115 protein-coding genes, 1 tRNA gene and 2 pseudogenes (2 of these 118 only partly in view) are annotated in these 111,125 nt (G+C 70.2%); 67 read left to right on the top strand and 51 right to left on the bottom strand.

Features of this window, described 5'->3' with window-relative positions; genetic code table 11:
• The 3 genes in view from ACGFMK_RS09075 to pdhA are tightly spaced (at most 16 nt apart) and all read right to left on the bottom strand, a layout consistent with a single transcriptional unit that may run on beyond the window.
• Positions 1–332, bottom strand: the 5' portion of a protein-coding gene (locus ACGFMK_RS09075) for a dihydrolipoamide acetyltransferase family protein (RefSeq protein ID WP_392759859.1). The gene continues 1,012 nt to the left of window position 1, outside the view; the window shows 332 of its 1,344 coding nt (coding positions 1–332); it begins with the start codon at positions 330–332; the stop codon falls past the left edge of the window.
• Positions 333–348: 16 nt separating this feature from the next.
• The gene (locus tag ACGFMK_RS09070; RefSeq protein WP_392759857.1) at positions 349–1,341 is read right to left on the bottom strand and encodes an alpha-ketoacid dehydrogenase subunit beta; all 993 of its coding nucleotides are present in this window, start codon (positions 1,339–1,341) and stop codon (positions 349–351) included.
• Positions 1,341–2,546: a pyruvate dehydrogenase (acetyl-transferring) E1 component subunit alpha gene (gene pdhA / locus ACGFMK_RS09065; RefSeq protein WP_392759855.1), complete on the bottom strand. Its 1,206-nt coding sequence runs from the start codon at positions 2,544–2,546 to the stop codon at positions 1,341–1,343. Before pdhA ends, ACGFMK_RS09070 begins: the two co-directional genes overlap by 1 nt.
• A gap of 373 nt (positions 2,547–2,919) precedes the next feature.
• Between pdhA and ACGFMK_RS09060 the strand changes: the two genes are divergently transcribed.
• Complete coding sequence (locus ACGFMK_RS09060; protein ID WP_392759853.1) at positions 2,920–4,341, top strand: M20/M25/M40 family metallo-hydrolase; 1,422 nt, start codon at positions 2,920–2,922, stop codon at positions 4,339–4,341.
• A 36-nt stretch (positions 4,342–4,377) separates the two neighbouring features.
• Here the strand turns inward: ACGFMK_RS09060 and ACGFMK_RS09055 are convergent, their stop codons facing one another.
• From ACGFMK_RS09055 to ACGFMK_RS09045, 3 genes are read right to left on the bottom strand one after another with little or no spacing between them, the layout of a single operon-like run.
• Positions 4,378–5,220, bottom strand: coding sequence for a transglutaminase domain-containing protein (locus ACGFMK_RS09055; protein WP_392759851.1), 843 nt, complete (start codon positions 5,218–5,220; stop codon positions 4,378–4,380).
• The gene (locus tag ACGFMK_RS09050) at positions 5,217–6,164 is read right to left on the bottom strand and encodes an alpha-E domain-containing protein (protein ID WP_323324985.1); all 948 of its coding nucleotides are present in this window, start codon (positions 6,162–6,164) and stop codon (positions 5,217–5,219) included. The genes ACGFMK_RS09055 and ACGFMK_RS09050 overlap by 4 nt, the downstream gene beginning before the upstream one ends.
• Positions 6,165–6,177: 13 nt before the next feature.
• On the bottom strand, positions 6,178–7,836 hold the full coding sequence (locus ACGFMK_RS09045) for a circularly permuted type 2 ATP-grasp protein (protein ID WP_392759850.1): 1,659 nt from the start codon (positions 7,834–7,836) through the stop codon (positions 6,178–6,180).
• A gap of 148 nt (positions 7,837–7,984) precedes the next feature.
• Between ACGFMK_RS09045 and ACGFMK_RS09040 the strand changes: the two genes are divergently transcribed.
• From ACGFMK_RS09040 to ACGFMK_RS09020, 5 genes are all read left to right on the top strand, one after another.
• Positions 7,985–8,920, top strand: a complete 936-nt coding sequence (locus tag ACGFMK_RS09040) for an ABC transporter substrate-binding protein (protein WP_392759848.1) — start codon at positions 7,985–7,987, stop codon at positions 8,918–8,920.
• A 17-nt stretch (positions 8,921–8,937) separates the two neighbouring features.
• On the top strand, positions 8,938–9,897 hold the full coding sequence (locus ACGFMK_RS09035) for an amino acid ABC transporter permease (RefSeq protein ID WP_392759846.1): 960 nt from the start codon (positions 8,938–8,940) through the stop codon (positions 9,895–9,897).
• A complete protein-coding gene (locus tag ACGFMK_RS09030; RefSeq protein ID WP_392759845.1) occupies positions 9,894–10,667 on the top strand; it encodes an amino acid ABC transporter ATP-binding protein in 774 nt (257 codons plus the stop codon). Before ACGFMK_RS09035 ends, ACGFMK_RS09030 begins: the two co-directional genes overlap by 4 nt.
• 82 nt (positions 10,668–10,749) lie before the next feature.
• Positions 10,750–13,065 (top strand): oxidoreductase, encoded by a 2,316-nt coding sequence (locus tag ACGFMK_RS09025; RefSeq protein WP_392759843.1) that lies wholly within the window; start codon positions 10,750–10,752, stop codon positions 13,063–13,065.
• 338 nt (positions 13,066–13,403) lie between these two features.
• Positions 13,404–13,883 carry an SRPBCC family protein gene (locus ACGFMK_RS09020; protein WP_392760107.1) on the top strand — a complete coding sequence of 160 codons (480 nt, stop codon included), beginning with the start codon at positions 13,404–13,406 and terminating at the stop codon, positions 13,881–13,883.
• Here the strand turns inward: ACGFMK_RS09020 and ACGFMK_RS09015 are convergent.
• Positions 13,873–14,448 carry a hypothetical protein gene (locus ACGFMK_RS09015; protein ID WP_392759841.1) on the bottom strand — a complete coding sequence of 192 codons (576 nt, stop codon included), beginning with the start codon at positions 14,446–14,448 and terminating at the stop codon, positions 13,873–13,875. The two genes, ACGFMK_RS09020 and ACGFMK_RS09015, sit on opposite strands and share 11 nt — an antisense overlap.
• 177 nt (positions 14,449–14,625) lie before the next feature.
• Here ACGFMK_RS09015 and ACGFMK_RS09010 point away from each other — a divergent pair, with 177 nt between their 5' ends.
• From ACGFMK_RS09010 to ACGFMK_RS09000, 3 genes are read left to right on the top strand one after another with little or no spacing between them, the layout of a single operon-like run.
• Positions 14,626–16,443 (top strand): NHL domain-containing thioredoxin family protein, encoded by a 1,818-nt coding sequence (locus tag ACGFMK_RS09010; protein WP_392760106.1) that lies wholly within the window; start codon positions 14,626–14,628, stop codon positions 16,441–16,443.
• A gap of 1 nt (position 16,444) precedes the next feature.
• Positions 16,445–16,777: a GroES family chaperonin gene (locus ACGFMK_RS09005; RefSeq protein ID WP_392759839.1), complete on the top strand. Its 333-nt coding sequence runs from the start codon at positions 16,445–16,447 to the stop codon at positions 16,775–16,777.
• 35 nt (positions 16,778–16,812) lie between these two features.
• Positions 16,813–18,999: a VanW family protein gene (locus tag ACGFMK_RS09000; RefSeq protein ID WP_392760105.1), complete on the top strand. Its 2,187-nt coding sequence runs from the start codon at positions 16,813–16,815 to the stop codon at positions 18,997–18,999.
• A gap of 4 nt (positions 19,000–19,003) precedes the next feature.
• Here ACGFMK_RS09000 and ACGFMK_RS08995 read toward each other — a convergent pair whose 3' ends face one another.
• A complete protein-coding gene (locus tag ACGFMK_RS08995; protein WP_392759837.1) occupies positions 19,004–19,768 on the bottom strand; it encodes a leucine-rich repeat domain-containing protein in 765 nt (254 codons plus the stop codon).
• A complete protein-coding gene (locus ACGFMK_RS08990) occupies positions 19,765–20,607 on the bottom strand; it encodes a helix-turn-helix transcriptional regulator (protein ID WP_392759835.1) in 843 nt (280 codons plus the stop codon). The genes ACGFMK_RS08995 and ACGFMK_RS08990 overlap by 4 nt, the downstream gene beginning before the upstream one ends.
• A gap of 113 nt (positions 20,608–20,720) precedes the next feature.
• Between ACGFMK_RS08990 and ACGFMK_RS08985 the strand changes: the two genes are divergently transcribed.
• Positions 20,721–22,127, top strand: a complete 1,407-nt coding sequence (locus ACGFMK_RS08985) for an MFS transporter (RefSeq protein ID WP_392759833.1) — start codon at positions 20,721–20,723, stop codon at positions 22,125–22,127.
• On the opposite strand, the gene ACGFMK_RS08980 is transcribed toward ACGFMK_RS08985, so the two are convergent.
• The 5 genes from ACGFMK_RS08980 to mug form a co-directional block, all read right to left on the bottom strand.
• Positions 22,117–22,410: a GlsB/YeaQ/YmgE family stress response membrane protein gene (locus ACGFMK_RS08980; RefSeq protein ID WP_392759831.1), complete on the bottom strand. Its 294-nt coding sequence runs from the start codon at positions 22,408–22,410 to the stop codon at positions 22,117–22,119. The genes ACGFMK_RS08985 and ACGFMK_RS08980 overlap by 11 nt on opposite strands.
• A 147-nt stretch (positions 22,411–22,557) precedes the next feature.
• Positions 22,558–22,833, bottom strand: a complete 276-nt coding sequence (locus ACGFMK_RS08975) for a GlsB/YeaQ/YmgE family stress response membrane protein (RefSeq protein WP_392759829.1) — start codon at positions 22,831–22,833, stop codon at positions 22,558–22,560.
• A 193-nt stretch (positions 22,834–23,026) separates the two neighbouring features.
• Positions 23,027–24,862 (bottom strand): acyl-CoA dehydrogenase, encoded by a 1,836-nt coding sequence (locus tag ACGFMK_RS08970; protein ID WP_392759827.1) that lies wholly within the window; start codon positions 24,860–24,862, stop codon positions 23,027–23,029.
• Between the two features lie 158 nt (positions 24,863–25,020).
• On the bottom strand, positions 25,021–25,806 hold the full coding sequence (locus ACGFMK_RS08965) for a response regulator transcription factor (protein ID WP_392759825.1): 786 nt from the start codon (positions 25,804–25,806) through the stop codon (positions 25,021–25,023).
• A 369-nt stretch (positions 25,807–26,175) separates the two neighbouring features.
• Complete coding sequence (mug, locus tag ACGFMK_RS08960; RefSeq protein WP_392759823.1) at positions 26,176–26,727, bottom strand: G/U mismatch-specific DNA glycosylase; 552 nt, start codon at positions 26,725–26,727, stop codon at positions 26,176–26,178.
• A gap of 170 nt (positions 26,728–26,897) precedes the next feature.
• Here mug and ACGFMK_RS08955 point away from each other — a divergent pair, with 170 nt between their 5' ends.
• On the top strand, positions 26,898–27,074 hold the full coding sequence (locus tag ACGFMK_RS08955) for a hypothetical protein (protein WP_003058066.1): 177 nt from the start codon (positions 26,898–26,900) through the stop codon (positions 27,072–27,074).
• Here the strand turns inward: ACGFMK_RS08955 and ACGFMK_RS08950 are convergent.
• Both ACGFMK_RS08950 and ACGFMK_RS08945 read right to left on the bottom strand, forming a co-directional pair.
• Entirely contained in the window at positions 27,015–27,659 is a 645-nt protein-coding gene (locus ACGFMK_RS08950) for a VanZ family protein (protein ID WP_392759820.1), read from the bottom strand. The genes ACGFMK_RS08955 and ACGFMK_RS08950 overlap by 60 nt on opposite strands.
• A gap of 104 nt (positions 27,660–27,763) precedes the next feature.
• Positions 27,764–27,898, bottom strand: a complete 135-nt coding sequence (locus tag ACGFMK_RS08945) for a hypothetical protein (RefSeq protein ID WP_392759818.1) — start codon at positions 27,896–27,898, stop codon at positions 27,764–27,766.
• 53 nt (positions 27,899–27,951) lie between these two features.
• Between ACGFMK_RS08945 and ACGFMK_RS08940 the strand changes: the two are divergent.
• The 5 genes and pseudogenes from ACGFMK_RS08940 to ACGFMK_RS08920 all read left to right on the top strand — a co-directional run.
• A pseudogene (locus ACGFMK_RS08940) lies at positions 27,952–28,236 on the top strand (GNAT family N-acetyltransferase); the annotation flags it as partial.
• A 49-nt stretch (positions 28,237–28,285) separates the two neighbouring features.
• A complete protein-coding gene (locus ACGFMK_RS08935; RefSeq protein ID WP_392759816.1) occupies positions 28,286–29,365 on the top strand; it encodes a Gfo/Idh/MocA family protein in 1,080 nt (359 codons plus the stop codon).
• A gap of 51 nt (positions 29,366–29,416) precedes the next feature.
• A complete protein-coding gene (locus tag ACGFMK_RS08930) occupies positions 29,417–30,196 on the top strand; it encodes an alpha/beta fold hydrolase (protein WP_392759814.1) in 780 nt (259 codons plus the stop codon).
• 114 nt (positions 30,197–30,310) lie between these two features.
• Positions 30,311–32,005 carry a bifunctional metallophosphatase/5'-nucleotidase gene (locus ACGFMK_RS08925; protein ID WP_392759812.1) on the top strand — a complete coding sequence of 565 codons (1,695 nt, stop codon included), beginning with the start codon at positions 30,311–30,313 and terminating at the stop codon, positions 32,003–32,005.
• A 38-nt stretch (positions 32,006–32,043) separates the two neighbouring features.
• Positions 32,044–32,370 carry an MmcQ/YjbR family DNA-binding protein gene (locus ACGFMK_RS08920; RefSeq protein WP_392759810.1) on the top strand — a complete coding sequence of 109 codons (327 nt, stop codon included), beginning with the start codon at positions 32,044–32,046 and terminating at the stop codon, positions 32,368–32,370.
• Here the strand turns inward: ACGFMK_RS08920 and ACGFMK_RS08915 are convergent.
• A complete protein-coding gene (locus ACGFMK_RS08915) occupies positions 32,360–32,893 on the bottom strand; it encodes a GNAT family N-acetyltransferase (RefSeq protein WP_392759808.1) in 534 nt (177 codons plus the stop codon). The genes ACGFMK_RS08920 and ACGFMK_RS08915 overlap by 11 nt on opposite strands.
• Positions 32,894–32,901: 8 nt before the next feature.
• Entirely contained in the window at positions 32,902–33,279 is a 378-nt protein-coding gene (locus ACGFMK_RS08910) for a nitroreductase family deazaflavin-dependent oxidoreductase (protein WP_392759805.1), read from the bottom strand.
• 88 nt (positions 33,280–33,367) lie between these two features.
• On the opposite strand from ACGFMK_RS08910, the gene ACGFMK_RS08905 reads away from it, so the two are divergent.
• From ACGFMK_RS08905 to ACGFMK_RS08895, 3 genes are all read left to right on the top strand, one after another.
• Complete coding sequence (locus ACGFMK_RS08905; RefSeq protein ID WP_392759803.1) at positions 33,368–34,018, top strand: hypothetical protein; 651 nt, start codon at positions 33,368–33,370, stop codon at positions 34,016–34,018.
• 100 nt (positions 34,019–34,118) lie between these two features.
• Complete coding sequence (locus ACGFMK_RS08900; protein WP_392759801.1) at positions 34,119–34,469, top strand: YciI family protein; 351 nt, start codon at positions 34,119–34,121, stop codon at positions 34,467–34,469.
• Positions 34,466–35,653 carry an RNA polymerase sigma factor gene (locus ACGFMK_RS08895; protein WP_392759799.1) on the top strand — a complete coding sequence of 396 codons (1,188 nt, stop codon included), beginning with the start codon at positions 34,466–34,468 and terminating at the stop codon, positions 35,651–35,653. Before ACGFMK_RS08900 ends, ACGFMK_RS08895 begins: the two co-directional genes overlap by 4 nt.
• 64 nt (positions 35,654–35,717) lie before the next feature.
• Here the strand turns inward: ACGFMK_RS08895 and ACGFMK_RS08890 are convergent.
• Positions 35,718–35,788 (bottom strand) — tRNA-Gly (locus tag ACGFMK_RS08890).
• Between the two features lie 110 nt (positions 35,789–35,898).
• On the opposite strand from ACGFMK_RS08890, the gene ACGFMK_RS08885 reads away from it, so the two are divergent.
• Positions 35,899–37,092, top strand: a complete 1,194-nt coding sequence (locus tag ACGFMK_RS08885) for an oxygenase MpaB family protein (protein WP_392759797.1) — start codon at positions 35,899–35,901, stop codon at positions 37,090–37,092.
• Positions 37,093–37,115: 23 nt separating this feature from the next.
• Positions 37,116–37,697 (top strand): dCTP deaminase, encoded by a 582-nt coding sequence (dcd, locus tag ACGFMK_RS08880; protein ID WP_323324922.1) that lies wholly within the window; start codon positions 37,116–37,118, stop codon positions 37,695–37,697.
• Here the strand turns inward: dcd and ACGFMK_RS08875 are convergent.
• Positions 37,694–38,887, bottom strand: a complete 1,194-nt coding sequence (locus ACGFMK_RS08875; protein WP_392759794.1) for an FAD-dependent oxidoreductase — start codon at positions 38,885–38,887, stop codon at positions 37,694–37,696. The two genes, dcd and ACGFMK_RS08875, sit on opposite strands and share 4 nt — an antisense overlap.
• Before the next feature lie 73 nt (positions 38,888–38,960).
• Here ACGFMK_RS08875 and ACGFMK_RS08870 point away from each other — a divergent pair, with 73 nt between their 5' ends.
• The 4 genes and pseudogenes from ACGFMK_RS08870 (at position 38,961) to ACGFMK_RS08855 (ending at position 46,183) form a co-directional block, all read left to right on the top strand.
• Positions 38,961–39,431 carry a MarR family winged helix-turn-helix transcriptional regulator gene (locus ACGFMK_RS08870; protein ID WP_392759792.1) on the top strand — a complete coding sequence of 157 codons (471 nt, stop codon included), beginning with the start codon at positions 38,961–38,963 and terminating at the stop codon, positions 39,429–39,431.
• A gap of 78 nt (positions 39,432–39,509) precedes the next feature.
• A pseudogene (locus ACGFMK_RS08865) lies at positions 39,510–43,991 on the top strand (hypothetical protein); the annotation flags it as partial.
• A 198-nt stretch (positions 43,992–44,189) separates the two neighbouring features.
• Positions 44,190–45,362, top strand: coding sequence for a hypothetical protein (locus tag ACGFMK_RS08860; protein ID WP_392760103.1), 1,173 nt, complete (start codon positions 44,190–44,192; stop codon positions 45,360–45,362).
• 128 nt (positions 45,363–45,490) lie between these two features.
• Positions 45,491–46,183 carry a CAP domain-containing protein gene (locus ACGFMK_RS08855; RefSeq protein WP_392759790.1) on the top strand — a complete coding sequence of 231 codons (693 nt, stop codon included), beginning with the start codon at positions 45,491–45,493 and terminating at the stop codon, positions 46,181–46,183.
• Position 46,184: 1 nt separating this feature from the next.
• On the opposite strand, the gene ACGFMK_RS08850 is transcribed toward ACGFMK_RS08855, so the two are convergent.
• The 4 genes from ACGFMK_RS08850 to ACGFMK_RS08835 form a co-directional block, all read right to left on the bottom strand.
• Positions 46,185–47,189: a cation diffusion facilitator family transporter gene (locus tag ACGFMK_RS08850; protein WP_392759787.1), complete on the bottom strand. Its 1,005-nt coding sequence runs from the start codon at positions 47,187–47,189 to the stop codon at positions 46,185–46,187.
• A gap of 17 nt (positions 47,190–47,206) precedes the next feature.
• On the bottom strand, positions 47,207–47,827 hold the full coding sequence (locus ACGFMK_RS08845; RefSeq protein ID WP_392759785.1) for a DUF742 domain-containing protein: 621 nt from the start codon (positions 47,825–47,827) through the stop codon (positions 47,207–47,209).
• A gap of 217 nt (positions 47,828–48,044) precedes the next feature.
• Positions 48,045–48,980 carry a hypothetical protein gene (locus ACGFMK_RS08840; RefSeq protein WP_392759783.1) on the bottom strand — a complete coding sequence of 312 codons (936 nt, stop codon included), beginning with the start codon at positions 48,978–48,980 and terminating at the stop codon, positions 48,045–48,047.
• Positions 48,981–49,068: 88 nt separating this feature from the next.
• On the bottom strand, positions 49,069–51,285 hold the full coding sequence (locus ACGFMK_RS08835; protein ID WP_392759781.1) for a (Fe-S)-binding protein: 2,217 nt from the start codon (positions 51,283–51,285) through the stop codon (positions 49,069–49,071).
• Between the two features lie 153 nt (positions 51,286–51,438).
• Here ACGFMK_RS08835 and ACGFMK_RS08830 point away from each other — a divergent pair, with 153 nt between their 5' ends.
• The 4 genes from ACGFMK_RS08830 to ACGFMK_RS08815 are packed head-to-tail and all read left to right on the top strand — an operon-like array spanning position 51,439 to position 53,249.
• A complete protein-coding gene (locus ACGFMK_RS08830; protein WP_392759779.1) occupies positions 51,439–51,768 on the top strand; it encodes a DMT family transporter in 330 nt (109 codons plus the stop codon).
• Positions 51,765–52,325, top strand: coding sequence for a TetR family transcriptional regulator (locus ACGFMK_RS08825; protein WP_323324902.1), 561 nt, complete (start codon positions 51,765–51,767; stop codon positions 52,323–52,325). Before ACGFMK_RS08830 ends, ACGFMK_RS08825 begins: the two co-directional genes overlap by 4 nt.
• Before the next feature lie 14 nt (positions 52,326–52,339).
• Complete coding sequence (cynS, locus tag ACGFMK_RS08820) at positions 52,340–52,786, top strand: cyanase (RefSeq protein WP_392759777.1); 447 nt, start codon at positions 52,340–52,342, stop codon at positions 52,784–52,786.
• Between the two features lie 28 nt (positions 52,787–52,814).
• Positions 52,815–53,249: a GNAT family N-acetyltransferase gene (locus ACGFMK_RS08815; RefSeq protein ID WP_392759775.1), complete on the top strand. Its 435-nt coding sequence runs from the start codon at positions 52,815–52,817 to the stop codon at positions 53,247–53,249.
• Here the strand turns inward: ACGFMK_RS08815 and ACGFMK_RS08810 are convergent.
• Positions 53,207–53,518 (bottom strand): hypothetical protein, encoded by a 312-nt coding sequence (locus ACGFMK_RS08810; RefSeq protein WP_392759773.1) that lies wholly within the window; start codon positions 53,516–53,518, stop codon positions 53,207–53,209. The genes ACGFMK_RS08815 and ACGFMK_RS08810 overlap by 43 nt on opposite strands.
• 4 nt (positions 53,519–53,522) lie before the next feature.
• Positions 53,523–54,056 carry a YbhB/YbcL family Raf kinase inhibitor-like protein gene (locus ACGFMK_RS08805; protein ID WP_392759771.1) on the bottom strand — a complete coding sequence of 178 codons (534 nt, stop codon included), beginning with the start codon at positions 54,054–54,056 and terminating at the stop codon, positions 53,523–53,525.
• Positions 54,057–54,230: 174 nt separating this feature from the next.
• Here ACGFMK_RS08805 and ACGFMK_RS08800 point away from each other — a divergent pair, with 174 nt between their 5' ends.
• From ACGFMK_RS08800 to ACGFMK_RS08775, 6 genes are all read left to right on the top strand, one after another.
• A complete protein-coding gene (locus ACGFMK_RS08800) occupies positions 54,231–55,001 on the top strand; it encodes a DUF4097 family beta strand repeat-containing protein (protein ID WP_392759769.1) in 771 nt (256 codons plus the stop codon).
• A 29-nt stretch (positions 55,002–55,030) separates the two neighbouring features.
• On the top strand, positions 55,031–55,264 hold the full coding sequence (locus ACGFMK_RS08795; RefSeq protein WP_392759767.1) for a hypothetical protein: 234 nt from the start codon (positions 55,031–55,033) through the stop codon (positions 55,262–55,264).
• 554 nt (positions 55,265–55,818) lie between these two features.
• On the top strand, positions 55,819–57,690 hold the full coding sequence (gene dnaK / locus ACGFMK_RS08790; RefSeq protein ID WP_392759765.1) for a molecular chaperone DnaK: 1,872 nt from the start codon (positions 55,819–55,821) through the stop codon (positions 57,688–57,690).
• Positions 57,687–58,391 (top strand): nucleotide exchange factor GrpE, encoded by a 705-nt coding sequence (gene grpE, locus ACGFMK_RS08785; RefSeq protein WP_392759763.1) that lies wholly within the window; start codon positions 57,687–57,689, stop codon positions 58,389–58,391. Before dnaK ends, grpE begins: the two co-directional genes overlap by 4 nt.
• A gap of 36 nt (positions 58,392–58,427) precedes the next feature.
• A complete protein-coding gene (dnaJ, locus tag ACGFMK_RS08780) occupies positions 58,428–59,609 on the top strand; it encodes a molecular chaperone DnaJ (RefSeq protein WP_392759761.1) in 1,182 nt (393 codons plus the stop codon).
• 5 nt (positions 59,610–59,614) lie between these two features.
• Positions 59,615–60,040, top strand: a complete 426-nt coding sequence (locus ACGFMK_RS08775) for a heat shock protein transcriptional repressor HspR (RefSeq protein ID WP_328447068.1) — start codon at positions 59,615–59,617, stop codon at positions 60,038–60,040.
• A gap of 74 nt (positions 60,041–60,114) precedes the next feature.
• On the opposite strand, the gene ACGFMK_RS08770 is transcribed toward ACGFMK_RS08775, so the two are convergent.
• From ACGFMK_RS08770 to ACGFMK_RS08750, 5 genes are all read right to left on the bottom strand, one after another.
• Positions 60,115–60,654, bottom strand: coding sequence for a DUF305 domain-containing protein (locus ACGFMK_RS08770; protein ID WP_392759758.1), 540 nt, complete (start codon positions 60,652–60,654; stop codon positions 60,115–60,117).
• Positions 60,651–61,409 carry a lytic polysaccharide monooxygenase gene (locus ACGFMK_RS08765; protein ID WP_392759756.1) on the bottom strand — a complete coding sequence of 253 codons (759 nt, stop codon included), beginning with the start codon at positions 61,407–61,409 and terminating at the stop codon, positions 60,651–60,653. The genes ACGFMK_RS08770 and ACGFMK_RS08765 overlap by 4 nt, the downstream gene beginning before the upstream one ends.
• Positions 61,410–61,572: 163 nt before the next feature.
• Entirely contained in the window at positions 61,573–62,265 is a 693-nt protein-coding gene (locus ACGFMK_RS08760; protein ID WP_392759754.1) for a dienelactone hydrolase family protein, read from the bottom strand.
• A 66-nt stretch (positions 62,266–62,331) separates the two neighbouring features.
• Positions 62,332–63,435, bottom strand: a complete 1,104-nt coding sequence (locus ACGFMK_RS08755; RefSeq protein WP_392759752.1) for a globin domain-containing protein — start codon at positions 63,433–63,435, stop codon at positions 62,332–62,334.
• A gap of 364 nt (positions 63,436–63,799) precedes the next feature.
• A complete protein-coding gene (locus tag ACGFMK_RS08750) occupies positions 63,800–64,975 on the bottom strand; it encodes a globin domain-containing protein (RefSeq protein ID WP_392759750.1) in 1,176 nt (391 codons plus the stop codon).
• Positions 64,976–65,298: 323 nt separating this feature from the next.
• Between ACGFMK_RS08750 and ACGFMK_RS08745 the strand changes: the two genes are divergently transcribed.
• From ACGFMK_RS08745 to ACGFMK_RS08725, 5 genes are all read left to right on the top strand, one after another.
• Positions 65,299–65,784, top strand: a complete 486-nt coding sequence (locus ACGFMK_RS08745) for a MarR family winged helix-turn-helix transcriptional regulator (protein ID WP_392759748.1) — start codon at positions 65,299–65,301, stop codon at positions 65,782–65,784.
• 99 nt (positions 65,785–65,883) lie between these two features.
• Positions 65,884–67,071 carry an MFS transporter gene (locus ACGFMK_RS08740; RefSeq protein WP_392759746.1) on the top strand — a complete coding sequence of 396 codons (1,188 nt, stop codon included), beginning with the start codon at positions 65,884–65,886 and terminating at the stop codon, positions 67,069–67,071.
• 96 nt (positions 67,072–67,167) lie between these two features.
• Complete coding sequence (clpB, locus tag ACGFMK_RS08735; RefSeq protein ID WP_392759744.1) at positions 67,168–69,762, top strand: ATP-dependent chaperone ClpB; 2,595 nt, start codon at positions 67,168–67,170, stop codon at positions 69,760–69,762.
• Between the two features lie 319 nt (positions 69,763–70,081).
• A complete protein-coding gene (locus ACGFMK_RS08730; protein WP_392759742.1) occupies positions 70,082–70,258 on the top strand; it encodes a hypothetical protein in 177 nt (58 codons plus the stop codon).
• A 101-nt stretch (positions 70,259–70,359) separates the two neighbouring features.
• Positions 70,360–71,118, top strand: a complete 759-nt coding sequence (locus ACGFMK_RS08725; protein WP_392759740.1) for a hypothetical protein — start codon at positions 70,360–70,362, stop codon at positions 71,116–71,118.
• On the opposite strand, the gene ACGFMK_RS08720 is transcribed toward ACGFMK_RS08725, so the two are convergent.
• Positions 71,115–71,924 (bottom strand): hypothetical protein, encoded by an 810-nt coding sequence (locus ACGFMK_RS08720; protein WP_392759738.1) that lies wholly within the window; start codon positions 71,922–71,924, stop codon positions 71,115–71,117. The genes ACGFMK_RS08725 and ACGFMK_RS08720 overlap by 4 nt on opposite strands.
• Before the next feature lie 70 nt (positions 71,925–71,994).
• Between ACGFMK_RS08720 and ACGFMK_RS08715 the strand changes: the two genes are divergently transcribed.
• From ACGFMK_RS08715 to pyrE, 4 genes are all read left to right on the top strand, one after another.
• Positions 71,995–72,828, top strand: a complete 834-nt coding sequence (locus ACGFMK_RS08715) for an SDR family NAD(P)-dependent oxidoreductase (RefSeq protein ID WP_392759736.1) — start codon at positions 71,995–71,997, stop codon at positions 72,826–72,828.
• 75 nt (positions 72,829–72,903) lie between these two features.
• Positions 72,904–73,665, top strand: a complete 762-nt coding sequence (locus ACGFMK_RS08710) for an ABC transporter ATP-binding protein (RefSeq protein WP_323324860.1) — start codon at positions 72,904–72,906, stop codon at positions 73,663–73,665.
• Positions 73,665–76,112, top strand: coding sequence for an ABC transporter permease (locus ACGFMK_RS08705; RefSeq protein ID WP_392759733.1), 2,448 nt, complete (start codon positions 73,665–73,667; stop codon positions 76,110–76,112). Before ACGFMK_RS08710 ends, ACGFMK_RS08705 begins: the two co-directional genes overlap by 1 nt.
• 27 nt (positions 76,113–76,139) lie before the next feature.
• Positions 76,140–76,706 (top strand): orotate phosphoribosyltransferase, encoded by a 567-nt coding sequence (gene pyrE / locus ACGFMK_RS08700; RefSeq protein ID WP_392759731.1) that lies wholly within the window; start codon positions 76,140–76,142, stop codon positions 76,704–76,706.
• 37 nt (positions 76,707–76,743) lie between these two features.
• Here pyrE and ACGFMK_RS08695 read toward each other — a convergent pair whose 3' ends face one another.
• Positions 76,744–76,929 (bottom strand): CsbD family protein, encoded by a 186-nt coding sequence (locus ACGFMK_RS08695; RefSeq protein ID WP_392759729.1) that lies wholly within the window; start codon positions 76,927–76,929, stop codon positions 76,744–76,746.
• A gap of 161 nt (positions 76,930–77,090) precedes the next feature.
• On the opposite strand from ACGFMK_RS08695, the gene ACGFMK_RS08690 reads away from it, so the two are divergent.
• From ACGFMK_RS08690 to ACGFMK_RS08640, 11 genes are all read left to right on the top strand, one after another.
• Entirely contained in the window at positions 77,091–77,657 is a 567-nt protein-coding gene (locus tag ACGFMK_RS08690; RefSeq protein ID WP_323324852.1) for a sigma-70 family RNA polymerase sigma factor, read from the top strand.
• Positions 77,648–78,220, top strand: coding sequence for an Asp23/Gls24 family envelope stress response protein (locus ACGFMK_RS08685; protein WP_392759726.1), 573 nt, complete (start codon positions 77,648–77,650; stop codon positions 78,218–78,220). Before ACGFMK_RS08690 ends, ACGFMK_RS08685 begins: the two co-directional genes overlap by 10 nt.
• The gene (locus tag ACGFMK_RS08680) at positions 78,217–78,579 is read left to right on the top strand and encodes an Asp23/Gls24 family envelope stress response protein (protein ID WP_392759725.1); all 363 of its coding nucleotides are present in this window, start codon (positions 78,217–78,219) and stop codon (positions 78,577–78,579) included. Before ACGFMK_RS08685 ends, ACGFMK_RS08680 begins: the two co-directional genes overlap by 4 nt.
• Positions 78,576–78,872, top strand: a complete 297-nt coding sequence (locus ACGFMK_RS08675; RefSeq protein WP_392759723.1) for a hypothetical protein — start codon at positions 78,576–78,578, stop codon at positions 78,870–78,872. The genes ACGFMK_RS08680 and ACGFMK_RS08675 overlap by 4 nt, the downstream gene beginning before the upstream one ends.
• 115 nt (positions 78,873–78,987) lie before the next feature.
• Positions 78,988–79,440, top strand: coding sequence for an Asp23/Gls24 family envelope stress response protein (locus ACGFMK_RS08670; protein ID WP_392759721.1), 453 nt, complete (start codon positions 78,988–78,990; stop codon positions 79,438–79,440).
• Between the two features lie 2 nt (positions 79,441–79,442).
• Positions 79,443–79,625, top strand: coding sequence for a hypothetical protein (locus tag ACGFMK_RS08665; RefSeq protein WP_323324842.1), 183 nt, complete (start codon positions 79,443–79,445; stop codon positions 79,623–79,625).
• A 3-nt stretch (positions 79,626–79,628) separates the two neighbouring features.
• Complete coding sequence (locus ACGFMK_RS08660) at positions 79,629–79,985, top strand: Asp23/Gls24 family envelope stress response protein (RefSeq protein ID WP_392759719.1); 357 nt, start codon at positions 79,629–79,631, stop codon at positions 79,983–79,985.
• 26 nt (positions 79,986–80,011) lie between these two features.
• Complete coding sequence (locus ACGFMK_RS08655) at positions 80,012–80,503, top strand: DUF6286 domain-containing protein (RefSeq protein ID WP_392759717.1); 492 nt, start codon at positions 80,012–80,014, stop codon at positions 80,501–80,503.
• The gene (locus ACGFMK_RS08650; protein ID WP_392759715.1) at positions 80,500–81,057 is read left to right on the top strand and encodes an alkaline shock response membrane anchor protein AmaP; all 558 of its coding nucleotides are present in this window, start codon (positions 80,500–80,502) and stop codon (positions 81,055–81,057) included. The genes ACGFMK_RS08655 and ACGFMK_RS08650 overlap by 4 nt, the downstream gene beginning before the upstream one ends.
• 313 nt (positions 81,058–81,370) lie before the next feature.
• On the top strand, positions 81,371–81,763 hold the full coding sequence (locus tag ACGFMK_RS08645) for a DUF2784 domain-containing protein (protein WP_392759713.1): 393 nt from the start codon (positions 81,371–81,373) through the stop codon (positions 81,761–81,763).
• A 15-nt stretch (positions 81,764–81,778) separates the two neighbouring features.
• Positions 81,779–82,435, top strand: coding sequence for a TrmH family RNA methyltransferase (locus tag ACGFMK_RS08640; RefSeq protein WP_392759711.1), 657 nt, complete (start codon positions 81,779–81,781; stop codon positions 82,433–82,435).
• Between the two features lie 184 nt (positions 82,436–82,619).
• Here ACGFMK_RS08640 and ACGFMK_RS08635 read toward each other — a convergent pair whose 3' ends face one another.
• Positions 82,620–84,758, bottom strand: a complete 2,139-nt coding sequence (locus ACGFMK_RS08635) for a molybdopterin-dependent oxidoreductase (protein WP_392759708.1) — start codon at positions 84,756–84,758, stop codon at positions 82,620–82,622.
• 71 nt (positions 84,759–84,829) lie between these two features.
• Here ACGFMK_RS08635 and ACGFMK_RS08630 point away from each other — a divergent pair, with 71 nt between their 5' ends.
• On the top strand, positions 84,830–85,852 hold the full coding sequence (locus tag ACGFMK_RS08630; RefSeq protein WP_392759706.1) for a glycoside hydrolase family 76 protein: 1,023 nt from the start codon (positions 84,830–84,832) through the stop codon (positions 85,850–85,852).
• Here ACGFMK_RS08630 and ACGFMK_RS08625 read toward each other — a convergent pair.
• The 3 genes from ACGFMK_RS08625 to ACGFMK_RS08615 all read right to left on the bottom strand — a co-directional run bounded on the left by ACGFMK_RS08625 (position 85,817) and on the right by ACGFMK_RS08615 (position 88,306).
• Positions 85,817–86,338: a GNAT family N-acetyltransferase gene (locus ACGFMK_RS08625; protein ID WP_392759704.1), complete on the bottom strand. Its 522-nt coding sequence runs from the start codon at positions 86,336–86,338 to the stop codon at positions 85,817–85,819. The two genes, ACGFMK_RS08630 and ACGFMK_RS08625, sit on opposite strands and share 36 nt — an antisense overlap.
• A complete protein-coding gene (locus tag ACGFMK_RS08620; protein ID WP_392759702.1) occupies positions 86,332–87,198 on the bottom strand; it encodes a LacI family DNA-binding transcriptional regulator in 867 nt (288 codons plus the stop codon). Before ACGFMK_RS08620 ends, ACGFMK_RS08625 begins: the two co-directional genes overlap by 7 nt.
• 70 nt (positions 87,199–87,268) lie before the next feature.
• Positions 87,269–88,306 carry a LacI family DNA-binding transcriptional regulator gene (locus ACGFMK_RS08615; protein ID WP_392759700.1) on the bottom strand — a complete coding sequence of 346 codons (1,038 nt, stop codon included), beginning with the start codon at positions 88,304–88,306 and terminating at the stop codon, positions 87,269–87,271.
• Positions 88,307–88,424: 118 nt separating this feature from the next.
• Between ACGFMK_RS08615 and ACGFMK_RS08610 the strand changes: the two genes are divergently transcribed.
• The 7 genes from ACGFMK_RS08610 (at position 88,425) to ACGFMK_RS08580 (ending at position 94,064) form a co-directional block, all read left to right on the top strand.
• The gene (locus ACGFMK_RS08610) at positions 88,425–89,441 is read left to right on the top strand and encodes a substrate-binding domain-containing protein (RefSeq protein WP_392759698.1); all 1,017 of its coding nucleotides are present in this window, start codon (positions 88,425–88,427) and stop codon (positions 89,439–89,441) included.
• Positions 89,438–90,439 (top strand): ABC transporter permease, encoded by a 1,002-nt coding sequence (locus ACGFMK_RS08605; RefSeq protein WP_392759696.1) that lies wholly within the window; start codon positions 89,438–89,440, stop codon positions 90,437–90,439. The genes ACGFMK_RS08610 and ACGFMK_RS08605 overlap by 4 nt, the downstream gene beginning before the upstream one ends.
• Complete coding sequence (locus ACGFMK_RS08600) at positions 90,436–91,245, top strand: ATP-binding cassette domain-containing protein (protein ID WP_392759694.1); 810 nt, start codon at positions 90,436–90,438, stop codon at positions 91,243–91,245. Before ACGFMK_RS08605 ends, ACGFMK_RS08600 begins: the two co-directional genes overlap by 4 nt.
• Positions 91,246–91,247: 2 nt before the next feature.
• The gene (locus ACGFMK_RS08595; RefSeq protein ID WP_392760101.1) at positions 91,248–92,102 is read left to right on the top strand and encodes a PfkB family carbohydrate kinase; all 855 of its coding nucleotides are present in this window, start codon (positions 91,248–91,250) and stop codon (positions 92,100–92,102) included.
• Positions 92,099–92,734: a nucleoside/nucleotide kinase family protein gene (locus ACGFMK_RS08590; protein ID WP_392759692.1), complete on the top strand. Its 636-nt coding sequence runs from the start codon at positions 92,099–92,101 to the stop codon at positions 92,732–92,734. Before ACGFMK_RS08595 ends, ACGFMK_RS08590 begins: the two co-directional genes overlap by 4 nt.
• The gene (locus tag ACGFMK_RS08585) at positions 92,731–93,474 is read left to right on the top strand and encodes an SDR family oxidoreductase (RefSeq protein WP_392759690.1); all 744 of its coding nucleotides are present in this window, start codon (positions 92,731–92,733) and stop codon (positions 93,472–93,474) included. The genes ACGFMK_RS08590 and ACGFMK_RS08585 overlap by 4 nt, the downstream gene beginning before the upstream one ends.
• Before the next feature lie 176 nt (positions 93,475–93,650).
• Positions 93,651–94,064 (top strand): VOC family protein, encoded by a 414-nt coding sequence (locus tag ACGFMK_RS08580; RefSeq protein WP_392759688.1) that lies wholly within the window; start codon positions 93,651–93,653, stop codon positions 94,062–94,064.
• 1 nt (position 94,065) lies between these two features.
• Here ACGFMK_RS08580 and ACGFMK_RS08575 read toward each other — a convergent pair whose 3' ends face one another.
• The 4 genes from ACGFMK_RS08575 to ACGFMK_RS08560 form a co-directional block, all read right to left on the bottom strand.
• On the bottom strand, positions 94,066–94,734 hold the full coding sequence (locus ACGFMK_RS08575) for a DedA family protein (RefSeq protein WP_392759686.1): 669 nt from the start codon (positions 94,732–94,734) through the stop codon (positions 94,066–94,068).
• A gap of 129 nt (positions 94,735–94,863) precedes the next feature.
• The gene (locus ACGFMK_RS08570; protein ID WP_392759683.1) at positions 94,864–95,685 is read right to left on the bottom strand and encodes a YceI family protein; all 822 of its coding nucleotides are present in this window, start codon (positions 95,683–95,685) and stop codon (positions 94,864–94,866) included.
• Entirely contained in the window at positions 95,682–98,270 is a 2,589-nt protein-coding gene (locus ACGFMK_RS08565) for an MFS transporter (RefSeq protein ID WP_392759681.1), read from the bottom strand. Before ACGFMK_RS08565 ends, ACGFMK_RS08570 begins: the two co-directional genes overlap by 4 nt.
• Positions 98,267–98,800 (bottom strand): MarR family winged helix-turn-helix transcriptional regulator, encoded by a 534-nt coding sequence (locus ACGFMK_RS08560; protein WP_392759679.1) that lies wholly within the window; start codon positions 98,798–98,800, stop codon positions 98,267–98,269. Before ACGFMK_RS08560 ends, ACGFMK_RS08565 begins: the two co-directional genes overlap by 4 nt.
• Positions 98,801–99,066: 266 nt before the next feature.
• Here ACGFMK_RS08560 and ACGFMK_RS08555 point away from each other — a divergent pair, with 266 nt between their 5' ends.
• A complete protein-coding gene (locus tag ACGFMK_RS08555; RefSeq protein ID WP_392759677.1) occupies positions 99,067–99,492 on the top strand; it encodes a PPOX class F420-dependent oxidoreductase in 426 nt (141 codons plus the stop codon).
• A gap of 290 nt (positions 99,493–99,782) precedes the next feature.
• On the top strand, positions 99,783–101,174 hold the full coding sequence (locus tag ACGFMK_RS08550; RefSeq protein ID WP_392759674.1) for an FAD-binding oxidoreductase: 1,392 nt from the start codon (positions 99,783–99,785) through the stop codon (positions 101,172–101,174).
• A gap of 12 nt (positions 101,175–101,186) precedes the next feature.
• Here the strand turns inward: ACGFMK_RS08550 and ACGFMK_RS08545 are convergent, their stop codons facing one another.
• From ACGFMK_RS08545 to ACGFMK_RS08530, 4 genes are all read right to left on the bottom strand, one after another.
• Entirely contained in the window at positions 101,187–101,891 is a 705-nt protein-coding gene (locus ACGFMK_RS08545) for a DedA family protein (protein ID WP_392759672.1), read from the bottom strand.
• A 45-nt stretch (positions 101,892–101,936) separates the two neighbouring features.
• Positions 101,937–102,323 (bottom strand): hypothetical protein, encoded by a 387-nt coding sequence (locus tag ACGFMK_RS08540; RefSeq protein ID WP_392759670.1) that lies wholly within the window; start codon positions 102,321–102,323, stop codon positions 101,937–101,939.
• Between the two features lie 24 nt (positions 102,324–102,347).
• Positions 102,348–103,499 (bottom strand): N-acetylglucosamine-6-phosphate deacetylase, encoded by a 1,152-nt coding sequence (gene nagA / locus ACGFMK_RS08535; RefSeq protein ID WP_392760099.1) that lies wholly within the window; start codon positions 103,497–103,499, stop codon positions 102,348–102,350.
• Positions 103,500–103,590: 91 nt separating this feature from the next.
• Positions 103,591–104,163 carry a SigE family RNA polymerase sigma factor gene (locus ACGFMK_RS08530; protein WP_323325727.1) on the bottom strand — a complete coding sequence of 191 codons (573 nt, stop codon included), beginning with the start codon at positions 104,161–104,163 and terminating at the stop codon, positions 103,591–103,593.
• A 189-nt stretch (positions 104,164–104,352) separates the two neighbouring features.
• Between ACGFMK_RS08530 and ACGFMK_RS08525 the strand changes: the two genes are divergently transcribed.
• A complete protein-coding gene (locus tag ACGFMK_RS08525; RefSeq protein ID WP_392759668.1) occupies positions 104,353–104,637 on the top strand; it encodes a YciI family protein in 285 nt (94 codons plus the stop codon).
• On the opposite strand, the gene ACGFMK_RS08520 is transcribed toward ACGFMK_RS08525, so the two are convergent.
• The 6 genes from ACGFMK_RS08520 to ACGFMK_RS08495 all read right to left on the bottom strand — a co-directional run bounded on the left by ACGFMK_RS08520 (position 104,632) and on the right by ACGFMK_RS08495 (position 110,419).
• Positions 104,632–105,567: a PDR/VanB family oxidoreductase gene (locus ACGFMK_RS08520; RefSeq protein ID WP_392760098.1), complete on the bottom strand. Its 936-nt coding sequence runs from the start codon at positions 105,565–105,567 to the stop codon at positions 104,632–104,634. The two genes, ACGFMK_RS08525 and ACGFMK_RS08520, sit on opposite strands and share 6 nt — an antisense overlap.
• 50 nt (positions 105,568–105,617) lie before the next feature.
• Positions 105,618–106,478, bottom strand: a complete 861-nt coding sequence (locus tag ACGFMK_RS08515; RefSeq protein WP_392759666.1) for a metal-dependent hydrolase — start codon at positions 106,476–106,478, stop codon at positions 105,618–105,620.
• Positions 106,475–107,947, bottom strand: a complete 1,473-nt coding sequence (locus tag ACGFMK_RS08510) for a flavin-containing monooxygenase (protein WP_392759664.1) — start codon at positions 107,945–107,947, stop codon at positions 106,475–106,477. The genes ACGFMK_RS08515 and ACGFMK_RS08510 overlap by 4 nt, the downstream gene beginning before the upstream one ends.
• Positions 107,948–108,028: 81 nt before the next feature.
• Positions 108,029–108,502 (bottom strand): pyridoxamine 5'-phosphate oxidase family protein, encoded by a 474-nt coding sequence (locus tag ACGFMK_RS08505; RefSeq protein WP_392759662.1) that lies wholly within the window; start codon positions 108,500–108,502, stop codon positions 108,029–108,031.
• 9 nt (positions 108,503–108,511) lie between these two features.
• Entirely contained in the window at positions 108,512–109,429 is a 918-nt protein-coding gene (locus tag ACGFMK_RS08500; RefSeq protein ID WP_392759660.1) for an SDR family oxidoreductase, read from the bottom strand.
• 81 nt (positions 109,430–109,510) lie between these two features.
• Complete coding sequence (locus ACGFMK_RS08495) at positions 109,511–110,419, bottom strand: aldo/keto reductase (protein WP_392759658.1); 909 nt, start codon at positions 110,417–110,419, stop codon at positions 109,511–109,513.
• A gap of 72 nt (positions 110,420–110,491) precedes the next feature.
• Here ACGFMK_RS08495 and ACGFMK_RS08490 point away from each other — a divergent pair, with 72 nt between their 5' ends.
• Positions 110,492–111,125, top strand: the 5' portion of a protein-coding gene (locus tag ACGFMK_RS08490) for an LLM class F420-dependent oxidoreductase (RefSeq protein WP_392759656.1). Its footprint extends 188 nt past the window's final position; only the first 634 of its 822 coding nucleotides appear in the window; it begins with the start codon at positions 110,492–110,494; the stop codon falls past the right edge of the window.

Here is a 111,125-nt window from a genome sequence, read left to right as displayed (position 1 = left end):
TAGCCGACCAGCGGCTTCATCTCCTCTTCCTCGGCCGGAGCCGACGCCGCGGCAGGAGGAGCGGCAGCGGGAGCGGCGGCGCCGCCCGGGTCGACGTCGATGGTGAGGATCGGCGTGCCGACCTCCACCGTCTGACCCGGCTCGACGTGCAGCTCGGTGACGACGCCGGCCCACGGGATGGGCAGCTCGACGGCGGCCTTCGCGGTCTCGATCTCGACCACGATCTGGTTGACCGTCACCGTGTCGCCCGGCTTGACGTGCCAGCTGAGGATGTCGGCCTCGGTCAGCCCCTCGGCCGTGTCGGCGAGGGGGAACTGCTTGAACGTTGGCATGACGCGGAAATCCCCCTTACCAGGCGAGCGAGCGGTCGACGGCGTGCAGCACCCGGTCCAGGTCGGGGAGGTAGTGCTCCTCGAGCTTGGCGGGCGGGTACGGCGTGTCGAACCCGGTCACCCGGAGGACGGGCGCCTCCAGCGAGTAGAAGCACTCCTGCTGGACGCGCGCGGCGATCTCCGACGTCAGCGACGACTCGGACGGCGCCTCCGAGAGCGCGATCAGCCGTCCGGTCTTGCGCACCGACTCGAACACCGGGCCGAGGTCCAGCGGCGAGAGCGTGCGCAGGTCGATGACCTCGAGGGACTTGCCCTCGTCGTCGGCCGCGGCGGCCGCGTCGAGCGCGACCTTCACCGACGGGCCGTACGCGACGACCGTCGCCGTCGTGCCCTCGCGGACGACCTGCGAGGAGAACATCTGCTGCGGCGTGCCCGCGACGTCGATCTCCGCGCGCAGCGCACCCGAGTGGTACAGCCGCTTCGGCTCGAAGAACAGGATCGGGTCGTCGGACTTGATCGCCTGCTGGATGCCCCAGTAGGCGTCGACGGCGTTGGAGATCGAGACGACCTTCAGGCCCGGGATGTGCGCGAACAGCGACTCCGGCGACTCCGAGTGGTGCTCGACCGCGCCGATCCCGCCGCCGAACGGCACCCGGATCACCACGGGCATCTTGATCTTGCCCTGTGTCCGATAGTGCAGCTTCGCCAGCTGCGACGAAATTTGGTCGAAGCCCGGGAAGATGAAGCCCTCGAACTGGATTTCGCACACCGGCCGGAACCCGCGCACGGCCAGGCCGACCGCGGTGCCGATGATGCCGGACTCGGCCAGCGGCGTGTCCAGCACGCGCTGCTCGCCGAAGTCCTTCTGCAGGCCGTCGGTGATCCGGAAGACGCCGCCGAGCTTGCCGACGTCCTCGCCCATGATCAGGACCTTGGGGTCGGATTCCATCGCCCGGCGCAGGCCGAGGTTGAGCGCCTTGCCGATGGTGAGTTTCTGGAGGTCGGTCATCAGTGCTCACCCGCCGATACGAAGCCGTCGAGGTAGGACAGGAACTCTTCGCGCTGCGCCTCGAGCACGGGGTTGCCCTCGGCGTAGACGTTGCTGAAGATCCGGTCCGGCGGCGGCTCCGGCATGTTGAACGTGTACTCGCGCAGGTCGGCGGCGAAGGCGTCGGCCTCCTCCTGGACCTTGTCGAAGAACGCGTGGTCGGCGCCGCCCTTGCGGGCCAGGAACGCCCGGACGCGCTCGATCGGGTCCTTGAGCTTCCACTCCTCGAGCTCGTCGGAGAGCCGGTAGCGCGACGGGTCGTCGGTCGTCGTGTGGGCGTCCATCCGGTAGGTGAACGCCTCGATCAGGACCGGGCCGTTGCCGTGGCGGCACTCGTCGAGCGCCCAGCGGGACACCGCGAGGCAGGCCAGGACGTCGTTGCCGTCGACGCGGATGCCGGGGAAGCCGTAACCGCGGGCGCGCTGGTAGAGCGGCAGGCGCGACTGGCGCTCGGTCGGCTCGGAGATCGCCCACTGGTTGTTCTGGCAGAAGAACACGAGCGGCGCGTCGTAGACCGCGGCCCAGACGAATCCTTCGTGGACGTCGCCCTGCGAGGTCGCGCCGTCACCGAAGTAGCAGATCGTGGCTTCGCCGTCGTCGTCCCCGACCTTGCCCTCGAACTTCTGGCCCATCGCGTAGCCGGCGGCGTTGAGCACCTGGTTGCCGATCACGATGGTGTACGGGTGGAAGCCGGTGCCCTGGTAGTCCCAGCCGCTGTGGTCGGTGCAGCGGAAGATGCCGAGCAGGTCCTTCATGTCGACCCCGCGCGCGTACGCGACGCCGTGCTCGCGGTAGCTGGGGAACGCCATGTCGTTCTTCTTCAGCGCGCGGCCCGACCCGATCTGCGCGGCCTCCTGGCCGAGCAGCGGGACCCAGATGCCGAGCTGGCCCTGGCGCTGCATCGCGTTGGCTTCGCGGTCCGCGCGGCGGACGAGCACCATGTCGCGGTACAGGTTGCGCAGGGCTTCGTCGTCGACGTCGTCGACGTACTTGTCGAACTGCGGCGAGGGGACCCGTTCGCCTTCGGGGGTGAGCAGCTGAGTCAGCTCAGCGCCACCTTCGCTGGTCGCTCGCAATCCGGCGATCACCTGCTCGGGGGACGGCTGGGCCGCGACGGCGGCCGGTCCATCTCCAGGCTCCGGGTGCGTCCACTGTTCGGACGGCATGGGCGTTGCTCCTCGGTGTCGGTGCCTCTGGCGGCCGCTTGTGGCGACCACAGCGACTGCACCGGCGGCGACCAGCGTTTCGGGTCTCCGAAGCGCTCGGTCACCGTCGGCGTTGACGGTTCACGCCGTCATCCTGGCACGAAGGCCCACGTCTTGGTCAGCCACGGTTGCTGATTTGTTGCTGAGAAACGGGCTCTGAACAGGCAAAACGCTAGGAAGCCCGAGCATTGGACCTACGAGAGTAGGTCGTCGGTCCGCGCGTTCACCAGGTGCGCTCGGGTGGCTGTGTACCTGTGCGTGCGCGCGCCGGTGCGCCCCGGAGGCGACCTTGTGATGTGCCGCACGCCGGGACCCCCGTGGCACGATGGTCGTCGTGGAGCCGAAAACCGTGCGTGAATCCGTCGTGTCCGGCTGGACCGACGACGTCATCCCGAGCCTGTCCGGACTGGTGGCCATCCCCGCCCTGTCCCCGGCCTTCGACGCCGAATGGGCGAAGACCGGGCACCTGGCCGCCGCCGTCGAGCACGTCCGCGAGTGGATCGCCGCGCGCGACCTGCCCGGCGCGACGCTCGACGTCGTCGAACTGCCGGACCGGACGCCCTTGCTCCTCGTCGACGTCCCGGCGACCCCGGGCGCGGCGGACAAGGGCACCGTCCTGATGTACGGCCACCTCGACAAGCAGCCCCCGGTGGGCGGCTGGTCCGACGGCCTCGACCCGTGGACCCCGGTGATCCGCGACGGCCGGCTGTACGGCCGCGGCTCCGTCGACGACGGCTACTCCGGCTACGCGGCGACGACGTCCATCGAGGCCGTGCACGCCGCCGGCGGTGAGCACGCGCGCATCGTCGTGCTGCTGGAGACCGGTGAGGAGTCCGGCAGCCCGGACCTGCCCGCCTACGTCGAGCACCTGGCCGACCGGATCGGCGAGGTCTCGCTGGTCGTCTGCCTCGACGCCGGCGGCAGCGACTACGAGCGGTTGTGGCTGGTCACGAGCCTGCGCGGGATGCTGCACCTGGATGTCACCGTCCAGCTGCTGGGCTCGGCGCAGCACTCCGGCGTCGCTTCGGGCGTCGTCGCGAGCTCGTTCCGCGTGCTGCGGAGCCTGATCGAACGCCTCGAGGACAGCGCCACCGGTGAACTGCTGCTCGACGAGCTGAAGGTCGAGGTCCCGGCCGACCGGCTGGCCGAGCTGGAGGCCGTCTCGAAGGACTTCCCGGAGGCGCTGTCGAAGGCGTTCCCGCTGGTCGAGGGCGGTCGCGTGATCACTGAGGACGCGCTGGAGCTGATGCTCAACAACGCGTGGCGCCCGACGCTGTCGGTCATCGGAGCCGACGGCTTCCCGAAGCCGGCCGACGCGGGCAACGTCCTGCGCGAGAGCACGACGTTGACCCTGAGCTTCCGCCTCCCGCCGACCGTCGACGCCGCAAAGGCGCTCGAAGCCGTGAAGCGCACCCTGACCACGGACGTCCCGTACGGCGCGAAGGTGACCTTCGGCGAAAACACGCAGTCGGAGGACGGCTGGAACGCGCCGGCCGAAGCCCCGTGGCTGACGGCGGCCCTGCAGACGGTCAGCGACGGCGTCTTCGGCCAGCCCCACCGCGCGACCGGCATGGGCGGCTCGATCCCGTTCATGGGCCTGCTCTCGCGCAAGTACCCGGAGGCGCAGTTCCTGGTCACGGGCGCCTGCGGCTCGGATTCAAACATCCACGTGCCGGACGAGTGGCTGCACCTGGAGTACGCGCAGCAGGTCACCGAGGCCGTCGCGCACATCCTGGACGCCCACGCCCGCGGCTGACGCCGGTAGCGGCGCGCCTCCCGGGAGGCGCGCCGCTCAGGCCAGCCGGGTCAGGTGGACGGACACGTCCAAAGTGGACTGCCCGCCGCCCGTGAAGATGCCCTTCAGCGGCGCCACGTCCGCGTAGTCGCGGCCGTACGCCACCCACACGTGCCGGGGGCCCACCGGGATCGCGTTGGTCGGGTCGTACGCCCACCAGCCGCCCGTCCAGACGTCGACCCAGGCGTGGGACTCGCCCGCGACGACCTCGCCCAGCTTCGCGTCCTTCTTCGTGTGCAGGTAGCCCGACACGTACCGGGCTGGGACGCCGATCGCGCGCAGCATCACCAGCGTGACGTGCGCGAAGTCCTGGCAGACACCCTCGCGCGCCTGCCACGCGTCGGTCGCCGTCGAGTGGACGCCCGTTGTGCCCGGCTGGTACTTCAGCTGCTTGTTCACCCACTCGCACACCGCCAGCACCGCGTCCGCCGGGTCGAGGCCGGTCCGCAGGGAACGGGCCTCGCGCGCCAGCTCGACGTCGCGCGGGGTGTAGTCGGTCGGGGACAGGTACTCCGTGCGGTGGTCGATCACCGTCTCGCTGCGCAGGTCGCGCCAGGTCGCGACACGGATCGGCTCGGCCTCGTCCGCCGTCTCGACCACCGACGTCGCCAGCACCGTGAACTCCGTGTGCGGCGCGTGGAGGTCGAACGACGTGACCACCGTGCCCCAGTAGTCGGTGTAGCGGTACGCGCGGGTCGCGGGTGTCGTCTCGATGCGCGTCGCCACCGTCGTCTGACGGCGGTCCGAGCGCGGGGTCAGCCGCGCTTCGTTGTACGACTGCGTCGCCGGCGTCGCGTACCGGTACCCCGTCCGGTGGGCCACCCGAAGCTGCCAGGTCACAGCGAAACCTCCGCACCGCTCCACGCCACCCACGGCGACGTGCTGAAGTACTGCATCGACACGGATTCGCCGATCTCCTTGATCGACGTCTGCAGCGTCCCGAGCCGTCGTGGCAGGTCGGTCAGCAGGTCCGACGGGCGCAGGAACTCCAGCTCGCTGCGGGCCCGGCCGAGTTCGCGCAGCGCCTCGGACTTCTCGTTGTTGCGCGCCGCGCCGCCGGGGTCGAGCCGCTGCAGGCACTCCTCCGCCTGCCGCAGCGCGTGGAACACCGAGCGCGGGAACAGCGTGTCCCGCAACAGGAACTGCACGACCCGGCCGGCGTCGAGCGCGCCGCGGTAGGTGCGCAGGTAGGTGTCCTGCGCGCCGGCCGAGCGGAGCACCGTGATCCAGCCCGGGGACGACGCGCGGTCCGAAACCCGCGACAGCAGCAGCCGCACCACCATGTCGGCACGTTCGATCGAGCGGCCGAGCACCATGAACAGCCAGCCGTCGTCGCGGCTCATCGTCGAGTCGGCGAGCCCGGCGAACATCGCCGCGCGCTCTTCGACGAACGACAGAAACGCGTGCGGCCCGGCGCGCCGGGCGTAGCGCTGGCGGTCCGGCACCGCGTTCCACGTCGCGTTCAGGCACTCCCACAGCTCGGTCGAGACGACCTCCCGGGCGCCGCGCGTGTTCTCGCGGGCCGAGTTGATCGAGCCGACGATCGACGCCGGGTTGTCCTTCGCGTACGCCACCAGCTCGGTCAGCTTCCAGACGTCGAGGGACTCGGTGCCCTCCGACTCGATGCCCAGCACCGCCAGGAGCTGGCGGCTCGCGTGGTCCGGGTCGACGCTCGCGTCTTCCAGCAGCTGGTGGACCGAGACGTTGAGGATGCGGGAGGTGTCGTCGGCGCGTTCGACGTACCGGCCGATCCAGTACAGCGACTCCGCGTTGCGTGCCAGCATTGCGAAACCTCCCCTAGCTCTGCTGTTGCTGCTGCTGTTGCTGGGTGGCGGACAGCTCGGGTCCCTGCTCCGCGACCAATCCGTCCACAGTGGACACACTGCCGAGCGCAGGCTGCTCCAGCTCCCGCTCCGCCGTGGACGCCCGCGACGCCAGCACCCAGGTGTCCTTCGAGCCGCCGCCCTGCGACGAGTTGACGACCAGGCTGCCCTCCGGCAGCGCCACCCGGGTCAGCCCGCCGGGCAGCACGAAGATGTCCTTGCCGTCGTTGACCGCGAACGGGCGGAGGTCGACGTGCCGCGGCGCCAGCCGGTCCTCCACCTTGGACGGCACGGTCGACAGCTGCACCACCGGCTGCGCGATCCAGCCGCGCCGGTTCGCCCGCACCTTCCGGCGCAGCACGTCCAGCTCCTTCTTGGTGGCTTCGGGCCCGAAGACGATGCCGTACCCGCCGGAGCCTTCGACCGGCTTGACGACCAGCTCGTCGAGGTGCGCCATCACGTGGTCGAACTCGTCCGGCAGCCAGCAGCGGAACGTGTCCACATTGGGCAGCAGCGGCTTCTCGCCGAGGTAGTACTTCACCATCTCCGGCACGTAGGTGTAGACGAGCTTGTCGTCCCCGACGCCGTTGCCGATGGCGTTCGCGACGACGACGTTGCCCGCGCGCGCCGCGTTGAGCACGCCGGCGACACCGAGCACCGAGTCCGGCCGGTAGTGCACCGGGTCGAGGAACTCGTCGTCGATCCGCCGGTAGATGACGTCGACCTGGCGCTCGCCCTCGGTCGTGCGCAGGTAGACGACGTTGTCACGGCAGAACATGTCGCGGCCTTCGACGAGTTCGACACCCATCAGCCGGGCCAGCAGCGAGTGCTCGAAGTAAGCCGAGTTGTAGACGCCGGGGGTGAGCACCACGACCATCGGGTCGGCGACGTTCGCCGCGGCCGCCGCGCGCAGGGCCCGCAGCAGGTGTGACGCGTAGTCGCCGACCGGGCGCACCCGGTGCTGGGCGAACAGGTCGGGGAAGACCCGCGCCATCGTCCGCCGGTTTTCCATCACGTACGACACCCCGGACGGATTGCGGAGGTTGTCCTCCAATACCCGGAACGTGCCCTCCTCGTCACGCACCAGGTCCACACCGGACACGTGGATGCGCACGCCGTTCGGCGGGTTGATGCCGAACGCCTCCCGCTGGAAGTGCTCGCACGACGTGATCAGCCGGCGCGGGAACACGCCGTCACGCAGGATCTGGCGGTCGCCGTAGATGTCGGCGAGGAACGCCTCGAGCGCGCGGACCCGCTGCGCCACCCCGCGTTCGAGCTTCGACCACTCGGCCGCCTGGATCACCCGCGGCACCAGGTCCAGCGGGAACGGCCGCTCTTGCCCGGACAGGGAGAACGTGATGCCCTGGTCGACCATCGCCCGGTCCAGCGCGAGCGAGCGCGAGTTCAGGTCGTGCGCGTCGAGCGCCGCGATCGACTCGTACAGCGCCCGGTACGGGCCGCGGACCGTGCCGTCGGCCGCGAACATCTCGTCGTAGGCCCCGGCGTGCGGTCGTTCCGGGGACAGGTACCCGTCGAACCGGGCTCCCGGCCGGCTGATCCGGCGGGTCGTCGCCTTCCGCGCGCGTCGACCGGAGGGGGGCAGCCGGGGCGGGATAGCGTTCATGAACGACATCCTCACCTACGTGCCCACCAACGCGCGACACTCCCACGCAGGTGGGCGCGGTGCGAAACGTCGCTGTAACTCGACAGTGCTGTGCTTTGGTATGGATGAGTGGCAATATGCGTGCTCTCACGAACTGAGAACTACGAGGAGTGACGACGTGGCCCGAGGACCCCAACTCAAGGCGCTCGCCCTGTTGCCGGCATTCGCCCTGGTCGGACTGACCATGGCCTGTGGCGCGGGTGGTAGCGGTGCCGGCGACGTCGGCTCGAGCAGTGCCGCTCCGGCGGGCACTGGTTCGGGTGACGTGGGCACGGTCGCGAAGGACGACGCGCTCGCCGCGATGGTGCCCGCCGACGTCAAGGCCGACGGCAAGATCCTCGTCGGCCAGGACCAGAGCTACCCGCCGAACGAGTTCCAGGACAACGGCAAGGCGACGGGCTTCGACGTCGACCTCGGCACCGCCATCGGCCAGGTGCTCGGCGTGCAGGTGGAGTTCCAGAACTCTTCGTTCGACGGCATCATCCCCGGCCTCGGCGCCAAGAAGTACGAGATGGGGATCTCGTCGTTCAGCATCAACGCGGACCGGCTGCAGTCCGTCGACATGATCTCCTACTTCAGCGCCGGCACGTCCCTGGCCGTGTTGAAGGGCAACCCGGACGGCCTGAAGGTCGACGACCTCTGCGGCAAGAAGATCGCCGTGCAGAAGGGCACCACGCAGGTCGAGGACCTCGACAAGAAGAACGCCGCCTGCACCGGGGGCGGCAAGCCCGCCATCGAGGTCACGCAGCTGCAGGCCCAGACCGACGTCAACCTGGCGCTCACCGCCAAGCGCGTGCAGGGCGAGCTGGCCGACTCCCCGGTCATCGACTACGCGGTCAAGCAGACCAACGGCCAGCTCGAGTCGGTCGGCGCGCCGTACGACACGGCGCCCTACGGCATCGTGCTGCCGAAGAACAGCGGTGACTACGGAAAGGCCGTCCAGGGCGCGATCCAGAAGCTCATCGACAGCGGCGCCTACAAGAAGATCATGGACAAGTGGGGCCTGAACGCCGCCGGTGCGGTCACCAAGTCGGAGATCAACCCGGCCAGCTGAGATAGGACTTAGTTCGCGTGTCCAGTTCCTCCGAGGCGCCCCCGACCGGGGCGCCGATCGACGCCGAGCCGATCAGGGCCGTCCCGGTGCGCCACTACGGGCGCTGGGTGGCCGGCGTGATCATCCTGTTCGTGGCGTTCATCGTGATCCGCAGCGTGATCACGAACGACGCGCTGCAGTGGCCGGTCGTCGGGGATTACCTCTTCGACGACCGGATCCTGCGCGGCCTGCAGAACACGTTGATCCTGACGGTGATCTCGATGCTGATCGGGATCGTCGGCGGGATCCTGCTGGCCGTCATGCGCCTTTCGCCCAACCCGCTGACGTCGGGCGCCGCGGCGCTCTACATCTGGCTGTTCCGCGGAACTCCGCTGATCACGCAGCTGATCATCTGGAACTTCCTGGCGCTGGCCTATCCGCGGCTCGGCCTCGGGATCCCGTTCGGCCCCGAGTTCGTCAGCTGGGACACCAACCAGCTGATCACGCAGTTCACCGCGTCGCTGCTCGGTCTGGGGCTCAACGAAGCCGCGTACATGGCGGAGATCGTGCGAGGCGGCATCCAGTCGGTCGACGACGGCCAGCTGGAAGCGGCGGGAGCGCTCGGCATGAGCCGCACGAGGACGTTGCGGCGGATCATCCTCCCGCAGGCCATGCGGGTGATCATCCCGCCGACCGGCAACGAGACGATCTCCATGCTGAAGACGACGGCACTGGTCGTCGTCATCGGGTACTACGAACTGATGGTCGCGGTGCAGACCATCTACGCGCAGAACTACAAGACCGTGCCCCTGCTGCTCACCGCCGGCGCCTGGTACCTGTTCATGACGTCGGTGCTGACGCTGATCCAGATCCAGATCGAGAAGCGGTTCTCGCGCGGTACTTCGCGCGGTGAGGCGAACAAGACCAAGTGGGCGGGCCGGATGCTGGGCTTCCGGTTCGGCTCCGGCGCCAGGGGCGGAGGGGAGAAGGCACGATGACTCCGGTCGTTTCCGCGCAGAAGATCTGCAAGAGCTTCGGCACCGTCGACGTCCTCAAGGGCATCGACCTCGAGGTGCAGGAGCGCGAGGTGCTCTGCCTGATCGGGCCGTCCGGCTCGGGCAAGTCGACGCTGCTGCGCTGCATCAACCACCTCGAGAAGATCGACGCCGGCCGGCTCTACGTCGACGGCGTGCTCGTCGGCTACAAGCAGCGTGGCGACAAGCTGCACGAGCTGCGCGAGAAGGAGGTCGCGTTCCAGCGCAAGGACATCGGCATGGTGTTCCAGCGGTTCAACCTCTTCCCGCACATGACCGCGCTGGAAAACGTGATGGAGGCGCCGATCCAGGTGCGTCGCGAGCCGAAGTCCCAGGTGCGGCAACGCGCTCTGGAGCTGCTGGACCGCGTCGGCCTCGGCGACAAGGCGAAGACTTATCCGGGGCAGCTGTCCGGCGGGCAGCAGCAGCGCGTCGCGATCGCCCGGGCGCTCGCGATGAAGCCGAAGCTGATGCTGTTCGACGAACCGACGTCCGCGCTGGACCCGGAGCTCGTCGGCGACGTCCTCGGCGTGATGAAGCAGCTCGCCAAGGACGGCATGACCATGGTCGTCGTCACGCACGAGATGCAGTTCGCGCGTGAAGTGGCGGACAAGGTCCTGTTCATGGACGGCGGGGTCGTCGTCGAAGAGGGCCCGCCCGACCAGGTCATCGGGGACCCACGCGAGGAGCGGACCAAGTCGTTCCTCGCGCGCGTGCTCAATCCCAACGCCTGAGGCAGCGCGGCGGAAACGGTGTTCCGGCACCGTTTCCGCCGCGTTTTCGCTACCGTGATGGCGGGGTGAGGGGAGATCCGCCATGTCGACCGAAAGCGCGCTGCCGCCGTTGGACCCCTTCGCCGGGATCCCCGACAAGCGCTACGAGGTCAGGGCCTCCGAGCTGCTGAAACCGGGCAACGCCGGCCTGCTGCGGTGGCGGCGCCAGGCCACGAACGCGCCGATCGTCTACGTCGAGGACGCCTACATCACCGGCACGCTGGACCTGCGGGCCGCGGACCTGAAGTACCTGTTCCGGTTCGAGCGCTGCCGGTTCGAGCAGCCGCCGGACGTGCGTGAGGCGAACCTGCTCGGCCTGGTCTTCCGCAAGTGCTGGCTGCCCGGGCTCAAGGCCCGCAACATGCGCAGCCGCAACGACGTCCGGCTGATCCGCTGCGTCGTGCAGGTCGACCGCGACGACCGCGAGATCGAGGAGACGACCGTCCAGCGCGGCGACGACCGCGAGCGCGGCATGCCGAACGCCGCCGTCAACCTGACGGACGCGGTCATCGAAGGCTCGATGGTGCTGACCCGCACCGTGATCTCGCACCCGCACGGCAAGGCGATCCAGGCCGACCGGCTGGTGCTCACCGGCGCGCTGCTGGCGTACCGGATGGTCGCGAACGGCGAAGTCCGGCTCCCGGGCCTGCGCACCGGCGGTAACGTCAACTTCTCCGGTGCCACGCTCAACAACCCGGACGGCTTCGCGCTCAACGGCAACGGCATCCACATCGGCGGCAGCCTGCTGTGCGAGGTCGACAACTACGGCCCGGCCAGCCAGCGGAAACGCTTCTCCGCCACCGGGATCATGTACCTGCCGAGCGCCACGGTGGACAGCGACATCATCATGCGCGAGGCGAAGCTGACGGTGTCCCAGCAGGGTCCGATCGCCGTCGACGCGTGGAAGTCGAACGACCCGTACCTCGACCCGCGCCCGGCACTGGTGGCCGACCGGCTGAGCGTCGACGGCAACCTGGAGCTGTCCGACGGCCTGCAGGCGCTGGGCACGTTGCGGATGGTCAACGCGCGGATCGGCGGCTCGCTGCGGCTGGCCGGCGCCGAGGTCAGCGTCGTGCGCGGCACGACCCCGCCGTACTACGACCGGGCGCTGCACCTGGACGGCACCGAGATCGGCGGCGACATCGAGGCGACCAGCCTGCGCGTGCCGGCCGGGCAGCTGCGGCTGGCCGACGTCACCGTCGGCGGCAACTTCCTGGCCTGGAACTCGATGTTCCGCCACCCCGGCCGGGACGTGTTCTCCGCGCGGCGGTCGAAGATCGCCGGCAACTTCCAGCTCACCGACGCCACGATCCACGGCACGCTGCGGCTGCAGGGCGTCGAGGTCGGCGGCAGCATCAACCTCGCCGGCACCCGGCTGACGGACCCGGGACACCGCGCGACCAGCAGTTTCTCCCTCGACGTCCGCACCGGCCGGATCGGCCGCGACCTCCTGCTGCGTGACGACAACAGCCGCGCGTTCGTCGCCGAGGGCGGCATCAACCTGGACGGCGCCCAGGTTGCCCGGCGGGTGGAGATCCGCGGCGCGCAGCTCGGCTCGTTCCCGCCGTTCAACGTCGCCCTCGACGCCGGCGACGTCGCGGCCGACGAGTTCACGTTCACGCCGAGCACCCCGCCCGTCGGCCGGGTGGTGCTGCGCCGGGCGCACTGCGGAACGCTGACGGACAACGAAGCGTTCTGGGCCGCGACCGAGGGCATCGAGCTGGAGGACTTCCGGTACGACGCGTTGAAGGAGGGCATCCGCCTCGACGACGACAAGGCCCTGGACCACCGCATCGAGCTGCTGCGCAAGGCCATGCGCGGTTATCGCCCGGGCCCGTACGACCAGCTGGCGCACATGCTCCGCGCGGCGGGTAACGAGGAGCACGCGTCGACGGTGGCACTGCGCAAGCAGCAGTTCCGCTACGAGGCGCTGGCCCGCGGCTTCAAGTTCTTCGGTCCCGGCGTCCGGTTGTGGAGCTGGCTCCAGCGTTCGATGGTCGGTTACGGCTACCGCCCGGTGCGCGCGCTGGGCTGGCTGTTCACGCTGCTGGTGCTGGGCAGCCTGTGGTTCGGCCTGGGCTCGGACGACTGCGTGAACTGGGCTCCGACGGACCAGGCCCACCAGATCATCGCCAACGGGCCCAGGTGCGTGGTGAACCAGCAGGACACGGGCCTGCAGTGGAACCCGGTGATCTACACGGCGGACCTGCTGGTGCCGATCGTCGACTTCGGCAACAAGTCCCGCTGGTACATGCACGGAGCGGACAACTGGGTAGCGGCGGGCTTCACGGCGTCCGGCTGGATCCTGGCGACGACGGTGGCCGCGGGTGTGAGCCGGATGCTGCGCCGGGAGAGCTGATCTCTGCCGGCTTATCGAGCTTTCTAGCGCAAATCCGATACAGCCCTAGAAACCCCAAGCAAGTCCCGCTCAGGCCGCCAAAGCCCTTCGCCCAGGCCCGCCAAGGTCCCGATCAAGCCCGCCATATGGCCGCCGGGGCCCATCCCGGCCCCAACCAAGCCCCCGCCCTCTCCGGGGGGCGTCCCCAAGTCCAGTCTATCGGCGGCCACTGACAACCCTGGCCGATCGGCGGTTGAGGGGCCGAGTTGTCCACATCGCCCGAACGGCATCCACAGGCGCTTCACCTGACCGCGGTTTCTGGCATACCCTCGGTATGCCAACTCGACGTGGAGGTCACCGTGAGCGAACCCGACGCCAGCGGCCGGATCGAGGTCAGCGCGGCTCCAAAAGCCGTGTACGACCTGGTCAGCGATCTGGGCAAGCTGGCCGACCTCGCCGAGGAGTACGCCGGCCACCGATGGGTCGGGCAACCGCGCGGAGCCGTCGTGGGGGCCCGGTTCCGCGGGCGCAACCGGCGGGGCCTCAGGCGTTGGAGCACCTTGTCCACCATCACGGACGCTGACCCAGGGCGACGGTTCGGCTTCGAGGTCACCTCGATCGGACTGCCCGTCGCGCGGTGGCAGTACGACTTCGAACCCGTCGCTGACGGCTGCGTGGTCGTCGAAAGCATGTGGGAGCGGCGGCCGGCGTGGTTCCGGGTGCCGTCGTCGACGGTCACCGGGGTCTGGAACCGGCGGGAGGCCAACACCGCCAACATCGCCGCCACGCTCGCGCGGCTGAAAACCGCCGTCGAAGCTGGTCGAGAAGCTAGTCGATGAAGCGGGACCAGAAGGGTATGTAGCGCGGACCGTCCGGCGGGGCGGTGCTGATGCCGCCGGTCGCGAACTCGCGGTTCAGATAATCTCGCAGGTCGGAGCCGTAGACGATGATGTCCGTCTGGTACACCGACAGCACCGGGTAACCGGACGTGCCGGCGAGACCGGGCAGGTAGCGGTGGCCGCAGACCGGCACCAGTTGCGGGACGTCGGCCAGGCGTTGCCGGGCTTCGCGGACGGCGTCCTCCGGGCCGACCGGGCGCGTGCCCCAGTCGGGTAGCCAGAAGCCGTTGTGCTCGACGTCGTACAGCACGCCGTCCACCGGCCATGCCAAACGTTTGCGCAGCTGCTCGGGGTTGCCGCAGCGCCAGTCCGGCCAGCGGTCGCCGATCGGGACGCCCGCGGCGAGGAACGTGCGGTGGTCCGCGGCGAAGCGGAAGCCGAACCGGTGCTCGACGTCGTCGAGCTCGGCCTCGCTCAGCCCGGGACGCACCGGTTCCCGGAGGTTTTCCTGCAGGTGGCGTGCCTCCTCCGGCGAGAGGGCACCGGCCGGCTGGACGGGTGTCATACCTGGAGAGCGTAAGTGGCGCCCGACCCCGCCGCGCGTTCTTTTCCGCCGCCTTGACGCCTGGCCAGGGGTGACCCCGGCCGGGTGAGTTTGTTCTCTCATCGGCTGGACTCCGGAACAGAGCGTGAGCGCGTGTAGTTCACTCTTGCCGTGACCTCTCCCCGACCGCAGGCCCGCGTGCGCGCTCCCGAGCTGCGCGGCGACGTCTGGCTGAACACCGGCGGCCGCCCGATCACCCTCGCCGAACTGCGCGGCCGCGTCGTGCTGCTGGACTTCTGGACCAGCGGCTGCGTCAACTGCCTGCACGTCCTCGACGAGCTGCGTCCGCTCGAAGCCGAGTTCGCGGACGTGCTGGTCACGATCGGCGTCCACTCCCCGAAGTTCCTGCACGAGGGTGAGCGCGCCTCCATCGAGGCCGCGGTCCGCCGGTACGAGGTGCACCACCCGGTCGTCAACGACCCGAAGATGGAACTGTGGTCGCAGTACGCGGTCCGCGCGTGGCCGACGCTGGCGGTCATCGATCCCGAGGGCTACGTCGTGCACGTCGCCGCAGGTGAAGGGCATGAAGAGGCGCTACGCCGCGTCATCGCCGACCTCGTGAAGAAGCACGAGGGGAAGGGGACGCTCCGCCGTGGCGGCAGCCCGTACGTGCCGGTCGAGGAGCAGCAGAGCGAGCTGCGGTTCCCGAGCAAGGCCGTCGCCACCGCCGAGGGCCGCATCCTCGTCGCCGACACCGGGCACCACTCGGTCGTCGAGTTCGCGTCGGACGGCGAGACCGTCATCCGCCGCTTCGGCAGCGGGGAGCGCGGCGGGCAGGACGGGCCGTTCGACATCGCCACCTTCACCGAGCCGTCCGGCATCGCGCTGCTGCCCTACGACGTCGCCGAGCGCGCCGGCTACCACGCCGTCGTCGCGGACACCGCCGGTCACCGGCTGCGCGGCCTCGACCTCATCACCGGCGAGGTGACCACGGTCGCCGGCACCGGCGCGCAGTGGCGCAACGGGCCGGACGCCGGCAAGGGTGTCGAGGTCGACCTGACGAGCCCGTGGGACGTCACCTGGTGGGGCCCGGCCGGTGGGGTCGTCGTGGCGATGGCCGGCAACCACACGCTGAGCGTGTTCGACCCGGTGTCCGGCAGCATCCGCCGCTTCGCCGGGACGACCGTCGAGGGCTTGAAGGACGGCGACGTCAGCGAGGCGTTCTTCGCGCAGACGTCCGGCCTCGCCGCGGACGGCGACAAGCTGTGGCTCGCCGACGCCGAGACGTCCGCGCTGCGCTGGATCGAGCCCGCGGGCGACTCGTTCACCGTGCACACCGCGATCGGCATCGACCTCTTCTCGTTCGGCCACACCGACGGCCCGGCCGACAAGGCGCTGCTCCAGCACCCGCTCGGCCTCGCCGTGCTGCCCGGCGAGCGGATCGCGATCGCCGACACCTACAACGGCGCCGTCCGCCGCTTCGACTTCTTCACCCGCGAGGTGACGACGCTCGCCACCGGTCTCGCCGAGCCGCAGGGCCTGCTGCTCACCGACGGCCAGCTGCTGGTCGTCGAGTCCGCGGGCAACCGGATCGGCCCGGTGCCGAGCGGCGAACCTTCGGTGGTCACCGGTGACGCGCACGCCGTGCGCCGCCCGCCGACGGTCCTCGCGCCGGGTGAAGTCGACTTCTCGGTGGTCTTCACGGCACCGCCCGGCGAGAAGCTGGACGACCGGTTCGGCCCGTCGACGCGGCTCGAGATCAGCGCGTCGCCGCCGGAACTGCTGGCGGACGGCGTCGGTACCGGGACCGACCTGACCCGCAAGCTCCGGTTCGCGCCGGGGGTGACCGAGGGTGTGCTTCAGGTGGTCGCCCAGGCCGCGAGCTGCGACGACGGTGGTGAGCACCCCGCGTGCCGGATCACCCGGCAGGACTGGGGCGTCCCGGTGAGGTTCGAGGAGGGCGGGGCGAGCGAGCTGAGCCTGGTCATGGCCGGGGAGCCGAAGGACGCCGAGTAGCATGCAGACCGTGTCCGACGGGCCGAAACTCGAGATCCAGATGCTGCACGACCGCGTGCTGGTGCGGCTGTCCCCGGAAGAGGGCGAGCGGCGCAGCAGCGGCGGCATCGTGATCCCCGCCACCGCGCAGGTCGCGCGCCGGCTCTCGTGGGGTGATGTACTGGGCATCGGGAACAGCGTGCGGAACGTCAACGTCGGCGACCGCGTGCTCTTCAACCCGGAGGACCAGCTCGAGGTCGAGATCCGCGGCGAAGGGCACCTGGTGATGCGCGAACGCGACATCCACGCCGTGGCGACCGAGCGAACCGAACACGGCACCGGGCTCTACCTCTAGGGCCCGCGGAGGGCATGGGCGTGGCAGACGACGAGGTGCGCGAGCGCGCCGAAGCGCCCACAGCGTCGAACGTCGAGCAGCCTGCCGCCGAGCAGCCTGCCGCCGAGCAGCCCGCCGCCGAAGCTGCGACGAACGGATCGGCCGGTCCGGAGTCGACGGCCGCCGGGCCCGAGGCTTCGCCGGATGCGGCGAATGAGGCCGTTGCTGCGGAGCCGACGGTGGCTGAACCCGGGCCGCCGCCGGGTGAGGAAATTGCTGCGGCTGGGGCGTTGCCGGGTGAAGCTGGTGCGGAGCCGCCCGTTCAGGCCGAAGGTGACGTTGTCGCGGCGCCGTCCGGATCCGAAGACGAGGTCGGTGCTGCCCAAGGCGTGTCGTGGCCGGACGAGCGTGCTGCTGCTGAGGCGGAGACCGCCGCCGTTGAGGAATCTGCCGTCACCACTGATCTCTTTGCCGATGATCTGCTCGGCGAGCTTCTCGAAAACCCCGCGCCTCCACCGGTACCGGAAACGCCCGCGAAGAAGCTGCGCAAGGGTGTTGCCCGGACCATGATGATCATCGGGCTCGCGCTCGGGCTCTTTGTCGTCCTCTACGCCGTCGACCTGCTCGCCAGCGCCGGTGATGTGCCGCGGGGGGTGACCGTGGCCGGGATCGACGTCGGCGGCATGACCCACGCTGAAGCGGAAGCCAAGCTGCGCCGGGAACTCGAGCCGCGGCTCACCCGGCCCGTTGTGGTGCACGGCGGAGATGTGCAGGCGGAACTCGTCCCGTCGAAGTCCGGGCTCGGGCTCGACTGGCCGAACACCCTCGGGCTAGCCGGGCACCAGCCGCTCAGTCCGATCACGCGGATCATGTCCTTCTTCAGCAGCCGCGAGGTCGGCGTCGCGACCCGGACCGATCCGCCGCAGATCAGTCAGGCCGTGCGCGAACTCGCCGACGGCAAGCTCAACCACGCGGCCACCGAAGGCGCGGTCGGGTTCATGCCGCTGCAGGGCAGCGACGGCGGCGTCACGCCCTACCCGATCCTGCCGCGCCAGGGCCAGCAGCTGACCGACCTCGACGGCGCCGTCCGGGCCGTCACCGAGCACTGGCTCGACCGGGGTGGGGTCACGCTGCCGATGGCCGTCGCGCCGGTGCGGGCGACCGCGGCCGGCGTCGAGGCCGTGTTCCGGCAGATCGTCGTGCCCGCCGTCGCCAAGCCGGTGGTCGTGCACGGCCAGGGCAAGGACGTGCCGCTCAAGCCGGACGCCATCGCCGCCTCGTTCCAGTTCGCGCCCGTCGAGGGCGGTGCCGTCGAGGTGCGGATCGACCAGGGCAAGCTGCAGGCCGCGCTCAAGGACGGCCTGGCGAGCACCGAGACCGACGGCCAGGACGCGCAGATCGTCTTCGCCGGCGACCAGCCGGCCGTGGAGCCGTCCGAGGACGCCCGGAAGATCAACTGGGAGAAGACCTTCCTCCCGCTGATCGACGTCCTCAAGAAGGCCGACGGGCGCGATCTCCCCGTCGCCTACAACGCGTCGAAGCCCAGCGTGACGACGGAGGCCGCGGGCGCGCTCGGCATCAAGGAGGTCATCGGCGAGTTCACCACCGGCGGGCTCACCGGCCCGGCGACGACGAACAACCGCACGCTGGCCGACCGCGTGTCCGGCACGATCGTCAAGCCCGGCGAGACCTTCAGCCTCGGCGGCCGCTCCGGCCCGCGCACGGCGGACAACGGTTACGTGCCGGCCCCGGCCAACGAGGACGGCACCGGCACGACCGTGGTCGGCGGCGGCGTTTCGCAGCTGGCGTCCACTTTGTACAACGCGGGGTACCTCGCCGGCCTGGCCGACGGTGGTCACCTCGAGCACGACACCTACCTCGACCGCTACCCCGTCGGCCGCGACGCCAAGGCGATCAACGCCGACGGCAGTCCCGTCGAGCTCAAGCTGACCAACGACGCGCCGACCGGCATCGCCCTGCAGGCCGTGGTGTCCGGTGACTCCGTGACGGTCCGGATCTGGGGCACCCGCCACTACCGCGTCGAGGGCGCCACCGGCGGGCAGACACCCGGCGACCCACCGCCGGTCCAGTTCGGGGGCACCACCCCGTGCCAGCCGTCGATCGGCACACCCGGCTTCAGCGTCACCGACACGCGCGTGCTCTACGACGTCACCAGCGGCGCCGAGGTCCGCCGGACGTCGCACACCGCGACCTACGGTCCGCATCCGACGATCCTGTGTTGAGTTGTCAGCGAAGGACCATGCAACCAGCCTCCTCGAACTCACGCAGCCACGACGGCTCCCGGAAGTGCTTGTTCCACCGCAGATCCAGCTTGTCCAATTCGGACAGCCGAGCCACCGACGCGGGCAGCGTTTCCAGCGCGTTCTCCCGCAGGTCCAGCTGACGCAGCTCGCTCAACGATCCGATCGACGACGGCAGCTCGCGCAGCCGGTTGCCCCGCAGGTGCAGCTCCCGCAGCGAACCGAGCGCGCCGATCGACTCCGGCAGCGCGGCCAGTTCGTTGTGGTACAGCCGGAGTTCACGCAACGCCGTCAGCCCGGACAGGTCGGGCAGCGACTCGATCCGGTTGTCCGTGCACCCGAGGTACCGCAGCTTTCCCAGGCGGCACAAGGCCGACGGGAACTTCGTGAGCCGGTTGTCGCTGAGGTACAGGTACTCCGTGAGGCCCGCCAGGTCACCCAGCTCGCCCGGCAACGACGTGAACCGGTTGTGCCCCAGGTCGAGCGTGTGCAGCAACGACAAAGCGGAGATCCCGGGCGGCAGCTCGGTCAGCCGGTTCGTGGCCAGGTTGAGCACGCGCAAGCCGACGAGACGCCACAACGTCGGTGACACCGAAGCGATCTCGTTCGAATACAGGCTCAGGTGTTCCAACGCAGGACCCAGAACCGGCACCGACGTCAACCGGTTCCGATCCAGGTCCAGCCGCGTGACGTCGTCCGGTACGGAAGGCACCGAAGTCAGCCCCTGGCCACTCAGGTCGAGCCACGTCATGAGCCCTCCCGGCGCGTCGCGGGCAGCCGGGCCCAGGTCTGCGCGTCGTCCGGGGTCGACACCTGGATGCGCAGGCCCGGCGCCTCGGACACGGCCAGCTCGGTCAGCCGGAAGTCCAGCCGCCCCGCCCGCGGGTGGTCGAACCGCCGCAGCCGCGCCTGCGGCTCCGTGACCTCGTGCCGGGCCCACAGCTCGGTGAACTCCGGGCTCAGCGCCGAGAGCCGCCGGATGTCCTCCTCCCACGCCGGGTCGCCGAGGTGCCGGGCGTACTCGGCGCGCATGCGCGCGACCATGTGCCGCACCTCCTCGTCGTAGTTCAGCAGGAAGGCCCGCGCGTTCGGCTCGGTCACGCAGCACCAGAGCAGGTTCTTGTGCAGGCACGGCAGGCTGTGCCACTCCCAGAACAGCTCCTCCTGCGCCGCGTTCGACTCGATGACGTCGTACCGGCCGTTGACCACCGTGGCGGGCAACGGATCGAGGGCGCGCAACACCTCCAGCACCGCGTCCGGCAGGACCTCGACCGTCGACGGCAGCCGCGACGGGGTCAGCTCCGCGAGCCGGTAGAGGTGCTCCCGTTCGGTGGGGTCCAGCCGCAGCGTGCGGGCCACCGCGTCGAGCACCTGGGCGCTCGCGTTGATCGGGCGGCCCTGTTCCAGCCACGTGTACCAGGTGACGCCGACCCCGGCGAGCAGCGCGACCTCTTCCCGCCGCAACCCGCTCGTGCGACGGCGCAGGCCGGGCGCCAGCCCGACCTCCTCCGGGCCGATCCGCGCCCGGCACGCCTTGAGGAACCGCCCGAGTTCCTCTCGGCGGCTCGCGTGGACCTGCGTCTGGGTCATGCGGGACATGGTGCCGGAGGGGTACGACAGTTTTGAAAACGAAGCAGGTGCTGTGAGTACCAGCATCACGGGACTCTCGGTGCTGCGCCGGAAAGAGCCGCAGGGTCAGGGGCATGACACTCACCACCCCGGCCCCGGCGGCCGTCCCGGGCCGGACCACCCGGCCGTGGTTCATGCTCGGCGTCCTGCTGCTCGGCCAGTTCATGGCGCTGCTGGACGTCACCGTCGTCAACGTCGCCATGACCGACATCCGCGCCGACCTGCACACCTCCGGCGCCGCGCTGCAGCTCGTCGTCTCCGGTTACACCGTGGGTTACGCGATGCTGCTGATCACCGGCGCCCGCCTCGGCGAACTGTTCGGGCGGCGCCGGATGTTCGTCACCGGCGTCATCGCCTTCACGGTCTTCTCGTTGTTGTGCGGCCTCGCGCCCGGCGCGGGAACGCTGGTCGTCGCCCGGATCGCTCAAGGGGCAGGCGCGGCGTTGATGATGCCGCAGGTCATCAGCGTCATCCAGGCGCAGTTCACCGGCGCCGCCCGGGCGAAGGCGCTGAGCGCGTACACCGCGGTCATCTCGGTCGCGTTCGTCGCCGGTCAGGTGGCCGGCGGCGTGCTGGTCGGCGCGGACCTGTTCGGCGAGGGCTGGCGGCCGATCTTCCTGGTGAACGTGCCGATCGGCGTGCTCGTCGCGGTGCTCGCGGCCCGGCTGGTGCCCGGCGGTGCCGCGCGGAACGGCCGCCGGCTGGACCTCGCCGGGCTCGCGATCGCCGCGCCCGCCGTGGTGCTGGTCGTGCTGCCGCTGGTGCTCGGGCACGAAACCGGTTGGCCCGCTTGGACGTTCGCTTCGATCGCCGCCGGCCTGGTGCTGGCCGGGCTGTTCGTGGTCGTGGAACGCCGGGTGCCCGATCCGCTCGTGAACCTCGAGGTGCTGCGGATCCGTGGTGTCGCCCCGGGTCTGGCCGCGTTGGCCGCGGGTGTCGCGTCCTACGGCGGGTTCCTGTTCTGCGTCGGGCTGCACCTGCAGGCCGGGCTCGGGGACTCCCCGCTCGCGGCCGGGCTCGCGACGGCGCCCGGTGGCGTGGTCTTCGGCCTGTGCGGGTTCTTCTGGAACCGGCTGCCCGCGAGGATCCACGCGGCGCTGACGCCGATCGGCTACGTCGGCTCGGCGGCGGCGTACGCCCTGCTCGCGCTGAGCCTGCACGACGGCGGCCACGGTGGCGTGCTGTTCTTCGTTGCCCTGGTGCTGTTCGGGCTCTCGATGGGCCCGGCGTTCGGCTCGCTGATGACGCAAGCGCTCACGCACGTCCCGCTCACCCGGGCGGCGGACGTCAGCGGCCTGCTGACCACGACGTTGCAGCTGGGTCAGGTCATCGGCGTGGCGACGTTCGGGAGCGTTTTCCTGACGCTCGCGGCGGGTTCGTCCGCGCACGCCATCACCACGACGATGACCTGGGCGGCCGTGCTGCTGCTGGCCGGGACCGGGTTCGCCGTGGTGCTGGCGCGCGCGTCGGTCAGGCGCTAGTGCGGCTGCCGCCCTTGATCCGCGCGTAGATCGCCGAAGCCGCGATGACGCCGACGACGGCGGCGACGATCTGGAAGATGTGCCGGATCCAGTCGATGCCGTTGGTGTCCCGGACGCCGAACACGCCGGCGAGCCAGTTGCCGATGAACGCGGCCACGATGCCGACCACGATCGTCAGCCAGATCGGGATCTTCTGGTCGCCGGGCGCGAACAACCTGCCGAGCACGCCCAGGATCAGGCCCACGATGATCGTCGAGATGATGCCCCAAAGTCCGCCGAGCACGAGTGCCTCCTTCGATAGCCCAATAAGCGCAACCGTGACACCTATTCGGACGCCCCGCCTCTCTGGACCCCCGATGGGGTGAGACACAAAAAGGCCCGGTCCGGTTCGCCCCCGACGGCGAACCGGACCGGGCCGGGATCTGGGGTGTTACCTCGATACACCGCGACGGCCGTAGGCGCCGGCGGCGATCGACACACCGATGGCCGCGAGGACGACCTGGGTGAGGATCTCCAGCCAGTCGATTCCGTCCGTGTCGGCGTAGCCGATGCCACGCGCGATCGCCGTGCCGATGAAGGCGGCGACGATACCGATCAGAATCGTCAGCCAGATCGGGATGCTCTGCTTGCCAGGTGCGACCAAGCGCCCGAGCACGCCGATGATCAGGCCGATGATGATGGCGCCGAGAACACTGGCGATAGTCATCGCTTCTCCTCTCAAGGGATCCGCGGTCCCGGTGTTCCGGGGCTCCGCGGCTCGATCGTCGGAATGCCCCGGGTGGGTGACGGCGAAACACCGCGTACCGGGAATTACTCCTGTCGCCACCGCATCGTTACGACGCCCGTCGGGCACGCCGAAGGGGCCCTCCCCGGACGGGAAGGGCCCCTTAGGACGTGGCTCAGAACGCGGCTTCGTCGAGCTCCATGAGCGCGTTGTCCGCGGCCTCCACGATCGCGCGGCGAGCGGTCAGCTCCGGCAGCACCTGCTTCGAGAAGAACGACGCCACGGCGATCTTGCCCTCGTAGAACGGGACGTCCTTGGCGGACGCGCCCGCGTCGAGCTTGGCGATGGCGACCTCGGCGTGCTTGAGCAGCTGCCAGCCGATGAGCAGGTCGCCGACCGACATCAGCAGGCGGACCGTGTGCTGGCCGACCTTGTTGATGTTCTGCGGGTCCTCCTGCGACGTCGTCAGGTATCCGATCAGCGAGCCCAGCATGCCCTGGGTGTCCTCGAGGGCCTGCTTGAGCAGTCCGCGCTCGTTCTTGAGCCGGCCGTTGCCCGCCTCGGACTCGATGAACTTGGTGATCTCGCCGGCGACGAAGGCCAGCGACTGGCCCTTGTCGCGGACGATCTTGCGGAAGAAGAAGTCCAGCGACTGGATCGCCGTGGTGCCCTCGTAGAGCGAGTCGATCTTGGCGTCGCGGATGTACTGCTCGATCGGGTAGTCCTGCAGGAAGCCGGAACCGCCGAGGGTCTGCAGCGACTGCACGAGCTGCTCGGTGGCGCGCTCGGAGCCGACACCCTTGACGATCGGCAGCAGCAGGTCGTTGACGCCGTGGGCGACCTTCTGGTCACCTTCGCCGGTCCACAGCTGGTCCTGGAACGACGCCGTGTACAGGTACACCGCGCGCAGGCCCTCCGCGTACGCCTTCTGCAGCATCAGCGAACGGCGGACGTCCGGGTGGTGCGTGATGGTGACGCGCGGCGCGGCCTTGTTCAGCATGTTCGGCAGGTCGGCGCCCTGGACGCGCTCCTTGGCGTACTCGAGGGCGTTGAGGTAACCGGTGGACAGCGTGGCGATCGCCTTCGTGCCGACCATCATCCGGGCGTACTCGATGACCTGGAACATCTGCGCGATGCCGTCGTGCACCTCGCCGAGCAGCCAGCCCTTGGCCGGGGTGCCGTGCTGGCCGAAGGTCAGCTCGCACGTCGTCGAGGCCTTGATGCCCATCTTGTGCTCGACGTTCGTGACGAAGGCGCCGTTGCGCTCGCCCAGCTCACCGGTCTTCGAGTCGAAGTGGAACTTCGGCACGAGGAACAGCGAAAGGCCCTTGGTGCCCGGCTTGGTCTCGATGCCGGGGCCCTCGGGGCGCGCCAGCACGAGGTGCATGATGTTTTCGCTCATGTCGTGCTCGGCGGAGGTGATGAACCGCTTCACGCCGTCGATGTGCCAGGAGCCGTCCTCCTGCTTGACGGCCTTGGTGCGGCCCGCGCCGACGTCGGAGCCGGCGTCCGGCTCGGTCAGCACCATCGTGGCGCCCCAGGCCCGGTCGATCATCAGCTGGGCCCAGTGCTTCTGCTCTTCGGTGCCGTTCTTGTTCACGATCATCGCGAAGTTGGGGCCCGCGAGGTACATGAACAGCGGGGCGTTGGCGCCGAGGATCAGCTCGGACGCGGCCCACTGGACGGTCGGGGGCAGCCCGAAGCCGCCGAGGTCGTTGGTCAGGCCGAGACGCCACCACTCGCCGTCGAGGAGCTGCTTGTAGCTCTTCTTGAACGACTCGGGGATCTTGACGCTGAAGGTCTTCGGGTCGTACACGGGCGGGTTGCGGTCGGCGTCGGCGAAGGACTCGGCCAGCGGGCCGGTGGCGAGCTTGTTCAGCTCGGCCAGCACCCCGCGCGCGGTCTCCTCGTCCGACTCGGCGAGCACACCCTTGCCCAGGCGCTCCTGCACGCCGAGTACCTCGAAGAGGTTGAACTCCAGGTCTCGGACGTTGCTCTTGTAGTGGCCCATGTGTCACTCCAATGTGTTCGGCTCCCCGGCCGGGCACACAGTCGCCTTACTCGCCGGTAACTTCAGGATATTACCTGCGGGTAACTGGAGCAAGCAGATCCGCACTTCCGAGTACCGGAAATCCACCGAAAAGTGGGCCTCGAGCAGCGTGACCCGGGTCAGCGGTGGCCGGGGATGGCCGTTGTGTCCGCCGTCACCGGCACGGGGCCGTCGTCCGCCCGGACGATCAGTATCCCGCCGCGGAACGCGATCGTCACGGCGTGTGTCCGGTCCCGTGCCGAGAGCTTCCGCAGGATGCTCTTCACGTGGGTCCGCACGGTCTCGACGGACAGGAAGAGCAGTTTCGCGATCGCCGAGTTCTCCAGCCCTTCGGCGACCAGCTGCAGCACCTGGTATTCGCGCCTGGACAGCGGCATTCCGCCGCGCGGCGCCGGTGGGCTGTCGTGGGGGAGGTCCCCCTTCGGCAAGGTCGAGCGCTTCGGCCGGGCGGTGAGCGCGGCCAGTCCGGGGTCGATGTACCGGCGTTCGGTGTGGGCCCGCCGGATCGCTTCGGCGAGACGTCGTGAATCGATCGACCGCGGCACGATCGCGTGCGCCCCGGCGGCGATGGCGGTCGCCAGGTACTGCTGCGTGCGATTCGCGTCACGGATGAGCGTGACGATGATGAGCGCCGGGTCGCCGGCGTTGAGCAGTTTCGTCAGGTGGCAGTTCGGGTCCAGCGCCGAATCGAGCACGACGACGTCCGGTTTGACCTGCTCGCACAGCTGCAACGCGGCGTGGTGGCTGGCCGCCTGGCCGGCCCAGTGCAGTCCCTGGCTGCGGTGGACCAGCGCGGCGAGGCCGTCGCGGTAGATCGGGACCGGATCGACGACCGCCACGCCGAGACTGCGCCCGCCGGGTCCTGGCGGCCCAGTGGGCCTGCGGGTGGGCTCGATGCCGTGCATCGTGGGCCTCCGTCTCTGCGCCGTCGCTCCTGGGACGCCGGACGTGTCCCCTCGGTTCACGCGATCCGGCACCACCCGGTCCCCCCTGCGGGACCGGCCAGAAGTGACTCCTCCTGCTTGGTACGAGTCGCAAGTTCGCAGCTCATGACGCCAATTCCCCCTCATGGCCCAACCCGCCGGTTACAGCAAACTCTGGGTAGAAAACCCCCTCGGGAGTGCTGCTCGACCGGGAGCAGAACGACCTGATGGGGCGGCGGGTGCTACTGAGGGTGGCCCGTGGTGGTGCGCTACCTCCCGGCTCGTCCCCCTCTAACGCCCCAAGGCGTCGTTGGTTGCGGGTTGTTACTGGTCAGCACGCTGCAGGAGGGGCTAGCGAGTCACGACCGCGGCCCGCAGCGCGGCGAACTCCGCCGCCAGCCCGGCCGGTGTCCAGTGGGCGTTCAGGCCGCTGGGATTGGGCAGCACCCACACGTGTGTCCCCCCGATGCGCTGCTCCTGCCGCCCGACGCTCGCCTTCGGGAAGCCGAACGCGGTCCGGTACGCCGTGATCCCGACTACCGCCAGCCACCGCGGCCGGTACTCGAGGACCTTCGCGGCCAGCAGCTTCCCGCCCTCGCGCAGCTCGTCACCGGTGAGCTCGTCGGCCCGGGCGGTGGCCCTGGCGACGACGTTCGTGACGCCCAGCTTCAAGTCGAGCAGCTGCTCCTGCTCGGCCGGGTCGAACCGCCGCGGCGTGAAGCCGCCGCCGTGCAGCGCCGGCCAGAAGCGGTTCCCGGGCCGCGCGAAGTGCTGCTTGAGGGCACCGGAGTAGAGGCCGGGGTTGATCCCGCAGAAGAGGACGTCGAGGCCGGGGGCCAGGACGTCCGGGATGGTGGTGCCGTAGGCCGCGGCCAGCTGGTCCTTGGTGGGTCTGGTGCTCACCCGTCCAGTCTCCGGTACGGCTTTCGGCCGGGCACGGCACAACTGCCCGCGCGACGTTTCCGCTGATCACGCGCCGGTGCCGGACAGGCCTGTCGCTGGGGGTAGCGAATTCACCACTGACCTGCGTAACCTGTGTGATCTCCCGCACAGCGCCGTACCGAGGAGGATTCGTGCAGCTTCCGATCGTCCTCGGGCTGGTCGCGCTGGTCTTGGCCGTGGCCGCCCTCGTGGTCGTTCTCGAGGACCGCCGCGCCGCGAAGCGAGCCGCTCTGCAGCGCAAGGCCCGGCTAGCGCGTCTGGGCGAAGTGGATCCGCTCGCCCCGGGCCGGCTGCACGTCGACCGTTGAACGCCTGGCCCGCAGCAGGGCCAGCAGGAGCGCTCCGAACACCCAGCCGACGCCGGCGCCGAACGTGTTGTTCATGAGGTCGTCGACGTCGAAGACGCGGTAGCCGTACGGCGCGGTGCCGAAGTTCGCGGTGAGCTGCGTGATCTCGATGAGCAGCGACGCGCTGAAGCCGATCAGCGTGGTCCCGATCAGGCCGCGGCGCCACAGGATCCGGGCGAACACGCCGAGCGGGACGAACAGCAGGACGTTCATGCAGGCCTGCTGGAACGTCTGCGTCATGAACCACTGCGACAGCGGCTCCCCGTGCTTGAGCAGCTCGGTGTGGATGTCGGTGATCCACTGGAAGGGGTGCAGCTGCACGGTCTGGCTCAGCCGGCGGGTGCCGGGCCCGGGCAGCGGCAGGAAGACGACGGCCAGCGTCATACACCCGTAGAGCAGCACGGCCGCTGTGGTGACGATGCCGCGCAGCCGGAGGCCGCCGTGCCGCCCGAGCTGGGTGAGCAGCTGCGGCACCAGCACCACGGTCCACAGCGCGAGGAAGCCGATGAGTCCGTACTGCAGGGCGGTGACCTGTGCGTTCGTCATGCCACCGACGTTATGGATCTTGACCCGGGTACCGCTTCGGTCGATGAGCCGGACGCCGAAAGCCGCCATCGGCCACTTGGCCGATCCGGCGACGGGCCGATCGGTCAGGGCTGATCGGTCAACGGGTCGGCTTCGTCCTCGCGCTCCTCGGAGCGCTCGGCGCGCCAGGCGCTGAACACCGTGCCGCCGATCAGCAGCACGACGACGGCCAGAACCACGAGGACGACCTCGATGCCCATCTTTCCCCCACGCGCCGGAACGTTCGCCTCATCGCGGCTGCGTTGTCCGGTGTTACCGGACACGGCGGAGAGCGCCGGGTGCGGCCGAATGGCTGGTCTTCTCGGTGTGGGTTGCGCCACAGAGGCGTGGCCGCGGCCTGGCCGCGCGGCTCGTCGACGCGGTCCGCGCGGCGGCCGTCGAAGCCGGCGCGCAGGCCGTCGCCCTGCACGTCTTCGAGGGGAACGGCCGTGCGAGACGCGCCTGCGAGCGGCTCGGGTTCGTGCTCGCTGGGGACGACGAGGACGTTCCGGGCAACGGCCGCCGCCATCCGATGCGGCTTGCGCTCACGCGGGAATGACCGCGACGCTCGGCACGTAAGTCCTGTGGGGGAAACGAAAGGAACGCTCATGGCACCGGTCCGGGTCGGCATCGTCGGGCTCAGCGCGAACGGCGGCTGGGCCGCGACCGCGCACGTGCCCGCGCTGGCCGCGGTGGAGGGCTACGAGCTCCGCGCGTTGAGCGCGAGCAGCGCCGAGTCGGCGCGCGTGGCCGGCGAGAAGTACGGCGTGCCGCTGACCTTCGGCGACGCCGGGGAGCTGGCGCGGCACCCGGAGGTCGACCTGGTCGTGGTGGCCGTGAAGGTGCCCGAGCACCGGGCCCTCATCGAGCCCGCGCTGGCCGCGGGCAAGCAGGTGCTGAGCGAGTGGCCGCTGGGCGTCAGCCTCGCGGAGACGCGGGAGCTGGCCGAAGCCGCGAAGGACGGTCAGACGGCCGTCGGGCTGCAGGGCCGCTCCGCGCCGGCGTTGCGCTACCTGCGTGACCTCATCAAGGACGGCTACGTCGGCCGCGTGCTGTCGACGTCCCTGATCGCGTCCGGCGGGAACTGGGGCTCGAGCGTGCGCGCCGGCCGCGACTACCAGCTGCACCCCGAGGGCGGGGCGACGCTGCTGACCATCCCGTTCGCGCACACCGCCGACACGCTGCACATGGTGCTCGGCGGGTTCGCCGAGCTGTCGGCCACGATGGCGACCGTCCGGCCGCGGGTGCGCGACGAGGTCACCGGCGACGCCGTCCCGATGACCGTGCCCGACCAGATCGCCGTCTCCGGGGTGCTCAACGGCGGCGCGATCGCGTCGCTGCACCTGCGCGGCGGCACGTCGCCGGCCACGGACTTCCTCTGGGAGATCAACGGCACCGAGGGCACGCTGGTCGTCAACGCCGCGGACCCGCTGTTCTGGATCTCCAAGCTGACGTTGCGCGGCAGTCGCACCGGGACCCTCGAGCGGCTCGCCGTGCCGGCGCGGTACGAGCTGCCGCAGCTGGCCGGGCGCGCGTCCGAACCGTCGTACAACGTCGCGCACGCGTACGCGCGCCACCTCAAGGGCGACCTGCCGGACTTCGGGCACGCGCTGCGGGTGTACCGGGTACTGGACGCCGTCCAGCGGTCGGCCGACACCGGGACCCGGGTTCACCCGGACGCAGAGTAACTGTTACCGGCGGTAGTAGCTTTTCCGTCGACCCGGACTTACTCTCGGGTAATGGACGACGTTGTCTACGACCGCGCAGGCCGGGGCGAACCGCTGGTGCTGATCCACGGCATCGGGCACCGCCGCCAGGCCTGGTCACCGGTGTTTCCGCTGCTCACGCCGTATCGTGACGTCATCGCCGTCGACCTGCCCGGCTTCGGCGAGTCACCCGAGCCGTCCGGCGGTTACGGCGTCGAGCCCGCGCTGGTGATGTTCAAGGAGCTCTTCACCGAGCTCGGCCTCGACCGGCCGCACGTCGCGGGCAACTCGCTCGGCGGCCTGCTCTCGCTGGAGCTCGGCCGGGCCGGCCTCGTCCGCAGCGTCACCGCGCTGTCGCCGGCCGGCCTGTGGAACCGGCGGCAGAAGGTCTACGCGATCGCGACGCTCAAGGCCCACCGCGCGCTCGCCCAGCGCACTCCGCCGCACGTCGTGCGCCGCATCGCCGCGACGGCGGCCGGGCGGAGGGCACTGACCGGCATGATCGTCGGACGGCCCGAGCTGCAGAGCCCCGAGACCGTCGTCGAGGACGCGCACGCACTCGCGACCGCGCCGGGCTTCGAGCCGACCGCCGCACAGTCGCGTGGCGGCTTCCGGTTCACCGGTCCCGTCACGAGCATCCCGGTGACGATCGCCTGGGCCCAGCACGACCGGATCCTCGCCCGGCCGCGCGTCGCCGAGCTGCGGAAGATCGCGCCGGCCGGGACGTTCAAGCTGCTCCCGGGCTGCGGGCACGTGCCGATGAGCGACGACCCGGCCCTGGTCGCGAAGACGCTGCTCGACGGAAGCCGTTAGATGACATTCGCTTTACGTCCGTCTTTTGACCCTGGTAGTTGACTCCGCCGCCAGGCAGAATCCTCCGCCGTGCGCCCGTGTGGGGACCTTGGGCGCGAATCGGAGGAAACACGCATGAGGCTTTCAACCCGGCTCGTGGTGCTCGCCGCGGCCGCGCTGGCGACGACGGCGGTGACCACCGCACCCGCGTCCGCGGGCCAGCGCCCGGACCCGACCACCGACGTCCGGATCATCGCTTTCAACGACCTGCACGGGAACCTGGCGCCGCCGACCGGCTCCAGTGGCCGCGTCACGCAGTCCGACGGGACCACTGTGGACGCCGGTGGTGCCGCTTACCTGGCGACGCACGTGAAGCAGCTGCGGTCGCAGGTGCGCAACTCGTTCGTCGTTTCCGCCGGTGACAACATCGGCGCGTCGCCGCTGACCTCGGCGCTGTTCCACGACGAGCCGACCATCGACTTCCTGAACATGCTGGGCGTCAACGCGTCCGTCGTCGGCAACCACGAGTTCGACGAGGGCTACAAGGAACTGCAGCGCATGCAGTTCGGCGGCTGCCACCCGACCGACGGTTGCCAGTTCGACAAGAAGTTCAAGGGTGCGGACTTCCCGTTCCTCGGGTCCAATGTGTACTTCACCAACGGCCTGCCGGCGCTGCTGCCGTTCACCGTCAAGTTCGAGGGTGGCGTGCCGATCGGCGTCATCGGCGCGACGCTGAAGGACCTGCCCTCGGTCGTCACGCCGGAGGCCATCAAGGGCCTGAAGTTCGGTGACGAGGTCGAGGCGATCAACCGCACCGCGAACCTGCTCGACTTCCTCGGCGTCAAGTCCCAGGTCGTGCTGCTGCACCAGGGTGACAGCACCGAGCTCGAGGGGCCGAACGACTGCCGGGTCCTGCCGGGCCCGGCCACCGCGATCGCGAAGGCGGTGACCCCGAAGGTCGACGCGATCTTCACCGGCCACAGCCACCAGCAGTACAACTGCGTGATCAACGACCCGGCCGGCCAGCCGCGGCCGGTCATCCAGGGCGCGTCCTTCGGCCGCCTGCTGTCCGTCGTGGACCTGAAGATCAACCTGAAGACGCGCGACGTCGTCCGGTCGGCGACCCAGGCGCACAACGAGATCGTCACCCGCACGGTCACCCCGGACCCGGCCGTGGCGGCGCTGGTCGCCGACGCGACGGCGAAGGCCGCCCCGATCGGGAACAAGCAGGTCGGCACGATCACCACGGACCTGAAGGCGGCGGGGAACGCGGCCGGCGAGTCGGCGCTCGGCGACGTCATCGCCGACGCGCAGCTGGCGGGCACGCAGTCGAACAACGCGGTCATCGCGATGACCAACCCGGGTGGCATCCGCGCCGACCTGACCTACGCGTCGTCCCCGGCGGGCGAAGGCGACGGCGTGGTGACCTACAGCGAGGCGTTCACCGTCCAGCCGTTCTCGAACATCATGCAGACGATCACGCTGACCGGCGCGAACCTGAAGAACGTGCTGGAGCAGCAGTGGGCGCCGGGCGTGAACCCGAAGTTCCTGCAGATCTCGAGCTCGCTGCACTACAGCTACTCGGCGTCCGCGCCGCAGGGCTCGCGGGTCTCGAACATCACGGTGAACGGCACGCCGGTCGACCCGGCGGCGACGTTCCGCGTGTCGGTGAACAACTTCCTCGCCGCCGGCGGTGACGGCTTCACCGAGTTCACCAAGGGCACGAACCTGGCCGGCGGGCCGGTCGACCTGGACGCGCTGACCGCGTACCTGGGCGCCCACCCGAACCTGGCTCCGCCCGCGGCGGACCGGATCACCCTGCTGCCGTAGGTCCGGTTCTTCCAAGACGCCGGGTCGACAATGGACCCATGACGACTTGGGAAGACGTCGTCCGCCTGGCCTCGGAACTGCCCGAGGTCGAGGCGGCGACCTGGTACCGCACGCCCGCGCTGAAGGTGGCGGGCAAGGGGTTCGCGCGGCTGCGCACCGAGGCCGAAGGCGGCCTGGTCGTGATGTGCGGCCACGACGAGAAGGCGGCGTTGCTGGAATCCGGCGACGCCGCCTTCTTCACGACACCGCACTACGACGGATCCGGCTCGATCATCGTCGACCTGGAGAAGGTCGAGGTCGATCAGCTGCGTGAGCTGCTCGAAGAGGCGTGGCGGCTCAAGGCGCCTCGCCGGCTCACAACCTGAGCTCGCCCTTGAGCATGCTCATCAGGATCATGTCGTGGCGCTCGCCGTCCAGTGCGACGAACGCTTCGCGGTGGCGGCCGTCCTCGGTGAAGCCGACCTTGCGGTAGACGTGCCGCGCGCGCTCGTTCTCGGCGACCACCCAGAGCGTGATCATGTGCAGCCGCATCGAGTTGAAGCCGTAGCGGCACATCAGGCGCAGCGCCTCGGTGCCGTAACCGCCGCCGCCCCGGTAGCCGGCGTCGCCGATGTAGATGTCCAGTTCGGCGTTGCCGATCTCGGGCTCGGCGTCGCGCAGGTCGATGATGCCGACGAGCTTGCCGTCCGCCTTGGCCTCGATCCCGAGCACGACCAGCTCGTAGCTGTTGACCGGGCGTTCTTCGGCGCGTTTGCGGATCTGCGCGAGCGAGCGCGGGTGGCTGTTGTTCATCCAGCGGCCGACCTCGGGGTCGTGCACCCACCCGTGGATCTTCTCGGCGTCCTCCGGTTCGAGCGCCCGCAGCCGGACGAGCTCCCCCTCGAGCATTTCTCCCCCTAGTCCCGCTTGAGCAGCAGGAAGTCGTGGACGTTCAGCAGGCCGAGGAACTGCCGCACGGGGGTCGGCATGGCCTGGCGCGACTCATCATGCACGAGCCGTGCCCCGTGTACGTGCAGGTTTTTCCGCCGCGTGACGATCGTGCAGCCGTCCGCGGCCAGCACGTTCTTCACCCAGTCGGCGTCGGGCCCGTAGGTCAGCGCGACGACGAAGCCCTCCGCCGTGCGGAAGACGTTCACCGGCGTCCGGTACTCCCGGCCCGACTTCCGTCCCTTGTGGACGATCATGCCGAAGCCGGGGGCCCAGTTGACGACGTATTTGTTGACGCGGTTGGTGGCGACCCGGTTGAACCGGGCGAGCCCCTTGGGAAGCACCATGCGGAACACAATATCAACGCGCGGTGAATTTAACGACCGGTCGACCCCGCCTCCCGGTCCGTCGTCGCCCGATGGTGGGATACGGGGCATGTCGACCGAGTGGCCGCTGCGCCAGGACCCGGAAGCCCCGGTGATCATCGCTCTGGCGCTGGTTTCCGACCCGGACGCGCTGGGCTTCGTCGTGCTGGACGACGAAGACGACTGGTTCATCAGCGACGGCACCGAGCTGTCCGAAGACGTGCTGGTCAACCGCGAGAACTTCGGCAAGCTCTCGGTCCGCGAGGCCCTCGAGCTGCTCCCGCAGCTGGCGGCGCTGGCCGAGATGCCGACGGGCATGGCCGCCGACTGGGACCCGGACCACCGCGCGTGGCTGCTCTCGTCGGTCACCGGCTCCGACGACGAGGACGAGGACATCCGGCTGCTCGCCGAGCGCCGCGCCGCCTGGGAGTTCGCGGGTTCGCCGGACGACGAAGTGCAGATCAGCAGCGGCCTGACCGAGATCCCGACCGGCCCCGAGCGCCCGGTCCGCGCGGTCCGCCAGGTCGTCCGCGAGCAGGACGGCACGTGGCTGTTCGTCGGCTTCGAGGTCCCGGAAGCGGAGGACTTCGAGGTCGAGGGCCTGGAGCTGGAGCACGTCGCGAAGCTGTACCCGGACGTCAGCACCGTCCTGAAGGCGGCGCCGGGCCAGGTCTACGACCGCGCGACCCCGGACAGCGACTGGGAGCTCGTCGAAGGCTGAGAGAAAAGTCCGGCGCGGTTGTCCCGGAGACGTCCGCGCCGTTCGTCCTTACAGTGAGAGCCGGCGATCGGCGCCGGTCGACCCGCTGTGAGGAGCTGTCATGCCCCAGTACGCCGCCATCATCTACGCCTCCGACGTCGACCCGACCGGGCCCGAGGCCACCGAGCTGATGCAGGACTACAACGAGTTCGGGGCGGCCGCGCGGGCCGTGATCCGCGGGGGCGCGGCCCTCTACCCGACCGCGACCGCGACGACCGTGCGCGTCGCCGGCGGCAAGGGCGGCGACATCGTCACCACCGACGGCCCATACGCCGAGACGAAGGAAGCCCTCACCGGCTTCTACCTCATCGAGTGCGCCGACCTCGACGAAGCCGTCAAGGTCGCGGCGCAGATCCCGGGCGCCTGGGATGGCGCGATCGAGGTCCGGCCGGTCGTCGAATTCGGCAAGTGACCTTCGCCGGTGACGCGGTCGCGCGGCTGGTCCGGGACGAGGGCACCCGGGTACTGGCCACGCTGGTCCGCGTCACCGGCAGCGTCGACCTGGCCGAAGACGCGGTCCAGGACGCCGTGGTCCGCGCCCTCGAAACGTGGCCACGCGACGGCGTCCCCGGCAATCCACGCGGCTGGCTGCTGGTCGCGGCCCGCCGTCGAGCGGTCGACGTCGTCCGCCGCGAGGCGAAGCGGCTCGGGAAGGAGGCCGACGCGATGCCCGCCGTCGACCCTTTCCCCGACCCGCTCGCGGTCCGCGACGACCTGTTGAGGCTGGTCTTCACCTGCTGCCACCCGGCGTTGTCGCTGGACGCGTCCGTGGCCTTGGCCCTCCGCACGCTGGGCGGGTTGTCGACGGCGGAAGTGGCCCGCGCGCTGCTGCTCCCCGAAGCGACGCTGGCGAAACGCCTGACGCGCGCGAAGCAGAAGATCGCCCAGGCGCACATCCCCTACCGCGTCCCCGCCGCCGACGAACTCCCGGCGCGGCTGTCCGGGGTGGCGTCGACGGTCTACCTGATCTTCAACGAGGGCTACACGGGCCGCGATTCGCTGACGGCCGAGGGTGTGCGCTTGGCGCGGTTGCTCGCGGAACTGATGCCGGACGAGCCGACCGCCCTCGGTCTCCTGGCGCTGGTCCTGCTGCAGGACGCCCGCCGCGCGGCCCGCACCTCCGCGGGTGTGCCGGTGCTGCTGGCCCAGCAGGACCGCTCGCTGTGGGACCCCGACCTGATCAAGGAGGGCGTCTCGTTGGTGGGCGTGGGCCTGCGCCGGACGCCGTCGGTCCCGAACCCGTACGTGGTCCAGGCGGCGATCGCGGCCTGCCACGACCTGGCGCCGTCGTACGCCGAGACGAACTGGGACGCGGTGATCTCCTGGTACGACGTGCTTCTGTCGGTCCAGGACACGGCCGTGGTCCGCCTGAACCGCGCGGCCGCGGTGGCTGAGCGGGATGGGCCGGCGGCGGCTTTGGCTTTGGTGGAAGCATTGCCCGGTTTGGCGGGCTACCCGTGGTGGCACGCGTCGCGCGCGGAGTTGTTGCACCGCTTGGGTTCCCCGGCGGCGTCCGAGGCGTTGGACCGCGCGGTGGAAACCGGGCTCCCGGCCGCCCACGTGACGCACCTGCGAACACGCCTCAATCCACAGTAGACGGCGGAATTCGGGGCGGGAAAAGCGAAAAGCCCCGGACGTGAATCCGGGGCTTTCGGCTGAGAGCGGATGACGGGAATCGAACCCGCGTATTCAGCTTGGGAAGCTGATGTTCTACCATTGAACTACATCCGCAGTGCGTGGTCAGCATACACGGCGTGGAGATCCTCCTGTCCAGACCCTCCCCTCCTTGACGTCGGCGCGTCAAGTGACAACACTTGTTGTCGACGTTGGAGGTGGGCCGGATGGATGATCCCGAGCTGTTCCGGGAGGGTGGGTTCCGGCTTGCTTCGCGGTTGTTCATCGAGGGGGACATCCGGGGTGACGAGCGGCAGGTCGCGCGGCTTCGGGAGTTCGCCCAGGTCGAAGACCGGCTGGCCGATGACGTGGTCGCCTGGATGGCGCAGCAGCCCAGGGGGCAGGGGCACCGGCGCTTCGAGGACGCCCTCGAGAACGGCGTGGAGGCCGAGGGGCCGCTGAAGGCCTTCTTCGACGCTGTCGAGGCGAAGCCGTACTGGGTTGACGACGAGCGGCTCGAGCGGGGTGCCAGGACCATCACCCGGGCCGGGTTGCTGGGGCTCTTTCCGCTCGGGGACATGTCGCTCATGGGCGGTTACCTCGCGTCGCGCGCGACGAAGTCGCTGGTCGGGACCGGGGAGATCGAGAACAAGGCGACTCGGCGGCTCGTCGAGACCGCGGCCTGGTGGATCGACGTCACCACGCCCGGCGCCCTGAAACACGGGCGAACCGGGTACGCGTCCGCGCTTCGGATCCGGCTGGTGCACGCCCACGTGCGCGCGGCCATGAACCGGCGGGACGACTGGGACTACGCCGCCTGGGACAAGCCCGTCAACCAGGTGCAGACCGCCGGGACGTTGCTGCTCTTCTCGCTCGTCTACGTCTTCGGCACGCAGCTGCTCGGCCTGCGCTACTCCGCCCGCGAGCGCGGCGACATCCTGCACCTCTGGCGCTACATCGGGTGGCTCATGGGCGTCGACGACGAGTTGCTGCCCAGCGGCGAAGAGGACGCGTGGCGGCTGCTCTGGCTGCTCGCCGCCACCGAGTTCATCCCGGACGACGACTCCAAGCGGCTCGCGAAGGCGCTGGTCGAGGCCAACGCCGCCGTCGGGGAAGGGCGCGGGGCCGTGGGGAAGGTGCTGTCGCACGTCTCCGTCGCCGTGCACTCCTCGATCAGCAGGCTCGTGCTCGGGAAGACCAACGCCGACTTCCTCGGCCTGCCGAACGACCCCGTCGCGCAGGCCGTGATCGTCGGTGTCGCGGGGGTCAACTTCGCCGCCGAGACGGTGCGGCGGTTCATCCCCGGGGCCACCGCGCTGCAGGAACGGATCGGCGAGGCCGGACGCCGCGGGTACGTGAAGCGGCTCGAGAAGATCTTCTCGCCCGACACCACGTACGCGCAGCACATGCGGGCCGCCTGAACCCACCGGATAGGCTTCCCGGCGTGCTGCTCAGTGACCGTGACCTCCGCAAAGAGCTCGACGCCGGCCGGCTCGGCATCGACCCCTTCGATGCCGGCATGGTCCAGCCGTCCAGCGTCGACGTCCGGCTCGACCGGTTCTTCCGCGTCTTCAACAACAGCAAGTACACCCACATCGACCCGCAGCTGCAGCAGGACGAGCTGACCTCCATGGTCGAGAAGGAGGGCGACGAGCCCTTCGTGCTGCACCCGGGCGAGTTCGTGCTCGGCTCGACGTTCGAGCTCGTCACCCTGGCCGACGACCTGGCCGGCCGTCTCGAGGGCAAGTCGTCGCTCGGCCGGCTCGGGCTGCTGACCCACTCGACCGCGGGCTTCATCGACCCCGGCTTCTCCGGGCACATCACGCTCGAGCTGTCGAACGTCGCGAACCTGCCGATCACGCTCTGGCCGGGGATGAAGATCGGCCAGCTGTGCATCTTCCGGCTCTCCAGCTCGGCCGAGCACCCGTACGGCTCCAGCGAGGCCGGGTCCCGCTACCAGGGCCAGCGCGGCCCGACGCCGAGCCGGGCCTACAAGAACTTCCACCGCGTCGACACCTGGCGCTAAACGCTCACCTTCTCGTCCCAGTCGATGTGGTGGTTCCACATGAACGCGTTCGGGTCCTCGGTCTGCGGCTTCGCGAACGCGCGCTTGATGAAGAAGTCGCGGATCACCCGGCCGACCGGGCCGGTCACCTTGTCGTCGCCGTTGCGCTTGCCCCGGGCGACCACCGCTTCGACGCGCTCGCGCCGCAGGCCTTCGTAGGTGGCCAGCGCCTGCACAACGTCCGGCACGTCGCGCAGGCATCTGCCCAGCGTGACGGCGTCTTCGATGGCCATCGACGCGCCCTGACCCGCCGCCGGTGACGTCGCGTGGGCGGCGTCGCCGATGATCACCATGCGGCCGCGGTGCCAGACCGGGACCGTCGGGAAGTCGTACGTCGGCCACGCCGGGTAGACGTCGCGGGTCGCGCGGATGACCTCGGCCGCCGGCGTCCGGTCGCGCGCCACCAGATCCAGCAGCTCGGCTCGCAGTTTCTCGCCGGCCAGCGTGGCCAGCTCGGACGCGGTCGGCTCGGTCTTGCGGGCCGGGTTCGCGAACCACCAGACGCGCCCGTCCGGGGCGACGACGTGGCAGAAGAACAGCTTCTTGCCGAAGACCATGTTCAGCACGCCCGGCTCGTCCGGCAGCCTCAGGCCTTCGGCGAACCCGCCGGTGTTGAGCGTCGGCACGTACCGCGGTGCCGGGGCGTCCGGGTCGATGATCGTCCGGACGCGGGAGCGGAGGCCGTCGGCGCCGATCAGGAGGTCGCCGGAGGCCTGGGAGCCGTCCGAGAAGTCGGCTTTGACCTGCGAAGACGTCTGGTTCGCCCCGATCAGGCGCTTGCCGTACCCGGCGTGGATCCCGCGCCGCGTGGCTTCGTCGCGCAGGGCGACGTACAGGTCGGAGCGCAGCACGGTCTGGCTGACGGTGCCGTCCGGCAGCGCGCCGCCGAGCGGGAACTCGGCCAGCCGCGTGCCGTCGCCGAGGCCGATCGACATCTTCGGCGAGTCGAAGCCGGTGCTCTTGACGACGTCCTTCAGACCGAGCGGCAGCAGCGCGTCCAGGCCGTTCACCGCCAGCGTCAGGAACGCGCCGACGCCCTCGGCGCCGCGGTCGTAGGCCTCGAACAGCAGTGGTTCGTGGCCGGCTTCGTGCAGCGCGATGGCCGTGATCGTCCCCGCGATCCCGCCACCGATGATCAGTGCCCGTGTCATGTTGTTCATCCTCTCGAAACTCTTAGAAACTAATTCGTTCTGTCGAACTAAAGAGTGGGCTAGGCTGGTCGCCGTGTCAAGCGAGCGAGCGAAGCTGGTGGAAGAGGTCCTGCTCGGGGCCCGTGAGCTGTCGACGGAGACGGTGATGTTCCACACCGCGATCGCCGAGACGCGCGGGCTGTCGCCGGTCGAGAGCAAGGTGCTGGACTACCTCGCCCGGCTCGGCCCGCAGATGCCGAAGGAGCTGGCGCGGCTCTCCGGGCTCGCGCCCGCGTCGGTGACGGCGCTGATCGACCGGCTCGAGCGCAAGGGGTTCGTCAGCCGCGAGCCGCACCCGGACGACCGGCGCAAGGTCCTCATCGCGCTCGACCCGGGGGCGATCGAGCGCAGCACGCACCTCTGGGACCACCTGGTCGCCAAGGTCCTGGAGCTGTGTGAGCGCTACTCCGACGACGAGCTCCGCACGGTTGTCGGGTTCGTCGCCGCGGCCGCGGCCATCACCCACGAGTCGACGGTGCGGCTGACGGATTCCCCGGGCGGGTGATCACCGGGGTCAAAAAGGGCGGGAAAGACGGGCGCGTGCCAGGCTCCGGAAGTCGCCTCGGCCCCCGGGAGTGCTCGTATGCCGCTGTCCAGAAAACCACTTCGGCTTCTGCTGGTCCTGGCCCTGGTTTTCGCGGCTTCCGCAATCACACCATTGGCTGAAGCGACGGTCGTCAAGCCGTTCCAGCTGAACTACAACGACGTCGTCTACGGCGATTTCCTCTACGCGGGCAACGGCGTGGTCCGGTGCCCGGTCAACGCGGACAACGCGCCGACCACCGGCAGCGGCAACACGCCCGCGACCTGCGCGAACACCGCCGACCGGCGCGACACCCTCGTCAACGACAACTTCTTCATGCAGTGGGCCGACGTCGACGCCGACCGCGGCACCTTCGATTCCGCCAAGGCGACGGTCACCATTCCGCCGGGCGCGAAAATCGTCTTCGCGCGGCTCAACTGGGCCGGTAACACCGGCGCCTACACGACGTCGCCGGGAGTGTTGTCGCCGACGAAGATGTGCCAGTCGCGCAACAACAACACCGCCGCGATCGTGCCGCCCGGAACACCGGCGAAACAGGACGTCCGGCTCACCGTCGGCGACGGGAAATCCGTCGACGTGCCGCCCGCGGCCTACACCGAGGACCCGCTCGACACCTTCAGCGGCGGCCAGTACTACTCGGCTTATGCCGACGTCACCAAGCAGTTCGCCGCCGCGCCGACCGGGTCCGCGCTGGACCTGACCGTCGGCAACGTCTGGGCGCCGAAGGGCTTCAACTGCATGGGCGGCTGGTCGGTCGCCCTGGTCTACGCCTACCCGGAACGCAACGCCGACTACGCGCCGAACAAGCGCGAGGTGTTCGTCTACGACGGGCACGTCCGGCAGAACAGCACCGACAGGCCCACGAACACGACGATCACCGGGTTCCGCGCCGCCGCCGCGGACGCGCACGTCGGCGTCACCGCCTACGAAGGCGACTGGGGCATCTCCGGCGACCAGTTCCTGATCAACGACAAACCGGCCGCCGAACCGTCGGCTGGCGGGACGTCGAACTTCTTCATCTCCAACGCCGACGGTGCCGCCGATCCCGCGGTGAAGAACAACTTCAGCGTGGACGCCAAGTCGTTCAACGTCGACACCATCCCGGCCGGCGCGACCAGCGCCAAGCTCGGCTTCGCCACCAGCGGCGACTCCTACCTGGCGCAGAACCTCGCCTTCTCGACGCCGGTGCCCGAGCTTCAGATCAGCAAGCGCGCGGAACCGGCCCAGGTGCACCCGGGTGAGCAGGTCACGTTCACCATCGTCGTGACCAACCCGAGCGGCGCCCCGGCGTCCGGGGTGAAGGTCGCCGACGACGCGTTCCCGGCGTGCGGCAAGGACATCGGCACGCTCAAGGGCGGCCAGACGGTCAGCTACACCTGCACCGCGACCGCGCCGGACAAGGACTTCACGAACACCGCGAAGGCCACCGGCACCAGCGCGCTCGGCGATCCGCTGGACGGCACGGCAACCACGTCGGTGAACGTCATCCACCCGGCCATCGGCATCACGAAGACCGCCGACAAGGCCGCCTACCGCGTCGGCGACACCGTGACCTTCACGCTTAAGGTCACCAACACCGGCGACGCCAACCTGACCGCGCTGCAGGTCACCGACCCGAAGACGCCGTCGTGCGCACAACGGCTCGGGGGCGTACTGAAGCCCGGCGAGACCCGCACCCTCACCTGCACGACGAAGGCCCCGGTCGCCGACGGCGTCAACACCGCGACCGCCAGTGGCGTCGACGGCCTCGGCAAGCAGGTCACGGCCACCGCCGACGCACCCGCGCCGACGATTGCCCCGGCCATCGACGTCACCAAGACCGCCACCCCGCCGGTGATCCACGCCGGTGAGGCCGTCACGTGGACGATCACCGTCAAGAACACCGGTGACAGCCCGCTCGCGCCGGTGAAGCTCACCGACGACACGACGACGTCGTGCTCGCGCACCTTCGGCACCCTCGACGCGGGCGCGTCGCAGACCTACACCTGCACCGCGAACCCGTCGAAGACCACGACGAACACGGTCACCGCCACCGGCACCGACCGCTCCGGCCAGCCGGTCACGGACACGGCCAAAGCGACCGTCACCGTGATCAGCCCGGCGCTGACCATCACGAAGGACGCCTCACCGGCGACCGTCCGCACCGGCGACCAGATCACGTTCACGATCACCGTCACGAACTCCGGTGACGTGCCGCTGACCGACGTCGCGGTCACCGACGACCGGACCCCGGCGTGCGCGAAGACGTTCGGCACCCTGGCGCCACAAGCGAAGCAGACCTACACCTGCACCGCCCCGGCACCGGCCGACGACTTCACGAACACCGCGACGGCCACCGGAAAGGACCAGCTCGGCCGCGAGGTGAAGGTCACCGACGACGCGGTCGTCGACGTGATCCACCCGGCGATCACGATCGTCAAGGACGCCGCGCCCGCGCAGGTCCGCGAGGGCGACACCGTGACCTGGACGATCACCGTGACCAACACCGGCGACGTGCCGCTCACCGATGTCGCCGTCGCCGACGACAAGGTCGCGCCGTGCGCGAAGCCGCTCGGAACCCTGGCGCCACGGGCGAAGCAGACGTACACCTGCACCACCGTCGCGGGCAGCGAAGGCTTCACGAACACCGCGAAGGCCACCGGCACCGACCCGACGAAGCGGCCCGTGGACGCGTCCGACGACGCCTCGTTCACCGTGCAGCACCCGGCCGTCACGATCACCAAGGACGTCACCGGCGGGCCCTTCCGCCAGGGCGACACCGTGCCGTTCCGGATCACCGTCCGCAACACCGGTGACGTGCCGCTGACCGGTGTCCACGTGGCGGACGCGCTCGTCGCGGGTTGTGCGCAGACCTTCGACGGCCCGCTCGAACCCGGTGGCACGTGGGGCTTCGGCTGCACCGGCACCGCGCCGGCCGACGACTTCACGAACACCGCGCAGGTCACCGGCACCCCACCGGTCGGCCCCGTCGTGACCGCCATTGATACAGCCGCAATCGACGTGATCCACCCGGGTATCGCGATCACCAAGGACGCCGACCCGAAGGTCGTCCGCGCGGGCGACACCGTGACGTTCACGATCACCGTGACGAACACCGGTGACAGCCCGCTGAAGGACGTCTTCGTGGCCGACCGGCTCGCCCCGGAGTGCGCCCAGCGTCTCGGCACGCTGGCACCCCAGGCGAAGCAGACTTACACCTGCAAGCTCGTGGCCGGCGAAGCGGACTTCACCAACACCGCCGCCGCCAACGGAACCGACGGCACGAACCGCCCGGTGACGGCGACCGCCGAGGCCGCGGTGGACGTGATCCACCCGGCGATCAGCATCACCAAGGACGCCGCGCCCGCCCAGGTTCGTGAGGGCGACACAGTGACGTTCACGATCGTCGTGAAGAACACGGGCGACGTGCCGCTGACCGAAGTGTCCGTTGTGGACAGCCGGACGCCGTCGTGCGCTCAGACCATCGGCTCCCTCCCTCCCGGTGCCGAACAGCACCACTCCTGCACGGTAACCGCGGGCACCGACAGTTTTACGAACACGGCCACCGCGACCGGAACGGATCCGACCGATCGCCAGGTCACGGCCACCGACGATGCGTCGTACACCGTGCTGCACCCGGGGCTGTCCATCACGAAGGACGTCAAGGGCGGGCCGTTCCGCGAGGGCGACACGGTGACGTTCACGATCACCGTCGAGAACACCGGCGACTCCCCGCTCGCCGACGTGACGGTGACCGACGAGACCGCGCCGCAGTGCGCGAAGACGTTCGAAACGCTGGCACCGAAGGAAAAGCAGGCCTACGACTGCACGATGACCGTCCCGGCGGACGACGTCGTCAACACGGCGAAGGTCACCGCGAAGCCGCCGACCGGCCCGCCGCTGGACGCCAACGACGACGCGAAGGTCGACGTCATCCACCCGGGCGTGAAGATCACGAAGGAGGCTTCGCCGAAGACGGTGCGTGAAGGCGACGAAGTCACCTTCACGATCGTCGTGACGAACACCGGTGACGTCCCACTGTCCACTGTGGCCGTCACCGATGGCGTGACGCCGGGCTGCGCCAAGACGTTCGACAGCCTGGCGCCCGAAGCCGTCCAGACCTACACCTGCACGACCAAGGCCCCTTCGGACGACTTCACGAACACCGCGGGTGTCACCGGCACCGACCCGACCGGCCGCTCGGTGACGGCCACCGCCACCGCCGGGGTCGACGTCATCCACCCGCGGATCGCCCTGATGAAGGACGCGACGCCGTACGAGGTCCGTGAAGGCGACACCGTCACCTTCACCATCCTCGTGAAGAACGTCGGTGACGTGCCGCTGACCGACGTCACGGTCGCCGACGACCGCACCCCGGCCTGCGCGCACACCGTCGCGGCCCTGGCGCCCGACGGTGAAGAGACGTACACGTGCACCACCGTCGCAGGCAAGGACGGCTTCACCAACACCGCCACGGCCACCGGCCAGGACCCGACGAACCGGCCGGTGACGGCGACCGGCGACGCCACCTTCGTCGTCCAGCACCCGGGCCTGACCATCACCAAGAACGTCCGCGGCGGCCCGTTCCGCACCGGCGACTCGGTGCCGTTCGACATCGTGGTGACCAACACCGGCGACGTCGACCTGCACTCGGTGACGGTCGCCGACTCGATCGCCCCCGAATGCGTGCGCAGCATCGGCGCGCTGCCGGTCAAGGGGGTCGAGCGCTACGCGTGCACCATGACCGCGCCGGCCGACGACGTCACGAACGTCGCGAAGGTGACCGGGACGCCGCCGACGGGCGACCTCGTGACCAGCGAGGCGAAGGCGGACGTCGACGTCATCCACCCGGCGGTGAAGATCGACAAATCGGTCTCGCCCGAGCAGGTGCGGCCGGGCGACGAGGTCACGTACACGATCACGGTGACCAACACCGGCGACGTGCCGCTGTCGACCGTGGCCGTCACCGACGACAAGACGCCGGGTTGTGCCTTCACCGTCGCGAAGCTGGACGTCGGTGGCAAGGAGACGCGCCAGTGCACGGTCGCCGTGCGCGAGGACGTCACGAACGTCGCGTCGGTGACCGGCGACGACCCGACCGGGCGACCGGTGACCGCGTCGGACGACGCCAGCGTCAACGTGATCGGCCCGGGGATCACCGTGACGAAGACCGGTCCGGCAAAGCCGGTTCTGCCGGGCCAGGAAGCGGTGTTCACGGTCGTCGCGAAAAACACCGGCGACGTTACGCTGACCGGCGTAACGCTGAATGACCCGATCGCGCCGAAATGCTCGATCGTGATCGGGACGCTCGCGCCCGGAGAATCGTCGAAACCGGTGACCTGTGCCGTGACGATGAGCAATGACGACATCACGAACACGGTGACCGCGACCGGCGACGACCCGAACGGAAAACCCGTCACGGCGACCGACGACGCCCCGGCGAAGGTGGCAAAACCCGCGATCGACCTGCAGAAGGAAGCTGATCCGACGATCCGTCCCGGTGGGACGGTGACCTTCACCCTCGTGGTGCGCAACACCGGGAACGTCGACCTGACCGATGTGGACGTCACGGACCCCGCGTATCCCGTCTGCGCCCGGAAGTTCCCGCGCCTTCCCGTCGCCAGTCACCAGGAATGGACGTGCACGACGACCGCGCCGACCAGTGGTGATGTGCGCAACACCGCGACGGCCACCGGGACGCCCGACACCGAGCAACCCGGGAAACCGGTGCAGGACAGCGCATCCACCACTGTCCACGTGGTGACGCCGCCTGTTTCTCCTGGTCAGGAACCCAAGCCGGCGCCGCTGCCCCAGACCGGCTACGACCCGGTTCCCGCGGGGTGGGTGGCGTTGTCCCTGCTGGGGTGCGGTGTCCTGCTGCTACTGGCCGTCCGAAGGACGCGTCGAAGCTGACGGGAAACCGTTCTCGAAATCGCGTGTTCGCCACAGTGCGAAGAGTGACAGTTCGTTAGGAGGGTTCTCGCTGTAATCGTTCCGTGATACGTTCCTGCGCCGTGTCCCCCATTGGTGAACGTGCTCGCGTGGTGATGGTGTCACTCAGTGTGCTGCTTGGCGTCTTCTCCGCGGCGGCCGGCACCTGGATGGCCACCGCGGAAGGAAACACCGCGGAGGCGGCCGCCGCGGCGCTGGTGCTCCCCAACGAGCCCGGCGGGTCCGGCGGCGCCAGTGGCACGGAGCTGAACGGTCAGGCGAAGGGCACCGGAGGACGTCCGGCGGCACCCACGACGACCTCGTCGGCGGCGCCGACGACGTCCAGCGAGGCGCCGCCCCCGCCCACGACGTCCGCGACGCCGACGCCGACCGAGGCCCCGCCGACCAGCACGAAGCCCGCGGCCCGCGTCGCGTCCTCGATCGCCACCCAGGTCCTCGACCTCGTCAACGACGAGCGCGGGAAGGCGGGCTGCAAGCCGCTGGCCGAGGAGTCGCACCTCACCCAGGCCGCGCAGGACTACAGCGACGACATGTCGGCCCGGAACTTCTTCTCCCACACCAACCCCGAGGGCGTCACGTTCGACCAGCGCATCAAGACCGCCGGCTATTCGAAGCCGGGCGCGGAGAACATCGCGAAGGGGCAGACGTCGGCGGCGCAGGTCATGGACTCGTGGATGAACTCCGAGGGCCACCGCGCGAACATCCTGAACTGCTCACTCACGAAGCTCGGTGTCGGGTTCACCAAGGCCGGCAACTACTGGGTCCAGGACTTCGGGTACTGAGCTACGCCGGGTTGTTCCACCGCTCCGCGATGTCGCCGTAGCGGGCCAGCACGGTCGCGCGCAGGTCGGGATCGGTCCGCGGTACCGGCTCGATGAACACCTCGGTGACGTCGTTGAACGACTCCGTCAGCTCGGCCGCGATCCGGACGCAGGCGCGTTCGAGGTCCGCGGCGCCGAGGGAGTCGTCGAAGTCGACGCGGGTGCAGACGAGGACCTGGTCGGTGCCCATCAGCATGGTCTGCAGGTCGACGACGGCCTCGATCTCCGGCGCGGCGGACAGGTGGTCGCGGACCCCGCGGACGATCTCCGGGTTGGCCTGGCGGCCGATGAGCAGGCCGCGGTTGGTCCGCCCGAGCAGGTAGGCGACGCAGGCGAGCAGCACGCCGATGACGATCGACGCGACGCCGTCCCAGACCTCCGAGCCGGTGAGCTGGTGCAGCCCGATGCCGGCGAACGCGACCAGCAGGCCGACCAGCGCGGCGGAGTCCTCGAACAGCACGGTCTTCGGGGTCGGGTCGTCGATCAGGCGGAGGTAGGCCCAGAAGGACCGATTCTCGGCCTTGGACTCCCGGCGGGTCTGGCGCACGGCCTGCACCCACGACGTGCCTTCCAGCAGGAACGCCACCGCCAGCACGAGGTAGCTGAGGATCGACGTGCTCTGCGCCTCGCCGTGTCCGAAGAGCGTCGAAATGCCCTCGTAGAGCGCGAACATCGAGCCCGACGCGAAGATCGACACGGCGGCCAGCAGCGACCAGAAGTAGCGCTCCTTGCCGTAGCCGAAGGGGTGCACGCGGTCGGCCGGGCGGTCGGAGCGTTTCAACGCCGTCAGCAGCAGGGCCTCGGTGAACGTGTCGGCCACGGAGTGCGCGGCCTCGGACAGCATCGCGCCCGAGCCAGTGATGATGCCGGCGATCAGCTTCATGACCGCGATCGCCAGGTTCACCCCACCGGCGAGCAGGACGGTCAGGGTGCTTTCGCCGCCGGAGTTTTCGGGTTCCTCGCTCACCCTGGTGAGCGTAATGGTCAGAGGCGCCGAAGGCCGTGCAGCACGCGTTCCATGAGTGCGGCCGCCGGACGGCCGTCGGCGCTCACGCGGGTGTCGTGGATGGTCACCAGGCCCTGTTCGGCCATGTCGTCGAGCAGCACCCGGGCGACACCGAGGGGGACGCTGAGCCGGGCCGCGACCTCGGCGACCGAGCGCGGGTGGTGGCACAGGGTCCGGACCGAGCGGAACTCGCCGGTCAGGCGGGCACCGTTCCAGTGCGCGCCGGCGCGCGTCGAGACCATCGCCTCGATGGCGAGGTGCCGCCGGGACTGCGTGCGGCCGCGGGTCAGGACGTACGGGCGCACGAGCGTCCGCGGGCCGTACCCGTGGTCCTGCGCCGGGATGATGCGGGCGGCGAAGTCCTCGTCCATCTCGACGTCGGCGATGTCGAGGACGGGTTCGGCGACGGGCTCGGGAACGCGCTTGGGCGGCGCCGGCCCGGGTTCCGGCACGAGCCGATCGGCGGCCGTCGAGGACGGGAACCGGGCACCGACGCGGCCGACCGAGGACGACGGCTGGGGCAGGGCGATTCGATCGTCGGCGTCTTCCGGGGCGGTGTGGAGAGCGTGCCGACCGGCCGACGGGAAGCGTGCACCCACTCGTCCGGTGGTGGTCCGCCGGTCCTGGCCCATCCTCGCTGCCCCCTGATTCCGCGTAGTCAAAGGTTGACCCCGCTGGCAGCGGTGGCGGCGGGGAAAGGCCAGGATACGCCGGTCGGCCAGCCCATTGGCCAGTGTTTGTCCTTGACTTGCTGCGCCATTCTGGTGATTTTTGCGTGCGCTATTCAGGTAATCGTTTGCCTTGACGAATTCCCAGCTAGTGGACCTTGGGAACACTCACCGGGGTACGAACTCGTCGAACTGTGACAACCAGTAGTGCCACCGTCACGAGGACGAGCGCCGATTGTTCGAATACCGCTGTGGTGCCGGCTTCGATCGCCGTTTTCAGGCCCAGCCAGCAATAGGTGATCAGTGCCCCGGCGGCCAACGGGAACGCCGGCGGGCGCAGACGGGTGACGGCGAACACGGTTGCCACTTCGATCACCAGCAGCAGGCCGACGAGCAGCCACGGCAGGCTGTCCATCGACCGGAACACGAGCTGGAACGCAGAGCTCGCGCCGAGGCCGAGCGCGAACGCGACCCAGGGGTGGCCCGGCGCCGACGTCCGGGCCGGCGCTCGGAACCGGAACGCGGCGACGGCCAGCGCGGCCACGACCAGCGCGGCGCCGGCGAGCTGCGCGGGGTGCGCGACGAAGGGCGCGAAGGAGTAGGTGATGGCGAAGGTGGCAATGGCGCCGACGACCAGCGACACGCTCCAGAGGCTCAGGCCGACCTTCTTCAGCCACGGTTCGCGGCCGAAGAGCGTCTCGGCGACCGCGATCGGCGCGCCGATGCTCCACACGACGTGCAGCGTCAGGACGTACAGCGTCCACGGGCCGCCGATGCCGAGCCCGGGGACGTGCCCGAACGACAGCAGGTCCAGGCCCAGGTAGTGCGGGTTGAACAACGTCTGCGTCAGCAGGCCCTCTTCGAAGACGCCGAAGGCCAGCGCGAGGGTGAGGATGGTCGGCCAGCCGCGTCCGGCGCGTCGGGCGGCTTCGCGGATGAGCAGCGCGGCCGCGCCGTAGAAGGCGACGTAGAGCGCGAACATGCCCAGCTGCTGACCGAGCTCGGGCGGACCGGCCAGGTACTGGTCGCCGAGCAGGAACTCGGCCGTGAACGGGGCGAACAGCACCAGCGTGAGGATTCGCATGCCCTCATCGTCGGGCGGCCGCCGCGCCGGGACCCGGGTCAACGATCACGGCCCGGCCATGACATCCGTCGTGGCCGGGCCGTGTGCGTCAAACCTCTTCGGTGAGTGACGGCGTCCCGAGGGGCACCGGCTTCGGCTCCGGCTTGCGCTTGACCGACTCCAGCAGCATCTGCGCGACGTCGACGATCTCGACCTTCTCGCTCGCGCTGCCGTCGGCCTGCCGGGCCGTGAGGCCGTCGTTCAGCATGACCTTGCAGAACGGGCAGCCCGTCGCGATCTTCGACGGCGCGGTGCCGAGGGCCTCGTCCACGCGCTCGACGTTGATCCGCTTGCCGATCTTCTCTTCCATCCACATCCGCGCGCCGCCGGCACCGCAGCACATCGACTTGTCGCCGTGCCGCGGCATCTCGCGCAGCTGCGCGCCGGTCGCGCCGACGAGCTCGCGCGGTGCCTCGTAGACCTTGTTGTGGCGGCCGAGGTAACACGGGTCGTGGTAGGTGACGTCCTCGGCGACCGGCGCCACCGGCACCAGCTGCTTCTCCCGCACCAGGCGGTTGAGCAGCTGCGTGTGGTGCACGACGTCGAACTGGCCGCCCAGCTCCGGGTACTCGTTGGCGAGGGTGTTGAAGCAGTGCGCGCAGGTCACGACGACCTTGCGCGTCTTGCGCTCCCGTCCCTCGAACACCGAGTTCAGGACCTCGACGTTCTGCTGGGCGAGCATCTGGAACAGGAACTCGTTGCCCGCGCGGCGGGCCGGGTCACCGGTGCAGGACTCCTCCGAGCCGAGCACCTTGTACTTCACGTCGGCCATGTGCAGCAGCTCGGCGACCGCCCGCGTCGTCTTCTTCGCGCGGTCCTCGAACGCGCCGGCGCAGCCGACCCAGAACAGATACTCGGCGTCGCCCATGTCGCCGTCGAACACCGGGACCTCGAAGTCCAGGTCCTCGGTCCAGGCCAGCCGGTCCTTGGCGTTCTGGCCCCACGGGTTGCCCTTGTTCTCCAGGTTCTTGAACATGCCGTTCAGCTCGCTGGGGAACGACGACTCGATCATCACCTGGTAGCGGCGCATGTCGACGATGTGGTCGACGTGCTCGATGTCCACCGGGCACTGCTCGACGCAGGCACCGCAGCTCGTGCAGGACCAGAGGACGTCCGGGTCGATGACGCCGCCGTCGTCGCCGATCAGGGCCTTCTGCGACTCCGCGATCGCGAGGACGTCGATGCCCGCGTACATGTTGTCGCCGGACAGACCGACCTCGTCGCCGGCCATGTCCCGCTTGCCGCCGGCCAGCAGGTACGGCGCCTTCGCGTAGGCGTGGTCGCGCAGCTGCGTGATGAGCAGCTTCGGCGACAGCGGCTTACCGGTGTTCCACGCGGGGCACTGCTCCTGGCAGCGGCCGCATTCGGTGCACGTCGAGAAGTCCAGCCAGCCCTTCCAGCTGAAGTCCTCGATCTTGCCGACGCCGAAGGTGTCCTCGTCCGGGTCGGCCTCCTCGAGGTCGAGGACCTTGCCGCCGCTCGTCATCGGCTTGAGTGCGCCGAGGGCGACGCCGCCGTCCTGCTCGCGCTTGAAGTAGATGTTGAAGAACGCGCTGAAGCGGTGCCACGCGATGCCCATGGTCATCGTGCGGGCGACGACGATCAGCCAGACCGTGGCGCTCATCAGCTTGACGAACGCGAAGACCGTCACCAGGTTCGGGCTGGCCGGCAGCAGCTCGCCGAGCGGGTTCGAGACGAAGGCGGCCCAGGTCGGCGTCTCGTGCGCGCCGAGCGCGGCCTTCGCGGCGCGGACGCCGATGATGCCGATGCCCTCGATCAGGACGACGGCCTCGATGAAGTAGGCCCACTTGAAGTTGGAGCCCTGGAAGCGGCTCTGGCGGTCGGCGCGGCGCGGGTGGTTGCGCTGGCGGATCGCCATCAGCACCAGGATGCCGACGATCGTGCCGAGCCCGAGCAGCTCCATGAGCAGCTGGAACGGCGGGAAGTCGTCGAGGACCGGCCAGCCCCAGGTCGGGACGAACACCTCGCCGTAGGCCTCGAACAGGGCGAGCGAGCCGAGCAGGAAGCCCCACATCACCAGCCAGTGGGCCGGTCCGACGCTGCGCTTCCGGTTCATCCGGGTGTGGGCCGCGAACTCCTTGATCAGCGTCTTCATGCGCGGCATGAAGGGGCCGTTGCGGGTCGCGTCGGGCTGTCCGAGGCGGATGACCCGCACGAAGCGGGCGATCGTCGCGGCGAACATGCCCCAGGCGACGAGGCCGAGCAGGACCGAGATCCCGCCGAGCGTCAGTTGCAGAGCGCCCATCGTTCGGGTGCCTTTCGTCCGGATGGATCAGTGGTGGTGCCGGGAGACTAACCTTCCTTACTGATGAGTAACCCGTTGAGTGGGCCTAAGTCCCACCGATGTGGTGTACGTCGCTCTTTGTTTTGGGACGATCGTTCAGGTATTTTTCACCCTATGGGTGCGTACCTTCTCCTCGCGCTGGCGATCGCCGCCGAGGTCTCCGCGACGGTCTCGCTGAAGCTCTCCGAGGGCTTCTCGAAGGTCGGCCCGTCGATCATCGTGGTGCTCGGGTACGCCGTCGCGTTCGTCGCGCTGTCGTACGTCCTGAAGATGGGGCTGCCGATCGGCGTCGCGTACGCGATCTGGGCCGCCGCCGGGGTCGCGCTGGTCGCGATCGTCGGTGTCGTGTTCCTCAAGGAGCCGGTCAACGCGGCCATGATCGCCGGGCTGGCCCTGGTGATCGGCGGGGTGATCTTGATCGAGATCGGGAGTGCGTCGACGTGAAACTGCAGGCCGACGGCCGGAAGGTCCGCGGCGAGAAGCGGCGGGCGGAGATCATCGAGGCGACGCTGCGGGTGATCGAGCGCGACGGCGTCGCGGGCGTCACCCACCGGACCGTCGCCACCGAGGCCGGCGTGCCCACGACGTCCACGACCTACCACTTCTCGTCGCTGGACGACCTGCTGGTCGCCACGCTCATCTCGTGCGCCCGCGACATGGCGACCGAGGTCTACTGGATGATCGACCGCGCCCGCTCGCGCGGCAGCCGCGGCGCCGAGGAGGTGGCCGGCCTGCTGGCCGAGGCGCTCGGCCCGCGCCGCGGCCGCACGATGGCGGAGTACGAGCTGTACCTGCTCGCCGCGCGCAAGCCCGAGCTGCGCCCGGCGGCGCGGCGCTGGCTGGACGTCCTGACGTCGATGGTCCGGCACGACGACGAAGTGGCGTTCCGGGTGTTCCTCGCCGGCATCGACGGCCTGCTGATCCAGGGCCTGATCGACGACGAGCCGCCCTCCGCCGACGAACTTCGCCCGGTTGTCGACTACCTGCTGAAACCCCGTTGATCTAGCGTCGGCGCATGACGACGAAGCAAGAAGCCGCGGAAGCCGTCCTCGCCGCGAAGGTCCGTCTCGGCCTCAGCTGGGCCCAGCTCGCCGAAACCCTGGACGCCCCGCTGGCCTGGACGACGTCCGCGCTGCTCGGCCAGCACCCGGTGCCCGCGGAACTGGCGGCGAAGGCGGCGCAGGTCCTGGAGCTGGACGCCGACGCCGAAGCCGCGTTGCGCCTGCAGCCGACGCGCGGCGCGCTCGACGACGTGGTGCCGACCGACCCGACGATCTACCGCTTCTACGAGGTCCTGCAGGTGTACGGGCCGACGATCAAGGAGCTGATCCACGAGCAGTTCGGTGACGGGATCATGAGCGCGATCAACTTCAAGCTCGACGTCACGCGCCGCGAGGACCCGGGCGGCGAGCGCGTGCTCGTCACCATGGACGGGAAGTTCCTCAAATATCAGTGGGGCTGAGCCTGTCCGCTGGGTTAGCTTGCCGATCATGCGGACATTCGGCGACTACGAACTCGACGACGACCGGGCGCGGCTGGACCTCGAGGTGGTCTGGAAGTTCCTCTCCACCGAGGCGTACTGGGGCCGCTGGCGCACCCGCGCGCAGGTCGAGGCGGCCGTCGAAGGCTCGTGGCGGGTCGTCGGCGCCTACCGCGGCGGGGAGCTGGTCGGCTTCGCGCGGGCGTTCTCCGACGGCGTCTCGTCCGCCTACCTGGCCGACGTGTTCGTCGTCGACTCCGCACGCGGCACCGGCGTCGGCAAGGAGATCGTGCGCGAGATGATCGACAACGGGCCGGGGGCGGGTTTCCGCTGGATGCTCCACACCGCCGACGCGCACGGGCTGTACCGGCAGTTCGGCTTCGGTGAGCACACGAAGGGCCGTTACCTGGAGCGGGAAGGCGTCAACGCGGAGTCGTTGCGCTGACGTAAGACCGGGCCGGCCCACGTGGTGCCCGGCTCGACGGCGGCGTCGCGCGGGAACCCGGTCGCCATCCCGGCGGGCCTGCCGTCGAGGTCGGCGACCAGGTTGTGCGTGCCCCGAAGTCGTTGCCGCCAGCGCTCTTCAGGCGCGTCGGCCTGATCGGCGAGCGACGCGCTGAACGTCCGCGGTGCGTCGCGCAGGGCGGCGAGGCGGAGGTCGCGCCACTCCCGCCGCCCGTCCGGGCCGATGACCCGGACGGGCGGGAGTGGCATGCCGTCAGCCCTTGTTCTCGTAGACCGGCGTGATCACCGCGCGGGCCAGGGTGTGGCCGAACATGTTGAAGCCGAGGAACGCCGGCGTGGCGTCGCCGTCGATCTCCAGCTTGTCGACGTCGAGGGCGTGCACCGCGAAGTAGTAGCGGTGCGGGCCGTGCCCGGGCGGGGGCGCCGCGCCGAGGAACTGCTTGACCCCGCCGTCACCCTTGAGCGTCACCGCTCCTTCGGGGAGGCCGGAGCCGTCGCCCGCACCCGAGGCCAGCTCGGTCACGGAAGCCGGGATGTTGAACACGGCCCAGTGCCAGAACCCGCTGCCGGTCGGGGCGTCCGGGTCGTAGCAGGTCACGACGAAGCTCTTGGTCTCCGCGGGGAAGCCTTCCCACGACAGCTGCGGTGACCGGTCTTCGCCGCCGGCGCCGAAGATGCCCGAGAGGTGGGGCGTGGCCAGGGTTTCGCCGTCGGCGACGTCGGTGCTGCGGAGGGTGAAGGACGGCACGTCGGGCAGGGATTCGTACGGGCCGGGTTGCTGCGGCATGGATCCTCCTGATCACGGAACTGGAGACCTTCGCCAGGTTAGCCCCGGATCCCGCACCCGCATCTCAGGGAGGGATCTCAGGGTTCTTCGGGGGGTTACCCCCATGTACTGCCCCGGCCCGCGGTTCTACCGTTTTCCCAGCAGAGGGAAATTTCACTGAGGGGACCAACGACCATGGCGCGCCCGCTTCTGGCTCTGGGTGGCATCGTCCTGATCGGCGTCGGCCTGGCGACCGCGTTCGGCTGGGGCTGGGGATCGGACTTCAAGAACGACGCCACGCTTTCGCAGACCATCCGCAGCGTGAAGCTGGAAGGTGACTCGGGCGGGGTGAAGATCCGCACCGGCACCGGGGCGTCGACCGTGCACCAGGAGGTCAACTACCACTGGCGCGGCAACCCGGGCGACACCTTCTACCGCGTCGACGGCGATCAGCTCGTGCTCGGCGACTGCGGCGACAACTGCTCCGTCGGCTTCGAGGTCGTCGTGCCGGCGGGCGTGCCGGTCACCGGCAAGGTCGACTCCGGTGGCCTGGACATCGCCGGGGTGTCGAGTGTGGACGTCGAGGCCGACTCCGGCAGCGCGCGCGTCGAGAACGTGTCCGGCGCGGTGAAACTGCGGCTCAGCAGCGGTTCCATCGACCTGCACGACGTCGGCGCGGTGACGCTTCAGAGCGACTCCGGCAGCGTGACCGGCGACGAGGTGCGCGGCCCGGTCGACGTCAAGGCCGAGAGCGGCCGCGTCGAGTTCACGCTGGCGCAGGCGAACGACGTCAAGGTGCACGCCGAGAGCGGCAGCGTCGAGCTGACCGTGCCGGGCGGCCCGTACCGCGTCGAGGGCAACAGCGACAGCGGGCACCGCGAGATCGGCGTCCCGACCGACGGCTCGGCCGCGCACACGCTCGACCTGACCACCGAGAGCGGCAGCGTCACGGTCAACGCGGCCTGACCTTTTCTTACACACAGGGGAAAACTTCCATGGGCAAGATCGAACGGCGCGTGCTGGCGGCCGCGCTGCTGGGGGCCGTCACGATGCTGGGCGTCGTGGGGTTCACGCGCGGCGAGCACACCGCGACGCCGGCGCAGGGGGTGCCGGTCACGGTGGATTCCCACTATCGAGTGACTTCGTGGGACGGCACCGCGGCGGAAACCGTTGTGCTGCAGGAAACTCCGGATTTCTTCTTCTCCTCCTGGACCGGCCGCCGCTCCTGAACTGTCGGGGGCCGCTGTTAGGAAGAAGGCACGCCGAAGGTCGGCGTGCGGAGGAGGAACCAGATCATGGACATGTGCCGGATCGCCACGGCTTGCCGGACATCGCCGGCTCCGGGTTGACCGGGGGTCTCGGCGCGATGCCTGAACGGCGGCCGGCGGTGCCGTGCTGCTGTCCCGGCGACCCGGCGACCCGGCGACCCGGCGACCCGGCGACCCGGCGACCCGGTGGCGCGCGGCCGCGCGGGTCGCCCTCGCCTCGACCCGTGCGCCGGTCTCGTGACCGTGCCGGCCGTTCGGCGCGCCGAAAGCCCACGTCATCCCAGGTCAACCGCCTGGTGAGCGGGCTCACACCCGCTCGAGGCCAACTCTCTCGGGTGGGCCGGGAACAAGACGGCCGAACGGCTCGTTAGGCTGCGTGTAGAGGTTGAGCGAGGTCGACTCAAGTCCAGCTTGACGAGACGTGCAGCAGCCCGATAGAACTTGCCAGGGCCCCGCTCAAGGCGAGGAAGAACCCGCAGGTCAATACGTAGCAGGCTTACACAGGAGGAAGCACCATGGCGCGAGCGGTCGGCATCGACCTCGGCACGACCAACTCGGTCGTCGCCGTCCTTGAGGGCGGCGAGCCGACGGTCATCGCCAACTCGGAAGGCTCCCGGACCACCCCGTCGATCGTCGCCTTCGCCAAGAACGGCGAAGTGCTGACCGGTCAGCCGGCGAAGAACCAGGCGGTGACGAACGTCGACCGGACCATCCGGTCCGTGAAGCGGCACATCGGTACCGACTGGAAGACCGAGATCGACGGCAAGAACTACACGTCGCAGGAGATCAGCGCGCGAGTGCTGATGAAGCTGAAGCGTGACGCCGAGGCGTACCTGGGCGAGACGATCACCGACGCCGTGATCACCGTCCCGGCCTACTTCGAGGACGCGCAGCGGCAGGCCACCAAGGAAGCCGGCCAGATCGCCGGCCTGAACGTGCTCCGCATCGTCAACGAGCCGACCGCCGCCGCGCTGGCGTACGGCCTGGACAAGGGCGAGAAGGAACAGACCATCCTGGTCTTCGACCTCGGTGGCGGCACGTTCGACGTCTCGCTGCTGGAGATCGGCGAGGGCGTCGTCGAGGTCCGCGCGACCTCCGGTGACAACCACCTCGGTGGCGACGACTGGGACGAGCGCATCGTCAAGTGGCTGGTCGACAAGTTCAAGGCCACGAACGGCATCGACCTCACCAAGGACAAGATGGCGCTGCAGCGCATCCGTGAGGCGGCGGAGAAGGCGAAGATCGAGCTGTCCAGCTCGAACTCGGCCGGCATCAACCTGCCCTACATCACGGTCGACGCCGACAAGAACCCGCTGTTCCTCGACGAGCAGCTTTCGCGCGCCGAGTTCCAGAAGATCACCTCGGACCTGCTCGAGCGCACCCGGAACCCGTTCAACAACGTGATCCGGGACGCGGGCATCGCCGTCGGCGACATCGACCACGTCGTGCTCGTCGGTGGTTCCACCCGCATGCCGGCCGTGTCGGACCTGGTCAAGGAGCTGACCGGTGGCCGCGAGCCGAACAAGGGCGTGAACCCGGACGAGGTCGTCGCGGTTGGCGCGGCGCTGCAGGCCGGTGTCCTGAAGGGCGAGGTCAAGGACGTCCTGCTGCTGGACGTGACCCCGCTGTCGCTGGGCATCGAGACCAAGGGTGGCGTGTTCACCAAGCTCATCGAGCGCAACACCACGATCCCGACCAAGCGCTCGGAGATCTTCTCCACCGCGGACGACAACCAGCCGTCGGTGCAGATCCAGGTGTTCCAGGGTGAGCGCGAGATCGCCGCGCACAACAAGAAGCTCGGCATGTTCGAGCTGACCGGTCTCCCGCCCGCCCCGCGTGGCGTGCCGCAGATCGAGGTCACCTTCGACATCGACGCGAACGGCATCGTGCACGTCCTGGCGAAGGACCTGGGCACGAACAAGGAGCAGTCGATGACGATCACCGGTGGCTCCGCGCTGCCGAAGGACGACATCGAGCGGATGGTCAAGGACGCCGAGGCGCACGCCGAGGAGGACAAGACCCGTCGCGAAGAGGCCGAGACCCGCAACCAGGCCGAGACGCTGGTCTACCAGACCGAGAAGTTCCTCAAGGACAACGACGACAAGCTGCCCGAGGACCTCAAGGCCAAGGTCAAGTCCGCGATCGACGAGTCCAACGAGGCCCTGAAGGGCACCGACTCGGCGAAGATCCGCGAGTCGATCGAGAAGCTGAACACCGCTTCGCAGGAACTGGGCACCGCCCTGTACGCCAACGCGAACGCCGACGCCGCCGCTGGTGCGGCCGGTGCTGGAGGCTCTGCGGGGGCGGCGGGCGACGCCGGTGCGGCCGGTGCCAAGGCCGATGACGTGGTGGACGCCGAGATCGTCGAAGAGGACGAGAAGAAGTGACTCACAGCTACGACGAATCCGAGAACCAGGGCCGCGGCCCCGAGGAGCCGGTGGTCGTGCGTGATCGGCGCCGCGTGGACCCGCAGACCGGGCAGGTTCGCCCGCCCGGTCCGGCCCACGCCGCGCCGGAGCCCGAGGCGCCCGTGGAACACGCGGGCCCCTCGCTCGGCGAGTCCATCATGGACGATTCGGTGACCGTGGTCTCCGACGTCGAGAAGGAGCTTTCCGAGCGCACGGCGGACCTTCAGCGCCTGCAGGCCGAGTACGCCAACTACCGCAAGCGCGTCGAGCGTGACCGCGAAGCGGTCGTGATCGGCGCGAAGGCGACCGTGGTGAACGACCTGCTGCCGCTGCTCGACGACCTCGAGCGGGCCGACCAGCACGGTGACCTCACCGGGGCGTTCAAGGCCGTCGGCGACAAGCTGATCAGCGGCCTGCAGCGCGCGGGGCTCGAGTCGTTCGGCACCGAGGGCGAGGTCTTCGACCCGAGCGTGCACGAGGCCGTGCAGCACAACACCTCGCCGGACGTGGCGGGCCCGACGGTCACCGTGGTCATGCGCCGCGGCTACCGCTTCGGCGACCGCGTGCTGCGGGCGGCGCTGGTCGGCGTGACCGACCACGAGCCCGGCGCGGCCCCGGTGGACCCGCCGGTCGGTGGCGAGCTGCCACTCGACGGCGGACCCGATGCGCAGCAGCAGTAAGCAGTATCCGGCTCCAGCGGAAGGAGGAGGCGCCCGATGAGTGCTCGGGAATGGATCGGTAAGGACTTCTACCGGGAACTGGGCGTCTCCTCCGACGCCACGGCGGACGAGATCAAGAAGGCCTATCGCAAGCTGGCCAAGGAGAACCACCCGGACGCGAACGCCGGCAACGCGCAGGCGGAGCAGAAGTTCAAGTCGGTCTCCGAGGCCTACGGCGTGCTTTCCGACGCCGGCAAGCGCAAGGAGTACGACGAGGCGCGGCGCCTGTTCGGCAGCGGCGGGGGCGGCTTCAACTTCCCCGGTGGCGCCGGCGGTTCCGGCGGCTTCGACATGGGCGACATCTTCGGCCAGGCCGGCGCCGGTGCGGGCCAGCAGCAGGGCTTCGGCGGGCTCGGCGACATCCTCGGCGGGCTGTTCGGCCGCGGCCGGACGACGGCGGGCGCGACGGCCAACCGGCCGCAGCGCGGCGCCGACGTCGAGACGGACGTCCGGATCGACTTCACCGAGGCGGTCAAGGGGGCGACCCTGCCGCTGCGGCTGTCGAGCCCGGCGACCTGTTCGACGTGCGGCGGCAACGGCGCGAAGCCGGGCACCTCGCCGCGGACCTGTCCGACCTGCAGCGGGTCGGGCCTGGTCAGCCGGAGCCAGGGCGCGTTCGCGTTCTCGGAGCCGTGCCGCGACTGCCGTGGCCGCGGGCAGATCATCGACGACCCGTGCCCCGAATGCGGCGGCGAAGGGGTCAGCACGCGGACCCGCACGCTGACCGTCCGGATCCCGCCGGGGGTCGACGACGACCAGCGGATCCGGCTGGCCGGCCAGGGTGAGCCGGGCCGGGGTGGCGCGCAGGCGGGCGATCTCTACGTCCGGGTGCACGTGGCTCCGCACGCGCTGTTCGGGCGCAAGGGGCTCGACCTGACGATCGCCGTGCCGGTGGACTTCACCGAGCTCACGCTCGGCACCACGATCACCGTGCCGACGCTCGAGGGCAAGGTCTCGCTCAAGGTGCCGCCGGGCACCGCCAGCGGGCGGGTGCTGCGGGTGCGCGGCAAGGGCATCGCGAAGCGCGACGGTTCGCAAGGTGATCTGCTCGTCACCCTCCAGGCGGCGATTCCCGCCAAACTGGACGACAAGGCGCGCGAGGCTCTGCAGGCGTACGCCGAGTCGATGGCCGGGCACGATCCCCGGCCCGAGATCACTGAGCTGCTCGAAGGCAGGTGAGTGGGATGTTCGGCGGGATTCCCCCGGAGGGGGACGAAGAGACCCCGGTGTTCGTCATCTCGGTGGCGGCGCAGCTGGCCGGGATGCACGCGCAGACGTTGCGCACCTACGACCGGCAGGGCCTGGTGTCCCCGGGCCGCACCTCCGGTGGCGGCCGCCGGTACTCGATGCGGGACATCGCGCTGCTGCGCGAGGTCCAGCGGTTGTCGCAGGAGGACGGCGTCAACCTGGCCGGCATCAAGCGCATCATCGAGCTGGAGAACCAGGTCGACGCGCTGCGGGCCCGCCTGACGGAACTCACCGAGGAACTGGCCGCGGCGTACGCGGCCGGAGAACAGGCCGCGGCGGCGGCGCACGCCTCCTACCGCCGGGACCTGGTTCCGTTGAACCAGCAGACGGCGATGGTGGTCTGGCGCCCCAAGCGCCGCTAGGTCACAAAAGCCCGTGAAGGCCCCCACATCGAAGACGGTGAGGGGGCCTTCACGGCGTTCAAGCTCCGGGCGCGTCAGAGCTTGAAGTTCAGGAGCTGCTTCACTTCGGCGCTGCGCGACTCGACGACCCGGCGGGCCAGGTCGCGGGCCTGGGCGTTGACGCCGCCGTTCGTGCCGTTCTCCGTCTGGGCCAGCTCGACCGCGCCCTGCTGCTGACCGGTCAGGACGTCCAGGAACCTGCGGCCGAACTCGGCGTCGGGCGCCGTCTTCAGCGAGCCCACCAGGTCGGTGGCGGCCAGCTTCATACCGCCGTGGCCCGCGTGGGCCTGCGGGTCCATGTTCATCGTCTCGGGCTGGTTCCAGCCGCGCAGCCAGCCCTTCATGTCGTCGACCTCGGTCTGCTGCGTCGACTCGATCGCCGCCGCCAGGACCTTCAGGTCCGCGGGCAGCGGCCGCGCCGCGGCCAGCCGGACGATCTCGATGCCCTGCTGGTTCTGCGGGATCAGCATCTGCAGGAACATCACGTCGGCCGCGTTGTACGAGGGGGCGGCCGCCGTCGCGCCACTGCCGCATCCGGCCAGCAGCAGCGCGACGACGACCAGCAGGAGCCTCACTGGCGCTGCCAGAGGGCCGGGGTGTTCGGCGGCTCCCAGCCCGCGATCGCCGTGTGCGGCTGGAGGCAGCGGTAGCTCACGCCGCCGTACGTCACGACGTCACCGGCCTTGTACGCCTTGCCGGCCGTCCACGTGCCGCCGGCCGGCGGGGTCGTGGTCGGGGGCGGGGTCGTGGTGGGCGGCGGCGTGGTGGTCGGGGGCGGCGTGGTGGTGGGCGGCGGGGTCGTGCCGCCACCGCCGATCTGGAGGTCGACGCAGCTGTAGAACGCGTTGGCCGTGTCGGAGATGTTCCAGATGGCCAGCACCTTGATCCGGCCCGAATACCCGGACAGGTTCACCGTGTGCGAGAGCGTCGCCGGCGGCTGCTGGTTGTTGCCGGGGAACGACGCGACGAGGGTGTTGCCGACGTAGTAGTCGTAGCTCGACGTGGCGTGCCGGGCGGTGAACACCCAGTTGAAGGTCACCGTGGTGCCGACGGACTTGGCCGGCCACGGCTTCGACTCGTCGGCCAGCTCGGCGAACTGGGACAGCCCGCCGTTGCAGCTGCGCAGGCCCTTCGGGCCCTCGACGCTCTGGGGTTCGTAGACGATCTGCCCGCAGTTCGGCACCTTCCCCGCCGCGCAGTTGGCCTGCCTGCTGGGTGGGTCGGAGATGTAGCCGTGGGCACTGGCGCTGACCGCGGGGAGGACGACCACCAGCACCGGCGCGAGGATCGCGCCGGCCGCAGCCGCCAACAGCTTGCGCTTCAAGGTCATTTCGGCTCCTCGAAGGGGGAACGACGTCGTTCCGGAGGGAGGGCGAACGAGCACATCCGGGGAAGATGTGGTCTAGACCATAAGTCGATTCGGGCACAACGGTCAATGAACTACCGCCATTCGGCGGTTTTCCTGCTCCGGTCGGCTCAGTGCGAAGGTCAGGTCACCGCAGGTGTTCGCCGAAGAACGACGTCACCCGGCGCCACGCGTCCTCGGACGCTTCGTGGTGGTAGGTGAAGCCGACGACCTTGAGCAGCAGGTTCAGCGGCGGCGCGACGTCGACCTTGTTGGCGAACCCGTGGCCGGCACCCGGGTACTCCTTGACGTCGTGCGGGATCTCACGCTCGGTGAGCGCCGTCTCGAGCTTCGCGGCCGCGCCGCGCAACCCGAAGTCCTTCTGGCCGAAGCTCGCGACGATCGGGCAGGCGTCGTCCAATACGGACAGGTTCTTCGGCAGCTGGCCGTAGTAGGGCGCGGACGCCTCGAAGCCGCGCGACGCCGCGATGAGCGCGAAACCGCCGCCCATGCAGAACCCGGCGATGCCGATCCGGCCGCTGCAGTCCGGGCGTGCGGCCAGGAGCGCGCGTGACGCCTCGATGTCGTCGAACGCCTGGCCCTGGTTCGCGAACATGTCCGAGAACACGCGCCGGACGCACTTGCGCATGCCGCCGCGCGAGTAGAGGTCGGGGCTGAGCGCGAGGAAGCCTTCGCCGGCGAAGCGGTCGGTGATGTTGCGGGTGTCCTGGCTCAGCCCGAACGCGTCGTGGATGAGCACCACGCCCGGGTGCGGCCCCGGCCCCTCGGGTTCCGCCAGGTAACCGCCGATGCCGCCCGAAACCGGAATAGTCGTCTCCATATCGGTGACGATAGCGAGGATCGGGTCGTTCCGCCCCTCTCGGATTCCGCCATTTCGGACACCGGATCAATCGAGCGTGAACGGGTCGTACCTTATTCGTTCCAGGTCGACGCCCGTGGCGAGCAGTTTCGCGATCGTCGCCTGGATCATCGGCGGGGAGCCGGAAATGAGCACGTCGTGGTTCTTCCAGGTGCCGCGCTGGGTCACCGCGTGGGCGAGCGTCCCACGGTCGCCGCCGGGTATCGCGCCCTCTTCGGTCACCGGGGTGACCGTCAGCCACTTCGACACCGCGGTGATTCTTCGCAGGTCGTCCAGCGCGTACAGGTCCTCGGGTCTTCTGCCGCCGAAGAACAGGTGCACCGGCGGGTTCCGCTTCCAGTGCGCGAGGTCGTCGAGGATCGAGACGAACGGTGTGACGCCGGTGCCCCCGGCGATCATCAGCAGCCGCTTCCTCGTCGTGGTCGGGCGGACGTTGAGGGCGCCCATCGCGGGGCCGAGTCGCCAGGTGTCACCCGGCTTGGTGTGGTTGACGATGGCGCCGCTGACCCAGCCGCCGGGCACGGCCCGCACGTGGAACGTCATCTGGCCGTCCCCGCGCGGCGCGGTCGCCGGTGAGAGGTACCGCCACAACCGGGGCCGCTGCGGCACCTCCACGCTCACGTAGCTGCCGGCGCGGTACGGCAGCAGGCCCTCGGTCTGCACCCGCACCATCGCGACGTCGCGGCTGAGTTTGCGGTGGTCGAGGACCCGCGCCGTCCACGACGCCGGCCCGGTCTCGGCCTGGGCGGCCTCACGCATGGTCTTGGCGATGATCCCGTAGGCCGAGGTCCACGCCGACTCCACCTCGGGCGTCCACTTCTCCTTGAGGAACCGCTTCAGCGCCGCGAGCAACGCGATGCCGACGGCGTCGTAGTGACGCGCGACGACGGCGAACTTGCGGTGATCACGGCCGAGCTGGGCGAGGAAGGTGACGAGCTCGTCCGGCCGGTCGACCATCTGCACGACGTACACCAAAGCGCGCAGCAGCCTGCTGCGCTGGGTCGCCATGCTGATCGGGAACATGTCACGGCAATCGGGCGCGACGACGAACAACGCGCCGTAGAAGTACTGCGCGACCTCCTCGGCTTTCGGTTCGATCGCGGCGAAACTTTCCCGGATCAACCGGACCATCTCGCGCCCCTCACCGGCGGAAACCGGAACGGGCTCGGGTGTGGGCAGGGTGGGGATTTTCACGGATTCAGCAGTCATCGGGAACGGTATTCTCCAGTCGTGCATGGCTTTTGACGCCGTCCACGCGGCGCCGCTGTAGCGGTGCCGCCCCCGAGGGTTCCCGACTGTAGGCGCATTCCCGTGCAGATGCGCGTGATTCCGCGCGTTCCGCTCGAACGGAGCAATTTCGCCACGCGGGGTCAACCCCGTCTGGCACTGCGTAAAAACGATCACCCGGATGGATTCATGAAAACCGGTAACAATTGTCGAAGTTCGCCCGATTCATTCACCGGGCAGGTGTATCGCGATTCCGGACAACCGGGGACTAGTCGATGGTGAACGGGTCGTACTGGATCTGGTCCAGGGCGCTGCCCGCCACCAGCATCCGCGACACGGTGGCGCGGATCATCGCCGGCGAGCCGGAGACGAGGACGTCGTGGTCCGGCCACGAGCCGTAGCGCGTCACGGCCTCGGCGAGGGTGCCCTGCTCGAACCCGGGGACGTCGCCGCCGCGTTCCACGACCGGCGTCACGTGCAGCCACGGGTTGATGGACGCGAGCGCGCGCAGCTCTTCGAGGTCGTAGAGGTCCTCACGGGCCGCCCCGCCGTAGAAGAGGCGTACCTGGGGGTTCTCACCCCACAGCGCGAGGTGGTCGAGGATCGAGCGCAGCGGCGCGATCCCGGTGCCGCCGGCGATCATCAGCACACCCCGTGACGACTCCCGGTCGACCGCCAGCCGTCCGAGCGGCGGGCCGAGGCGCCAGACGTCGCCGGGCTGCGTGTGGCTGACGATGGCGCGCGACACCCAGCCGCCGTCGACAGCGCGGACGTGGAACTCGATGCCGCCGTCCTCGCGCGGCGCGTTCGCCGGCGAAAGGTAACGCCACAGCCGAGGCCGCTGCGGGACTTCGACGCTCATGTACTGGCCGGGGTGGTAGGGCACCAGCTGGTCCGGGACGAGCCGCACCAGCGCGAGGTCCCAGGTCAGCCGCCGGTGCTCGACCACGGTGGCGTGCCACACCGGCGGGTTCTGGTCGGCCGCGGCGGCGTCCTGCATGGCCCGCGCGGCGATGGTGAACGCCTCGGCCCAGGCCCGTTCGACCTGCGGGGTCCACTCCCGGCCGAGGTGGTTCTTCAGCGACGCCAGCAGCGCCGTGCCGACGGCTTCGTAGTGCCGGGGCACCACGCCGAACTTCCGGTGGTCACGCCCGAGCTGGCGCAGGAACGGCGCCAGGTCGTCGGGCCGGTCGACCATCTGCACGATGTGCACCAGCGCGCGCACCAGCCGGCCGCGCTGGATCTCCATGTTGATCGGGAAGAAGTCGCGCGTCGTCGGCGCGAGGGTGAACAGCATCCCGTAGAAGAACTGGGAGATGTCCGCGATGTACGGCTCGGACTTGGCCCAGCTGTCCCGGATGAGCTGGACCATCGCGGTGACGGCCGCGGGTGCTTCACGGGAGACCGAGGACCGAGGGAGCGGGCTGACCGAATCGGCTGTCATGGGCGGGTGTTCGCTGGTCGGGGACGGAGGGACGAAGGCACCCGATCATTCACCGCCGGCCCGGGCACGGTGACGGCAGTTCTGCGCACAGCCGCCTCCTGAGTCCATCGCCACTGCTCCACCTCGTCACTCGGCGCTTGGCGCACCGGCCGCCGTCCGCAGGGTAGCCGTCGGACGCCCTATTGCCCGCATTGTTGCTCCGACCGGGTGTATCGGCCCCGGTGCCGGCGTGGGCGACCTCACCGGCCCGATGCTTGCCCTGCGCAAGTGTCCGGCAATAAACTTGTATTGCACAACTAACAGGCAGTACCGGGAGGGTTCCGATGAGCTTCGACGACACCGAGGACGACGTCCGGGTCGAGCTCATGCGTGAGCTGAAAACGGCGTCCCAGCTGCAGCACGCCTGGGTCATGCAGGCCTGGCAGGACGCGCCGGGGCTGCACCCCGCGGCCGCGATGCTGCTGTCCGACCTGGCGAAGAACGGCGAGGCGCGGCCGTCCGAGCTGGCGAAGCGCCGGTTCGTGGACCTGTCGGTGGTCAGCAGGCAGATCACCCAGCTCTCCGCCGCCGGGCTGATCGACCGCCGTCCCGCGCCCGAGGACGGCCGGGCGACGCTGGTGAGCGTCTCCGAGAAGGGCCGCGCGGAGCTCGCCCACTGGCGGGCCAACTACCTCGAGTTCATGGAGCAGGCCCTCGGCGGCTGGGACGACGAGCGCGTCACCGACCTCACCGCGCGGCTCGCGGAGATGAACACCGACCTCCGGCGCGCCCTCGGCAGCGCCGCGTGCCTCGCTGACACGACCAAGTGACGGGCGGGCAACCGGTTACACCGCCAGTTGCATTCGGCGTGACCGATTGTCTCCGTTCGGTCCTGACTTCCCGGTGCTGAGCGGCGCTAACGTCGTTTTGTGACGCGTAGCCGGGTCGCACTGCTGTGCGCGTTGGGGATCGACAACTTCGGCTCAGGTCTGTTCCTCCCGCTCGCCTTGGTCTACGTGACCCAGGTGGTCGACGTGCCGCTCGCGGTGGCGGGTACCGCCGTCACCCTCGGCACGGTCGGCGGGCTCGTGGTGCCGCCGCTGGCCGGCCGGCTCGTCGACCGCGTCGGGCCGCGCGCGGTGGTCATCGGCGCCCAGCTGCTGCAGGCCGCCGGTGCGACCGCGTACCTCTTCGCCGACGGCGCCGGGACCGTGGTGCTCGCCGCGGTCCTGCTCGCCGCCGGGCAGCAGCTGTTCTACAGCGCCCTGTTCGTGCTCATCGCCGACGTCGCGGGGGACGTCCCGAAGGATCGGCCGTTCGCCGAGGTGGGGATGGTGCGGGCCGGCTGTTTCGGCCTGGGCGGTCTCGTGGCGGGGGTGCTGCTGACCTGGCGGGGCACCGAGGGGTACCAGGTCGCGCTGGTCCTGGACGTCTGCACGTTCGTCGTCGCCGCGGGCATCCTCGGCTTCTTCGTCCGGCTCGTCCGGCCGCATCGGCTGGACTGCGAACGGCGCGCGCGGGTGCTGCGCAACCGGCCCTACCTCGCGTTGATCGTCTTCAGCGGGCTGTTCGGGCTCTCACTCGACTTCTTCCTGATCGGCACCCCGGTGTTCGTGCTCGACCGGCTGCACGGGCCGGCCTGGCTGCCCGGCGCGATCCTCGCCCTGCTCACCGTGCTGACGAGCGTCGGTGGCACGCTCGCGCTGCGGCTCACGGCGAAGCTGACCCGGATCGGCGCGATGCGGGCCGGCTCGGCGTTGTTCGCCGCGTGGTGCGTGGTCAGCCTGGGGGTGCTGCTCGTCCCCGAGGGCTGGCGGGTGGTGTACCTGCTGGCGTCGACGCTGGTGTTCGCCGCCGGCGACCTGGTCTTCGGGCCGCGTTCGGGGGCGTTGGCCGAGGCCGCGGCACCTCCGGACGCCCGTGGGCGTTATCTCGCTGCGTACCAGTACGCGTTCACCATGGCGCAGGTCCTGGCGCCCGCCGTGGTGGCGTTGTTCTCGGTCGCCGACTGGTTACCCTGGGTGCTGGTCGGGGTGTGCGCCGGGCTCGCCGTCGCCGGGCTCGGGACGCTCGCGCCCCGGTTGCCGGCGGACGCGGTCGCACCCGGTCAAAGTTGAGCGGAACAGACTCAAGTCTTTGTGCGTTAGAGGTAGTGTCAGGTCACGGTCAGGCCTGTCACCTGGACTTTTGAGTTATCGAGCATGAGGTGAGGGATGGACGCTTTCAACCCGACCACGAAGACCCAGCAGGCGATCTCGTCCGCGGCGCAGGCGGCCACGATGGCCGGCAACCCGCACGTTTCGGCCGCCCACCTGCTGGGCGCCCTGCTGGCGCAGGGTGAAGGGCTGACCGCGCCGCTGCTGACCGCGGTCGGGGCCGACCCCGGGGTGGTGCACAAGGAGCTCGAGCCGATCATCGCGGCCCTGCCGTCGGCGACCGGCGCGACGGTGTCGAGCCCGCAGTTCGACAGCTTCGCCGTCAAGTCGCTGACGCACGCCCAGAAGCTGGCGACCGAGCTGGGCGACGAGTACGTCTCGACCGAGCACCTGCTGGTCGGGCTCGCCACCGAAGGCGGCCAGGTGGCCGACCTGCTCAAGCGCCACGGCGCCACGCCGGACGCGCTGCAGGAGGCGTTCGCCAAGGTCCGCGGCTCGGCGCGGATCACGAGTGCGGACCCGGAGAGCACGTTCAAGGCGCTGGAGAAGTACGGCGTCGACCTCACCGCGCGCGCCCGCGCCGGCGAACTCGACCCGGTCATCGGCCGGGACACCGAGATCCGCCGCGTCGTGCAGGTGCTGTCGCGGCGCACCAAGAACAACCCGGTCCTGATCGGCGAGCCCGGCGTCGGCAAGACGGCGATCGTCGAGGGCCTGGCCCAGCGGATCATCGCCGGTGACGTGCCGGAATCGCTGCGCGGCAAGCGCGTCGTCGCCCTTGACCTCGGGTCGATGGTGGCCGGCGCCAAGTTCCGCGGCGAGTTCGAAGAGCGGCTGAAGGCCGTGCTCAAGGAGATCACCGACTCCGCGGGCGAGGTCGTCACCTTCATCGACGAGCTGCACACGATCGTCGGCGCCGGCGCGACCGGTGAGGGCGCGATGGACGCCGGCAACATGATCAAGCCGATGCTCGCCCGCGGTGAGCTGCGGATGGTCGGCGCGACCACGCTCGACGAGTACCGCCAGCACATCGAGAAGGACGCCGCCCTGGAGCGGCGCTTCCAGCAGGTGCTGGTCGGCGAGCCGTCGCCCGAGGACACCATCGCGATCCTTCGCGGGCTGAAGGAGCGTTACGAGGTGCACCACGGTGTCCGGATCACGGACGCCGCGCTGGTCGCCGCCGCGACGCTGTCCGACCGCTACATCACCGCGCGCTTCCTGCCGGACAAGGCCATCGACCTGGTCGACGAGGCCGCGTCCAAGCTGCGCATGGAGATCGACTCGCGGCCGGTGGAGATCGACGAGGTCGAACGCGCCGTGCGTCGTCTCGAGATCGAGGAGATGGCGCTCGCCAAGGAGAGCGACGCGGCTTCGAAGGACCGGCTCAGCGCGTTGCGCGCCGAGCTGGCCGAGAAGCGCGAGACGCTGACCGCGCTGACCGCGCGCTGGCAGAACGAGAAGGGCTCCATCGAGAAGGTCCGCGAGCTCAAGGAGCAGCTGGAACAGCTGCGCGGCGAGTCCGAGCGCGCCGAGCGCGACGGTGACCTGGGCAAGGCCGCCGAGCTGCGCTACGGCCGGATCCCGGCGCTGGAGAAGGAGTTCGAAGCGGCCACCGCGGCGAACGAGGTCAGCCAGCAGAACGTGATGCTCAAGGAAGAGGTCGGCGCGGACGACGTCGCGGACGTCGTGGCGGCGTGGACCGGCATCCCGGCCGGACGCCTTCTCGAAGGCGAGACCGGCAAGCTGCTCCGGATGGAGGAGGAGCTGGGCCGTCGTGTCATCGGGCAGTCCGAGGCCGTGCAGGTCGTGGCGGACGCGGTGCGCCGCGCCCGGGCCGGCGTCGCCGACCCGGACCGGCCGACCGGTTCGTTCCTGTTCCTCGGCCCGACCGGCGTCGGCAAGACCGAGCTGGCCAAGGCGCTGGCTGAGTTCCTGTTCGACGACGAGCGGGCGATCCAGCGGATCGACATGAGCGAGTACGCCGAGAAGCACTCGGTGGCGCGCCTGGTCGGGGCCCCGCCGGGGTACGTCGGGTACGACCAGGGCGGGCAGCTGACCGAAGCCGTCCGGCGCCGGCCGTACTCGGTGGTGCTGCTCGACGAGGTCGAGAAGGCCCACCCGGACGTCTTCGACGTGCTGCTGCAGGTCCTCGACGACGGGCGGTTGACCGACGGCCAGGGCCGGACGGTGGACTTCCGGAACACCATCCTGATCCTGACCTCGAACCTCGGTTCGCAGGCCATCGCCGACCCTTCGCTGGACGAACGCCAGCGGCGGGACGCGGTGCTGGGCGTGGTGCAGCGGCAGTTCAAGCCGGAGTTCCTCAACCGGCTCGACGACATCGTCGTGTTCCACTCGCTCGGCACCGAACAACTGACGTCCATTGTGGACATCCAGGTGGCCCGGCTGGCCGCGCGGCTGGCCCAGCGCCGGCTGCACCTGGAGGTCACCGACGGCGCCCGCGAGTGGCTCGCGCTCAACGGCTTCGACCCGATCTACGGCGCCCGCCCGCTCCGGCGGCTGGTCCAGTCGGCGATCGGCGACAAGCTGGCGAAGGAGCTGCTGTCGGGCGAGGTCCGCGACGGCGACACGGTCCGGGTCGACATCCCGGACATCGAGGCGGGCGACGCACTGACCGTCACCCGCGTCTGAGTCACCAGGCCAACCGGCGTTCGTCTTCGCAGACGGCGCCGGTTGGCCCGTTTTCGTCCACAGTGGCCGGCCGGATGGCCGTTCACCTTGATCTTCGTGTCCACGGGCAGGCGGTTTTGCCGCTGCTTCCACAGGCTCCGCGCACATGTGGACAACTCGAGCCGAACCCGCCTTCGCGGCGGGTCCTGTCGGCCGGCGCCGATAGACTGGACTCGGGGACGCCCCCCAGGGACGGGCGGGGGAGTTTGCGGCCGGCCGACCCCACGCGCTCCCAAGTAGACGGTGAACCTCCGCCGGATCAGTCCGGCAGCGCGGCCTGGTGACGCGCCCGCTGGTCGACGGCGTCGTCGTCACCGGCGCCGGGCGCGCGGAAGTCGCCCAGGTCCGGCCGGTGCCCGCCGCTGCCGGGCGCGCTCAGCTGGTCGAACCGCTCGGAAAGGCCGACCGCGCCACGTTCTTCGTCTGTCTTGCAGCCCTGGCCGAATCGTGCGATTAAGCGATTTGTCGACGTAGCAGCCGGGAAATGCTCCGAACGGGCGCGGCGACACGGGTACCGGCGCTCATCTCTTCGGCGTAGCAGGCGATACCCTCACCGTCGTGGGTATTCCGGCGTGGATCTGGTTCGTCATCGCGGCCGTCGCCCTGGTGGCGGGCCTCGGGCTGCTCGCTGCCGACCGGGCGAAGGAGGGTTCGCGCAACCGCGAGCGCATGCGCTGGGCTCAGTTGCGCGGCTGGCAGTTCGTCGAAGAGGACGAGCGGCTGCCGCAGCAGTGGTCCAACGGCGCGATCGGCTACTTCGGCGCGGACGCCGCCGTGAACGTCGTCGCGGGCTCGACCTTCACCTCCGACGGCCGGCGGCCCGTGTTCATCTTCGACATCGAGACCGAGGGGCAGATCCCGGCCGTCGTCGTCGCCGTGCGCTGCAACAAGAAGCACCGGATCCCGATCGAGATGTGGCTGTCCAGCGTGCCGTTCCAGCGCGCCGACATGCCCGAGATGCTCGGCCCGATCGGTTCCCGTTACGCCTTCGCGGACGACGCCGACGGCGCCCGTGCCGTGATCACCCAGGAGCTCGTCGACGCCGCGGACCAGCTCGGCGGCGACGTCGGCGTGGCGTGGCTGGAGAACGAGTGGGTGCTGGCCAGCGTCGTGCCGACCGCCGGCCCGTCCCGGCTCGAGCGGCTGCTGCGCGACCTCGGCGAGATCGCCGACATCGTCGACCCGTTCGACGAGGACTACGAGGCCGGCCGCCACCAGGCGAGCGCGCCGATCCCCGCCGCGGGGTCCGCACCGGGCACCCCGGCCGCCGGGACGCCGGTGCAGCAGCCGCCCGCGGACCAGCCGCCGCAGGACTAGAGCACCGGCTGGTCCAGCACGCTCACGTGCGTCGACGGGTTCAGGGTGCCGCGCACCGACGTCGCGCCACCTTGGACGTGGACGACGCGGTCGACACCGAAGTCACCGCTGATCGAGCCCGACTGAAGGCTCTGGGACGTCTTCACCAGGCCTGACGCCGGGCCCAGCTGACCACCCAGTTCGTGCTTCTGCCCCACGTCGAGGACGCCGGAGAGCCGTCCCGTGACGTGCTGCTCGGACGACGTGCCGACCGCGCCCAGCCGGCCGAGGTCGACGGCCTGCCCGGACGAGCGGCGCGCGGCGATCCCGCCCGTCAGGTCCGCGGTGAAGAGCCCCGAGTCGACCTGCTCGGCGTTCTCGCTCAGCACGTCGACGCCGTGGCCCAGCAAGACGCCGTGGTGCGTGCTCTCGCCCGTCCCGAGCCGGGTGGGTGAGCTCGTGCCGGCCAGGCGCTGCTCGTTGCCCGTGGTCACGGCGACCTGGCCGACCCGCAGGTCGTGCTGGCCCAACCGGGCCACGGACGCGCCGGCCGGGCCGAAGCTCGCGGCTTCCGCGAGGTCGGCGGCCACCCGGGCGTCGCCGAGTTCCTTGGTGACGACGTCCCGGCGGCCGGCGTAGACCGGTTCGGCGTCGAGGGCACCGGCGTGCCGGTGGTCGACCGGGAGGGAGATCCGGTCGAGCGGCAGCGTCAGGTCGGACTGGGCGGCGAACGCCGAAACGGGGGCGGCGAAGAAGAGGGCGACGGGTGCCGCGCCGGCGGCGACCCTGGGCAGATAGCCGCTCTTGCGCCTGCTGTGCTTACCCATGATCGGGACGATAACCCGGGCGCCAAACGGCTGCACCTCGGGCCCTGACCAGCGGGTATGGTTCACCCACATGACCACCACCAGCTTCTTTGCCGGGGGTCCGGGAGGCGGAGCCCCCGGCCCGGGGCGAAGCCCCGGACAGCACACCGCCGTGATCACCGGAGCCACCGCGGGCATCGGCGCGCAGTTCGCGCGCACGCTCGCCGCCGAGAAGTACGACCTGGTGCTCGTCGCCCGCGACGCCGCGCGACTGGAGGCCTACGCCGCCGAACTGCGGGAACGCCACGGCGTCGCCGTCGAGGTGCTGCCCGCCGATCTGTCCGAAGTGGACGGACGAGCGGCCGTCGAGGACCGGCTCGCCGCCGGCCCGATCGACCTGCTCGTGAACAACGCCGGGTTCGGCCTGGGCGGCGACTTCTGGACCGTCTCGCCGGACGCGCTGCAGCGCCAGCTCGACGTCAACGTCACCGCCGTCCTGCGGCTGACCCGGGCGGTGCTGCCGGGCATGGTCGAGCGCGGCCGGGGTGACGTCATCCAGGTCAGCAGCGTCGCGGGCTTCTTCAGCGGCCGCGGTTCGACCTACACCGCGAGCAAGAACTGGGTCACGTCGTTCACCGAAGGCATCGCCGCGTCGCTGCCGAAGGGCGTCCGGATGATGGCCCTGTGCCCGGGTTTCACCGCGACCGAGTTCCACGAGCGGGCCGGCATCGGCAAACCGGGACCGAAAATCGCCTGGCTGGGTGTCGAACAGGTGGTCACCGAGGCGCTCGCCGACCTGCGCCGCGGCAAGGTGATCTCGGTGCCGAGCCTGCAGTACAAGGCCGTCGTCGCGATCGGCGGGCTGCTGCCGCGCGCCGTGCTGCGCAAGATCAGCGGTGGCTTCGGCGGCAAGGGCCGCACCTGAGTAGGGCTGTCCCCACCCTCGAAACGCGCGTCAGCACCAGGGAGGTCCGGGCGGTACCCGCCTAGCGTTCTTCCCATGACAACTGGGTGGCACGAGGCAGCCGACGCGGTCCGGCTCGAGGCCGTGCGCAAGGAGTACGGCGAAGGCGTGGTCGCGCTGGACGGGGTCTCGATCTCCTTCCCGCGCGGCGGTTTCACGGCCGTGATGGGCCCGTCCGGCTCGGGCAAGAGCACGTTCCTGCACTGCGCGGCCGGCCTCGACCGGCCGACGTCGGGCCGGGTCCTGCTCGACGGCCAGGACCTCGAGGGCAAGAGCGAGACCTACCTGACCAAGCTGCGGCGCGACCGCGTCGGCTTCGTGTTCCAGGCGTTCAACCTGCTCCCGGCGCTCACGGTCGAGCAGAACGTCGTCCTGCCGCTGCAGCTGGCCGGGAAGCGCCCGGACAAGCGGCTCGTCAAGCGGATCCTCGCGCACGTCGGGCTCGACGGGCGCCGCAAGCACCTGCCCGGGCAGCTCTCGGGCGGGCAGCAGCAGCGCGTCGCGATCGCGCGTGCCCTGGTCACCGACCCGGCGGTGCTGTTCGCCGACGAGCCGACCGGCGCACTCGACACCAGCACCGCCGCCGACGTCCTGGGCCTGCTGCGCGAGTCCGTCCGGGCCTCGGGCCAGACGGTGATCATGGTGACGCATGACCCGGTCGCCGCCTCCTACGCCGACGACGTCGTGTTCCTGGCCGACGGCCGGATCGCCGGCCGGCTGGCCCGGCCGACCGCGGCGGCCGTCGCCGAGCGGATGACCCACCTGGGTGCCTGGGACCGAGCGGCGGTGCGGGTCTGATGTTCAAGCTCGCACTGCGCACCCTGCGCCAGCGCAAGGGTGCCTTCCTGGCGACGTTCGTCGCCGTGTTCTTCGGCGCGCTGATCGTTTCGGCGTGCGGTGGCCTGATGGAGTCGGGCATCCGGTCCGAGACGCCGGTGCAGCGGCTGGCCGCGGCGCCGATCGTCGTCGGCGGGCAGCAGACGCTCAAGCTGCCGAAGGACGACCCGGCGACGCTCGACCCCGAGGACAAGCACAAGTTCGAGAACGGGACCCTGGCCGAGCGCGTCCGGCTGGACGCGGCGCTGGCCGGCCGCCTGCGCGCGGTCCCCGGCGTCACCAAGGTGGTCGGTGAGGTCAGCTTCGCGGCGCAGATCGGCACCGCGAGCGCGCTCGGGCACGCCTGGGACTCCGCCGTGCTGACGCCGTACTCGCTGCGGGGTCAGGCGCCGCGGACCGGTGAGGTCGTCGTCGACGCCGGGCTGGGGATCTCCGTCGGCGCCACGCTGCCCGTCGCCGCCCACGGCGAGATCGGCCAGTACCGCGTTTCCGGCGTCGCCACTGCGCCCCAAACGATGCGGGACTCGGCCGTGTTCTTCAGCACCGAGGACGCCGGACGCCTGGCCGGGCACCCGGGCGAGCTCGACACGATCGGTGTCTTCGGCGGCGACGTCGCCGCCGTCACGGCCGCGGTCGGGGACGCGGGCGTGGTCACGACCGGCACCGACCGCGGGCTCCTGGAGTTCCCGGAGGTCGGCCGGAGCGGCGAGAACCTCATCGTGCTGGCCGCGGTCTCCGGCGGGCTGTCGGCGATGGTCATGGTGTTCGTCGTCGCGGGCACGCTCTCGCTCTCGACGCAGCAGCGTCAGCGTGAGCTCGCGCTGCTGCGCGCGATCGGCACCACCCCGCGCCAGCTGCGGCGGATGGTGCTCGGCGAGGCGCTGGTCGTCGGGCTGCTCGCGGTGGGGGCCGCGATCGTGCTCGGCCCGGTGCTCGGGCGGTGGCTGTTCGACCAGCTCGCGGCCAACCACGTCGTCCCCGACGTGCTGCGCTTCGAGCAGGGCTGGCTGCCGGCGACGGTCGCCGCGGGCGCGTCGCTGCTGGCCGTTGTCGCGGCGGCCTTCGTCGCCGGCCGCCGTGCGTCGAAGGTCCGGCCGACCGAGGCGCTCGCCGAAGCCGCCGTCGAACGCCGCTGGCTCACGCCGATCCGGCTGATCACGGCGATCCTGTGCTTCGGCGGCGGGACGGCGCTGGCGATCGTCACGGTCGCGGTGATGACCGGCCCGGTCGCGGCCAGCACGTCGGGCCCGGCGGTGATGCTGTGGGCGTTCGGCCTGGCGGCGATCAGCCCCGGCGTCACGAAGGTGATGGCGACCCTGCTGCGCTGGCCGGTGCAGGCGATCAGCGGCGTCACCGGCCGGGTCGCGCTGCTCAACACCCGGGTCGTCGCGGTCCGGACGGCCGGCGCGGTCACCCCGATCATGCTCGCGGTCGGCATCGCGACCGCCAACATCTACCTGCAGACGACCCAGGAGGCCGTCTCGAACCAGGCGTACACCGAGGACCTGCGCGCGGACGCGGTGGTCGCCTCGCCGATCGGGCTCGACCCGTCGGTGGTGAACCGGGTCCGCTCGGTCCCCGGGGTTGCCAGTGCCTCGGAGTACGTCACGAGCACGGTGTTCATCGAGAAGCCGTTCGACTCGAACCAGGACAAGGACGGCTGGCCGGCGATCGGCGTCAGCGAGCTGACCGGGAACGCGATCACGGTGCCGGACACGCTCGGCCGCCACGTCGGCGACACGCTGTCGCTGCGGCTCGGTGACGGCACCCCGGTGGACGTGCGGGTGGGGGCCGTCGTGCGGCAGCGCGCCGGGTTCGAGAACCTCGTCCTGCCCGCCGGGCTGCTGGCGCCGCACACGACGATGGGGCTCGCCCCGCAGCTGCTGGTGCGCGCCGCTCCCGGCGTCGACCCGGTGACGCTGACTTCGCACCTTCGCGAGGCGACGGCGGGGTTGCCGGTCCAGGTCGGCGACCGGGCCGTGCTGATCGCGGCGCACGCGAAGGGCAACGAGGTCGGTGCCTGGGTCAACTACCTGCTCGTCGGCATGATCATCGCCTACACCGTGATCTCCGTGGTCAACACGCTGGTGATGGCGACCGGCAAGCGGCGCCGCGAGTTCGGGCTGCAGCGGCTGAGCGGGTTCACCCGCGGCCAGGTGCTGCGGATGGCCGGGGTCGAAGGCGGGCTGATCGCGACCATCGCGATCCTGCTCGGCACGGCGACGGCGGCCGGCGCGATCGTCCCGTTCTGCCTCGTGGTGACCGGTTCGGTGCTGCCGTCCGGGCCGATCGCGATCTACCTGACGGTGCTGGCCATCGCCGTGGTGCTGGCCCTGGTGGCGATCTTGGTCCCGGCCTGGGCGGCGACGCGCGGGCGTGCGGTCGACGCCACATCCATCGGGGAGTGAACCCGGTCGTGTGTAAGACTCACGGCCGTGGCGAACCCCGTTCTGGATCAAGCGGCGAAACTCGAACTGGCCAGGCTGGTCACCGATCTCTCCGTGGTGCACGGAAAAGTGACCCTGGCGTCCGGCAAGGAAGCCGACTACTACATCGATCTCCGGCGGGCGACGCTGCACCACGCGGCCGCGCCGTTGATCGGCAAGCTGCTGCGGCAGCTCACGGCGGACTGGGACTACGTGGCGGCCGGCGGGCTCACCCTCGGCGCCGACCCGGTCGCGCTGGCGATGCTGCACTCCGCGGCGGACGACGACGTCGTGCTCGACGCGTTCGTCGTCCGGAAGGACACCAAGGCGCACGGGATGCAGCGGCGCATCGAGGGCATGGAGGTCCGCGGGCAGCGGGTGCTGGCCGTCGAGGACACCTCCACCACCGGCGGCAGCGTGCTCACCGCGGTCGAGGCCCTGCGTGAGGCCGGCGCCGACGTCGTCGGGGTCGTCACGGTCGTCGACCGCGACACCGGCGCGCGCGAGGCCATCGAGAAGGAAGGCCTGCCGTACCGCTACATCCTGGGCCTGGACGACCTCGGCCTGAAGAGCTGACGCGGGGCCGGGAGCCGGCCCCGCGTCTGGCCCGGCGTCACTTCTTGAAGAGGTCCTTCGCGGCGTCCTTGACGTGCTCGACCGCGTCCTTCAGGCCGGCCTTCGCCTGGTCGCCCTGGCCCTCGGCCTTCAGCTGCTCGTCCCCGGTGACGTTCCCGGTGGCCTCCTTGGCCTTCCCGCCCAGGTCCTCGACCTTGTTGCCGATCTTGTCGCCCAGCGACATGGGGCACCTCCCTCACTGCGGCGCCCCGGTCGGGCGCCTGGTGCCGGAAGGACCACGGCGGCGCCGGATCGTCACGGACTCGCACGAGTGATGGCTGTCACCCACAATCAGTGCGTGACGTTTCCCGAGCTCCGGTGTCCTCTTTCCGTGGAGGAGGTGCCGTGACGACGACCAGCGCGGATCCCGGCACGCCGCTCGACGACGCGACCCTGGTGGGCCGCGCGCGGGACGGCGACGTCCGGGCGTACGAACAGCTCGTGCTGCGCTACCAGGGCCCGATGTTCCGGCTCGCGGCGAAGATGCTCGCGAACCGCGGTGACGCGGAGGACGTCGTGCAGGAGGTGTTCCTCAACGCCTGGCGCAAGCTCGACCAGCTGGGCGAGGACGCCGCGTTCGTCGGCTGGCTCTACCGGGCCACGACGAACCGCTGCCTGAACGCCATCCGGGCGCGCCGGCCGCAGGCCGACGTCGACCTCGACACGGCGGAGTCGCCGCGCGGGGACCTCCAGCCGGAGCGGGCCGCCCAGGTGAGCGGCCAGCTCGCGGCGTTGAACACGGCCTTGGCGCAGCTCACCCCGGAACAACGGGCGTGCTGGCTGCTGCGTGAGGTGCACGGCCGGTCCTACGAGGAGATCGGCGAAATCGTCGGCGTGAACGGCACCGCGGTGCGGGGCCGGATCGCGCGGGCCAGGGCACAGCTGGCGGAGGTGATGAAGCCATGGCGATGACGGACTACGAACTGCCCTGCGAACGCGATGTCGAGCAGGTGTGGGAGCGGCTGGACGCGGTTGGCGCCGGGCTGGCCGACGACCACGAGCTGACCTGCCCGCACTGCCGCGCGGCGCGCGAGAGCCTGCTCGCGTTGCGCGAGGCGACGTCCGAGATGGCGGCGGAGGAGGACGCGCCGCCGCCGGACCTGTTCGGCCGGATCATGTCGGCCGTCCGGGCCGAGGTGCGGCGCGGCCAGATGCTGCCGCTGCCGACCCCGGAACCCGGCACGGTCGAGATCAGCGAGCAGGCGGTGGCGGCGGTGCTGCGGTACGCGGCGGACACCGTCGTGGGCATCCGGGCCCGGCGCTGCCGCATCCGGAACGACGGCGCGGGTGTCGTCGAAGTCGAGCTCACCCTTGCGGTGAGTTTGCGGAACGCTACGGGCGGTGAAGCGTTGTCCCTGGTGCGGGAGCGGGTGACCGCGGCGGCCGCGGCCCGGGTGGGCCTGACGCTGGCGAAGCTCGACCTGCTGGTGGACGACATCTTTGAGGAAGACACTGTCGGGGAGCCAGGGGAATGACTGTGGAGTACGTCATCGCGGACCCGGTGATCGCCAGCGTGGCGGCCCGGGCGGCGGTCACCGCGCCGGGCGTGGTGCGGCTGGAGCCGGGGCTGCGAGGCCTGGTGACGGCGTGGACGCGCGCGGCGCGTCAGCGCTGGAAGGGCCTCGACCCGGCCCCGGCCGACGGCGTCCGCGTCCGCACGGCGGACGGCCGGCTGAGCGTCCAGGTGGACCTGATCGCGTCGGGCGCCGACCAGGCGGCGGCGGTCGGACGTTCGGTGCAGCGCGCGGTCAGCCGGTACGTCACGGCGCAGACCGGCCTGGTCGTCGACGAGGTTTCGGTGTCCATCATGGACATCGAAAAGGCGACGCGGTGATCGCGAACGAAGCGGTCGAGAAGATCATCGGCGCGATCAAGGGCGTGGCGGGCCTCCGCCCGGCGACGCCGGTTTCCCCGGAGACGACGTGGCTCCCGGTGGACTGGGAAGGCATGGCCGTCGACCTGACGCCGGAAGTGGTGCAGATCCGGCTGATCGCGTCGCGGCTGCCGATCCCGCCGTTGCTGGATCTGGCCGTGGCGGCGGTCCGCCCGGTGCTGACCGGCACGGAGTGGGAGAAGGCCCGGCTGCGGCTGGTGGTCACCGACCTCGACGGCGCGGCCTTCGCCTGATCCCGTGGGAGACCCACGTCACACCATCGTGGCAGTGACGATCCCCGATCCCCGGTGTCCTTACCTACGAACCAGGCAGAAAGCCTTGTTCCCCAGGACATCCGAGGAGGACCTCATGACCGCGACCGCCGAGAAGACCGTGGTGACCACCGCGAACGACGCCACCAGCGCGCTCGTCTCGAAGCAGGGCACCACCACCATCGCCGACACCGTCGTGCAGAAGATCGCCGGTCTCGCCGCCCGTGAGGTCAGCGGCGTGTACGACCTCGGTGGCGGCGGGGCCGCTCGCGCCCTGAGCGCGTTGCGCGACCGCATCCCCGGCGCGTCCTCCAGCGTCGGCCAGGGCGTTTCGGTCGAGGTGGGCGAGAAGCAGGCCGCCGTCGATCTCCAGCTCCTCGTCGAGTACGGCGTCGCGATCGCGGACCTCGCGCGGTCGGTGCGGCGCAACGTGATCACCGCGATCGAGCGGATGACCGGGCTGGAGGTCGTCGAGGTGAACATCAACGTCAACGACGTCCACATCCCGGGCGACGACGACGAGCCCGCCACCAGCGACCGGGTGCTCTGACCGTGAACGGCACCCTGATCGGCCTGCTTTTCGGCCTGGCACTGGGGTTCGCGGCCGCGTTCGGCGGGTTCGGCGCCTTCGTCGCCGTGCTCGTGCTCGGCGGGCTCGGTCTCCTGGTCGGCCGGTGGGCCGACGGCAAGCTCGACCTGGCCGCCCTCGTCGGGGCCGCCCGAGATCGGAGGTAGCTCGTGTCCACGCTCACCGCGCGGCATCGTCGTGACGACGTCGAGACGGCCGAAGGAGACGAAGAACGCGGGGAGACGACCGTGGAGCCGCGCGCGGTCGGGCGCATCGCCGCCCGCGCCGCGCGTGAGGTCGACGGCGTCGCCGCCGACGTCACCGCCAAGGCCACTGTGGACGGAGATGTGACCACTTTGGACATCCGGCTGCCCGTCGCCTACCCGGCGCCGATCCACGGCACCGCCGACCGGGTCCGGGCCCACCTGCTCGGCCGTACCGCCGAACTGACCGGCCTGCGCACGCAGCGCGTCGACATCACGATCGCGCTGCCGCCGGTCGAGCCGCCGAAGCGGCGGGTCCGATGAGGCGGCCGCGGCGGAGCGTGCCCGCCGTGCTCACCGCGCTCGTCCTGTTGGCCGCCTGCGCGTTCGTCGTGACGGCGCTCGTGCAGCGCCTGCTCGGTGAGCCGCCGGTGCTGTCCTACGACGCGGTCGCCGCCCGCGTGCACGACACCTCCTGGAACGAACTGCCCGTGCTCGTCGGGGGCGGGGCAGCGGTTCTCGTGGGGTTCGTGCTGCTGGCGACGGCCGTGCTGCGTGGCCGTCCGGTGGTGCTGCCGCTGGCGCCGGAGCCGGGGTTCGACACCGGCACCACGCGCCACGGCCTGCGGACGTCGCTGCGATCGACCGCCGCGCACGTCGACGGCGTCTCGTCCGCCGCGCTCAAGCTGCGCCGCCGCACGGTGCGGGTGAAGGTCAAGACCGCCCGGACGCGTACGGACGGGCTGGCTGACGCCGTCAGCGCCGCTCTCGAAACCCGGCTCGACCAGGTCGGCCTGGCGCGGCCACCGCGCGTCCGCGTCCGCGTGCGAGGTGTGCGATGAACCGGCCCGCCGCGCTCAACCGGACCCTGCTCGCCCTGATCGGGCTGGTGCTGCTCGCCGCCGGCGGGTTCGCGCTGGCCACCCACTTCGGGCGGCTGCGCGTCCTCGACCCGGCGTCGGCGCTGGTCCCGGGCTCGACGGCCCCGCCGACCTGGGTGTTCTACGTGGCGATCGCGGTCGCCGTGCTGCTCGGGCTGCTCTGCCTGCGGTGGCTGGCCGCCCAGGCGTTCCGGCGGCCGAAGACCGTCGCCTGGCGGGCGGAGGAGGCCGACGGCGCGACGGAGCTGGATTCGGCGACGGCCGCCGCCCCGGTCGCGGCCGACGTCGAAGGCTACGGCGGCGTCCGGTCGGCGTCGGCCTGGCTCAGCGGGCCGCGGGACCGGCCGGAACTGTTCCTGATCGTCACGACCGACGCCGAGGCGGACGCCGGGGCGATCCGCGCCCGGATCGCCGAGCACGCCGTCCCGCGCCTGCGCCAGGCCCTGGAGGTCGACGAGCTGCCGGTGCGTCTCGAAGTTCGGCTGACGGCGAAATCGGGCGCTCGCGCTCGGTGAGGTGGTGGCCATCGGGGTTACCGTCGACGGATGGACGAGCAGCCGTCGACGCCCGGTGAGCCGCACCGCCCGAACGATCCGAACCGGAAGAAACCGGACGGCGCGCCGGACCAGTACCCCCACGAGGAACCGACGAAGTACCCGGCGAAACGCCCACCCGAATTCCCACCCGGTGTGACCCCTCCGTCACCGCCCAGGTGAAGAAGTTGCTCCGGTGGGTTGAACATCACACGCCTGGGCATTCTTCGAGGAGGCCGATTCCGATCAGCGGAGTAAAGTCGCTGGTAGGGGGATCGGGGTAAGGGGGTGGACGGTGGCCAAGTTCCTGGCCGACGTGACCGTTGCGGTGCACATGCTCGCCCTTCTGCTGATCGGGTTCGGCGGATTCGTCGCGTGGCGCTGGCCCAAGCTGATCTTCGTCCACATGTTCGCCGCGGCGTGGGGCGTCCTCGTGAACGTCGCGCCGGTGCCCTGCCCGTTCACCGCGCTGGAGAACTTCTTCCGCCACCAGCAGGGCCTCGGTGACCTGCCCGGCGGCTTCAACGCGTACTACCTCTACGACACGGTCTTCCCGCGTTCGTGGCTGCCGGCGATCGGGATCGTCGCTATCACCGTCGTCGCCTACTCCTACGTCGGCGTGTACCACCGCTGGCGTCACCGCGACCACCACGAGGACGCCCACGCGCACGCCGTCCACCTGGGTTAGGCGACAATCGACGCCGTGAGCACACCCCACGACGTCGGGCCCACCGAGTGGGTGAGCCGTGAAGAGGTCGGCGTCGGCCCCTGGCCGGGTGACTGGCCCACGGACGACCGGTACGACCCGGATCTGCTGCGCGACGGCGACCGCCGCAACGTCGTCGACAAGTACCGCTACTGGCGCCGCGAGGCGATCGTGTCCGATGTGGACGCCCGCCGGCACCCGTTCCACGTCGCCATCGAGAACTTCCAGCACGACCACAACATCGGCACGGTGGTCCGCACGGCCAACGCCTTCGCCGCCGCCGAGGTCCACATCGTCGGCCGCCGCCGCTGGAACCGCCGCGGCGCGATGGTGACCGACCGCTACCAGCACCTCCGCCACCACGACGACGTCACGGGCTTGGTGCAGTTCGCCGCCACGGAGGGGCTAGCGGTGGTGGCGGTCGACAACACCCCGGGGTCCCAGCCGGTCGAGACGGCCGACATCCCGCGCGACTGCGTGCTGCTGTTCGGCCAGGAGGGGCCGGGGTTGTCGCCGGTCGCGCAGGAAGCGGCGTCCCTGGTCGTGTCGATCGCCCAGTTCGGGACGACCCGCTCGATCAACGCGGGCGTCGCGGCGGGCATCGTGATGCACGCCTGGGTCCGGCAGCACGCGGACCTGTCCCAGGCCTGGTGACCGGGTTCCACGGCGGTTTTGCCGGTGCGGCCTGCTGACCTCGCTGCGTGACAACTCCGGCTGCTCAGCGGCGCCGTCGGACACGACCGGGCGGGTCCGGTGCTCCTGGCTGACCGAGGGTCCGCCCGACAGCTGGAAAGTGGTGATCGACGAGGAAATACCGGTGGTCTTCGACGGAAGGTGATCAGGCCGGCGCGACCTCGACCGGGATGCCGTTCAGCACCGACGTCCCGGACGGCACGTCCAGCAGCGTCTCGTCGGCGACCAGGTTCGAGTTGACGCCCGGGTTCGCGCTCGCCACCCGGGTGCGTGAACCGTCGACGTCGTGGCCCCAGCCGTGGGGGATGCTGATCACGCCCTGGCGGACCTCGTCGGTCACCTCCACCGGGACCTCGAGTTTGCCGGCGCGGGACGTCACCGACGCGAGGCCGCCGTCCGTCAGGCCGAGGCGCGTCGCGTCCGCCGGGTGGACCTGGACCGTGCAGCGGTTCCCGCCGCGGACCAGCGGCGCGAGGTTGTGCATCCACGAGTTGTTCGAGCTCAGGTGCCGCCGGCCGATCAGCACCAAGCCGTCATCGAGGGGCCTGGCCAGCTCGTCGCGCAGGCGAGGCACGTCCGCGACGATCGTCGGCGGCGCCAGCTCGATCCGGCCGGACGCGGTGCACAGCACCTCCGGGATCCGCGGCTTCAGCGCGCCGAAGTCGATGCCGTGCGGCGCCGCTTCGAGGTCGGCCAGCGTGACGTCGTACGGGCCGCTGCGCAGCATCAGGTCGACCAGCCGCGCGGGGCCGGTGCGGTCGCCGGTGAGCTCGACCTTGTTCCGCCGCGCGGTTTCGGCCGCGACGAAGTCGTCGAGCGCGGCGACGTCCGCTTCGGGGCCCTGACCGGTGACGATGCCGGTGAGCCGCAGCATGGTCTCCCACTCCTGCGGTAGTTCCGACGGGAGCGTCGGCGGCGTCCAGTTGGCGATGTTGCGCACCGAAAGCTGGTAGAAGGCCAGGTCGAAGTGCGGACGCTCGAGCGGTGACGGCCCGGGCAGGATGACGTCGGCCTGGCGCGACGTCTCGTTGAGGTAGACGTCCACGGAGATCATGAAGTCGAGGCCCTTGATGGCCTCGGCCAGGCGACCCGCGTTCGGCGTGCTCAGGCACGGGTTGCCGCTGACGGTGATCAGCGCGCGGACCTGGCCGTCGCCCGGCGTCTCGATCTCGTCGGCCAGCGTCGCCACCGGCAGCTCGCCGACGACCTCCGGGTAGCCGCGCACGCGGCTGTGCCAGCGGCCGACCTTGAAGGGCTTGCGGTTGCCGGTCGGCGTGCACGCGGCCAGCGGGAACATCGCGCCGCCGGGCTCGTCGAGGTTGCCGGTGAGCACGTTGAGGACGTCGACCAGCCAGCTCGCGATCGTGCCGAACGCCTGGGTGGTGGTGCCGATCCGGCCGTAGACCACGGCGTTCTCCGCGTCGGCCAGCTCCAGGGCCATCCGGCGGATCTCGGCGGCCTCGATGCCGGTGTGCGACGCGACGGCCTCCGGGGTGAACGGCTGGGCCAGCTCGCGGACGTCGTCGAGGCCGTTGAGGTGCTGGCTCAGGCGGCCGGGCGCGACGCGGTTCTCCGCGATCAGGACGTTGACCAGGGCGAACAGCAGGAAGGCGTCGGTGCCGGGGCGGATGGCGTGGTGCTCGTCGGCGTACTGCGCGGTGCGGGTGCGGCGCGGGTCGACGACCACGATCTTGCCGCCGCGCTCGCGGATCCCGCGCAGCCGCCCGCGCATGTCCGGCGCGGTCATCAGGCTGCCGTTGGACACCAGCGGGTTCGCGCCGAGGATCAGCAGGTGCCGCGTGCGGTCGACGTCGGGCACCGGGATGGCGAGCGGGTCACCGAACATGGTGCCGGAGGAGTAGTGCTTCGGCATCTGGTCGACCGACGTCGCGCTGTAGAAGTTCTTGGTGCCCAAGGCTTTGTAGAGCACGCGGCTGTAGAGCGTCAGCGCGATGTTGTGCACGCCGGGGTTGCCCGCGTACACGGCGACGGCGTCGCGGCCGTACTTCTCCGCGATCGGCGGGAGCCGCCGGTCGATCTCGTCGTAGGCCTCCTGCCAGCTGACCTCGACGAACTCGCCGTCGCGCTTGAGCAGCGGCGCGGTCAGCCGATCGGGGTCGTGGTGCAGGGCGCCGAGCGACGCGCCCTTCGGGCAGATGTAGCCCTTCGAGAAGACGTCCTTCTCGTCACCTGTCACGCGGGTGACCTGCTGGTTCTCGTCCAGTGTCACCTCGAGCCCGCAGGTCGCTTCGCACAGCGGGCAGGTGACGTGTGCCGTGGTCATGAGTACCTCGCAGGCCGTCGGGTCTTTCAACATACCGAGCGGTATGTCGGTGGGCAAGGCAGGATTGCGACATGAACGTCGCAGCCGCCGAACGCGCGGTGACCTCGCGGCACCTGCGCCGGGTGTGGGGGCTGCCCGGCACGGTCCTCGGCCGCAGCGGCTGGCCGGCGTCGCCGGGGCAGCGGCTGCACTGGCACTGGAACTACTGGTGGCAGGCGCACCTGCTGGACACGCTCATCGACGCCCAGCTGCGCGCGCCCTCCGCTTCCCGGCTGACGCTGATCCGGTCGTTCGTGCGTTCGGTGCGGCTGCGCAACTTCGGCCGCTGGACGAACGACTTCTACGACGACATCGCGTGGCTCGGCCTTGCGCTGCAACGGGTTTCGTCCTTGGGTATCGACGTCGGCCCGGCACTGGCGGCGATCGACACGCAGCTCCTGTCGGGCTGGACCGAGGCGGCGGGCGGCGGGATCTGGTGGCGCGTCGGCGACGAGTTCAAGAACGCCCCGGCCAACGGCCCGGCGGCGATCTTCCACGCCCGCTCCGGCAACCTCACGCGCGCCCGCGAGATGACGGACTGGCTGTCGACGACCCTGGTGGACCCCGCGACGGGCCTGGTCTGGGACGGCATCCGGACGGACACGGGCGAGCTGGTGAAGCACATCTACACGTACTGCCAAGGCGTTTACCTCGGTGCGTGCCTCGAACTGTCCTTAGTGGACGAAGCCGCCCGGACGGTCCGAGCGGTGGCGGAACACTGCGCCCCGGGCGGCATCATCCGCGGCCAAAGCGGCGGCGACGGCGGGCTGTTCGCGGCGATCCTGGCGCGCTACCTGGCTTTGGCGGCTGGTTCTCTCCCCGGCCCCGAGGCTTCGGTGGCGCGAGACCTGGTGCTGACGTCCGCCGAGGCCTGCTGGTCGGGCGCGTCGGAGGGCCCGGTGTTCAGCGCGTTCTGGGACCGCCCGGCGCCGCCGTCGCCCCTGCCGGAGGACGCCCCGGAGCGCGACATGTCGGTCCAGGTGGGCGGCTGGATGCTCCTGGAAGCAGCGGCGACGCTGTCACCAGACGTCGCCGGCCCGCCAGTCGGCGGTTAGCTCCCCGTCCAGGTCCAGCGGGGCGCGGCCCGGGAACACGTAGACGGCGCCGTCGTCGTCCGCGGTGCGCTGGATTCCCGACGGGGTGAGGGAGAACGTCGGCCCGCGCCACTGCTGCCAGCCGCGGCCCTCGTACAGCGGCCTTCCGGCCGTGGACGCGCTCAACGCGCCCACCTCGTACCCACCCAGCAGCGCTTCCATCTCGGCCATCAACGCGCTCGCGATCCCCCGCCGCCGATGGTCGGGATGGACGGCGACGCCCTCGACGTACCCGGTGTTCAGCACGCGGTCGCCGTGCAGGAGACGTCGCTGCACGAGTGAGGCGTGACCGACCAGCTCATCGCCGTCGAAGGTCAGCGCGTGCATCCCGCCCAGCGTGTTCTCCCAGCCGGCGAGGTCGAAGTCCTTGAACGCGCCTTCGAGCAGGGCGCGCGCCGCGAGCAGCTCGGCGTCGGACAGCTGCGCGGTGTGCGCCAGCCTCAGCATCCGCAGGAGGCGCCGTGCAGGAAACGAGGCGTCAGCAGCACCGACTCCGGCGGCCGGTCCGGGTCCGCCATCCGGGAGAGCAGCAGCTGGACCGCTCGGCGGCCGATATCGGCGATCGGCTGGACCAGCGTGGTCACCGCCGGGCTCACCCGGCGGGCCCAGTCCATGTCGCCGTAACCGACAACCGCCAGTTCCGAGCCGATGCGGATGCCGCGGCGGTGGGCCTCGTACTGGACGCCGACCAGCATCGACTCGTCCGCGACCACCAGGGCCGTCGGGGAGGGCCAGCCGTCCAGGAGCTTGGCCGTCGCGCGGGCGGCTCCGCCCGAGTTCGACAGGCCGGATTCCACCAGTTCGCGGTCCCAGCGCAGGCCCGACTGCTCCAGGCCCATGCGGTACCCACGGACGCGCTCGCGGCTGACGTCCAGGCTTTCGTCGCCCGAGATCAGGCCGATCTTGCGGTGGCGGCGCTCCGTCAGGTGCTTCACCAGCCCGCACAGGGCGTGGACGTTCTCCGTACCCACCTGGTCGACGTCGTTGCGGGCGGCGAGCCGGTCCATCAGGACCGTCGGCACGCCCATCCGGACCAGGCCGTTGATCACCGCGTCGTCGCCGGGTGAGGGGACCAGCAGCACGCCGTCCACGAGGTCGGCCCGCAGCGCGCGGACGACCGCGGCCTCTTCGCTGACGCTGTCACCGGTGTCGGCCAGCGTCACGTCGCAGCCGGCCTGGGCGGCGGCCGCCCTGATGGAACGCAGCAGCTCACCCGAGTAGGGGTGCGCGCGCGTACCCATCGCGACGCCGATCCGGTAGGTGACCGGGGGGTCCCACAACCGGAGCTCCGGCGAAAGTGCCGTCATAAAGCCCTCGCAGACGCTCAGCCGAAAGGTAGCCGCTGAACGAGCCCGTCGAGGTGTCAACACCCCAGAATCACTGATGTGAGTGAACCGCCGGGCAGCCACACGACTCTCGGTGACGCAGCGTGGGCGGTAGCCGCACGGTTTCGGCCTTGCGCGCCGGGTCGTTGATGCGGGCGAGCAGCAGCCGCACCGCCTGCCGCCCGATCTCCTCGATCGGCTGCGCCATCGTCGTCAGCGGCGGGTCGACCAGGTCCGCCCACTCGACGTCGTCGTAGACCACGACCGGCAGATCTTGCCCGATGCGAAGGCCCCGCCGCCGCGCTTCGTGCAGCACCCCGACCATCATGCTGTCGTTGCCGACGACCAGCGCCGTCGGCGGCTCGGGCAGCGCGAGCAGCTGGCTGACGGCCAGCGCGCCACCCTCGTGGGACGAGTTTCCGCAGGCCACGAGGTCGGCCGACCACGTCAGCCCGGACCGGCCGAGCCCGAGCCGGTAGCCGAGCACGCGCTCCTCGCTGGTCGACAGGCCGGGCGCGCCGCTGATCATCCCGATCCGCCGGTGCCCGAGCGTCGCCAGGTGGGCGGTCAGCGCCGACGTCGCCTGAATGTTCTCCGTGCCCACCTGGTCGACGTCGCCGCGGGTGGTCAGCCGGTCGATCAGCACCGTCGGCACGTCCAGCGAGACCAGCTCGCCGATCACCGAGCCGTCGCCCGGCGCCGGCGTGATCAGCAGGCCGTCGACCCGGCGGGAGCGCAACGTCCGGACCGTGTCACGCTCCGTGTTCGCCGTGTCGTGGGTATCCGCGAGCAGCACGGTGTAGCCGTGGGTCGACGCCTCCCGCTCGATCGCCTGCATCAGCGTCGCGAAGTACGGGTTCGCCACGAGGGAGATCGCCATCCCGATCGACCGGGTGCCGCCGGTGACCAGCGAGCGCGCGATGGCGTCGCCGGTGTAGCCGGTCGTTTCGATCGCCCGCAGCACGGCCGCCTTCGTGTCCTCGGCGACCGCGCGGGTCCCGTTCACGACGTGCGAAACGGTGGTGATCGAGACGCCGGCGAGCTCGGCGATGTCCCGCTGGGTCGGCCGCGATGATCTCGGCTGGGGCATGCCAATCCTTTCCGGCAAGCGTTTGCGCAAACGCTTGCGTCCACGCAGCAGTCTGTCTACCTTCCCGACCATCGGCAAGCTTCGAACCGTCCGTGTCTCCTGAAAAGGGTGGGAACCCATGAGACAACGAAGTCTCACCGCACTCGTGCTGGCCGCCGTACTGGCCACGACGACCGGGTGCACCGTCGAACGTCACTGGGGTGGCAACACCAAGACCGGTGGCAGTGGAAAAGCGAAGGTCGGCCTGGTCACCAAGACCGACACGAACCCGTACTTCGTGGCCCTGCGCGAGTCCGCCAGAGCCACCGCACAGGCCAACGGCGCCGATTTCAGCGCGCTCGCCGGGCAGTTCGACGGCGACAACGACGGCCAGGTCCGCGCCATCGAGAACCTCGTGCAGCAGGGCGCGAACACCATCCTCATCACACCCAGCTCGTCCACCGGGGTGCTGAAGGCGATCAAGGACGCCCGCGACGCCGGGATCCTCGTCATCGCGCTCGACACCGCGACCGAACCGCCGGACGCCGTCGACGCCACCTTCGCCACCGACAACTTCGCGGCCGGCCAGCAGCAGGGCGCGTACGTCAAGGCGGCGCTGAAGGGCACCCCGCCCAAGCTGCTGATGGTCGACGGGACCGCCGGCAGCTCGGTCGACACCCAGCGCCACGGCGGGTTCCTCAAGGGCATCGGGCTGACCGACGGCTCGCCCGAGATCAAGGGGCACACCGCGGCCAACGGTGACCAGAGCCTCGCCCAGCAGGGCATGGAGAACCTGTTGCAGCGCACCACCGACATCAACGCCGTCTACTCGATGAACGAGCCGATGGGCCGCGGTGCCAACGCGGCGCTGAAGGCCCGCGGGCTCACGAACCAGATCGTGATGGGTTCGATCGACGGCGGCTGCGAAGGCGTCCAGAACGTCAAGGACGGCCTCTACGCCGCGACTGTCATGCAGTTCCCCAAGAAGATGGCCGAACAGGGTGTGCTCGCCGCCGTCGAGTACGCGAAGACCGGCAAGAAGCCGACCGGCTTCGTCAACACCGGGTCCGCCGTGATCACCAACAAGCCCCTGCCCGGCGTCGAAAGCCACGACACCGCGTGGGGCCTGCAGAACTGCTGGGGAGGTACGAAATGACGACCGCCACCGTCGCTCGTCCGTCCACAAAGGAACGTGAGTCGCTCGGCGAGTTCCTCCTCCGCGCCCCCGCGGTCGGCCCGGCGCTCGCCCTGATCGTCGCCGTCGTGGTGTTCTCGCTGGCCACGGACACGTTCTTCGACCTCGACAACCTCTCCACCGTCGTCCAGCAGTCGCTGGTCGTCGGGACGCTCGCGCTCGGCCAGACACTCGTCATCCTCATCGCGGGCATCGACCTGTCCAACGCGTCGTCGATGGTCGTCGCCACGCTGATCATGGCGAAGCTCGCCGCGGCCGGGACGAACGGCTTCGTCGCGCTGCTGGCCGGCGTCGTGCTGACGGTCATCGTCGGCATCTTCATCGGCTCGCTCGCCACGCGGATCAAGCTGCCGGCGTTCATCATCACGCTCGGCACGTTCACCATGCTCACCGCGGTGTCCAAGCTGATCGCCGGCGGCCAGGCCGTGCCGGTGACCGACGGGCTGCTGCAGTGGCTCGGCACCAAGCGCTACCTCTTCGGTGGCATCCCGATCACCTACGGGATGACGCTGGCGCTGCTGATGTACCTCGGCATCTGGTACGCGCTGACGAAAACCGCGTGGGGCAAGCACGTCTACGCGGTCGGCAACGCGCCGGAGTCCGCGCGGCTGTCCGGGATCAAGGTCAACCGCACGGTCCTGTCGGTGTACATCGTGGCGGGCCTCGCCTTCGGCCTCGCCGCGTGGCAGGCGCTCGGCCGGACGCCGAACGCCGACCCGAACCAGTTCCAGCTCGGCAACCTCGACTCGATCACCGCCGTCGTGCTCGGTGGGACGAGCCTGTTCGGCGGCCGCGGCTCGGTGCTGGGCACGCTGATGGGCGCGCTGGTCGTGGCGGTGCTGCGGTCTGGGCTGACGCAGATGAACGTCGACGGCAACTACCAGGACCTCGCCACCGGGGCCCTGCTCATCGCCGCCGTCGTGGTGGACCGGATCGCGAGGAGGCAGCAGCAGTCATGACCGAACCGATCCTGCAGGCCCGTGGCCTGGTGAAGCGCTACGGCCGGGTGACCGCCATCGACGGCGCCGACTTCGACCTGCTCCCCGGCGAGGTGCTCGCCGTCGTCGGCGACAACGGCGCCGGGAAGTCGTCACTCATCAAAACCCTGTCCGGGGCCGTGATCCCGGACGAGGGAGAGATCAAAGTGGACGGTGAGACCGTCCACTTCAAGTCCCCTTTGGACGCCCGGCAGTACGGGATCGAGACGGTGTACCAGGATCTCGCCGTCGCGCCCGCGCTGGACATCGCGTCGAACATGTTCCTCGGCCGGGAGAAACGCATCGGCGGCGCGTTCGGGCTGTTCCGCAAGCTCGACACCGCCACCATGCGGAGCGAGGCGCAGCGGATCCTCGACGAGCTGGGCATCAACATCAAGTCGATCACCCAGCTCGTGGAGACGCTGTCCGGTGGCCAGCGCCAGGGTGTCGCCGTCGCGCGCGCGGCGGCGTTCGGCACCAAGGCCGTGATCATGGACGAGCCCACCGCCGCGCTCGGCGTCGCCGAGTCCGGCAAGGTGCTCGACCTGATCGGCCGGATCCGCGACCGCGGCCTGCCGGTGGTGCTGATCAGCCACAACATGCCGCACGTGTTCGACATCGCCGACCGCATCCACGTGCACCGCCTCGGCAGGCGCGTCGCGGTCGTCTCGCCGAAGACGCACTCGATGAACCAGGTCGTCGGCCTGCTCACGGGTGCGCTGCGGCTCAACGAGAACGGCGAGATCGAAGAGGCGGCCGCCGCGACCCACGTGGCCGGCTTGAAGTGAAGGTGCTGCTGGCGGGTCTGTGCACCGTGGACGTCGTTCAGCGCGTCGCCGAGCTCCCGGCTCCGGGCGAGAAGGTGCAGTCACTGCGGGTGGACGTCGCGGCCGGGGGGCCCGCGACGAACGCCGCGGTGACGGCCGCCGCGCTCGGGGCCGAGGCGACGCTGCTGACCGTCCTCGGCGCACACCCGCTGGCCGCGCTCGCCCGCACCGACCTCGAAACCCACGGCGTCCGGGTCGTCGACCTGGACCCGTCCCGCTCCGATCCACCGCCGGTCAGCGCGGTCGCCGTCCGAGACCGCGACGGCGAACGCACCGTCGTCTCCCGCAACGCCGAAGACCACACTTTCCTAGGGAAAGATCCGGAATTTGGGGCTGACGGGGTTGGTGGGGCTGATGTGGTGCTGCTGGACGGGCACCTTCCGGAACTCGCGCTGGACGTCGCGAAGGCCGCGAACGTCGCGGGCGTGCCGGTCGTGCTTGATGCCGGGAGCTGGAAACCGGTGCTCGACGAGCTGCTGCCGCTGGTCGACGTCGCCGCCTGCTCCGCGCACTTCCGGGCGCCGGAACCCGGCCTCCACCAGCGGGGCGTGCCGATGGTCATCACCACCGCCGGCCCTGGTCCGGTGCGGTGGTCGACCGCCGACGGGAAGTCCGGAGAGGTGCCCGTGCCGTCCGTCGAAGCGCGGGACACACTAGGTGCGGGAGACGTCTGGCACGGCGCGCTCGCCGTCGCCGTGGCGCGAAAACTCACGGTGACGGACCGGATTCGCTTCGCCAACGAGGTGGCCGCCGAACGGGTGCGGTTGGTGGGACCGCGGTCCTGGACGACCGCGATCGCAGGAAGGAACAGGACATGACGGCGTTCGACGATCTGCTGGCCAGGGCCGAGGGGCTGACCGTGCGCGGGCAGCGCAACGTGCTCGGCATCATCGGCGCGCCCGCCTCCGGGAAGACCACGCTCGCGTGGGCACTGGCGAACGCGCTGGGCTCGCGCGCCGCGGTGGTCGGGATGGACGGCTTCCACCTCGCGCAGGTGGAGCTGCGCCGGCTCGGCTGCGCCGAGCGCAAGGGCGCGCCGGACACCTTCGACGCGGCCGGCTACTACCACCTGATCCGCCGCCTCGCCGAAGGCCGCGAGACGGTCTACGCGCCGGAGTTCCGCCGGGAGATCGAAGAGCCGATCGCGGGTGCTGTCGCCGTCGCGCCGGAGGTCCAGCTCGTCATCACGGAGGGCAACTACCTCCTGCTGCCGGACGACCCGTGGAGCGGGATCCGGCCGCTGCTCACCGAGGCCTGGTTCCTCGCGCCGGACGAGCCGGAGCGCATCGAACGGCTCGTGTCGCGCCACCGCCGGTACGGCCGGTCGCTCGTCGAAGCGCGGCAGCGGGCGCTCGGGTCGGACCAGCGCAACGCCGACCTGATCACGCAGACGCGCGACCGCGCGGACCTCGTGCTCGAGAACCTCCCGCTGGTCAACTTCGCGCTGTGAGCGTCCTGATCGTCACGGGCGGCAGCCGGGGGATCGGCGCCGCCACCTGCGAGCTGGCCGCCTCGCGCGGCTACGATGTCGTGGTCAACTTCTCGGGTGATCCCGCGCCCGCCGAGGAGGTCGCCGCTCGCGTCGAAGCCCTCGGGCGGCGGTCGGCGGCGGTGCGCGCGGACGTCTCGGCCGAGGACGACGTACGCGCGCTGTTCGACGCGGCCGCGACGCTGGGCCCGGTCGAGGCGCTGGTCAACAACGCCGCCATCACGGGAAACACCCCCGGACGGCTCGACCAGTACGAGGTCGACGTCGTCCGGCGGACCCTCGACGTGAACGTCACCGGCGTCTTCCTGTGCTGCCGCGAGGCGGTCCGCCGGATGTCGACCCGCCACGGTGGCCAGGGCGGCGCGATCGTCAACATCTCCTCGACGGCCGCGCGCACCGGCTCGGCCGGGGAGTGGGTGCACTACGCCGCGTCGAAGGCCGCCGTCGACACCCTGACCCACGGGCTCGCCCAGGAGGTCGCGGACGAGGGTGTGCGGGTCAACGCCGTCGCGCCCGGGATGATCCACACCGGGCTGCACGAGGCCGCCGGGATGCCGGACCGGCTCGAGAAGTACGCGCGCCAGATCCCGATGCGCCGCGCCGGGCAGCCGGGGGAGATCGCCGAAGCCGTGCTGTGGCTGCTGTCGCCGGCGGCGTCGTTCACCACCGGAGCGGTGCTGGACGTCGGTGGCGGTCGGTGATCGTTCGAGCACTTTCCGACAACGTGAAATGACTTTCAGTCACCGGCGTCCGCGTACTGGGACGTCCGGAGACGGCGAGATCACGATTGTCCCGGGAACTTGGTCACCGTTGTTTTGCCAAGCGAACGCTGTGCAACTCTGGGGAGCCGCCACGCGAAAGGACGGCTTCCCCAGCCATGGCAAAACTCATGTCCGTGCACCACTTGGCGCTGACCGTGACCGACGTGGACCGCAGCGTGCCGTGGTACGCCCGGGTCCTGGACCTCGAGGAGGTCACCCGGCGCGAAGAGCCGGACACGGGCCTGCGCAAGGTCGTGCTGCGGTCCGCCGGGGACGCGTTCTCGGTCGTGCTGGTGCAGCACGCGGACACCGGAAGGCGCGGGTTCGACGAGCGGCGAACCGGTCTGGACCACGTCGCCTTCAAGGTCGGCTCGGTGACCGAGCTGACCGAGTGGGAGGAGCGGCTGGCCGAGTTCGGCGTCTCCTACCTGCCGGCCGCGCCGTCGCGCACCTTCGAGGGATCCTGGGTGGTCGTGTTCCGCGACCCCGACGGCATCCAGCTCGAGATCTGGGCCGACCCCGAACTGTGAGTCACGCGCGGGCGTCGTCCGTCTCTTCGACCGGGCGGCGCATCTCCTGGCGGTAGCGCAGCACGCCGTACGCGGTGCCGAACACGAAGAACGCGACGCTGCCCCACAGCGCGGCCGTCTTCAGCCACGGCAGAACGTCCAGCAGGCCGGCGCCGTAGTAGCCGAGCAGCACGAGCGTCGGCACCCAGAGCAGGCCGCCGAGCGTGGTCGCCAGCAGGAACCGGCGCGGGTCCATCCGCGCGGCACCGGCGATGAGCGGGGCGAGCGTGCGGATCCACGGGATCCAGCGCGCGGCGACGATCGCGAAGAAGCCACGACGGTCCAGGAACTCCTGCGCGCGTTCGAGGTGCTGCCGGTTGAGGACCTTGCCGTCCCGGCGCGCGATCAGCTTGGAGCCGCCGGTGCGCCCGATGTAGTAGCCGATCTGGTTGCCGAGCACGGCGACGATCAGCGCGGCGCCCGAGAGCAGCCACGCGTTCAGGTCCGAGCCGTGCTGGGCCAGCACCACACCGGCGCCGAACAGCAGCGAGTCACCGGGCAGGAACAGCCCGATGATCAGCGCGCATTCGACGAGCACGAAGCTCAGCACGATCACCCAGACGAGCAGGGGCCCGGCGGTGTCCAGCCAGCTCACGCCGACGCCCGCGGCCTCGATGCTCACGACGTTCACACGTTGAGCCTACGTGGCCCAGGTGAACGGCCCACGGCCAACGGCCGAATCGAGCTCGCCGGGAAATTCACCTCGCACGAACGGTGAAGGCCCCCTCACCAGCGGTGAGGGGGCCTTCGGCGAAGGTGCTCAGAACTGCGGCAGAGACTCGCCCTGGACCGCTTCGACGTCCAGTTCGATCTTGACCGTCGTGCCGACCGCCGCGACGCCGGCCCGGACCATCGCGCTGTAGTTGATCGCGAAGTCGTTCCGGTGCAGGGTCGTCTCGGCGTGGAACGCCACGCGCACGCCGCCCCACGGGTCCGGGCCCCAGCCGCCGTAGGTCAGCTCGAGCTCGATCTCGCGGCGCTCGCCGTGCAGCGTGAGGTCCCCGACCAGCGTCCACGAGTCGACGCCGCGCTGGCGCATCCCCGTGCTCGCGAACGTGATCACCGGGTGTACGTCGACGTCGAGGAAGTCCGGCGACCGCAGGTGGTCGTCGCGCATCCGGATGTTCGTGTCGATGCTCGCCGCCTTGATCTCGGCGTGCACCGACGACCGCTCGGCCGGGCGGCCGATGTCGATCCGGCCGGACACGTCCGGGAACCGCGCCTTGATGCTCGCGATGCCCAGGTGGCGGGCGGTGGCGACGACCGACGAGTGCATCGGGTCGATCACCCACGGTCCGGCGGGCGGCAGGTCGATCGCCTCGGCGACCGGGGCCAGCACGACGTCGCCGAGCGAGCCGGAGCCGTCCGAGGCGACCTGCGCCATCCGGGCGACCGGGGTGTACCCGGCCGCCGTGACCACCGCGGTGTAGGTCCCCGGCGCGAGCGCGTCGGTGACCACGTCGCCGCGGACGTCGGCCGCCTGGCGGGCGACCTGCCGTCCGGCCGGGTCGGTCACGGTGAGCACGGCGTGCTCCACCGCCCAGCCTTCCGCGGTGCGCAGGGTGGCGCGCAGTCCGGTCATGACCGGTCGACCAGCTCGTCGAAGGCCTGGTCGTAGCTCAGCCGGACGTCGTGGTCCTCTTCGCCGCCGGTCAGCTCCACCTGGCTGGTCGCCGGCGGGTAACCGCTCGCGACCACGGTGTACGCGCCCGCGGGCAGGTCGCTGACCAGGTACCGGCCTTCACTGTCGGTCCGGGCCACGGCGGCCACGTTGCCTTCGGGGTCGAGCACGGTGATCCGCGCGTCCGGCACGATCCGGTCGCCCTCGGTCCGCGCGGTGCCGCTCAGCAGCACCGAACTCGCGAGCTCGACGTCGTGGCGCAGCACACCGCTGTCCGGCACGGTCAGCGTGACCGCGACGGGCCGGTAGCCCGGGCCGCTGGCGACCAGGGTGTAGGCCCCGGCGCCGACCCCGACGAAGGCGTAGGTGCCGTCCGTGGTCGTGATGAACGCGCCGTTGACCTCGCCGCGGCTGTCGGTCAGCGTGACCGTGACGTTCTGCAGCGGCGAACCGGTCGCGGCGGCCTTCACGGTGCCGGTCAGCTCGCCGGACCCGGTGAGCGTGACGTCGACCGTCGCCGGCCCGTTGCTGATCACGACGCTGGAGGCCTGCGGCTGGTGGCCGTGGGCCGACACGATCAGGACGTACGCGCCGGGTCCCTGGCTGGGCACGGAGTAGCTGCCGTCGGCGGCACCGGTGGCCCGCGCGACCTGGCGGCCGCGCTGGTCGATCAGGGTGAGCGCGGCACCCGCGACGTGGCTGCCGTCCTGGCGGCGCACGTGCCCGACCACCGGCACCCCACCCGAGCCGACGGGCGTGTCGAGCTCGGCGTCGGAGATCGAGTTCGTGATCGGCAGCGCGCCCGACACGGGCTGGTAGTCACCGTGCCCGTTGCTCAACGCGTGCTTCCCGCCGCCCACGAGCGCCGGTTCCCGGTCGAGCGGGCGGACCGGCTCGACGATCTCGGTGGGCTCGTCGGCGAAGTTCTCGGCTTCGGCGTCGTCGAGGAACGCTTCGCCGCCTTCGACGGCCGCCGCGGCGGGGTTCATCCCGGCCAGCGGGATCTCCTTCATGAACAGCAGCACGATCGTGGCCAGCAGGGCCACCGCGCCCGCGACGTAGAACACCGTGGTGATCGACTCGGTGAAGCCGATCAGCACCGGGGTCTTGATCGCCTCGGGCAGGTTCTGGATGCCGCTGGTGTTCTCGGACAGGTTGCCGATCCCGGCACCCGCGCCGGCGGGCAGCTTGCCGCCGAAGGCCTTGGTGATGTTCGGGCCCAGCGTGTTGAACAGGATCGTCAGGAAGATGGCGACACCGGCGGTACCACCGATCTGGCGGAAGAACGTCGCCGACGCGGTCGAGGCGCCCATGTCACTGCGCGGGCCGGCGTTCTGCACCGCGATGACCAGCGTCTGCATGCACTGGCCGAGACCGAGGCCGATGATGGCCGCGGCGACCAGCGGGTGCCACAGCGCCGAGTTGTACTCGACCTGCGCGAAGAAGAACGCGCCGACGGCGATCAGCAGGGTGCCGATGATCGGGAAGATCTTGTAGTGCCCGGTCTTCGACGTGATCCGGCCGGAGACGATCGAGCTGGTCATGATGCCCGCCATCAGCGGCAGCATCAGCAACCCGGACTCGGTCGGCGTGTAGCCCTGCACGACCTGCATGAACTGCGGGATCATCGTGATCGCGCCGAACATCGCCACACCGACGATGACACCGCCGATGATCGCGACGGTGAACGTCGAGTTCTTGAACAGCCGCAGCGGGATGAGCGCGGCGTCCTTCATCAGCTTTTCGATCAGGATGAACGCGATCACGCCGACGCCGCCCACGACGTAGCAGAGGATCGCCTTGCCGTCGCCCCAGCCCCACTTCTGGCCCTGCTCGGCGACGATCAGGAACGGCACGACCGCGACGACCAGCGACAGCGCGCCCCACCAGTCGATCTTCTGGTCGTGGCGCTCGTGCGGCACGTTCAGCACCTTGGCGACGACGAACAGCGCGATGACGCCGATCGGGACGTTGATCAGGAAGACCCAGCGCCAGCCGGAGATGCCGCCCAGGGTGTCGAAGCCGGCGAAGAAGCCGCCCAGCACCGGACCGAGCACGGTGGAGAGGCCGAACACGGCGAGGATGTAACCCTGGTACCGCGGGCGTTCCCGTGGCGGGACGACGTCACCGATGATGGTCATGGCCAGCGACATCAGGCCACCGGCGCCGAGGCCCTGGACCGCGCGGAACGCGGCCAGTTCGTACATCGACGTCGAGAAGCTCGAGGCCAGTGAACCGGCGACGAAGATCGTGATCGCGGCCAGGTAGAACGGCTTGCGCCCGTAGATGTCGGAGAGTTTGCCGTAGATCGGCGTGACGATCGTCGAGGTGATCAGGTACGCCGTGGTGGCCCACGCCTGCAGGTCGAAGCCGTGCAGGTCGTTGGCGATCTTGACGATCGACGTGCCGACGATCGTCTGGTCCAGCGCGGCGAGGAACATGCCGCACATCAGGCCGCTCAGGATCGTGACGATCTGGCGGTGGCTCAGCTGCGGCAACGCCTTCGGTTGTGGTAGCTGAGCGGGTTTGTCGACGGTGGTACTCATGCAGTGGCCCCCTTGGCCGGTGCAGCGGTCGGCGCCTGCGCGTCGGCCAGCTGTGGAGAGTGTTTCTCGATACCTGTGTTGAGCCGGCCGAAGAGCCGGTTGAGGTTCTGGCGGTCCTCTTCCGGCCAGTCCTCGAGCACTTCGGCCAGCCACTGATTGCGTTGCTTGCGGTTCTCTTCGAACACCCGCAGGCCCTCGGCCGTCGGCGCGAGCAGGCACGCCCGCCCGTCCTCGGGGTCGGCCTGGCGTTCGACCAGGCCGTGCTGGACGAGCGAGCTCGACTGCCTGCTGATCGTCGAGATCTCGGCGTGCAGCGAGTCGGCGAGCCGGCTGGTGCGCTGCGGGCCCTCGTGGATGAGGGTGAAGAGGATCGCGTAGGCCGCCCGCTCGATCCCGTCCGGCCCCTGCTTGGAGACCTGGGACTTCGCCTTGTTGATCAACCGGATGAAGCGCACGAGCTCATGGCCGAGCGAATCGGCCAGATCCAGTTCGGCCCGCGGACGGGCTGCTGCTGAGCTGTTGGGTGCCATGGTTGGTCCTCACGCGGCTTTGGTTGGCGGCTGCAACTAGTTGCCTCAGGCAAGGATGTGCCTTCACGGACGGTTCTGCAAGCGAGGAACACGACGATGTGTCACAACACACTTTAGTTGCCGTATGCAAGCAGATTTACCTGCCCCGGTTTGTCTCTTCTGCCGGATTCGGAGCCACTGAGCTGCACTTTTGGGTGTCACTCGGTGGTGGTGAGGGCGTCCTCCGCGGTGCGGAACAACGGGGGCGGTGACGGGTTGGTAGGGGTATGACCGACGACACAGCGTTGAGGGACTTCATCACCGCGCACCGCCACGGCGTGCTCGCCACGATCCGCCGCGACGGCCGGCCGCAGCTGTCCACCATCACCCACCTCTACAACCCGGAGACGGACACGATCACCGCGTCGATCACCGAGACGCGGGCCAAGACGAAGAACATGCGCCGCGACCCGCGCGTCACCTACCACGTGGGCAGCGAGGACGGCTGGAGCTACGTGGTCGCCGAGGCGCACGCGGAGCTGACCGAGCCGGCCGCCGCCCCGGACGACGCGACGGTGGCGGGCCTGGTCGACTACTACCGCCGGGCGGCGGGCGAGCACCCGAACTGGGACGAGTACCGCGAGGCGATGGTCGCGGACCAGCGGGTCCTGCTGACCCTGCACCTGGACAAGGTCTTCGGCGTGATCCGCTGACCGGGTCTGCTGCCCAAGGAATGTCATGAAGGGCACCTCATGGCTTGTACGGCCCTGAAGGTGCCCTTCACGGCATTGGGCTGCCGCCGTGGCGGGTTGGGTGACCGGTGGGCGGATCCGGCCTGGTCCGCGCCGCTCCGAGGTGGTCTCGGCCGCGCGGCCGGTGAACCCGCAGGCGGCGGTTCGTGGTCGCGGATCCGCACCGCCCGGTCCTCGCGGCGTTGCGCTGAACCGGGCAGATTCGAAAGAAGATTTCCGCAGTGCGGACTATCCGGGCTTACCATGAGGCTATGAGCGACGAAGCTTTGGTCACCCGGCTCCGCGACCTGCTCGGCAAGAGCGCCGTGCTCACCGATTCCGACGTCACGGCGTCGTACTCGCGCGACATGATGCCGCTCGCGCCCTCCGGGGTGCCGCTCGCCGTGGTGCTGCCCGAGAACACCGAGCAGGTGCAGGCCGTCGTGAAGGCCTGTGCCGCGGCGAAGGTGCCGATCGTGCCGCGCGGGGCCGGGAGCGGCCTCTCCGGTGCCGCGAACGCCATCGACGGCTGCGTGGTGCTCGCGCTGACCAAGCTCAACGAGATCGTCGAGATCGACGCCGGGAACCGGCTGGCCGTCGTGCAGCCCGGGGTCGTCAACCTGGACTTCCGCAACGCCGTCGAGAAGCACGGCCTCTTCTACCCGCCGGACCCGTCCAGCTACGACTGGTGCACCCTCGGCGGCAACCTCTCCACCAACGCCGGAGGGCTCTGCTGCGTGAAGTACGGCGTCACCACCGACTCCGTCCTCGGCCTCGAGGTGGTGCTGGCGGACGGCGAAATCCTCAAGACCGGGCGCCGGACCGTCAAGGGCGTCGCCGGGTACGACCTCGCGCGGCTGTTCGTCGGCAGCGAGGGCACGCTCGGCGTCATCACGCAGGCGACCGTCCAGCTCAAGCCGCTGCCGCAGGCGCCCGCGACGTTCGTCGCGGGCTTCACCACCGCCGAAGCCGCCGGTGAGGCCGTCGCGCGCGTCGTGCGCGAAGGGCTCGTGCCGTCGCTGCTGGAGATCATGGACGCGTCCTCGATCAAGGCGTCCGAGACCTACCTCAAGACGGACCTCGGCGCGGGCTCGGACTGCCAGGCGCTGCTGCTGGGCCAGTCCGACGCCGGAGGTGAGGTCGCCCGCCGCGAGCTGGCCAAGCTCGAGCAGATCTGCGTCGACTGCGGCGCCGACCTCGCCTACACCACCGAGGACCTCGAAGAAGGCCGGATGCTGCTGCAGGCCCGCCGGGTCGTGCTGACGGCCCTGGAGACCTACGGCCTCTGGCTCACCGACGACGTCTGCGTCCCGCGTACGCGCATCGCCGAGCTCATCCGCGGCTGCGAGAAGGTCAGCGAGGACATCGGCCTGCGGATCGCCGTGGTCGGCCACGCCGGCGACGGCAACATGCACCCCACGATCGTCTACCAGCCCGACGACCCGGACGAGTTCGCCCGGGCCGAGCGCGCGTTCGACGAGATCCTCGAGATCGGGCTCTCGCTCGGCGGCACGGTGACCGGCGAACACGGCGTCGGCAAGATCAAGCGCGAGTGGCTGGAGCGCGAGATCGGCCCGATCGGGATGAGGGTGCACCGCGAGATCAAGCGGGCCCTCGACCCGGAGAACCTCTTCAACCCGGGGTCGATGTTCTCGATGACCTGAGCGGACCTGAGTTCAGTCCTTGATGCGCGGGATCCGCTGGGTGACCTCGGGGTCGGACGAGGTGAGAGCGCTCTTCTTCTCACGCCGCGACTTGAGGTACTCGAACAGGATCGGGACCACCGAGACCAGCACGATCAGCACGAAGATCGCGTCGACGTTGTCCCGGATGAAGCCGATGTTGCCCAGCAGCGAGCCGAGGATCGTGATGCCCGCGGCCCAGAGGATGCCGCCGAGGATCGTGTACGTGAAGTAACGCTTCGGGTCCATCCGGCCGATGCCGGCGATCCACGTGATGAACGTACGCACGAAGGGCACGAACCGGGCCAGTACGACCGCCTTGGGGCCGTGCTTCTCCAGGAACTCGTGCGTCTTGTCGATGTACTCGCGCTTGAAGAACTTCGAGTCCGGCCGGTTGAACAGCTTGGGCCCGACGAAGTAGCCGAGGTAGTACCCAACGACGTTGCCGAGCAGCGCCGCGACCGTGACCAGCACACACACCAGCCACAGGGACGCGTCGAGGGTGCCGTTCGCGATGAACAGGCCGGCGGTGAACAGCAGGGAGTCACCGGGGAGCACCGGGAAGATGCTGCTCTCGATGAAGATGATCAGGCACAGCACCGCCAGGACCGGTGTCGTCAAGCCGCTCAGCAGGTGCTGCGGGTCCAGCCAGGACGGCAGCAGGGACATCGTGTTGACCGTGCTCTGCGCGAGAATCACCTCAAAAACGGTACAGGGTCACCCTGAGTGCCTGATAAGACCCGTTCAGACCAGCGTGAGCAGGCCCACGACGGACCCCGCGGCGAGGCCCAGCAGCACCGCGAGCATCAGGATCCAGTAGGCCGGGAGCTGCGCGCCCGACGTCGCCTGGCGGACCGTCTCCGGCTCGAGGTCCGGGCGCGGCGTGAACGTCGTGGGCGCGTTGGCGTCGTCCAGGGCGGCGCGTTCCCGCTCGAGCGAGTCCGCGCTCGCGCCGGAGAGCAGGCCGTAGGCCGAGGGCAGCTCGGCCGGGGTGGCGATGGCGTCGGTCGGGACCGCGCCGGTACCCGGCTCGGGTGCCCGGGCCGGGGCGGGGGACGCCTGCGGGGCGAAGACGGCTTGCGCGCGAAGGGCGTCCGCCAGCAGCTGCTCGGGGTCCTTCGGCTCGCTCATCCCACCCGTCTCCTCGTTGCGGTTTTAGGTGCTCAAGGTAGCCGTACCCACTTCGGCGACCCATTCACCCCGGCGCAGCACCTTGGCCGGCCGCAGGTCCGCGTCGAGCACCACGACGTCGGCCACCTTGCCCGGGACCAGCGATCCCGTGCGGTCGGCGATGCCGAGCAGCTCGGCCGGACGGCGGGACGTCGCGTGCACCGCGTCCAGGATCCCGAGTTTCGCACCGTTGACGAGGTTGCGGAAGGCGGTGTCCATCGTCAGGGTGCTGCCGGCCAGCGAACCGTTGTCGGCGAGCGTGGCGACGCCGTCGTGCACGTCGACCTCCAGCCGGCCCAGCGTGTAGCGGCCGTCGGCGGCGTCGGTGGCCGACATGGCGTCGGTGATGAGCACCGTCCGGTTGCGGCCCGCGTGCTTGGCGGCCAGCCGCACCACGGTCGGGTGCAGGTGCACCAGGTCGACGATCAGCTCGATCGTGATGCGTTCGTCGTCCAGCAGCGCGCCGACCGGGCCGGGCTCGCGGTGGTGCAGCGGGCGCATGCCGTTGAACAGGTGGGTCGCGACGCTCGCGCCGGCGTCGATCGCCGGCCGGAGCTGCTCCTCGACGCCGTCGGTGTGCCCGATCGCGGCGATGACGCCCGATTCGGCCAGCTGGCGGACGGCCTTGACACCGCCGTACAGCTCCGGCGCGATGGTCACCATCCGGATCGCGCCCTGGCCGGCCCGCAGCAGCTTGTCGACCGTGCCGGTGTCCGGCTCGAGCAGCGTCTCCGGGTCGTGGGCCCCGCAGCGGGCCTTCGAGATGAACGGGCCCTCCAGGTGGATGCCCGCGACCTCGCCGTCCTGGACGAGCTCACGGAGCGCGGCCACCTGCTCACGCAGGATGTCCACCGGATCGGAGACCAGGCTGGCGAGCATGGTCGTGGTGCCGTGACGGCGGTGCGCCCGCACTGCCGTCAAGAGCTCCTCCGGATCGAGGGAGGTGAACGAAGCACCTCCCCCGCCGTGGCAGTGGGTATCGACGAATCCAGGCACGACCAGTGCCCCGCCGACGTCCACGTGCTCGCCGGACGGCGGGGTCCCGGAACCCACGCCGGCGATCCGCCCGTCGGAGACGGCCAGCCAGCCGTCGTCGAGTACACGGTCCGGGGCGACGACCCGGCCGCCCATGATCACGAAATCTCCGGCGCCTCTCACGTACCCCAGCATATATTGGTCTGGACCAAGCATGGTGATACGACTCAGTGATCGGGATGGTCCACCCGGGTCACTGTGGCGTCTGCATGGCCTTCTGGAGAGCCTCGAGCGCCCGGCTGGCGGTCGACTTAACGGTACCCTTGGAGATGCCCGCGGCCTCAGAGATTTCGGCTTCGCTCAGCCCACCGTAGTAACGCAGCACCAGCACCTCGCGCTGGCGGGGCGGCAGCTTGGACAGCGCGCTGACCACCGCCTGGTGCTCGCTGGAGAGCATGGCGAGGCTCTCCGCGGACCGCGCGTTGACGGCGTGGGGCGGCACGTACTCCCGGGCGGTCTTGCGGCGGCGCAGCACGCTGCGCGACCCGTTGACCACGGCGGTGCGCAGGTAACCGACCGCGGCCGCGGCGTCACGCAACCGGCCCCAGTTGCGGTGCAGGCCGGTGAAGGCCTCCTGGACCACGTCTTCCGCCGTCGCGGGCTCGTCGACCAGCAGAATCGCCAGCCGGACCAGCCGCATGCGGTGCTGGCGGTACAGGTCTTCGAGGTTCAGCGGCGCCGGCGTCTGCACCGGCGCCGGCCCGTCCATGACCCGCAAGTGGCCGAGGGTCGCCTCGACACTGCGTTCCGCATTGCCTTCGAGCATGAACCCCTGCCTGTCCTCGACCCCGGTTTGCACGGTGTGCCGCGTCAGCAGGTTCACGGTATTCACAGCGCTCACACAGGTACTGACGCACGCCTAGCCTATCGGGTTGGCCCCGCGTCGCCAGCGTTCGGATACTGGGACACAGAGTAGCGTCGGTCGCATCCCGCCCGTCCGAGCACGGAGATCCACATGGCCTGGTACCTCGTCGAAATCACCTACGTCCAGGAGAAACTGCAGGAGGTGCGCCCGCGCCACCGCGACTTCCTGGCCAAGCTCGCCGAAGAAGGCCGGGTCGCGGTCGCCGGCCCGCTCGGCGACGGCACCGGCGGCGTCACGCTCTACCAGGCCGACGACGACGCGCACCTCAAGGAGACGCTCGACCGGGACCCGTACGCCCTGGAGGGGGTCGTCGCCGAGCGGACGGTCCGCGAGTTCAAGCCGGTCATCGGCGCCTGGCTGCCCGAAAGCTCATAACTCCAGCACCGCGGGACCGCGGTCGACGCAGATCCGCATCGATCCGCCGTCGGCCGTCGGCACCGCGCAGGTCCCGCAGAAGCCCTGTCGGCACGAATACGGCGTGTCGGGCAGCGCCTCGCGGACGACGTCGAGGGCGGACCGGTCGCCCGGGACGTCCAGTACCCGTCCCGACCGGCGCAAAGTCAGCGTGAACGGCTCGCCCGCCACGATCGGCGGCGGGGCGAACCGTTCGAAGTGCACCGCGCCCGTGGTCGGGGCCAGGTCGACCCGGACGCCGGTGATCATCGGCACCGGCCCGCAGCAGTACACCGCAGCGCCCTCCGGCAGGCCGTCGAGGAGCTCGGCGCCCGAGGCCGGGATGCCGTACTCCGTGTCCGGGCGGATCCAGGCGCGCTCGTAGGCCGCCAGTTCGTCGACGAACGGCATCGACGCGCGGCTGCGGCCGGTGTAGACCAGCCGCCAGTCCGCGCCGAGTTCCACACAGCGGCGGACCATCGGCAGGATCGGCGTGATCCCGATACCGCCCGCGATGAACCGGAACGGTCCGTCGCCGACGAGCGGGAACGCCGTCCGCGGCCCGCGCACGACGACCCGCGTGCCCGGTGTCAGGGCGTGGACCTCGGCCGACGCGACGCCGATCTTCCGCACGGCAATGCGGTAATGGTCCTTTTCGGACGGATCGCCGCAGAGGGAGTACTGCCGCACCCGACCGGACGGCAGGACGAGGTCGATGTGCGCCCCCGGTCGCCAGCTCGGCAGCGGCGCGCCGTTCGCCAGGCGCAGGCTCACGACGCCCTCGGCTTCGGGGCGAACCGCTTCGACCCTCAGCGGCAGGTCACGGTCAACCGCGCGCACCGGCGGCCGCCGCTTCCCGCTGACCTGCGAGAGCCGGCGGTACACCCCGACCACCCCGACCATCGCGGACATCAGCCGATCGGTGCGGTCGCTGCCGTCCAGCCGGGTGGGCCGGCCGAGGGTCACCCCGCCGCCCGCGCGGCGGGTGAGCTCGCCAGGTAGGCCACGGCCTTTTCGGTGTTGCCCGTCTCGGTCGGGTGGTAGGACTTCCGAAAGTACGGCCGGATCTCCCGCAGCAGCTGGCGCCCGGTCGGCAGCAGGCGCTTCTTCGCCGCCCGCCGGTAGCCGCGCAGCGACGCGCGTCCCGGGCGGGTCGGGTCGTTGCGCATCAGGAACCGCGTGCCACGGAGGAACACCCAGGCCAGCACCGGTGTCACCGCGGCCATGCTGCGTACCCGGCGGGTGTAGCGGCCGTCGAGGTGCACGAACAGGTCGAACGCGACCGACCGGTGTTCGACTTCTTCCGCGCCGTGCCAGCGAAGCAGGTCCAGCATCACCGGGTCTGCGCCGGCTTCGGCGAGCGGCGCGTCGAGCACCCACTGGCCGAGGAACGCCGTGTAGTGCTCGATCGCGGCGATGATGCCGAGCCGTTCGACCAGCCACTCCTCGGCGGCCTGACCGGTGAGGTCGCGGTCACCGAGCAGCTTCCGGAACAGCCACTCCATCTGCGCGGTGTACGGCCGCACGCGCACGCCGGCGGCCTCCAGGTGCGCGGCCGCGCCGTCGTGCGCCTCGGCGTGCACCGCCTCCTGGCCGATGAAGCCGAGCACGTCCTGCTTGAGCCGCTCGTCGCGGATCAGCGGCACGGCCTGCTTGAACACCTCGACGAACCAGCGCTCACCCTCGGGCAGCGCCAGGTGCAGCACGTTGATGGTGTGCGTGGCCTGCGGTTCGCCGGGAATCCAGTGCATCGGCAGGCTCGCCCAGTCGAAGTGGACGTCCCGGGCGTGCAGGACGAACTGTTCAGTGTCCTCGCGGGTCATTGCGCACGACCGCTGAGCTCGTAGTCGGCCGGGTCCACCTTCCGCGTCTCCAGCCAGTAGCGCCAGGTGAAACCGGGCCAGATGGTCCGGTTGACCCCCTTGGAGTCGAGGTACCAGCTCTTGCAGCCACCCTGCGTCCAGACGCCCTTGACCAGCTTGTCCTGGATCTCGCGCTGGAACTCGTCCTGCACCCCCGGCCGGACGTCGACCGCGGCGGCGCCGCGCGAGTCGGCCAGCTTGATCGCGTCGACGACGTAGCGCGACTGCGACTCGATCATGAAGACGACGGAGTTGTGGCCCAGCGCGGTGTTCGGGCCGAGCAGGAAGAAGAGGTTCGGGAAGCCGGACACCGTGATGCCCTTGTGCGTCCGCATCCCCTCGGCGGCCCACTCCTTGGCCAGGTTGCGGCCGTCGACGCCGGTGATGTCCAGGTACTCCAGCGCGTCGGTGACCTTGAAACCGGTGCCGTAGATGATCGCGTCGACCTCGTGCTCCACCCCGGCGGAGTCGACGATCGAATGCGCCCTGACCTCCTTGATCCCCGACGTGTTCACGTCGACGTTCGGCCGGTTCAGCGCCGGGTAGTAGTCGTTGGAGATCAGGACGCGCTTGCAGCCCATCGTGTAGTCCGGCGTGACCTTCTTGCGCAGCGCGCGGTCCGTGATGCCCTTCGCGATGTTCCGCTTGGCGATCAGCTCGCCGGCCTTCATGACACCCGGGTGGCCGTTGAAGCCGATGGCGCGGGCTTCGAGGAGCCAGTACAGCGCGTTGCGGTAGGCGCGCTGGGCGCCGGGGACGCGGCGGAACAGGGTCTGCGACCACTCCGGCATCGCGTGGTCCGGCTTGGGCATGATCCACGGCGGCGTCCGCTGGAAGAGCGTCAGCTCGGCGACGTCCGGGGCGATCTTCGGGACGAACTGGACCGCGCTGGCGCCGGTGCCGACGACGGCGACGCGCTTGCCGCGCAGGTCGTACTCGTGGTTCCACTGCGCGGAGTGCCAGGTCTGGCCCCGGAAGTTCGCGATCCCGGGCAGCTCGGGCACCTGCGGGATGTGCAGGCCGCCGACGCCCGAGACGAGGAACTGCGCGGAGAACTCCCGGCCGTCCTTCGTCGTGGCCGTCCAGCGGCGCTCCCGCTCGTCCCAGTGCGCGCCGGTGAGCTCGACGCCGAAGCGGATCTTCTCGCGCAGCCGGTACTTGTCCGCGACACCCTTGAGGTAGTCGAAGATCTCCGGCTGCGGCGAGAACGACCGCGACCAGTCCGGGTTCTGCTCGTACGAGAACGAGTACATGTGCGACTGGACGTCACACGCGCACCCGGGGTACGAGTTGTCGCGCCAGGTGCCCCCCACCTCGGCGGCCTTCTCCAGGATCACGTAGTCCCGGATGCCGGCCTTTTCGAGCTGGATCGCCTGGCCGAGCCCGGAGAACCCGGTGCCCACGATCACGACCTTGAACCGCTCGGTCATCTGTCGGCCTCCGCTGCTTCGGGGAAACTGCGGAGATGACGTTACCTCAAGTAACAGTTACTTGGAAGTACAACCTACCCGTTAGTACGTCCCGCCGAGCTTCGTGTGGTCCCAGCTGACGATCTTCGTCGGGTGGAAGATCAACCCGATCCGCTTGGGTGCCTGACCTGCGATGAAGGTGCTCAGTTCGGACGGTACGGGGTCGCCCGGCTTGGCGCCCGCGTAGCGCTGCATGAGCGTGATCCCCATCCGGGTGACCTCCTCGGTGTCCTCGACCAGCTGGACGTCGGCCTCGAGCGAGATGCCGCGGAGCTTCTCGTAGCTGTCGCCGTCCTCGATGAGCACGGTCGCCTCCGGCAGGCGTCGCAGGTTCTTCGCCTTCTGCGACGTGCCGTACGTCCAGGTCGCGACGCCGTCCTCGTGCGGGTAGTACCAGAGCGGCGCGAGGTGCGGGCGGCCGTTCGGGCCGACGCTGGCCACGTTGATGACCTTCTGCTCGGCGAAGTACGCGCGCACCTCGTCCTCGGTCATCCTGATCTGGTCGCGACGTGACATCCGCAGCTCCTACGACTTCGTCGTGGCCGCGCGGCCGCCGTGCCCGGTGACCGCGGACTCGAACGCGCCGCGCGCCTCGATGTCGGCGAGCGCGGCCTTGTCCGCCGAAGGTACCCGGCTGCGCGAGCCGATCTCGATGATCGGCGGCAGGAACGCGCGGATCAGCTTGAGGCCGCCGACCCAGCGCGGCACGTGGATGGTCCGGGCGCGCTTGAGGATCCCGGCTTCGAGGTCGTCGAGGGCGACGTCCAGCGGGTAGGTCTTGCCGATCAGGCCGGGCATCGACGCGCGGAGCTTGCCGAACACCGGGTGTGCGTCGGCGCTCTCGACCAGGTCGGTGCGGATCCACGTCGGGTGCGCGACGCCGACCTTGACACCCAGGTGGGCGACCTCGGCGCGCAGGCTGTTCGAGAAGGCTTCGACGCCGGCTTTCGCGGCGGAGTAGTTGGCCATGCCCGGCGCGTGCGTGATCGCGGCCAGGCTCGAGATGGCCAGCAGGTAGCCCTTGCGGTTGATGACGTGCGGCAGCGTGACGCGGAACGTGCGCCAGACGCCGAGCAGGTCGACCTCGATGACCTTCTCGAACGCGGCCCGGTCGACCGAGCGGACGAAGCCCGCGGTCGCGATGCCGGCGTTGGCGATGACGATGTCGATCCCGCCGAAGTGCTCGACGACACCGGCGGTGGCTTTTTCCAGCGCATCCCAGCTGGTGACGTCGGCTTCCCAGGCGTGCGCGTTCGGCCCGATCCGGTCGGCGACCTTCTGCTGCTCCTCGGCTTCGAGCCCGACGAGGGCGACCTTCGCGCCGCGCGCGGCGAGGCGTTCGGCCAGCCCGGCGCCGATGCCGCGCGCCGCGCCGGTGATCAGGACGACCTTGCCGTCGACCTTCTTACTACTGCCGCTGAGCAGCGAAAACGGGTTGGCCACGGTGCCCTCCTGGACGTCGCACGTCGCTTCTGGAGGGCACCGTACCCCAACTTACCCACAGTAAGCTACCCGATAGTAGGTTCAGGCTTCGCTCAACGCGGTGACTTCGTCGGTGGTCAGCTCGAGTGTCACGGACGCGATCAGGTCCGTCAGCTGCTCGGGTGTCCGGGCGCTGGCGATCGGCGCGGCGACCGTCGGCTGCACGCGCAGCCAGGCCAGCGCCACCGTGGCGACCGAGACGCCGTGCGCCTGCGCGACCTCGTCGAGCGCGGCGAGCACGCGTTCGCCGTGACCGTCCAAATAGGACGAAGCGCGGGCGGCGCGCGGGCTGTCGACCGTCTCCTCCTTGGAGCGGTACTTGCCGGTGAGGAACCCCTTGGCGAGGGCGAAGTACGGCAGCGTCGCCAGGCCTTCGCGCGCGACGAGCGGGGCCAGGTCGTGCTCGTAGTCGCGTTCGACGAGGTTGTAGTGCGGCTGCAGCACGGCGAACCGCGCGAGGCCGTTCTTGTCCGAAGTGGACAGTGTGTCGGCGAGGCGTTCGGCGCTGTAGTTGGACGCGCCGAGGTGGCGGACCTTGCCCGCGCGGACCAGCGCGTCGAACGCGGTGAGCGTCTCCTCGAGCGGGGTGTCCGGGTCGTCCCGGTGCGCGTAGTAGAGGTCGATGTGGTCGGTTCGCAGGCGGCGCAGGGAGTCTTCGGCCGCGGCCTGGATGTTCTTCGCGGACAGGCCCGGCCGGCCGTCCCACATGCCGACCTTGGTCGCGACGACGACGTCGTCCCGGTTGCCGCGCGCGGTCAGCCAGTTGCCGAGGATCTCCTCGGAGCGGCCGCCACCGCCGTAGAGGTCGGAAGTGTCCACGAAGTTGCCGCCGGCCGCGGTGTAGGCGTCCAGCACGGCGAAGGACTGCGGCTCGTCGGCCGTCCAGCCGAAGACGTTGCCGCCGAGGTTGAGCCCGTACACGTCGAGGTCGGTGTTGCCCAGCTTGGTCATGTCACCACGCTAGCTTTCCCACGAGCTGGGAGGGTGGGAGGAAAATCGGCATCCCACGCGTTGGAGTGTTCCATGGCAATCGAACTGGGCAAGCTCGGAATCTGGCGCTACCACGGAAACGTCGACGCGAAGTTCGCGGCTGACGCGGAGGCCCTCGGCTACGGCGCGATCTGGCTGGGCGGCTCGCCCGGCGGCGACCTCGCGTCCGTCGACGACCTGCTCGCCGCGACGGACTCGCTGGTCATCGCGACCGGCATCGTGAACATCTGGCAGGACGAGCCCGCTTCGATCGGGCGGGCGTACGAGCGGATCGCGGGCAAGTACCCGGACCGCTTCCTGCTCGGCGTCGGCGCGGGCCACCGCGAGGCGACCAAGGAGTACAAGAAGCCGTACGCGGCGCTGGTCGACTACCTCGACGGCCTCGACGCGGCGGGTGTCCCGGTCGGCGGCCGGGCCCTGGCGGCGCTCGGCCCGAAGGTCGTCAAGCTGTCCGGCGATCGTACGGCGGGCGCGCACCCGTACCTGACCACGCCGGAACACACGCGCGACACCCGCGAGATCCTCGGCGCGGGCAAGCTGCTGGCCCCGGAGCACAAGGTCGTCGTGTCGACCGACGTCGACGAGGCGCGCGCGATCGGCCGCAACACGGTGAAGTACTACCTCGGGCTGTCGAACTACGTCGCCAACCTGCGCAAACTCGGCTTCA

Source organism: Amycolatopsis sp. NPDC049252 (genome assembly GCF_043197175.1).
GTDB lineage: Bacteria > Actinomycetota > Actinomycetes > Mycobacteriales > Pseudonocardiaceae > Amycolatopsis.
This window is presented reverse-complemented; position numbering and strand designations above follow the sequence as displayed.

Bases quoted from the DNA above. Each gene is read 5' to 3' on its own strand.
- ACGFMK_RS09070 (WP_392759857.1), bottom strand. From the start codon at position 1,341: ATGACCGACCTCCAGAAACTCACCATCGGCAAGGCGCTCAACCTCGGC.
- pdhA (WP_392759855.1), bottom strand. From the start codon at position 2,546: ATGCCGTCCGAACAGTGGACGCACCCGGAGCCTGGAGATGGACCGGCC.
- ACGFMK_RS09050 (WP_323324985.1), bottom strand. From the start codon at position 6,164: ATGCTGGCACGCAACGCGGAGTCGCTGTACTGGATCGGCCGGTACGTC.
- ACGFMK_RS09045 (WP_392759850.1), bottom strand. From the start codon at position 7,836: ATGTCGTTCATGAACGCTATCCCGCCCCGGCTGCCCCCCTCCGGTCGA.
- ACGFMK_RS09030 (WP_392759845.1), top strand. From the start codon at position 9,894: ATGACTCCGGTCGTTTCCGCGCAGAAGATCTGCAAGAGCTTCGGCACC.
- ACGFMK_RS09025 (WP_392759843.1), top strand. From the start codon at position 10,750: ATGTCGACCGAAAGCGCGCTGCCGCCGTTGGACCCCTTCGCCGGGATC.
- ACGFMK_RS09015 (WP_392759841.1), bottom strand. From the start codon at position 14,448: ATGACACCCGTCCAGCCGGCCGGTGCCCTCTCGCCGGAGGAGGCACGC.
- ACGFMK_RS09005 (WP_392759839.1), top strand. From the start codon at position 16,445: ATGCAGACCGTGTCCGACGGGCCGAAACTCGAGATCCAGATGCTGCAC.
- ACGFMK_RS08995 (WP_392759837.1), bottom strand. From the start codon at position 19,768: ATGACGTGGCTCGACCTGAGTGGCCAGGGGCTGACTTCGGTGCCTTCC.
- ACGFMK_RS08990 (WP_392759835.1), bottom strand. From the start codon at position 20,607: ATGACCCAGACGCAGGTCCACGCGAGCCGCCGAGAGGAACTCGGGCGG.
- ACGFMK_RS08985 (WP_392759833.1), top strand. From the start codon at position 20,721: ATGACACTCACCACCCCGGCCCCGGCGGCCGTCCCGGGCCGGACCACC.
- ACGFMK_RS08975 (WP_392759829.1), bottom strand. From the start codon at position 22,833: ATGACTATCGCCAGTGTTCTCGGCGCCATCATCATCGGCCTGATCATC.
- ACGFMK_RS08970 (WP_392759827.1), bottom strand. From the start codon at position 24,862: ATGGGCCACTACAAGAGCAACGTCCGAGACCTGGAGTTCAACCTCTTC.
- ACGFMK_RS08965 (WP_392759825.1), bottom strand. From the start codon at position 25,806: ATGCACGGCATCGAGCCCACCCGCAGGCCCACTGGGCCGCCAGGACCC.
- ACGFMK_RS08950 (WP_392759820.1), bottom strand. From the start codon at position 27,659: ATGACGAACGCACAGGTCACCGCCCTGCAGTACGGACTCATCGGCTTC.
- ACGFMK_RS08945 (WP_392759818.1), bottom strand. From the start codon at position 27,898: ATGGGCATCGAGGTCGTCCTCGTGGTTCTGGCCGTCGTCGTGCTGCTG.
- ACGFMK_RS08935 (WP_392759816.1), top strand. From the start codon at position 28,286: ATGGCACCGGTCCGGGTCGGCATCGTCGGGCTCAGCGCGAACGGCGGC.
- ACGFMK_RS08930 (WP_392759814.1), top strand. From the start codon at position 29,417: ATGGACGACGTTGTCTACGACCGCGCAGGCCGGGGCGAACCGCTGGTG.
- ACGFMK_RS08925 (WP_392759812.1), top strand. From the start codon at position 30,311: ATGAGGCTTTCAACCCGGCTCGTGGTGCTCGCCGCGGCCGCGCTGGCG.
- ACGFMK_RS08920 (WP_392759810.1), top strand. From the start codon at position 32,044: ATGACGACTTGGGAAGACGTCGTCCGCCTGGCCTCGGAACTGCCCGAG.
- ACGFMK_RS08915 (WP_392759808.1), bottom strand. From the start codon at position 32,893: ATGCTCGAGGGGGAGCTCGTCCGGCTGCGGGCGCTCGAACCGGAGGAC.
- ACGFMK_RS08910 (WP_392759805.1), bottom strand. From the start codon at position 33,279: ATGGTGCTTCCCAAGGGGCTCGCCCGGTTCAACCGGGTCGCCACCAAC.
- ACGFMK_RS08905 (WP_392759803.1), top strand. From the start codon at position 33,368: ATGTCGACCGAGTGGCCGCTGCGCCAGGACCCGGAAGCCCCGGTGATC.
- ACGFMK_RS08900 (WP_392759801.1), top strand. From the start codon at position 34,119: ATGCCCCAGTACGCCGCCATCATCTACGCCTCCGACGTCGACCCGACC.
- ACGFMK_RS08885 (WP_392759797.1), top strand. From the start codon at position 35,899: ATGGATGATCCCGAGCTGTTCCGGGAGGGTGGGTTCCGGCTTGCTTCG.
- ACGFMK_RS08875 (WP_392759794.1), bottom strand. From the start codon at position 38,887: ATGACACGGGCACTGATCATCGGTGGCGGGATCGCGGGGACGATCACG.
- ACGFMK_RS08860 (WP_392760103.1), top strand. From the start codon at position 44,190: ATGACCGCGCCGGCCGACGACGTCACGAACGTCGCGAAGGTGACCGGG.
- ACGFMK_RS08840 (WP_392759783.1), bottom strand. From the start codon at position 48,980: ATGCGAATCCTCACGCTGGTGCTGTTCGCCCCGTTCACGGCCGAGTTC.
- ACGFMK_RS08835 (WP_392759781.1), bottom strand. From the start codon at position 51,285: ATGGGCGCTCTGCAACTGACGCTCGGCGGGATCTCGGTCCTGCTCGGC.
- ACGFMK_RS08830 (WP_392759779.1), top strand. From the start codon at position 51,439: ATGGGTGCGTACCTTCTCCTCGCGCTGGCGATCGCCGCCGAGGTCTCC.
- cynS (WP_392759777.1), top strand. From the start codon at position 52,340: ATGACGACGAAGCAAGAAGCCGCGGAAGCCGTCCTCGCCGCGAAGGTC.
- ACGFMK_RS08815 (WP_392759775.1), top strand. From the start codon at position 52,815: ATGCGGACATTCGGCGACTACGAACTCGACGACGACCGGGCGCGGCTG.
- ACGFMK_RS08810 (WP_392759773.1), bottom strand. From the start codon at position 53,518: ATGCCACTCCCGCCCGTCCGGGTCATCGGCCCGGACGGGCGGCGGGAG.
- ACGFMK_RS08805 (WP_392759771.1), bottom strand. From the start codon at position 54,056: ATGCCGCAGCAACCCGGCCCGTACGAATCCCTGCCCGACGTGCCGTCC.
- ACGFMK_RS08800 (WP_392759769.1), top strand. From the start codon at position 54,231: ATGGCGCGCCCGCTTCTGGCTCTGGGTGGCATCGTCCTGATCGGCGTC.
- ACGFMK_RS08795 (WP_392759767.1), top strand. From the start codon at position 55,031: ATGGGCAAGATCGAACGGCGCGTGCTGGCGGCCGCGCTGCTGGGGGCC.
- dnaK (WP_392759765.1), top strand. From the start codon at position 55,819: ATGGCGCGAGCGGTCGGCATCGACCTCGGCACGACCAACTCGGTCGTC.
- dnaJ (WP_392759761.1), top strand. From the start codon at position 58,428: ATGAGTGCTCGGGAATGGATCGGTAAGGACTTCTACCGGGAACTGGGC.
- ACGFMK_RS08775 (WP_328447068.1), top strand. From the start codon at position 59,615: ATGTTCGGCGGGATTCCCCCGGAGGGGGACGAAGAGACCCCGGTGTTC.
- ACGFMK_RS08765 (WP_392759756.1), bottom strand. From the start codon at position 61,409: ATGACCTTGAAGCGCAAGCTGTTGGCGGCTGCGGCCGGCGCGATCCTC.
- ACGFMK_RS08760 (WP_392759754.1), bottom strand. From the start codon at position 62,265: ATGGAGACGACTATTCCGGTTTCGGGCGGCATCGGCGGTTACCTGGCG.
- ACGFMK_RS08755 (WP_392759752.1), bottom strand. From the start codon at position 63,435: ATGGTCCGGTTGATCCGGGAAAGTTTCGCCGCGATCGAACCGAAAGCC.
- ACGFMK_RS08750 (WP_392759750.1), bottom strand. From the start codon at position 64,975: ATGACAGCCGATTCGGTCAGCCCGCTCCCTCGGTCCTCGGTCTCCCGT.
- ACGFMK_RS08745 (WP_392759748.1), top strand. From the start codon at position 65,299: ATGAGCTTCGACGACACCGAGGACGACGTCCGGGTCGAGCTCATGCGT.
- clpB (WP_392759744.1), top strand. From the start codon at position 67,168: ATGGACGCTTTCAACCCGACCACGAAGACCCAGCAGGCGATCTCGTCC.
- ACGFMK_RS08720 (WP_392759738.1), bottom strand. From the start codon at position 71,924: ATGGGTAAGCACAGCAGGCGCAAGAGCGGCTATCTGCCCAGGGTCGCC.
- ACGFMK_RS08715 (WP_392759736.1), top strand. From the start codon at position 71,995: ATGACCACCACCAGCTTCTTTGCCGGGGGTCCGGGAGGCGGAGCCCCC.
- ACGFMK_RS08710 (WP_323324860.1), top strand. From the start codon at position 72,904: ATGACAACTGGGTGGCACGAGGCAGCCGACGCGGTCCGGCTCGAGGCC.
- ACGFMK_RS08705 (WP_392759733.1), top strand. From the start codon at position 73,665: ATGTTCAAGCTCGCACTGCGCACCCTGCGCCAGCGCAAGGGTGCCTTC.
- ACGFMK_RS08695 (WP_392759729.1), bottom strand. From the start codon at position 76,929: ATGTCGCTGGGCGACAAGATCGGCAACAAGGTCGAGGACCTGGGCGGG.
- ACGFMK_RS08685 (WP_392759726.1), top strand. From the start codon at position 77,648: ATGGCGATGACGGACTACGAACTGCCCTGCGAACGCGATGTCGAGCAG.
- ACGFMK_RS08680 (WP_392759725.1), top strand. From the start codon at position 78,217: ATGACTGTGGAGTACGTCATCGCGGACCCGGTGATCGCCAGCGTGGCG.
- ACGFMK_RS08670 (WP_392759721.1), top strand. From the start codon at position 78,988: ATGACCGCGACCGCCGAGAAGACCGTGGTGACCACCGCGAACGACGCC.
- ACGFMK_RS08650 (WP_392759715.1), top strand. From the start codon at position 80,500: ATGAACCGGCCCGCCGCGCTCAACCGGACCCTGCTCGCCCTGATCGGG.
- ACGFMK_RS08635 (WP_392759708.1), bottom strand. From the start codon at position 84,758: ATGACCACGGCACACGTCACCTGCCCGCTGTGCGAAGCGACCTGCGGG.
- ACGFMK_RS08630 (WP_392759706.1), top strand. From the start codon at position 84,830: ATGAACGTCGCAGCCGCCGAACGCGCGGTGACCTCGCGGCACCTGCGC.
- ACGFMK_RS08625 (WP_392759704.1), bottom strand. From the start codon at position 86,338: ATGCTGAGGCTGGCGCACACCGCGCAGCTGTCCGACGCCGAGCTGCTC.
- ACGFMK_RS08620 (WP_392759702.1), bottom strand. From the start codon at position 87,198: ATGACGGCACTTTCGCCGGAGCTCCGGTTGTGGGACCCCCCGGTCACC.
- ACGFMK_RS08615 (WP_392759700.1), bottom strand. From the start codon at position 88,306: ATGCCCCAGCCGAGATCATCGCGGCCGACCCAGCGGGACATCGCCGAG.
- ACGFMK_RS08610 (WP_392759698.1), top strand. From the start codon at position 88,425: ATGAGACAACGAAGTCTCACCGCACTCGTGCTGGCCGCCGTACTGGCC.
- ACGFMK_RS08605 (WP_392759696.1), top strand. From the start codon at position 89,438: ATGACGACCGCCACCGTCGCTCGTCCGTCCACAAAGGAACGTGAGTCG.
- ACGFMK_RS08600 (WP_392759694.1), top strand. From the start codon at position 90,436: ATGACCGAACCGATCCTGCAGGCCCGTGGCCTGGTGAAGCGCTACGGC.
- ACGFMK_RS08590 (WP_392759692.1), top strand. From the start codon at position 92,099: ATGACGGCGTTCGACGATCTGCTGGCCAGGGCCGAGGGGCTGACCGTG.
- ACGFMK_RS08580 (WP_392759688.1), top strand. From the start codon at position 93,651: ATGGCAAAACTCATGTCCGTGCACCACTTGGCGCTGACCGTGACCGAC.
- ACGFMK_RS08570 (WP_392759683.1), bottom strand. From the start codon at position 95,685: ATGACCGGACTGCGCGCCACCCTGCGCACCGCGGAAGGCTGGGCGGTG.
- ACGFMK_RS08565 (WP_392759681.1), bottom strand. From the start codon at position 98,270: ATGAGTACCACCGTCGACAAACCCGCTCAGCTACCACAACCGAAGGCG.
- ACGFMK_RS08560 (WP_392759679.1), bottom strand. From the start codon at position 98,800: ATGGCACCCAACAGCTCAGCAGCAGCCCGTCCGCGGGCCGAACTGGAT.
- ACGFMK_RS08555 (WP_392759677.1), top strand. From the start codon at position 99,067: ATGACCGACGACACAGCGTTGAGGGACTTCATCACCGCGCACCGCCAC.
- ACGFMK_RS08550 (WP_392759674.1), top strand. From the start codon at position 99,783: ATGAGCGACGAAGCTTTGGTCACCCGGCTCCGCGACCTGCTCGGCAAG.
- ACGFMK_RS08540 (WP_392759670.1), bottom strand. From the start codon at position 102,323: ATGAGCGAGCCGAAGGACCCCGAGCAGCTGCTGGCGGACGCCCTTCGC.
- ACGFMK_RS08530 (WP_323325727.1), bottom strand. From the start codon at position 104,163: ATGCTCGAAGGCAATGCGGAACGCAGTGTCGAGGCGACCCTCGGCCAC.
- ACGFMK_RS08525 (WP_392759668.1), top strand. From the start codon at position 104,353: ATGGCCTGGTACCTCGTCGAAATCACCTACGTCCAGGAGAAACTGCAG.
- ACGFMK_RS08520 (WP_392760098.1), bottom strand. From the start codon at position 105,567: ATGTCCGCGATGGTCGGGGTGGTCGGGGTGTACCGCCGGCTCTCGCAG.
- ACGFMK_RS08515 (WP_392759666.1), bottom strand. From the start codon at position 106,478: ATGACCCGCGAGGACACTGAACAGTTCGTCCTGCACGCCCGGGACGTC.
- ACGFMK_RS08510 (WP_392759664.1), bottom strand. From the start codon at position 107,947: ATGACCGAGCGGTTCAAGGTCGTGATCGTGGGCACCGGGTTCTCCGGG.
- ACGFMK_RS08505 (WP_392759662.1), bottom strand. From the start codon at position 108,502: ATGTCACGTCGCGACCAGATCAGGATGACCGAGGACGAGGTGCGCGCG.
- ACGFMK_RS08495 (WP_392759658.1), bottom strand. From the start codon at position 110,419: ATGACCAAGCTGGGCAACACCGACCTCGACGTGTACGGGCTCAACCTC.